Origin of the sequence: Companilactobacillus musae, assembly GCF_003967595.1 — a bacterium.
Taxonomy (GTDB): domain Bacteria; phylum Bacillota; class Bacilli; order Lactobacillales; family Lactobacillaceae; genus Companilactobacillus; species Companilactobacillus musae.
Genome location: NZ_BIFW01000002.1, coordinates 288,358 through 403,700 on the forward strand (window position 1 = coordinate 288,358; position 115,343 = coordinate 403,700).

Consider the following 115,343-nt stretch of genomic DNA (forward strand, 5'->3'; position numbering starts at 1 on the left):
CAGCAATGACTTTAACAAGACCTTCTTTTGGAGTCAAAGGATCTATCCTGCCATCAATTGTCAACGTTGTACAATTTATTGGTTGGGCAGCCATCAATACTTTTATTGCTGCAACCTCGATCAGTTTTATTCTCAAAGACATCTTAGGATGGGATAATTCTTCATTCCATAATCAATTCAGTATCATCATAGGAATTGTAGTTATGTCTATTTTACATCTAATTAGTATCTCTTTAGGGGAAAAATCTGTTAAATGGATCGAACGAATCGGGATAATTCTTGTTATCATCTTAGTAACTTGGGAATCCGTTGTTGTTTTAAAAACTGTCCCATTCCACGAAATCGTCAAGTGGCAACCTGCTACTAAATTCCAATTACCTAGTGGTAAAATTGTCGATATCTTAGCCGCCTTCAACTTAGCTTGGGTCACTGCTGCGGCTGACTTCAGTCGTTTTACTAAAGACAAACATGCTGCCACTACTGCTTCTTTCTTCGGTGCTAATATTGGTTTATTCTGGTTCGCTTTTATTGGTCTGATTGCCACAATCGCCACAGCTATCACCATCAATAAATTCGATCCCAACAATGCTGATCCTAGTACCATTGCCGCCAAATTAGGGCTTGGTATTTTAGCAATGCTTGTCATTGTAATTACTAGTACCACTGCCAATGCCGTCAATTTAATGGCAGCTGGTTCGGCCTTAACCAATATCTTCCATCGTTTAAAACTCACTCCCGCTCTGTGGATAGTAACCTTGATCGCTACTGTTATGACTTTTATTCCAGTTTACATTGCCAGTTTCTTGACTACTTTTGAAACATTTCTCGATGGTATTGGAATGTTCTTGGGACCAGAAATTGCTATTTTTCTAATTGATTACTTCTTTATCAAAAAGAAAAACTATCAGGTTTCTGAATTTTCTAAACCTCAAGGTGCTTACTGGTATACCAAAGGTATTAATTTTCTAGCTGTTACTACCTGGATTATTGGCGTTCTAAGTTACTTAGGATTAAACAAATTTAGCTTTATCGTCAATACTGTTGGGGCAACTTTCCCGGCTATGATAATTTCCGCCATTTGTTACTATGCTGCAGCCAAAATTAAAATCAAAAAATAATAAAAATAGACTAATACACAAATGATTTCTCATTTAGTATTAGTCTATTATTTTTGTATTGATTATTGATTTATTTGCTGTAAAAATTTTGTAAATTATTTAGTTGCACGTCGATGCCATAGAAAAATAGCAACCAGCAAAATCACACTGATCAAACATGAAAGGCCAAAAGTAATATGCATTCCATCAATAAACAATTGTGGATTTTGTGGTGTATACGATTTAACTCGACTGCCATTAAGTAATGACATTGATCCAAATAATAAGGTCGTAGACATTGCTGATCCAACAACCATTCCTACTGTTCTGGCTAGACTATAAACACTACCAGCCGAACCATAATCTTTTTCAGATACATTGCTCATTACCAAAACATTGTTTGGAGAATGAAACAATCCATTGCCTAATCCTGCCAAAGCTGCTCCAATTGCAAAAATCAAAATCGTATTATTAAGTCCACTAATAACATAGAAGATTTGTCCAAAACTAATAATTCCCAGACCAATTAAAGTTATCTTAAAAGGATCATGATGATCTGACAAGCTTCCTGAAATTGGTGCTACAAATAACTGTACTACAGGAAAAATCAATAAGAAAAAGCCACTGAATAAAGGACTGAATTGTCGAGCATTTTGTAAATAGAATGGTGCAATAACATCAAAAAAGAAATCGACAATAAAGACCATAAAACAAGCTAACAATTGCATCGTAAACCATCTATTCTTAAACAATGAAACAGGTATTATTGGTGCAGACTGCTTCCCTTCATAACGATATAAAGCAATTAAAAGAATCAATCCCAGAATCGTCATTGTTAGAATACGCCAATCATTCCAACCCCATTGCTGACTCAACAAAATTCCTATGAACATACTGCTAAATCCAATCAGCAGTAAAATAGAACCAGTTAAATCAAATCCATGACTAGGATATTTTTTATCCAATTTATTAGGTAAATATTTCAATAAAATAATCGTTGCTATGAAACCAATCGGTACATTCAACCAAAAAATTATGTGCCATGGAAAAAAGTTTAGCAAAATCCCACCGATACTAGGACCGATAATACCGCCAAGTGAAACAAATGATCCCATCCAACCTAGAGCTTGTCCGCGTCGATTGTCAGGAAATACTTCAACAATTATTCCGTTAGAAGTTGCCATTGTCATAGCCGCCCCTATCGCCTGTAAACTACGTGAAATAATTAAAGTTAACCAGCTAACTGACAAAGCACACAAAGCAGAACTAATGACGAAAATAATTGTTCCCCACTTAAAGAATTTAATCTTACCGTATTTATCCCCAAGTTTTCCAAAAATCATCAAAGTACTGCTCATTACGATCAAATACATCGTTACGACCCAATTGATCAAACTCATATTAGTACTCAATGCCTTACTCAAGATTGGTAGTGCCACAGTTACGATGCTACTATCTAAAGTAGACATAAAAATAACGATCCCAATACCAATTAGGATCATTGTTAAATTTCTATCTTTTATCTGTTTCATAATTACCCTCAATACTATATATTAATATATATAGTTTAATATACATTTTCTAAAAGTAAAGGTGAATAAAATGGCTCGTTCAAATACACTGCAATATATGATTTTAGGATTACTGACTAGACAACCAATGACCGGGTACGACATAAAGCAAACTTTTGATCTGGAAAAAGCTGAATTTTGGAGTGCTCCTTTTAGTCAAATTTACCCCGAATTAAATCGACTACTAAAAGGCAACCTAATTCATCTGATTGAAACTGATACGACCTCACGAAAAAAGACCTATCGCATTTCTACTCAAGGTCTGACACATTTTAACGAATGGCTAAATGAACCATTGTCTACAAGTACTAATCAATTAAATAATGATGATTTCGTCTTAAGATTACATTTTCTAGGCAAAGAAAATTCAGATACTTTGTTGTCACTTTTTCAATTAAGACGTCAAACTATCAAGTTGGAAATAGCACAATTAGAACTAGAATTAACTGAAGTAGTAAATCATCCCGAACAATATGGCCATGAATTTATTATTAGAAAAGAGCTTACTAATAAAAAAGACGATCTTAAACTTCTGAATTCTTCTCTGAAAGAAATAAAGACCTCTTATCCTGAAGATTATCCGCAAAAGTAATTTTAATAATAATCTGGGTTAATTCATCTGGTGTTTCTTTCATACCATTTTTTACCCAGCGTTTTAAAATTCCTTGCATCCCTAGCATAATAAAGGTGTCTTGATATTCGTTGAAAACCGAGGGGCGTTCCAATGAATGATTCATCGAATTATGCATCTTATCCAATAGTTTTGTCTTACCCTCGACAAAAACTAAATTACTGATTTGGGGATTTTCATAAAAACCAGTTAACAAGTTTCTAATCGCCTTAACCGGAGATATTCCTTGAGGCAAGTCGACACTATTCAAAAATTCACTTTCGATTTTATCAACACACATATAAATATCATCATAATAGCGATAAAAAGTCGTACGATTGACTTTCGCCTTTTGACAGACCTCGGTGACCGTAATGGCATCGATTTTTTTTTGCTGCAAAAGCGATAAGACCGTCTTTTGGATATTCTTTTTAGTTTGTTGTGCACGCTTATTATTCTTTGTTCCGACCATATTCTTCACTCCCAAAAGTGCAACACTTTGTCTCAATTTGATGATTGAATTTTACAAATAATTTTTTTATTATATGAAACACGGTGTTGAAATAATGACATTTTAACAAAAAACTTGTTATACTACACTAAAATCTTAAAGTCAGAGGGAAATAATTAATGCTGGAATTAAAACATATTAAAAAGTATTACCATGTTGGTGATTCTGTCACTAAGGCCTTAGACGATGTTTCGGTTGCCTTTCGTAAGCAAGAATTCGTCGCTATCCTAGGACCTAGTGGATCAGGTAAAACTACTATGTTGAATGGCATTGGTGGGTTAGATATCTACGATTCCGGAGATCTAATCATCAATGGTAAATCTACTAAAGACTTCACTGAATCCGATTGGGACGCCTATCGAAATAATTCCGTCGGCTTCATTTTCCAAAGTTATAATATCATTGGTCATTTAAGCATTCTTGATAATGTCGAAATGGGAATGACTTTAAGTGGCGTGGGCAATGAAGAAAAGAAACAAAAGGCACGTGAAGCCTTAGAAAGAGTTGGTTTAGGTCCACACATCAACAAAAAGCCTAACCAGTTATCAGGTGGTCAACTACAAAGAGTTGCTATCGCTCGTGCTATTGCAAATGACCCTGAAATTCTGCTCTGTGATGAACCAACTGGAGCTCTTGATACTGAAACCAGTGAAGAGATCATGCAGTTGATCAAAGAGTTATCAGCTGAACGCTTAGTTATTATGGTTACTCATAACCCAACTTTAGCCAAAGAGTACGCTGACAGAATTATCAATTTTGCTGATGGTAAAATCATTGACGATTCTAATCCATTTGTTGAAGATATTTCTCAAGACAATTTTGAACTCAAGAAAACTAAAATGACTTTCTGGACAGCCTTGAAGTTGTCATTTACTAACTTAAAAACTAAAAAAGCTCGAACGGCATTAACTGCTTTTGCTTCAAGTATTGGTATCATCAGTATTGCCATTGTTTTGGCCCTATCTTCTGGTTTCCAAAAACAAATCGACAAAACCCAAGGTAATACCCTTGCACAATTTCCAATTACTATTTCACAAACTGCTTCTAAGCAAACAGCCCCAACTGATAAAGTAAAGAATTCTAATTCTAAAAAAGTTACCGCTAAACTTAGTCAACAGGAAAAATCAACACACACTAATAAGTTGAACAAGAGCTACTTAAATTACATTAAAAAGCTTGATCCTGAATTGAGCAAAGATGTTACTTATAACTACTCCACTGGAATGAATTTATTAACTAAAGATGGTGACAAAGTTAAAACTGCTCAATTTTCCAACACGAACAGTTCAAGCTCTATGAGCGGAATGTCTGCTGCTATGGCATCATCAACCGGTATTGGTGGCTCTGTTTATCCTTCGTCTGACAATAATGGCTTAACTTTCCTCAAGAAGCATTATAAAGTTATTGCTGGTTCAATGCCTCAGAATGAAAACGATGTTATTTTAATCGTTGACCGCGACAATTCTACTAATATTAACGCTCTAAAGAATCTTGGCATGAACGTTAAAGATAATCAAAAACTTAATTTCAATGATTTAGTTGGTAAAGAATTCAAAATTGTTTCTAACAACGACTACTACAAAAAAGTTAGCGATAATCTCTACACGCCAAATTCTAATCTCTCCGATATTTACAATAATAACAATAATAAAACTGTAAAAATTGCTGGAATTTTGAAGGTTAAATCTAAATCTTCAGAAAACATTCTTTCATCTGGTATCGCTTATAGTGACAAGTTGACCCAAGATATTATTCAAACCAATAAAAATTCTGATATCGTTAAAGCTCAAAAAGCCAGTGATGCCAATGTTCTCACTGGTGCTAACGTTGACGACGCTACTAAATCTACTTTAGTAAGCTACTTAGGCGGCTCAACAACGCCTTCAAGTATCATGATCTATCCAAATACTTTTAAGAATAAAGACAAAGTTCTCAATTACTTAGATAAGTACAATCATGGCAAGAAGGAATCTAACAAGGTTATCTATACTGATTTGGCCGGTCAAGTTTCTAATTTAACTGGTGGTCTGATGGACGCTATCACCTATGTCTTAATTGCCTTTGCTGGTATTTCGCTGGTAACAAGTATGATTATGATTGCTATCATTACTTATACTTCAGTTCTTGAAAGAACTAAGGAAATTGGTATTCTAAAAGCTCTAGGTGCTAGAAAGAAAGATATTACACGCGTCTTTGATGCTGAAACAACTATCTTAGGTGTTTCTTCTGGATTATTAGGTGTAATTATTGCTTGGTTAACTACCTTCCCTATTAATCTTATTTTGCAAAATATGACTGATTTGAAGAATGTTGCTCAACTAAACCCTGTTCACGCTTTAGTATTAATAATTATTAGTACTGTATTAACCGTTCTTGGTGGACACATTCCTGCTAAGATGGCTGCTAAAAAAGATGCCGCAACTGCACTTCGTTCTGAATAATCCCACTAAAAAATCCCGAAAATCATAATGATTTTCGGGATTTTTATTTTCATTTATATTTTAACTACGGCAACTCCAATTAAGCCGGGACCAGTATGAACTCCTAATGCTGGACCAACCTGTTCAATAAATTCCTGACTACCAGAAATTCCATTATCATGCAGGATATCTAACATATTTTTTCCACCGGCTTCATCAGCACCATGTCCAATTCCAATCAGATACTTTTGATCGTCACCAATAAACTTTTGGGCATATTCAAGCATCATTTTTTGACCCTTTTTCATCCCTCTAGCTTTAGCAGCAATCGTATAAGTACCATCAGGTCGACAAGTGATGATGGGGGCTAATTTTAACATTCCACCAACCGCTGAAGCCACGGCGCTAATTCTTCCACCAGCTCTTAAATAAGTTAAAGTTGGAATACAGAAATAAACGATCGCATTTTGACACATTTTTTCAACTTGAGTAGCGACTTCTTCAAAATTCTTACCTGCGTCAACTAAATTTTTTGCACCAACGGCAATTAAACCTGAGGCAATTGCGACTACTTTCGTATCAAAATACTTAGAAACAAAACGATCATCATCTTCTAAAAAGACTTTCAAAAAATTGAACGTTCCGCTCAAGCCGGATGAAACTGAGATTGAAATAATATGTGTATATCCATCTTCAGCAATTCTATCCAAAGTATTCTGAATTGATTCACCTGATGGTAATGAGGTCTTAGGAATTTCAACTGGCAAATTTTCATAAACTTCTGCAGCAGTAATATCAACACGATCTAAATAAGTTTTATCATGGTAAGCAATTTGCATTGGTAATTCATAAATTCCAGTTTTTTCAAGATATTCCTTTGGCAAATCGCAACAAGAATCTACCAATACAGCAATCTTTTCCATTTTAATTAGCTCTTTTCATCTGAATTATTTTCAATCATTAAGATTTTTTTCGTAATTAATTTCGTGGCAAATGCCATCGTTACCATTTCAACCATCAAATAAGCAGAAGATTGATTTTTTTCAGATAAAACTTGATTCTCTTCACGATGATTTAACATTCGCAAAGCAACTTCTTGTTTATCACAAAAGAAATCATAGGCTTGATCAATACCACCATTTAAGCGTGTCATGACTTGTAGGCCTTCTTCTATATCGTTAATAGAAACGACTTGTTTTAAGAAAGTTATAGCAATCAAATAGGCTAAATGCTCACGAGTATACCGTTTCTTTTCTGGATGAGGCAACAATCCGTTTTTGACATAATTATTAACCATCGAAGTCGTCACCACGGGACCATCATCCAACCAGATTGGACCAATATACTTATCAACTAGTGTTAATAATTGATCACGATATAAATCCAGTTCAGGAAGATCATCAAACCTTGGTAATCGAAAGTTTTCTATTTTGTCTAACCATTCTTGTAGTTCATCCATCAAAAAGCGCCCCTTTTGTAATTACTTTTATAATTTATCATAGTTATCTTAACTATTCAATCTAGTTTTTAAAACTAGGTTGAATAATATATTATTTAAAAAACAAAAAAAGCCTTGAATACTACTACTCAAGACTTTCCTTCAAATCATGTTCTCTCCAGCCTAAAACAATAACCATTGCCAGGCCGGCAGCTGTTAATAAAATGATATAACCAATATTACGACTGAAATCGCCACTGCCCAAGTACAAGTCTCCTAGTAGAGTAGCTAAAACTGCTACCCAGATACCAACTCTCTGAATCCTTGTAAAAGCTGTGCCAGTTTGACTGCGTCTTTCTCTCTTCGTAATGTATGGTAATACAAAACCTAAACCAATTAAAACAATAATGGCTACAAAATTAATAACCAATTCATACCACCACATTGATGATCCAAAAGGAACATCTTGTGGACCTACCGCGGCAACCGTTGCTACACCAGTAAGAATCAGACACCACCAACCGACTACTAACGATAGAGTTTTATTTTTAATATAAACATATCCAGAACTGTACTTATCGTCATTCATTCTAACCTTAATAAAAGACCAAAAAATCCAACAAGTTACACCCGGAGAAATAATTCCATTAAGATTCAATAACCAATTAAAGATATCTTTCATATTTGGTAATAAAATACCTAAGAACATAATGAAAGCACTCAATCCAACTGTTAAAAGATAGCCATTGATTGGTAACCCAGCTGAATTAGTTTTTCTCAAGAACTTCGGCATATATTTGTTACCAGTATCAGAAATCAACATTCTCGTCATCGCATTTAATAAGACGGCTAACAGTGCAGCTAGATAGAAGATTTCAGTAAAAGCAAACAAATACATCAAAGTATTCCCCATATGAAATCTTTGACCTAAAGCTTGAAAAGCATAGTAAGATCCATTGATTTTTAGATCATCTGGTAAATGGTAAGCATTAAAAAATACTCCCAAAGAAAATGAACCAAAGATAGTCAAGAATCCTGTCATAATCGACAACATAATCATAGCCTTAGGAAAATCTCGATTTGGATTACGCATCTTCGTTACAAATGGAGCAATTCTTTCAGCACCATTAATAGCAAAAATCAAAAATCCTAAAGTCGTTAAATAATGTAGATTAAATGTTGGCACAATTGTGTGAACTGTTAAAGGCTTAGTGGCAATATGACCACCCATTCCTAAAGCTGTCACTGTCATAATGACAAATAAAACTGTCATTCCAAACATGGCAATTCCACCAATTGTACTCAGTACTTCCAACGAATGCTCAAAGCGTGATTGAATAATTATGAAAAAGATAAAAATCAATAGAGTAAACAACGCAAAACGACTGTTCGACATCTGCGTTTGTAATTTTGCATTGCCATTAACGACCCATCCCAAAGCCACAGCAATGGTATTGGCTGTATCTACCACATAGGGTATTGAAGCAGCCCAGTAAGTCCAAGCAGCAAAGTAACCTAAAAATTCTCCACTGGTTTCCCTGACCCACGATGTTAAACCTCCACCGTCGTCATCAAACGTAGAACCTAATTGTCCTACCATCAGTGAATACGGAATAACATACATGAGAATCATGATGATCCAAGACGTTATAACGCCCATTCCTTGATTTTGGAAATTGTAGGTCAGATCATCGAACCCAACAACTGTCACAAAATCCATAAGAGCCAACACTGGCCAGCTAATGTACTTCTTCTTTGTATCTAATTCTGTCATGGCGTTTTCCTCAAGTGAAAATAAATCATTCTTTCTAATTTATTCACCTAACGGTTAATTCAAATATACAATATTTTTAGAAAAATAGTAGAAAAATGATTTAAAAATATAAAAAAATTTAAGCGCTTACTTACCCGACATGACCGCAATCTCAACTGATTGACCTTTTGGTATACATTATGGAAAGTTAAGCAACTCGAAATATTTTACCATAAAAAAACTAGCTATGATATAGAAATATTTTTAAGGTATGAATCTAATAAAAAACAGTCATTATTCAAATTTAATTGACATAAATTTTCTACCCTTTCCTATCAACTTCTAGAGTTGAAAGTAATAGCTTATCCGCCAAATTTGCTAACTTATTGGTATCGAAATTTTCCTGTCGCAATGATATGTGTAATACCCCCACCATACCCCAACAACAATAATTAAGAATATATTCTGCATCCTCTGGATGAATAAAAGGAATAACTCGTTTACCATTATTAACCGTTAGTTCAATCAACTTTGCCATCAGTTTTGAATCGGGATTACGGCATAATATGCCCAACATCTTTTGATTCTCATTAATATATTGCATTACCACTTTAAAAAAAGCCACTCCTATTACTTCCTTGTCATCAGGTATCTCAAACTCAGATAATATTTGCGAGAAGTGTTCCATGATATAATCTTCAGTCCTGTGTAGTAAATCATAGATATCCGTATAGTGAAGATAAAAAGTTCGGCGATTAATATCTGCTCGATCCGTAATTTCTTTAATAGTTATTGTTGTAATAGGCTTTTTTGACATTAAATCTATAAAGTTTTCCCGTATTAACCTCTGAGTTCTTCTTGTTCGACGATCATTTTCGTTCATAATTAGCCTCATTTCACAGCACAGTTTCATATGATGTGTGTATTAAAACACAAAATGAAACTGACTGTTTATTGTTCTAAGATGATTTTCTCCTTAATATTAACAGCATCAAGGAGGTATCAACATGTATTTAACTTTAAAAGAATTAAGACATGACAAATTAAAATTCACAGCACTGGGACTAATTATTTTTTTAATTGTTTTCTTAGTGTTATTCATCACCGGTTTAGCCAATGGATTGGCCAACGACAGCGGTTCAGCAATCAAGGAATCTTCAGCTCAAACTTTTGTTTTAGAAAAGAACTCGCAAGCTCGACTAAACCGATCAACCTTAAATAACCAAGATTGGAAAAAGTTTTCTAACAAATATCATCACAACGCTGCTAAATTAAGCGTCAATCAGATGACAATTCAAAAGGCTTCACAAAAGAATAAAAAAACTGATATCACTTACTATACAATCAACGCAGATAGTTTTTTAAATCCTAAAATCACCGATGGACAGAAACTTACCAACAAAAATAACAATCAAGTAATTGTCAGTTCCAAGTTAAAAGCTGAAGGCTATAAATTAGGAGATAAGTTCAAAGACTCTACTAGTAATCAGGCCTTTACTATCAGTGGCTTCACCAAGAATCAGGCTTACTCACATACTCCAGTAATCTTTTTGAATCAAAAACAAACTCACAGAATTTTACCGCAAGTAAATAGTTTCAATACTATCGCTTTGAAAGCAAAAAACATCAAAAATTCCAACTATCAAGTGGCAAATAAAAAGTCTGTTATCAACGCTATTCCCGGATATTCAGCTGAACAGGGTTCTCTATATTTAATGATTGGTTTTCTTTATATTATCTCCCTCTTTGTCTTAGCAGTATTCTTTTACATTATTAATCTACAAAAGCTCAGTGATTTTGGAACTTTGAAAGCTTTAGGAACAAGTACAGCTTATCTTGTTAAGCACGTTTTATCAGAAATGAGTTTACTTTCAATTAGTTCTATCGTAATTTCTTCAGTAATTACTTACCTAATTAAGTTAAAAATGCCTGCTACAATGCCATTTGATCTCAGTCCAACGATTATTTTAGGAACAGGTATTTTATTCTTAGCAATCACATTGATCAGTGCAATTTTATCACTTATTAAAGTTATTAAAGTCGATCCTATTACAGCCATTGGAGGTAACAACTAATGAATAACGTCTTAGAACTAAAAAATATTATTAAAAATTATCCTGATGGTCAACAAGTTAATGAAGTCTTAAAGGATATCTCGTTTCATGTTCAATCTGGAGAATTTGCGGCAATTGTTGGACCCAGTGGTGCTGGTAAAAGTACTTTATTAACAATAATGGGAGCACTTTTAAGTCCCAGCTCTGGCCAAGTTTTGTTAAATAACGAAGACATCAGTCATCTATCGAAAAAACAACAAACTTCCATTCGACTTAATAATATCGGGTTCATTTTTCAAAATTCCGATTTAATACCATATCTAAAAATCTCTGAACAATTACAATTCATCCAAAAGATTTCTTCTAAACCAGCTATCGATGCTAAAGAAATTCTTGTTAAGTTAGGCTTAGAACAACGCTTAAGCAGTTATCCTCGAGTTCTTTCTGGCGGTGAAAAACAACGTGTTGCCATCGCCCGCGCCTTGGTCAACCAACCAGAATTGATTCTTGCCGATGAACCAACCGCTAGCTTAGATTCCAAAAGAGGTCGTGAAGTTGTTCAAATTATTCAACAAACCGTCCACGAGGAAAACAAAGCTGCTGTAATGGTAACTCATGATGAAAGAGTTTTGGATCTTGTAGATTCCGTTTGGCAAATCGAAGATGGTAAATTAAAAAAAGTGAGATAATAATCTCACTTTTTTTATTGTTATTTTTTATCCTTTCGTTTCCGTATCTGTGTATTTAAACGTTTCATATCAGCAAGCTGTGACACATATAGTCCAACCCAAACTGCAATATATATTAATAAGAACCCTAGCAAACCAGCTAGTAAATGCATCGACCACCAACCATTATATATAGTCATTATCATTACTAATCCCGCTGTAATAATGAAATGTATTAAAACTTCTAATAGCATATTCCATTCAATCTCAAATATCATTGATATCCAGCCGATACCAATACTCATGATCCAAATACTAATAATATTCCGAGAGGTAACTATCGATGATCCTACTACCGTTAAAACTGCTAAATATGTCAACGATCCAATTAATAGTCCTATCACAGCATACTTAAAAAGTTTTCTTATCATTTTTCACATCCCCAGACTTTTCTTTAATTCAATTAGATACTTTCGACTAACGGTTAATTTTAAATTTTTATCTAAAAAGGCCATCATGTTACCTGAAAAGGATGCTTCCAGTGAATTCAAATGATTCAAGTTAATAATCGTATTTTTAGAAATCTGAATAAAGTCATTATTAGACAATCGTTGTAGCATACTTTTCAATTTGCCACGCAATCGATAATCTTCTTCAAACGTATAAACAGTTAACTCATTTTCATAAACTTCAATAGCAATAATTTTATCAGCTGGAATCATCATTACTTTTTCATTCACCGTCAAAGGAATTACATCAAGGTGACTATCTATATTTTCAAGTAGAGTAACTATTTTTTGCACATCAGGTGATAAACTCTTAGATTCAATTGATATTTCTATTTTATCTTCAGGCAGTTCTTTGTTTTGATGATAATTAATCCCTATTTTCATAATCTATCCTCTAAATTTTACTTACAACCATGTTTTTATTACTTCTGTATAAAATAATACCTAATACAGAAAGAATTATTAATGATAATAATAAAATCTTCATATCATTAGTAGAATTACCACTAATAATTAAGCCCATCTTTTGTTTGAAATTTGCTACCATTTTTTGAGGAACGCCGTTAAATACTTTTGTTAATTGATCATTCACCATTACTTTTCTAAATAATGCTGCATTATACGGGACGGGTGTTATTTTCATTAAATCTTTGGCAAAGTTTGGTAAGTTTCCAATCGGTATATATACTCCTGCAAAAAAACCTGAGGCTGTACCAAGAATGGTATTAATATGTCCTACAGTATTAACGTTCTTAACGAATGATAATAAAACCATATTAAAAATAGACCATATTAAACTACTAAAAACCATAATTAAAAATACTGGTAAAATAATCGTTCCATCTAATTCTAATCCATCGGCTAACATAAAATAACTTTGCATTACGATATACATAGCAATCTGCATTATCAATCCTATCAACCAGGCACTAAATAAATAAGCCAAATGTATTTTAGTATAGGATTGGTCAGTCAGAATCAAATCTGCTAAACGACTATTTTCTCTATCCTCTACCATCATACTTAATGCACTACCAGTTGTAATAATAGCAGTAACCGCTAAAGTACCACCCATCAACCACAGGTCAAGTAATTTCACAGTTCCATTAAATGAATTCCACGTTTGTATCATCATTTTTCTCAGAAAAATCAAATACAGAACAAATGAGATTAAAGCTCCCAACAAAGAAAAGAACACTCTCGTTTTACTACTAAAAAATAATCTTAAATTACGTAAAAGCAATCCATTCATATTTATTCCACCTTTTCCCCTGTTATATTCACAAAAATATCATCCATATTGCCTTGACGATATTCAAAACCAGAAATATTATTTTTTATTTTATTTAGCAATACAATTGCATTTATTTCATCGATAGGAATAATTATTTGATTTTCCTGTATCTTGTAAGAAATGTCTACTAAAAATTTTAATACTCCTTGAACATCATCAGTAGTCACATTCAAAATGTTTTGTGCAAAATCTTTTTTCAGATTATCAACAGTGTTGGCTGAAATAATTTTTCCGTGATTAATTACATAAACAAAATCAGCATACTCAGCCTCTTCAAGATAATGGGTTGTCAAAACAATTGTCAACTTAGTATCTTTTCTCAAATCATTTAAAATTTTCCATATTAAATTACGCGTTTGAATATCCAATCCTGTAGTAGGTTCATCTAAAAATAAAATCTGAGGTTGATGTATTAAAGCACGTGCAATATCTACACGCCTCTTTTGTCCACCCGACAGATATTTATATTTTTGATTACATATTTTTTCAAGATGAAATTTGTCTATCCAATAATTTAAACTATTCGACTTTTTCTTATACATTCTTTGTCGACTTAACAAATTTTGTTTGACTGTTAATTCTTGATCCAAAACACTATTTTGAAAAACCACTCCTATCTTTTGATGATATTCCGTATCATTAGGTTTTAATCCCTGCAAATCAACTATTCCTGTCGTCGATTTTATTATTCCTGTCAACATATTTATTGTGGTAGATTTTCCTGCTCCATTGGGACCTAAAAAAGCTATCAATTGCCCTTGATAAATTTTCAAATTTATATCGTCAACAATTACTTTTTGATTTATTTTTTTAGTAAGATGCTCAACTTTCAATAACATATAATTTATCTCCTTAATTTATAGACCAAATTATATGAGAATTCTCTAAATAAATATCATGCTTTTGGATAAGTGGTAGATATTCACTATTAAAATGTAAAAATCAAACAGTAAAAAAGGGCACAATTCAATTATTGAATTATGTCCTTTTTACTGTTTGATCACCATCTATAATTCTTCAGGTATGCCTCATACTGTTCACTACTGAATGATAGTAACTAAGTTATACTTTATATCAATTTATTAATTTTATAGTTTATCAATATCTTCAACACCCAATGTAACGTTTTCCTTAGCATTTTCAGCTGCATCCAAACCTGCTAAAGCTACCATATCTACTGGTAAACTTCTATGTGCTTCAGTACTATCGACTTTATCATCGGCAGATACCATCGTAGCCGGTCTTAAAATAACGGTTCTGAATTTACGTTTATTTAAATTCTCTTCCGCATCACGTTTTGTTTGAATATATCTCTTGTTAGCTCCAGGAATATCGTCTGCTGAAATATAAACAAATACGGGAACATTATTTTCTTCAGCTGCATCGGCAATATTCAATGCACTTTGGTAGTTAACTTTTTCAAAAGTTAGGTTTTCGTTAGGTTGTTCCCGATATTCACCAACTGTATCAATGACTATATCTGCATCCTTTAAGTACTGTGTCCAAAAGCCCTTTGACAAAGCATTCCCTATTTTCCAATCAACTTTCTTGATCCAAGGATCATTGCCCAAAGGTTCGCCAGTTCTAGAAACACTAGTTACCTCTGCTCCATCCTCAAGAAATTGTTGAGCAAATTCTCCTCCAACAAATCCGTTAGCACCAAAAATTACTACTTTTTTTACCATTTCTAACTCTTCCCTTCCAGTTAAAGTCAGGTTGTTTTGAAACCGTTACCTTTATAATAGCTCAATGAGTTCAAAAAAAATAAGATTATGCGTAATTTGCATAATCTTATTAATTATTTTTAATCTTCAGAAGGTAATTCGTGGCTTTCACGTTTAGCTTCTAATGAATCACGAACTGCTTCTTCAGTAGCCTTACGACGTTTAGCAAGTTCACTGTTTTCAATTTTATCTTTAACAACCTCTAATTCATCAACTTCTTGATGAGCCTCAGGGTTATTACGTCTAAAGATAGCCATAACACCGTATGCAATTTTCTCGCCCATAAGTGTAACTAATGAACCTAACAAGATAACTACAATACCAACAATAGTATTAGCAGTCATAGCTTCGCCAAGGATCAATAACGATAAAACTGGAGCCAAGGCTGGCTTAACTAGGAATATAAGTGATGCTTGTAAGATGCCGACTTTTTCCATTGATAAGAAATAAAGTCCAAAAGCAACACCAGTTACCAAGACAGAAATATACAAGATCAATGGTAATGTTTGTAGAGAAATACCTTTGAAGAAAGGAATATTAGCAAATTCAGAGTAATTGCTTGGAATAGCTCTTGCAACGGCTGGTAGATGACTGATTCCCATGAGGATACCCAATTCACCTGATCCAAATAAAAAGGCCAGACAAGTCATTGAAAGACCATTTAAGCCAATCTTGCCACCATTAACACGTGACATAACTCCATAAATACCAAAGATAATAGATGATAATAAACCTAACATAATACCCATTGCACCAGATAAGTGGAATGGATTAATAATAATCAGTAATCCAACTAATGTCAGAACTAATGCTAAAACATTAGTTCTGGATAATTTTTCTTTTAGGAATACAAATCCAATAATCAATCCGAAAATTGGATTAGCACTCAACATAATTGCAATGACTGATGCTTTTGTCATTCCAATTGAGAGTTGATACAAAGTCATACTTAATACAACAATGACGAATCCTGTTAAAGCGATACGACCCCAACCCGATTTAGAAATTTTTACATGGTTCTTTTTTAGGTAAAGAATAGTAAATGGTAATAATGCCAGTCCACCAATTAAGAATCTAACGAAATTCAACTCGATTGGATTAAACTGTCCACCAGCAATCTTCAACGCAATTTCCATTGAGCTGAATAGAAATGTTGGTATCAAAATGTATAGAAAACCCTTTAAATTCAAAACTTAATTTCATCCCCATTTTTGTAAGTCAATAAGCTTAGTGTACTCCTCATTTTGGGGTCTCAAAAAATGAAAATGTTTTCAAGTCCAAAAAAGTTCTCAGCACACTATCAAAATAATGCTGAGAACTAATTAATTGTTTCATATATTATTTATTATTATATAATTCCGGAATGTTATCCAAGAACTCTTCACGAGCTTCATCACTAGTCTTATTAACCTGACCAAAATGAATCCAATTAACATTTTTAGCTTCAATTCCCAAATCTACCAAAGTACGATTAATAAAGACATTTTCGATTGGATCACCACAATCCTTCTCTAAATATTCCTTCGTAACAGTTGAGGTAGTTATAACAGTGACTTTTTTAATATAAGTCAATAATCCCTTCCAGCCGTTATCTTCATTATAAGCAAAACCATTTAACATCGTCTTATCTAAAAAGCCCTTCAACATGGCTGGCAAGTTTTGCCACCAAATTGGAAAAATGAACACTAATTCATCGGAAGCAGCAATTTTACGCTGATAACGTTTGACTAATTCATCATCGGTTTCCCCTTGGCTATATTTTGCCAAATCTTTTTCGGAAAGGATTGGATTGAAGTTGTCCGAATAAGGATCGATTATTTCAAACTCTTCATCATTCTTCGAAAAAGAATTCGACAATCTATTTAAAATCTCATGGTTAAAACTTCCTACATAAGGATGAGTATAAATAATTGTTTTCATAATATAAAATCTCCTCGTTACTTCTTCATATTCAGATTATATTATGTTTTTGAGGATTTCCAGACCCAAAAATCAGTGATATTTATATCCAATTTTGAACCAAGCTATAAAGCCCCAAGGGTTGCTACATAAGTCATAGGCTTGATTTTTCTTGAGAAAAAAATATACATAAATTATATTATTTCAATAATTTATGTATATAGTATTTTTAATTATCGTTAAATTTACCTGAAATAGACATGGTTGGTTGGATATTGATAAAGGCATTTGGATCAACACTCATAATGATTTTTTTAGCAAAGAACAATTGATACTTAGTCAAAACCATAGTAATTGAACCAATTTCTTCACCTGAATAAGCTCCCTTCAAGTGATAATCCAAAGTCAAACCACGATTCAATGACTTCAACAATTCCTGTGAGATTTCATCTATTTTATGCGTATAAACAGTAACGGTGATCTTTTGTTGCTGAATATACATTTTATCAATCACTACATTAGTAATATAAATTGAGATGATTGTATATAACGCTAATTCCCAACCAAAAGCAAAACCTGCAATCGTAATAATGATGGCATTGATAGCAAAACTAACTTGGCCAACCGAATGTCCTGTACTTCTTTGAACGATCAAAGCAATAATATCTGTTCCTCCTGTAGAGAAACCATAACGAAAACATAAGCCAATTCCCGCTCCTGATAAAATCCCTCCAAAGACGGCTGATAAAAGGGGATCTTTGGTAATTGGATATAACGGAATAATCAGGATAAATAACGAAGCCGAGACAACCGAAATAATCGAAAGAATTGTAAACTTCTTTCCTAATTTGAACCAAGCTAACAATATCAGTGGTAAATTCAGTAAAGCGTACCAGAGATAGACTGGTGTATTTACATGAGAAAATTCTGACAATAAGTTAACGATCAACTGTGAGGCACCAGTTACTCCACTAGTATAAAGTTTTGCCGGCTGTAGTAATAATTGAATCCCTAAAGCCGAGGTTATTCCATAGAATAAAGCTGCTAAAATACTTTTGTAATAGTTCTTTATGAAATTCATGAAATCCCCTCCCATATTATATTTGATTAGACATCACAAGAATTATAGCAAACAAGCCCCTCTAAAAAATAGACCAAACATATCATTATTAACAACTTATTTCGTATAATATAATCAATTTAGTGATTGGAGGAATTATTATGCAAAAAATTGGTTTCATTGGTACAGGCGTTATGGGTAGCGGTATTATTAATAATCTTCTAAAGGCAAACTATAATGTTGATATTTATACAAGAACCGAATCAAAGGCAGAACCCTTAATTGCCAAGGGGGCTAAATGGTTTTCAGATCCAAAGGACATTGCTAAAAGTGCCGATATCATTTTTACAATGGTAGGTTTCCCTCAAGACGTTGAAGATGTCTACTTCAAAGATAATGGAATTTTTTCCGGTTTAACTAAAGGAAAAATCATCGTTGATATGACAACAAGTACTCCTACTTTGGCCAAAAAAATTGGTGAAAAAGCTGAAGAAATTGGTGTCCAATCAATTGATGCACCAGTCTCTGGTGGTGATGTTGGTGCTAGAGATGGTAAATTGACCATTATGGTTGGTGGCTCGAAAGATGCCTACCAAACCTTGCAACCTATTTTTGAAATTATTGGTAAAAACAACCACTACTTTGGTTCATATGGTGCTGGTCAACATGCCAAAATGGCTAACCAAATTATGATTGCGGGAACTATGACTGGTTTAACAGAGATGTTTGTTTATGCTAAAGCAGCTGGTCTTGATCTACAATCAGTTCTTGAAACCGTTGAAGGTGGTGGCGGTGATAACTGGAGTCTTGAGAATTATGGACCTCGTATTCTAAAAGGTGATTTTAAACCTGGATTTTATTCCAAACATTTCTTAAAAGATCTCCGAATTGCTTTAGATGAAAGTGAAAAAATGAATCTTGATCTTCCGGCTACTAAGCAAGCCAAAAAGCTTTATGAAACTTTAGTTGATGACAAAAATCTAGGTAACGATGGAACACAAGCTCTTGTTAAATTATGGTGGTAATTACACTTTAAGAATACCCGTGTAGCAACTACACGGGTATTTTTTATTGCTCAAAGATTGATTGATGTTTCTTCATACACTTTCACTCTTTATTGATTTTTAAATTCATCAATTTTTGCATTAACTGTAAATGATGCATCAATGACAATTTTTTTACTATTCCCAAACCGGGAAACTTATCCTGTTGATTATATTTCAAAAGTTCTCTTAAGGCTGGTGTTGAATTCAAACCATGAACATTCTTATCACACCAAATCTGCATTTTTTTCAAAGCCTCAAAGAATTTTTGTTTTTGCCCACTCATATGCTCATTACTATCCGAAACAAAATGATGAATTCTAAGACTACCATCTTCAGAAACATAAATTAAATGTAAGGCAATTGCTCGTGAAGGCATCCCTTTATCAAAATAAACATGTCCCACCATTGAGTAATCGCTAAAACCATCATATCCATCAATTTGGCGATACCACAAAGCTGGTTCAAAAAATTCATCTTCCAAATCAGAATAATCCTCAACATGTTTTACAAAAGTTAACGGATCAATAAGCAAGGTTGCCTTATTCTTTACCAATTCATGCATTCTAGCAACATCAGGTATTAACACCTTATCCACAGAATTCAAAACTTGGCTCTTTTGATAGGCTTTCAACAGTTCAAAATTAGAAACAATCAATAAAGATTCTTGCTTTGTCGTTGTTTTTACAAAATCACTACTAAAATCTGCCGCCAGAATTGCGCTTGGATAATAAAAGTCTAAGTTATCAACATTGGGCAGTGGATAAAGTTTCGTATCATTCAGACCATATACACTGACTTGAGGATTAGAAATAACACTGAATGGTTGTTTTTTATCAATAAAAGTTTTCACAGTCTGCTGCAACTCTTTAGAATCACGAACTGGCTCAATTATAGGCACTATTTTTTTGCCCAATTGGTCCTTTTCACAGAGTTCCTTTAATGCCAATAAATCATACATTCGTCCTCTAAAATAAGGAAAATAAATCATAATCTATCTCCTAAATCAGGTTGATCCAATTGATCCAATTTCAACTTCAATTCTTGATATTCAGTATTTCTAGCATCTAATTCGTCTTGCAAGGCTTCAATAGCGTCATCTCTTAAATCATCTAAAAAGCGATCGTATAAATTATGCTCAGGTTTATACACATCATATCCAGCTTTAGATCGTTTTTTTAATTCCTTAAATAACCTATCATCAGAATATAATTGTAGCCCCTTTTCAACCTTCTTAGCTTTATCAACTTCTCTAAATAAAGACGCTATAAAGTGACTGGTCAATTTCTTCTCATCAACTTGTAATTCTTGGTACTGGGCTTTTTTAGCAACAGTTAAAAATCCTGGTGCTCGTAAAGTCTGGGGAGAGTTTTCTACTGCTTTTTTGTCGAAAGCTCGATAGATCAAAACTCCGATATGGCTAGGAATCTCTTCTGCAACTTCGTTATACAATTTTTGTGGCAAAACAAAATAATTGTAATTGCCGATAAAAGACAATTTGGCTTTAGAATGAAAATCACTCTTGGTTACTTTTAATTCATAACAGCGCCATTCGATTCGTTCATCAGGTAGTTGTTGATAACTCAAAGTATCAACAATTCCTTTTTTATCAGGCATTGATACTTCTTCAACTACATATGAACCTTGTTCATAGCAATATTGATATAATGTACTTTCTAAATTTTTGGTTAATTTAGTCTTCATTACGTCTTCCTTTCCAGAAGTTATTAACAGTCCCTGTTAATTGTTGCAATGATTGTATTTTTCGATAATACTGCCAATGCTGTGGAAATAGTTGTGTATAACGATTGCTACCAAACCTCTGATCTAATAACAAAATAATTCCCTCATCATGACTACCACGAATCAATCTACCGGCCGCTTGTAAAACATTATTCATTCCTGGCATCTGATAAGCATATTCAAACCCATGTCCATTTTTATTATCGTAATAATCTCGAATCAAATTATTCTCAGTACTTAAGCCTGGTAAGCCAACACTGACTATCGCTACGCCAATCAACCGATTTCCACGAAGGTCTATTCCCTCCGAAAAGATGCCGCCAAGCACACAAAAGCCAACTAAGGTTTCTTCAGGCTCATCTTCAAACTGGTTCAGAAAATCTAGGCGAGCTGCATTGTCCATCTCCCCTTGTTGAGAGATTACATCTACCTCTGGATAAGTCTTTTCAAAAACTTCTCGAATTTGCTTTAAGTAGCTGTATGAAGGAAAAAAGAATAAATAGTTACCTGTTTTAGCATCAATTAATGTCTTTAAACTTTGGATTATATTATCTTGACTGAATGGTCGTTGACGATAGGTAGTTTGAATATATTGAGTAATCAAAATTGCCTGATTTTTAGCTGGAAATGGCGATGGTAACTGGTAAGCCAAACTATTATCTTTACCACCGAGTACGCTTTGGTAATAATCCATTGGCGATAAAGTGGCCGAAAATAACACCGCTCCTAGACCCAAATTAAGTGATTGATCGATAAAATGGCTCGGATCAAGACATATCTCTTTAACCTCCATATTCTTATCATCTAAAAAAATTCTAGTTTTGAAACTATCATCATATAACGCACCAATTTTTACGAAGGTTAAACAATCAAAGAAGAAATCCTTCGCTGAATCCAAGAAATTTGACGGTTTCTGTTCCTGCAACCACTCACCCATGAAATCATTAAACTTTCCCATTGTATTGATCAATTTATCCGGAGCATCTGTCGAGATTTTTTCTTCAAGATCATCTTCTTTTAGGACCTTTTTCATCTGATTAAAAACTCGCCGTACTTTTTTGAGTTGTTTTTGAAAATCTTCACTTGATTTGTTCTTGATTGTTTTGGCCGTTTTTAACAATCCAGCAATTTTTTGATCACTAACTTCAGCGGAATACATCGCACGAGAACGGCTAACTAAATTATGAACTTCGTCAATTAAGAAAAAATTATCAGTATCTTTTTCAATAAAAAAGCGTTGTAAATAAACTAATGGATCAAAAAGATAATTGTAATCGCAAATTATAACGTCACAGAGTAAAGAAGCATCTAGCGAGAATTCAAATGGATCAACCGTATGTTTGCGAGCATATTCTTCAATAGTAGATCTAGTTATTGCATCTTCGTTGGTTAATAAATCGGCTAAAGCTGGCTTTAAACGGTCATAATACCCTATCATATATGGGTTTTCTTCCGGTGGCATGTCTTGTTCTTCTGGAAACCGTATCTTATCTTTAGCTGTTAAAGTAATGCTTTTTAACCTCAATCCTTGTTTCGCCATCAATTCAATTGTTTCTTCAGCTACATGACGTGTACTCTGTTTGGCAGTTAAATAAAACAATCTTTGAACTTTTTCTTCACCCATTGCTTTTATAGCTGGAAATAAGGTTGAAATAGTCTTACCAGTTCCAGTTGGGGCTTCGACAAATAATCGTTTCTGATAGACGATTGTCTTATAGACAGCAGCTGCCAACTCATGCTGCCCTGTCCGAAATTTTGGAAAAGGAAAATCTAGTTTTTTTATGGAATCATTTCGTGTCTTACGTAAATTAGCCCTTAAAACTAACCAATACTCATATTCATCAATCAACTGCTGAAAAAAATCAGTCAGTTCATTTCGACCTAACACTTTCTCTTCAGTAGTTACTTCTTCATTACTAACTTGAAAATAAGTTAACTGTAACGTTACATGTTTTAATTCTGGATGTTCCTTTAAAATAATATACCCATAAACCTTTACCTGACCCCAGTACAATTCCAAAGTATTATCACTAAGTTCATCAAATGGTTGATCAGAAGTTTTTATTTCTTCAATAATTATTTTATCGGAAATTGAAGTTATTCCATCAGCACGACCTGAAATAACATATTCCGTATCATTCATAGTTACATTCGTCTTTAGATATACTTCACTTTCATAATCCTTATCTTTAGAACGAGACTTTTGCAGACGACGATGGATTCGAGCACCATTTTGGGCAGTATTTTGACTATTTTTAACTTCATTCAAATCACCACTTCGTAATACAAATTCTACTAATTGGCGAATTCCAATTTTGGTCGTCATGAACTACCTCCTAAAATTACTATTTAACATTGTAAAACATACGTTCGAGTTTGTCCTTAAAATTCACTACTTGCCCAATTTTTTTTGGATATTTATATTAAAATCACTGACGATAAACAAAATAATATATATAATATGTCTCATTGATTAAATTTTAGGGGATTTATATTAATGACAACTGAAACAAAAGTGATTTTACAAAAATCATTGTGCAACGTTCTTCATCATAAGAATATCGATAAGATAACCGTCAAAGATATCGTTAATGATTGTCATCTAACTAGACAAACTTTTTATAATCACTTTTCAGATATTTATGATCTAGTTGAATATTCCGCAAGTTCAACAGCCAAAAGAGTTTTAGATGGTAGGGCAACCTACGATAATTGGCAAGCTGGATTTTATGACATTATGATTTTAATAAAGCAAAATCATCGTTTAGCAAAAAACGTCTATCAATCTATCTATCGCGACGTGATGCGAAAATATATTTATAAAGTTATTTATGGTTACATCATCGTTATAGTCGAAAAACAATCACAAGATATTCGTGTCGATCAAAGTCATAAGGATTTCATCGCTCATTTTTACAGTCTAGCCTTCGTTGCCATAATCTTTGACTGGATCAATAATGACATGAAAGATGATCCTAAAGAAATAGTTGACCAAATCAGTGTTTTAATAACGGGTGATTTTCAAAAAGCATTACAAAATTATGCGAAATGATTTATCAAGGTACTGTATTCTTTCTCGAATTTAGTTATAACGAATATCAACTAAATTGGTTAAAGGATTCCGTCGTCCGCAAAAAATCTGTGGGCCACTGAGGGCTCACAGATTTTTTACTCCCGACTATATTTCCTGATTCTAAACAACCACGATTACTCCGATGAAAATATTGAACTTTTAATAAAAAGAGCAGCATCTATTAAGAGATTCAGGCATATTTTACATACCTCGAATACCCTTCAATAGATTCTGTTCTTCTTTTTTATCTATAATTTAAAATTAAAAGATTAACAAGACAAAACACTAGCCCGGAACAACAAAGTCGATGGGCTCAGTAGTGAAATTTTTCTTAGTTGGCGTTTTGCGCCAGCTTAGAAAAAGGTCGAGATTTGAAACAATTGTGAACTTCAATTGGTTCAAATTCGTACCCACTACGTTCCAGCCCAATCGACTTTGTTGTGGAGGGCGGCAAATTTAACAACATTCATACAAATTAAATATCTAAATTATTTTTGACGACCAACTAAAATCGTTGAGCCAACAGTTATTTGATTAACCTGACTCCAATCAATTAAGTTATTATCTACGTTAAACAATAACGGTGTCATATTGATAAAAGCTTCTCTTTCTTTGGGAGAAACATCATAAGTCTTCGTAGCATCAATTTGATCAACTAGGTCATAATGCTCCTCAAAATAGTCTAAAACTCTTTGATTAGAGTACTTCTCTTGCTTTAATTGATCCTTAGCTTGTTTTCGTAATTCTTGGACATGATACTCATTGGGAATAACCTTTAAAACGTAACCATTTTTGAGAATTCGATTGAACTCATTGTAATTAGCTGGAGAAAATATATCGATAATACCATCGATTGAGTCTGCCTGTATTGGAAGGTGCGCTAAATCACCAATAAACCACTTTACCGGAGTGTTAGGACCTTTTGCAGCTAACTGAATAGAATCCTTGGAAATATCAAATGCTAAAACCTCTCTGTCAGGTAACTGAACAATCTTTTTGGAATAATAGCCTTCACCACAACCAACATCTAGAACATTATTTATTTTTAGATCACTTATTAATTGCAATAACTTTTGAGCAATGTGATCATACATCCCTTGTTCCAAAATCAAATGACGATTCTCAAATGAGGCTAAATCATAATTTTTTTGTTGTTTATTATTTAAAACAAAATCAACATACCCCTTTTTGGATATATCAAAGTTATGCCCTTGTGGACAAATCAAACTATTATCACTTAAAGATAATTTTTCTCCACAGATCGGGCACTGAAAAAAATCATCACTATTACTAAATTTTTGAATTTTACTATTCATAAAACACCTTATTCTTCCTGGGATACTAATTGTGGCATTGCATTGCTTAAAAAACTATTGGCAAATGCATCGTCATATATCCATGCATTAATTTGATCCTTTCTTAATATCAGTGGCATTCGATCATGGATTTTGATCATTGATTCATTAGGCTCGGTTGTAAATAAAATACTCTGTGGTTTCTCATCAAAGTAATTATAACAACCAGCAATAAATAAAGTTTGAGGATCATTACTGAAATTGAATTTATACTTTTGTTTTGCTTTGCTCCATTCAAAAAATCCAGTCGTTGGATAAACACAGCGCCTATTTTTAAAAGAATCCGCAAACATTTTTTTCTGACGAACTGTTTCTGAACGAGCATTAATAATTGCTTGTCCGGTCTTAAATCCAGGAAATCCCCATTTCATTGCCACGACCTGAACTTGACGTTGTCCTGCAATTATCAAGGCCGTTTCATCGGTGGGAAAAACTTCACCAGTTTTAGGTTTAAAACCAGCATCTACTGCCAACTGGTAAATTCTTTTAATTTCAGGATTCTTATCAGGTTCAAACATATAACGTCCGCACATAATTTTTCTCCTCAGATATATTCTCACTATTAATTATGCCCCAAAAGAGAATTAGAACCTAATCAATATTTTCAAATAAAAAAAGTTACTCACCAATTAGTAATCAGTGGATAACTTTATAAATAATTTTTAAATATCTTTAGGCCATTGATTTCCAAAATCACGTTGAGGAAGACAAAGTAAAACTATCAAAGCAATCTCACCAACGAACGGAATTAAGCTAATTAAAAGCCACCAACCATGCATCTTTCGATCATGTAGACGGCGAATCATGGCTGTAAAAATTGCTATCCAGTAATACCCCATCGTAATTGCTAAGGCTACTCCCAAAATAGTGCTCCAATAATAATCTTCAACTGGCATTTTGGTAATTGCCCAAGCCAATAGCGCCATAATAACGTAAGCTACGACCGTCATACCTAAATATCCCCACCAAAAATCCTTACGGCTCATTCTTTTAGCACCAATAAATAAATCTTGAAAATATAATCTAGTTGATGAAATAATTCCTGGTCGAAAACTCTCGTTCCATACTTGTTCTTTCATTTGCATTTAAATTTCTCCTAAATATGAATACCGACTACAAAACCTAAAATACCAAAAACGTAAGTCAAAATAAAGTACCAAAAACAACGCCATACTCGATGTTGAAACCACAACTGACTTAATTCCATGTTGAAAGTTCCATAAGTAGTAAATCCTCCACAGAATCCGGTACCTAATAGTAATAATATCGCACCGTTATGAATTTGTGCAGTGAAGATACCCAAAAGTAAGGCTCCCAAAATATTAATAAGTAACGTAACGATTGGAAAATCAATTTTGATTTTTGACTGTTGTAGCGTCAATTCATTTCTTAAAAAAGCTCCAACAGTAGCACCAAATCCTACTAAAAGAAAGTTAGTCATTATTATGGCCTCGCTTTCTCTTAGCATAATCATTGAAGGCCTGCCCTGCTGCCCAATAGTTTCCTAAAATTGCCAAGGCAAAGCCGCCAACTAAGGTAACAGTTAAATATATAAATAACAACCACCAATGACCAGAAGCATATAAATGATAAGTATCAGCCGTAAAAGTTGAAAACGTGGTATATGAGCCCAAGACCCCAGTACTCAAGGTTAAAACAACTCTTGGTGATAAATTATATCGATCTTGTAAATAATGAATTAAAAATGGTAGAACCAATGCCCCACTTAAATTGGCAATTAAAGTTCCCAAAGGAAAACCATTACTTGTTTTAAAAATAAGGCTTTCTAAATAACGCAAGTCGCTTCCAATAAAGGCACCGATGAATAAAAATAGGAAAATTTCTCCTCTTTTTCGCATCTCCTATTAATTCCCTTCTCATAAAAGTCACAATAATATTTAAATTAAAAAATCCACCAATTCTCAAGCGAATTGATGGACTGAATAGTTTAAATAAAATATTTAAGCTATATTTTTAATTTATAAAAAATTATGTCCGAACTCTTATTGATTATTTTTTACTTTCAACGGCGTGGCCACCGAATTCATTACGCAAAGCCGCAACGACTTTACCTGTGAAAGTATCATCTTCAAGTGAACGGTAACGCATCATTAATGATGCTGCAATAACAGGAGTTGGAACTTGTAATCTTAATGCTTCATCCAAAGTCCATTTACCTTCTCCAGATGAATGCATAACCCCTTTTATTTCGTCTAACTTAGGATCTTTTGAAAAGGCAGATTGAGTTAATTCCATTAGCCAACCACGAATAACTGAACCATGTTCCCAAACTTTGGCAACAGCTTCGTTATCATAATCAAATTGACTATGTTCTAACACATCAAAACCTTCGGCGATTGCTTGCATCATACCGTATTCAATACCGTTGTGAACCATCTTTAAGTAGTGACCACTACCAGCTCTTCCAGTATACAAGTAACCATCAGTTTGAGCAATTCCTTTGAAAATTGGTTCAATATATTCAAAAGTTTTTTCATCATCTCCACCAATCATGAAGTTTCCATCACGATTAGCGCCGCTCATACCGCCTGATGTACCAACATCGAAGAATTTGATATTCTTATCAGTTAGGATCTTATTGTGTTGCAATGAATCTTCGTAAAATGAATTTCCACCATCAATAACAATGTCATTTTCATCAAGAATTTCACTCAAGGTATTGATTGTATTATTTGTAGGTTCCCCTGCTGGTAACATTACCCAAACAATACGTGGTGCGCTTAAAGTTTCAACAGCTTCCTTCAAACTCTTCTTTACGTGTGCACCAAGAGTTGAGGCATCGTTTCTAGCACCATCGCTTAAATCAAAAGCAACCACTTCATTACCATTACGAATCAAATTCTCGGTTAAATTGATTCCCATCTTACCGAGCCCAATCATTGCTAATTTCAAAATTAATCCTCCTAAGTTGTGTTCTCACAAGTTCTAATTATACATAAAAAAGCCGCACCAAAACCAACATTTTGGTACGACCCGATTGCTCAAGAGGTTGATATCATAAGCTTAATTGGCTGACTAGCCCATAAACCTATTCCACCAATGACCTTTCTTGTCATCATTTACTTTTTCATTCACACGTTCCTTGATATTTTCATCTTTTTCAGAACCAGTGTTTTCAATCTTTTCTTTAGCCTGTTGCTTCAAAGTATCTAATTCAACTTGTAGTTGTTCTTTTGATTTTTGAGCATCAGTTAACTCATCTTGTAGCTCTTTTATAGTCAAAGCATTCTTTTTGTTTTCAGATTCCAATTTAGCAATGGTAGTTTGCATCTTAGAAATCTCATCATCTTGTTTCACTTCAGCTTGTTTATTCTCTTCAGCGACTGGATATATTTGTGCAGCCGAAGTTTCCAAAGTCATCTTTGGTCCATGACTAAGTTTTACCATTTCTTTGAAATCTTCGATATTTTTTTGAGTGTATAGTCGATTATTTTGACTATTACGTTCAAAATATTTGCTGTTGTCAGTCGTACGTTCAACGATCAAAGAATATTTACGTAGCGTTGCAACGCTTATACCCAAGTCTTTTGCGGCTTGTGCAGGAGTTAATAAATTGTTAGTTTTTACTTTACTCAAAAGGATTCCCCCAAGGTTGTTCATTCTCTTCATTATAAAAATAATGATTGTTAAGTTCAACTACAAATCGAATCTTAAGCAAATTAAAATCGTCCTAGCTATATTTTAACTGCTAAATTGGCTATACTAAAGATGTAAAAATAAAATAATTACTCTTAGCCGACGCAGTCGGTTTTTCTTTGGTGTATAATTCGTCTTACAAGAATAGAAGGGGAAATCATATATTGTCTAGTTCTACAATTACAACAAACTTTATTATCATACTGATAACCTTTATCTTTGCCTTCTTCTTCGTGGCTGCCGAATTTGCCCTCGTGCAAACCAGACCCAGCCAATTAGAGGATGCAATACAAAAGGGTACCGGTAACAAAAAGAAATTACAGCGCGCTTTATTAATGGTCAATAACCTAAATGAATATTTATCAACAACACAAGTTGGTACAAGTATTGCTGGTATTATTCTAGGTTGGATCGGTGAAAGTACTATTGAATATCTTCTAGTGGAAGTTTTCGGCGTTGTTCATATCTCTGCTGGTGGCAGTAGTGGTTTACATGCATTAAGCTCAATTATCGGTGTTCTTCTACTAACTTATCTGGAAGTTGTTATAACAGAGATTGTTCCTAAGAACATCTCAATCGATAAACCAATGCCAATGCTAATGATGGTTGTTACGCCATTACGTTTCTTCCATTTAGCAGTTTATCCATTCGTTTGGTTATTAAATGTTTCGGCTTCAGGTATTGTTCGTTTGATGGGTATGAAGCCAGCTGATTCTGAAAATGAGGTCTTCTCACAATCAGAAATTCTTAGACTTTCTAAGTCATCAATCAAAGGTGGCGATATGGAGCCTGATGATGTTATTTTTATGCAACGTGCTTTTGAATTAAATGACAAAGTTGCTAAGGATATCATGGTCGATCGTACTAGCCTTTACGTTGTTGATATTACTGACAAGGTAAAGGATGTCATTAAAGATTATTTACAACAAGGTTTTTCAAGATTTCCAGTTGTTGCTGATAACGATAAAGATAAGGTTCTCGGATATGTTTATGCTTACGATATTGTTCGTCAAAATCAAGTTGATGGCGATGTTGGCATTAGTCGTATTTTAAGATCAGTTAATACCGTTCCTGAAACAATGCCTATCCAAGATATCTTGTCAAAGATGATCAAAAAGCAAACACCTATTGTCGTAGTTGTCGATGAATACGGTGGTACTAGTGGTATCGTTACTGATAAAGATATTTACGAAGAATTATTCGGTACCGTTAAAGATGAAATTGATGATGTTTCTGATGAATATATCGTTAAAAATCAAGATGGTACATATAACGTTTCAGGTAAAACTACGCTTTACGATTTCGAGCGTTACTTCAGAACTGATGTTAAGGAATTCCAAAAATCAGATATCATTACTGTTGGTGGCTATCTAATTGAAAAGTATCCAAACTTACAAAAGGGTTCTACCTTAGAGTTAGATAACTTTAAATTTGAAGTTGCCGAATTCGATCACGGATTCGTGAACTGGTTCAAAGTTACCCTTGATACTACAGCTATTACTAAGCAAGATAACTTAGCATCTCTAACAGATGTTGATGATTTAAAAGAATAAATATAGAAGGGCTCTAATGACCATAAAAAGTCATTAGAACCCTTCTTTGATAAAATAAAAAAACTGAACTCTAAATTAAGAGTTCAGTTTTTTTGACTGCTTATTAGCTCTTAAACCTTCGATTTTATCAAAATCTACTAGATTTAATTTATTTATAAATAGTGTTGCTACGATTATCAAGAACGTCAAAAATGAAATGCGACGAGTTATTTTCTGTGTTGGTGTTTCAAAGTAATCTACAACTACTTTACCTTTGCCACTAACTGTAACTTGGGCTAAGTTATTATGCTTTTTATCCATTTTTAATTCAGAAACTTTACCGCTAGATTGTGTCGATTGAAATCCATAATAACCGATAATTGGCACATCAATTTTTGTTTTATGAGCGTTCTTAAAATCAAAGCTTAGTCGCGTTCCATACTGCTTAAAGCCACTTAATTTAGCTTTACCACTGATTACTTTAGGTTTATGAGAAGCCCTCTCTAATGCGCTTAAACTGGTCCCTTGAGGTAAATATTCTTGTCCTTTGCCAATACTGTATGGATAAAGTTGATTATATTCTTCATGAGTAATCAATTGTAACGGTGAATTATTAACCAACTGATATTCGGACGAAAGAGCAAACAAAACTACAAAGAACATTAAGCCAGCCTTAGCCAATTTAGATGAAAAAATATTCAACGGATCAGAAGCTATAAAGACCGCCAATAGAATTGTTACAATCATATCCAATCGCCAAGGATACTGCATCATTTTCAATGGTGTTTGATCAAAAAATTCCCAAGGAAATAATTTTGTACTGCAAAGCAACAAAATAATTCCAATAATAGAAAAATGTTTCACCGCAGAATTTTTAATTTTAGTAGCCGATACTAAAATAACTATGGCTGCCAAAATCACGATCAAACCAACATTAGGCTGGCCAATCATATTATTTAAACTCCAATTAGTTACGTCAGCAAAGTTGGAAGCCCCATTAGGCAACGTACCCTTCGTCTGTGTCAGGATAAATTTTGTATGCCATACCTGCTCTAATGCTGGCAAAAAATATGCGGCTGTTAAAAGCGCTGAAACTATTGTTGCCCAAAGTAACGATAACAATCTCTTGGGATTTATTTTCAGCTCTTGATACTGACATCCTGCCACGATGATAATCAAAATTGCTACTAACATTGGCGTGATCGCATGGGAATAGACAATTCCCGTCATTCCAAACGCTAAATACAGCCACTGTTTACGATTACCGTAAAATATTTCATAAATACCAAGTAAAACAACCGGTAGAAAAACGAAGGCTGCCACTTCACCAATATCATGACGAAAAACTAAATCATATAAGCGGTAAGTTGACAAAGTATAAACAAAACTGAATACCAAACTATTCAAATATTTATGACTAACTTTATAGAAGCATAGAAATGACACTCCTAAAGTCAAAAAATTCATGAATAAATAATATCCAATTAAAGTTTGAGCACTAGTCAATCCCATCAATCTAAGAAACGCTGCTGGATAAAGCATAAAATCAGAATAAAAAATATTAACAATATAACCAAAGCCATTCATAAATGACATATTCAGAATAGGAAAGAACTGATGTCGTTGCAGTGAATGATACAATCCTTCGATTCTCATCATATGAAAACGATCATCGCTTGTTCCCAAATATGACCAAATCTTACCTTGATAAATTTGTGTTTGATAAATTGTTAAAAAGCTAACTACTAAAAATAAGACGATAGTGAAAACAATTATCGCAATTTTTTTAGATTCTTTTTTCCTCAAAAAAGCTAATTGCATAAAATCCAATACCTTCCTTTGATACATGCACGTTACATTATACTAACTACTTATTAATTAAGGATACTCTATTTTTCATTCTTTTTTTGAAAATTATGCAAAGAATCAAAACTAGTAAACTTATTCCAGAAAGTATTTTACTGCCCTTTTGAATAAAAGTTTTGTAATAATTTATTTCAACGCACCCACTACCGTTGATTGTTATCTTTCCTAATCCATTACTTTTTTGATCCATCGTTAATCGTGAAACTTGTCCTGTAGATTCTTTAGACGAATATCCATAATATGCAATGATGGGAATTGTTATTGTAGCATTTTTAGCATTCTGAAAATCAAATGCTAACTTAGATCCTTGTTGAGAAAAATTTTTAATTTTTGCAGTTCCACTTTTGACTACAGGAACATGAGCAGCCTTATGTAAGTCACTTAAATTAGCATCTTGAGGAAGATATTCTTCGCCGCCACCAATACTGTAGACGTCCAATTCATTAAAAGATTTATAGCTATCATATTCATAGGGATGATTGCGAATCAAAGTGTCTTCACTATTGACGATCAAACCCAAAGTTAACATTACAATAATAATTTTCTTCCAGTCTGAATTAAACCAATTTAATGGGTCGCTGGCTAAACAAATAGCAAAAAGAATTGTGATCAACATATCCAATCGCCAAGGAAATTGAATCATATTTAAAGGTGTTTTAACAAAAAATTTCCAAGGAAAAAGATCTGTCGTCATAAATAATAGGATTTCTCCTATGATAGAAAAGTCACGAATAACTGGTGTCTTAATTTTCCAAATTATAAATGGAATAATTATCGCTACTATCAGCATTATTAAACCGATATTTTGATTATACAAATCATTAGTAACACTCCAACTAAACAATTGCTTAATAGTCATACCGCTTTGAGAAACGTCGATCAAAGGCGAATTAGTTAACTTAAATTGCGTATGTTTTAATTGCTCAAACATTGGTAGAAAATAAGCCAAACTTAAGGCTAACGAAACTATTCCCGCATAAAATAATTTTAAAATACGTTGTGGTTCCTTAATCAAAATTTTGATTCTGAATAAAATGATCCAAAAAATAAAAATAGCAATTAATATCGGTGACAAAGCGTGCGAATAAATCACCATGACCATTCCAAGTGTTAAATAAAGCCATTTATTTTCATCACCATAAAATATCTCGTAGATTCCTAAAATAACAATTGGTAAAAACGTCAAAGTTAGAGTTTCTCCAATATCAAAACGTCGCACCATATCAAAAATACGATATACCGATAGTGTATAAATAAAACTGAATAATAAACTCTTATCGTAATTACGACTGACCTGATAATAAGTTCCAAAAGAAATTAGAAAAGTCACAAAATTCAAGACAATATAAAAAACAATAAACGATTGAATCGTCGTTAATCCTATTAATCTTAAAAAGGCCACGGGATAAAGCCAAAGATTGGCATAAAAAATATTAGATATATACCCAAAACCACCTAAAAAGGACATATTAACGACTGGAAAAAATTGACCATATTTAAGAGCTTCATATAGCCCTTCCATCCTCATCACGTGAAATCGACCATCATTATTCATTCCCAAAAATGACCAGATATGACCATTCAAATCAGTTAAATAAATGGAAATCAGACTGACTATTAAGAATAATAGTAATGTTAGCAACAACTTATGATCTTCAAATATCCTTTTCATAATTGCCTTCTTGATAGAAAAAGGGAGTTCGAAGACAAACGTCTCCAAACTCCCTCAATTATTTATATTTTAATTTCAGCTAATTCTTAATATTATCAATAATATTAATATTTCCGTCAATTATCTCTTTTGTATTTGAGAAAATCAACAAATCAGTCTTAGGATTTACCTTTAAAGTCATCCCATCATCAAAAAAACTACGAGCACTATCTTTGAAATAAATCTTCCCCACAGCACTATCTAATTGAATTGGATAATCTTTCAATTCATCATCGTCAACAGCAATGATTCGAAACTTCGTCAATAAAGCACAAGTTCCTTCATCTGAGTATTTACCAAAACCATCATCTAGGTCCAAAAGCAATTTTTTGCCAGCATCAACGTACTTTTGCAATTTAGCCTGCGCTTCTTTTGTAACATTAATCTTCATATATACACCTCAATACTTATACTTCGTTGTACTACCCCAATCGACTAAACTTACGATAAAGACCATAAAAATAATCGAGATATAGCTCAACAAAATACCATTGAGAACATTATAGAGAACATCCCTAATGTTGTAATCTATATTGCTTACAATCAAGTCCTGTAAAGGATAATAAGTAGCTCCCAGCAATAATGCCAACAAAATTGATGTACAAATACCTACTGTTCCTAAATGGTGAAAGAACAACATATTTGAATGTACTTTGATTCTTAATCTAACAGCTAACAGTACAAAAATAACTGCTGCTACAACCATTATTATCTTGATCAATTTTTTGATAGTTTGAACTTGTTCTATCACTTGTTCTATCGGTCCTAAATCATTATCCACAATTTGATTCATAATATCTTGATTACTGTTAATAACTTGATCGATCTCACTGTTGATATTTAACCCGTATTGATTAGCTTCTTTTTTTAACTTTAGACTGATAGTTGCTAAAATAGCACTACCAATCGTTAACTTAGAATCATCACCGTAAACTTCATCCACGGAAGTATTAATTATTTTTTTAACATCACTATTAGTCAGATTAACTGCTGAAAGATTGGAAGATGCTGAATAGCTGTTTACCAATCTTCCCAAACGTTGATTTGTATAATTCTTGATCAAAGTAACGTTAGTCTCACTACTGACAACTTTTTTCACGTAGTTGCTATTCAGAACCGTTGACAGAGTTATCCCTAGAAAGACAATTACCATTAAACAAATTGACAATAAGACTAAAGTAAAACCGTGTCTGTTGTACGACAATGATTCGTTCATAATTTTTAATTCTCCATAGCTAGTTTAGCAATTTCTTGTGGTTCATTAACGATCCATTCAGAATCGGCCGCTTTCAATTCAGCGTAATCCCCAAAGCCATAAGTAACACCTATGGCTTTCAAATTGTTCTTATGTGCCCCCACAATATCACTGCTACGATCCCCAACCATAACAAGATTCTTTGGATCTAGTTCAACTGATGTCTTGTCAATTCCATAAGAAATAACATCTTCCTTTAAAGAACGAACTGATTCGTCCTCAGCTGCACCAAATACGTGTCTAACATATTGTTTCATATTCAACTGATCAATAATTTGTTTTGCAAAGATTTCTGGTTTAGAAGTCGCGATAAAAATCTCTTTATCAGCTTTCTTCAAGGACTCCATCATATCATAAACACCATCGAAAACTGTATACTCTTCCCATCCTTCCTCTTGATAATACTCACGAAAAGCATCAATACTTTGATTGATCAACGGATCATCCGCCGCTACATGATCATATTTTTGCAAGGATGCACCTAAAGTAGGACCAATAAAATTATGCAAAGTTACATCGTCATGCGGAACGAAACCTAATGTATGCTTGTACATGTATTTCAAACTCTTCATAATTCCTGTTTCAGAATTAATAATGGTTCCATCCAAATCAAAAAATAAATTGTTCAAATTAAATTCATCCTTTTATGTTAAATTTAAGTTATGTAAAGAGTATATAGCATTCAATAGAAAATAACTAACAGTCGCAGGTAGAGTATGGTAAAAATTAAAAAACCTAAAAATTACACCAGCCTCGATGAAGGATTAACTCAACAAGCAGTTGATTCACAAATACAACGAGGGCTGACAAACGTTCAAATCAAGAAACTGTCGCGTCCAATTCCCAAAATTTTAGCCGATAATTTATTCACATTATTTAACTTTTTAAACTTGGTCATTGCCATTCTAATTTTTTGGACTGGTTCATATCGTAATTTGTTCTTCCTAGGCCCAGTAATTGCCAATATCATTATTGGAAGTTACCAAGAAATCCGTGCCAAACTAACTGTTGATAAAATCAGTTTAGTTAATGTTTCAACTTTCACAGTTACTCGAAACAGTCAGGATGAAAAAGTCGATATTGCTGACTTAGTTGAAGACGATATCGTTACTATCAAACGTGGCGATACTATCCCAGCTGATGGTATTGTTCGCTATTCCAATGGTTTACAAACCAACGAGTCTAGTATCACTGGTGAAGCCGATACTATTAGTAAAACCATTGACGATGAAGTTTTTTCCGGCAGCTTTGTTGTTGCTGGTCAAGCTAAGATTCAATTGACCCAAGTTGGTAAGGAAAGTTTTGTCTCCAAGATTTCATCCGCAGTTGGTAAGGAAAAGCGTTCTGTTAGTGTCTTGATGAAAATCATCAATAATATCATTAAAATTCTAACATATACTATCATACCAATTGGATTACTTCTGTTTTTCCGCTCGTTCTCCAAGAATGGCGATATTGCTAAATCTATTTTAGGAACTTCAGCCTCGGTCATCGGAATGATTCCTGAAGGTTTAGTACTTCTAACTTCAGTCGCTCTGGCAACCGGTGCCTATAATCTTTCTAAAAGACGTATCTTAGTTCGTTCACTCAGTGCCATCGAAACATTAGCACGAGTTGATATTCTTTGCTTAGACAAAACAGGTACGATCACAACTGGTAAATTAACTGTTAAAGACACTTTAACATATGGTGTCAGTCAAAAAACGGTTCAAGCAATTGCTCAAAAAATTGTTGATGCTACACAAGAAACTAATGCCACCGCTCAAGCAGTTAAGGCATTAAACATCGAAGCTTTCCCAAAAGATGTTAAAGAAGTGATTCCTTTCTCATCTGAAACTAAATATTCCGGATTCATAGATAACGACAATGTTCGTTATCTCATGGGTGCACCAGAATTTATCATCAAACATCCCAATTCAAAAATTACTCAAACTATTCAAGAAGCGGCCGAAAAGGGATTTCGTGTCATTGCTATTTTAAAGGAGAGTCCTGAACAAGAACTTCTAGGTCTATTAATGATTGCTGATGAAGTAAGAAAACAAGCCCCAGATACCTTTAATTATTTACGTAATCAAGGTATTGATCTCAAAATAATCTCTGGTGATAATCCTGTGACCGTTGCTAACGTTGCAGCTCAAGCTGGCATTGCTTCAGGTCATGATTATATCGACATGAGTACAGTTACTGAAGATACTGATTACCACAATCTAGTAAAAAATTATAAAATCTTTGGTCGCGTTCGTCCTAGTCAAAAATCTGATTTAATAAAAGCTATGCAAGAGAATGGTTTAACCGTTGGTATGACCGGTGATGGTGTCAACGATGTCTTGGCAATGCGTCAATCTGATTGTAGTATCGCTATTGCTGGTGAAAGTGACGCTGCTGAAGCGGCAGCCGATTTCGTACTATTAGATCGTAACTTCGACTCAATGATCTTTATGCTTAACGAAGGACGTCGAGTAATCAATAATGTCGAACGTGTGGCTTCATTATTCCTTATTAAAACGATTTATTCTGTCGTTTTATCAATTCTCTTCATCATCTTAGGAACCGGCTATCCATTCCAGCCATCACAATTAACGCCAATCAACGCTTTAACAGTTGGTATTCCTACCTTCCTACTAGCATTAGAGCCTAATTACACCCCACCAGCCGGACGTTTTATGCATAACGTTATGGAGATTGCTTTACCAGCTGCCATCTGTAATATTCTTTTCATTATTACTATCTCTATTCTAGGTAACCATCTCAATTTCAGTTATGAAACAACCTCAACCCTATCCGTTTTCACCATTGGATTAATTGGATTCTGTGCCTTAATTTCAATCAGTAATCCTCTCTTTATTAGGAAAAAAGTAATGATAGCCATTGCTTTTGCACTCTTTATTATTACTTTTATCTTCAGTGGTAATGCCTTTGGACTTCAAAATATTTTAAATTGGCACTATACATATCTTTACTTGGCCATTTTCTTTACTTCTTGGCCCCTGTTTATGTTTATGCGCGAAGTTCTCGGACGTCGGGTTTTCTCTCGTATCAATTGGAAATAATTAAAAATCAAAAAAGAAGAACAGTGTCTACTATAAGTGTCAGGTATTTTACTACCCTGAATACTTAATAGGCACTGTTCTTTTTTGATTATTGTCTAGGCTTAATTTTTTTCAATACAATTGTTCCTAAAATTATTGCCACCACTAAGGCTCCACCAATTATTGTTTGGTTAACCTTTAAAACACTTAGGGTATAAATGACTATAAAAACAATTACCCCCATGATCATGCCATACATACTTTTATCCATAAATCTTGTCCTCATTTATCCATTCTCATAATCAAGGCAATTGCATAAACGACTAAAGCTATCAAAACTATATAGACTAAACTCTGAACAATTCCATTCATATGCAAAGTTGTCATAATCGCGACAACCAATCCAGCCAACATTGCCACAATCAACATTCTAATCATTTTACGCATTTATTTTGCCTCCTTACTTTATCTTCAAGTGTACTCTTTTGTGAAATCGGATACAAAAAGTATAAAAAAAGTTCTAGGTAGAGGGTTAACCCTTTACTTAGAACTAATTTTTAAAATTATTTAAGAGTTGAATCAGATGCTTTGATCCATTCATCAGTGGCAACACGATACATCTTTTTACCTCTGATTGTTGCTGAACGATCAGTATACCAAGGAGTATTAACATCTAGAGCACGATCGATGATCAATTGACCTTTAGTATTGTAAACAGGAGTTACATTATCACCATTTGTAACGGCAACAGTTTGTAATGGTGTGTATTTATAAACGTCACTAGCTTTAACATATTCATTTGTAGCAACGCGATAGTATTCAGCGCCATTGATTGTCAAAGTCTTGTCGATGATCCAATCTGAACCTTCTGATAGAACAACATCTTTATTCAATTTACCTTTTTCATTGTAAATCTTAATATCGCCATTCTTTGGATATCCGGCAACGATATTATCAACAGTTTGGTCTGATTTTTGAACATAGATTGTAGCATTAGGAGTATCCTTGTCAATCTCATAGTTCACATCATCTGCATTGACAAAAGCATAACCATCTGGTGATTTAAGAACAATCTTAGAACCATCAGCACCCTTACCAGCTTGAGTACCAACTTCTTTGCCAGTATCTTGGTCAACATAAGAAATGTTGTATGGTGTATCAGCTGCAACGACATACTTAGTTACAGTTTGGTTATTCTTCAAAAGAATGAAGCCATTATCGAGAATTGATGCAAAAGCATAATTTTCTGGAGCAGTTAGGCTTACATATGTACCAAGATCACCTGTTCCATTCACTTCAGTTCCAACTGTCTTGCCAGTTGTCTTATCTTTAAAGGTTACAGTGTAGCTCAAACTATTTTCACTACTTGCCTTAGGTTTAACATAAATATCTTTTGATTTTTGGTCAGCATTAAGAGTTTGAATAGTATCAGATGAATCAACAAGTTCATAATCAGTTGGGACCTTTGGTAATACAGCTTTTGCACCATTATTACCACTCATCTTATCTGTACCAACACTTTCTCCATCCATTATGTTAACAAAGTTAACTTTAGTATCAGCATTCTTAGTTACATAGTATGTCTTTGTGTGGTTAGCTACTGTAGCATCAAATTCAACTGGGGATTGTGTGATTTTAGTACCGGTTGGTTTATTGTTCTCAATATCGATGGCACTAACTGGTACTGTGGCAGCTGGATTTTTAACAGCTGGAGCATAAGTACCGATAACTTTACCTGAATTTATATCTTTATAAGAAACAATTGGATATGCATTATCGGCATCCACTTTAGTTGTCATTGCATCGGAATTGAATGTTATATCTTCATTAGTTCCGGAATCAACAACTGCTTTTCCGGCTGAATCAATTGCCGTTGCAGTATATTTAACAGCGCCATCTGTACCACCATCAGTCTTCACAACGGAGTAGTTATTCCCTGCACTATCTGTTAAAAATGTTGGGATATCCAAGTCATCCGATGATGTAACAGTTTTTGTATTAAGTGAATCAAATTTAGGAGTATCGTAAATCTTCACAGTTCTTGTAGCAGGAATTCCCTCTTTATATGAGTCACTTGGTGTAATCCTAACTTGGCCGTCTTTAGCAGACATTTTTACGTTTGTTTCATTTGGGTTACCTTTAGGATCTGTACCATTAGTGGTATTAACGCTAACAGACGAAGGATCAGTGGCTATTGATATATCTTCGCCTTTTTTAAAGTTCATAACTTGATTATTATTGAATGATACAGTTGGTTTAGCAAACTTATAGTTAACATTAACCTTCTTAGTTGTTCCATCAAGCGTGTAACTAACTTCTGAAACAAAACCATTATCTGGTCTTGTTACAACTGTCATTGGAACTAGTTGTTGGTTTGAATCAACAATATTCAATTCACCTTGCAAGGCTTTAGCGTAGGCATCATCTGACTTCTCACCAAAAATTGGTGTTACGTCCATAGTTGCTCCATCTTTCAAATCTGAAAATGAAGTTTGAGAGTTAACCTTACTTGCAGTTGAACCTGAATTCAACAACTCATTAATTACTTGAATTACGTTATTAGCAATTGAACTCTTATCAACGTTAATAGTTGGAGTACTTGCGGCTTTTACAACTGTTGTATTTGCCCCTAAGATGGTGCTTGATAACAAAATACCAGTTAAAGCCATCATTTTAGCTTTTTTCATAATACATATCTCCCTGATAAGTTTATATATATATCTACACACCTTTAGCATATCAGGAATAAAGAAAAAAAGAAGATATTTTTATCTTCTTTTTTTAAAAAACTTAAATAAAACTTTATAATTTTTAAAATCAGGAAAAATCATACTAAATGTACTCTTATGTCAAAAGATTTTTGACGATTGGAATCTTATGTAATACATAAATTATCACTGTTGAAATTATCAATCCAATTATGAATACTCCAAGGTAATTAGCCGAATTGACAAATTTGACTACAACATTAATAGCAAGTCCATGAATCAAGTAAATTCCATAAGTTAATGGTGCAATAAACTCGATGACTTTTAAAAATCCATTACTATATCTTCCTTCATGTTCTTTTAAAATAAGGAATAGTAATGTGGAAATTATCGGTGTAGTCAATGGTGAAACAATATTAAGGAAAAACAGAGGACTGTGTGATGGAATAAATCTAACCACTACTTTGATCACAAATAGAACTAATAACAAGATTAAATATTGGGGTTGAGTAGCCTTTAATTTGACGTCCTTAGTCATTAAATATCCCAAAATAAAATATCCTAAATATGATGACAAAATGATCTGCGCCATACTGTAAAGATTAAAGATATTTCCAATTCTTTCAGGTGTAAATTGAACAACAGCTGGTAAAAAGACATTCATAACCATCCATAACCACAATAAATAGTTCAATAAACTTTTATCCATCTTGTCTACTAATAGTTTTAAAAATGGTGAAATCAAATATAATCCAAATAAAGAATAAATAAACCAATAAGAAATCAATACCGGTTGATGGAATATCAAGGCGACTGTCACCATAAATTGATGAAGATTAAAGACACCATCAACTTTACTACCTGGATAAGCACTAATTATCGACCACAAAACAAATGGTACGACGACTCGTACTAAACGGTGTTTAAATAAATAACTTACACTGTAAGTTTTCTTACTATTCAAGATAGTTGCACCACTGATCATAAAGAACATTGGTACAGCTACTTCAGTAATCCCAACGATAACGTTCGATCCTCCCCAAGATAACGAACCGTCCGGATTACCGATTCTAAATGAACACGAGTGCGCCAAGACCACTAAGATCATAGCAACAACACGTATTACATCAATATAAATTACGCGCTTAGACTTCATATGTTCCCCCTATAAAAATATAACAAAAATTATATTATCACTCCATCTTCCTTTATCAAAGAAATATTAAGGCATTACGTAAAAAAGATACCACTAACCAGTCGTTAGAAGTATCTTTTTTAACACATCTTATGAATATTTAATATCGTCTTCGATGTCGCATAAAAATTTCGTGGTTCTTCTCCATGCCACACAAATAAATTATCGACAAAACCACTACCGCAAATAATGCCAAAATAGCGTTAGGTTGATTTAGAAAATAAAGAACTATGGCTATCAAAACTAATACTATAATTGATAATCTCAGTGTCACTTTCGGTACTTTATCTTTCATATACAATTACCTCTTTGCCTTGAGATTTTACTACATTATGGAATGATTTGTTAAGTGATGCAATTACAATGCTCAAAATAATATATATCAATATTCAATATAAATATATTGTTTATCGATATATTGAGTAGTAAAATAACATCAATATACGAGGAGAATAACTTATGAAAATCAAAACAACTCTTTTAAAAATCGTCACACTGATTATAGACGCCTTCGTCGCTTTCTTTGCCTTCACATTAACTATGGACCTAATCTCTTCAATTCGTGATCATTCTATTTTCGGATTACAAATTTCAACGATAATTTCTTTATATTTGGCCGTCCTAGTAATTTTGGGTATTAGCTTCTGTTTCTTTAAAATTTTTAGACTAATTGACACTCATAAATTCTTTACCACAACAGCCCTCAAATTAGTTAAAACTATTCGTTACCTTTTTATCACTGGCACCGTGGTCTTAATGGGCATCCTTCCTTTTGTCTACTACACCGCGGACCAAGCAGACGCCCCCGGAATTATTATTATTGCTTTAGGTATTATTTTTATTCCATTAGTCATTGCTGCTTTTATTTCCGTTATGGAAAAAATCCTCATCAACTCTATCCAATTTAAACAAGAAAATGAATTAACAATTTAGAGGTAACTCATGATCAAAATAAACCTAGATCTTTTATTACTAAAAAGAAAAATGAGTGTTACTGAACTCTCCAAAAGAGTTGGTATCACTCAAGCTAATCTCTCTATTCTCAAAACCAGTAAAGCCAAGGCTATTAGATTTTCTACACTAGAAAAAATCTGCCAAGTCCTTGATTGTCAACCTGGTGATATTCTCGAATACGTTGCTGAATAAGTTAGACAGATTGTATATAGTTCCAAAATGCTAAGGAACTTAACTTCCACTCTATTTTTCATAAAATCATCAAACATTATTTACAAATTATAATTTTTCTTATGATAAGATGCATTTGAACAATGAGAAAGGAGTCGGAAAAATGGCAAAGAAAATCATCGCTGTTGCGCTAGATATCAAAAAGATCCCTTATGTTAACGAAACTGTAGTTATTTTCACTCCTGGGAAACAGAAAATTTGGTATACCGCTAATACCAAAGCTATCGAAATACCAAATTATATAAAAGTTAGTGACAATTTATTGAATTCATTTATAAAGAAATTTCTCAAAAAATCTCATAAACAAAATCTATTTACCTTTAATTATTTCACCAATAAAGTTGCCAACTATTTAAAAAATCATCCCTATGATGAAGTTATTTTTGAAAATGACGAACTTAAAAACAAGATCTTACCTAATTTTAAAAATCAAAATGAATATGTTATCAAAAATAAAAGAGCCCTATCCACCGAAGGATAGGCTCTTTTTTATTATTTAACTACCTCAGAAATCTTTTCATCACCAGAAACAAAATTATAATCACGTTTGATGGTTGAAGGAGTTTCAATAGTCTGGGCAATAACTTTAGCTACATCGCCTCTTGAAACTGAACCACCTTCACGATTTGTTTGGATTTTTATTTTTCCAGTAGCAGTAGCATCCGTCAAAGTACCAGGGTGAACAATTGTATAATCCAAATCTGTTCCACGAAGATACTTGTCAGCATAATGTTTAGCAATATAATATGGTCTAATTCCAGAAGCATCCCACTTACTGCGATCATCACTATATACGGCACTGACCATGATATAGCGTTTGATACCAAGTTCTTGGGATACAACCATTGTCTTAATAGCACCATCCAAATCAATTTCCATTGTCAAATCATATCCAGCGCCACCAGCACCAGCTGAAAAGACAATCGTATCAGCTCCAGATTGAGAAATTGATTCTTTAATTTCAGCTGCCGGAGCAGTTAAATCGATATATTGTGTAGGGATATTCTCAGCTTGATAGGCTTCGATCTGTTCCTGATTACGCAAACCAGCCACAAAATCAATCTTTCTTGTCTGCAATTCATCTACTAATAAACGGCCAACTTTTCCATGTGCTCCAATAATAAGTACTTTCATTACAAATACCTCCCTCAAGTACAATTACTGTAACAACAAATATTTATTTTTTCCATTATTATGTATTAAAAAAAGCCTAGCGCCACAACCACTAAAAATGGTCATTGCACTAGACTTCCTTAATATTCATAAGTTTGTTCTATTTAATTTCTGTATAACTATCACGAACTTGGAACAATGAATCAATTGATTCATTTGATTCAGTCATGCGGATAGCGTCACCTACTAAATCAGTAACAGATAAAATCTTCAATTTATCAAATTGGCAATCATCAGGAACAATAATTGAATCTGAAACCAATACTTGCATCAAATCTGAAGCCTCTAATCTCTTAGCAGCATCTTTTGAGAAGATTGGGTGTGTAGCAACGGCTGAAATTGTCTTTGCACCGGCTACCTTTACAGCTTGAGCACTATTGATCATTCTAGTACCTGTATCAATAAGATCATCAACAATAACACATTGTTTACCATCAACATCACCGATAATATCAGGAACAACGTTGTCATCTTCAGTTGATCTTTGGTCAACGATAGCAATTTGTGAACCAAAGACTTCAGCTAAAGCACGAGCACGTTTAGTTGAGTTGTGATCTGGAGCGACGAAAACAAATTCATCAGGGTTTTTGATTCTCTTTTCAAAGTAACTAGCAAAGATAGGCATAGCACGCAAATGATCAACTGGAATATCAAAGAATCCTTGAATTTGATCAGCATGCATATCAAGTGCAATTACACGATCAACTGAATTTAATTCCAACATATTTGCAAACAACTTAGCTGAGATAGGTTCTCTTGAACGAGACTTTCTATCTGAACGAGTATAAGCGAAGTATGGCAAGACACAAGTAATTGTGTTAGCACTAGCACGTCTCAAAGCGTCAACGGCAATCATCAATTCCATAAAGTTATCATTAACAGGATCTGAAACTGAATGAATAATATAAACGTCTTTTCCACGTATACTTTCATTAATTTGGATATTGATCTCACCATCACTAAAGTGTGATACTGAAGCATCTAACAATGGAATTCCCATATATTCAGAAATTCTCTTAGCTAATGGTTTGTTACCATTTAAAGAAAGTAAAGCAATTTTATCTAATGTACTATTAGACATATTTGTCCTCCAAAATTATATAAGCACTGGTTTATCAATAGGTTTTCCCTCATTAGCGATGACCAAGCCCATGTCATTATCTGTTAATGCACGATCTCGATTCCGCATTCCTGATTGTGAAACTATCGTAAACTTATACTTTAATTTTACACTCAAACGGAGGTATTTATCCAGTATATATGAATCTATTTTTCCATTTAAGTACAGATGATATTGTGGATATTTTTTCATAACGCTTTCAACCGTTTCGACATTATCATCATTCTTCAATTGAGCAATTGTCAAAGCAATCGCAACCCTCTCGGCAAAGTTTCCCAAAAACTTATTTTTCTCATCAGGTTTTAATTGGGGTTTGCCAAAAATATTTTGTTTAATGTAATCCTCAACGTTAGTCATACGCCACCTCCATATGTCATAGTATAGCCGAGAAGACCTTTTAATAAAAGCTAGACAAGTTGAGTTATTCTTTCCTTTATTTACTCACAAAACTGTATAATGATGGTAAAGAGAAAGGATGTGTTACTTATGGACGAAATGGTATTTTTTAATCCCGGCGATGCAATTGCCAACTCAAAAGACTATGGCGAGGCAGTCCGTGGAGCACAAATCTACAAAGCAAAAGATCCTTACGAATCATCCCTAGTAATTGCTGAAGATGTATCCGATAATAAGAGTTTTGCCGTTTACTTTGCTAAAGACGAAAAATCAAAAGTTAAAGACACTGATAAGAGCGTTATTCCTTATCACTTGAAGAAAAAAATTTAATATAACTAACAAAAGGGTATTCCTAAGATTTTACAATCTAGGAATACCTTTTTTACTTGATTACTTTTTTCATCCATTCATTGAGGAAATTCAATTGAACTCGTGTATGGAAACGATGTTCGCCTTCAGGCATTATCGTTAAACCTGCTCGATGTTCTTTGACAAACTTTTTAACCGTAACTAAAGGAATTCGATCATCCTTTTCACCATACAAAATCTCAGTTGGTACTTTCCAATCCAGAGGGTGTTCACGAACATACTGTAAATACTGCCAAGATAGAATTTCTTTACGGTCTGTTTCTATCTCACCTTTTGCTTGCAATTCATTCTCCGTAATTCCTGCTTGTTGCATTTTAGATAGGATATACTGTTCCATATCCAATAATGGGGAAATAAACAGAGCTTGTTGAAGCGACTGATCTTGTAGTGCCAACATTGAAAAATAAGCACCAATACTATTAGCAATTATTGCCACCGGATCATCTTTGACTTCATCGTAATAAGCACGAATTTTTTTGGCAACGACCCAAGGGAGATATTCATTATAGTCGACACCCATGATATCGTAATTTGGGCAATTTTCTTCAAATCGTTGTGCTTCAGTGACGTCTCCACCCATACCGTGGATGTATAAGATTTTGTTTGTCAAAGTTATATCTCCTTCAAAAAAAGAATTACTTAATTTGATCAATTAAACTATCAGCATATCTATTATAAAAATCTTTGAAGTTTAATCTATAAGAATAATGAGTTATTTGAATACTTTCTTCAACCATTTTACACAATCCTGGATATTGTTGAAATACTTCAGTTTCCACCATTCTTTCTAATAATTTTTTAGAAGTACCACCTAATGATATTATTCTTTCTGGCTTTACGGTCTTCCATTCTTCAGCAAAAATATTAGCTGACTTATAAAAAATGATTCTGTTCTGTCTAACACTTCTCAAAGCATCCTTCGTTGACTCAAATCTATGTTCATATTTCTTCCCAGTATGTTTCTTTTCATAATTCTTTGCTTCTCGTTCATCCAATTCCATGTATTTTTCAGCTCTAAGATTGTCATTCATATCATCGGAATCATTTGTAAAAGACCATTTGGTCAAACTATTGTCGGCAAAGAAATCATTCTTTACATTAGAAGAATTACTATCCGTTACCCTCTTTATAGCATCAGTTAAGTAGCATCCTCTAAACATAAGATCGTTAACTTCAAGATTTAATTTCAGTATGTGCGGGTCTCTCGACATATTCTCTTGGTCATGAAAGTTTTTCCATCCTTCTATACTGAATCCTTCTGGACGTGCTGCAACATTCATAGCAACAAACATAGCATTATTATTGAACTCATTGTCACCTTCACCACCCATAGATTTATCAGCAAAGAAATTCTCATCAAAATTAAAATCATAATGATACTTTTCAAACAAATTGTTAGGTAGAAAGTTACTATCTTCATCTTTCTCTAACTCATCTTTAAAATCAGATTCAATTTGCTTTTTATTTGGTAAGAATTGTTTATAGGTTAAAAATGAAGCAAAACTATCCATTTTTATTTCGTTAGCAAAAGTTGGCTTATTCTCATCCTTATGAAAGTTAGTATGTATATCTAGTAATTGATCGCGTATTTCTTTATTAGTTGTCATCACATTTTCCTCAATTCCAATTTTTTAAAATCAGAGAATATCTTCTTGCAAGCTGCATATTCATAACTCACATAGACGTTCCCCTACTACTACCTATAGATTACAATTATCCTGTGTCATAATATGACAATTGAGCTCATTTCGAAAAAAAAGTCATAATTATTAGCAATCAAACTAATAATTATGGCTTTTTAATTTTTATTCAGTAATATAATTCAACAATTTATCCAATGTTTCTTTATTCTTAACCGATACTTCAGTATTCAATATTTCTTCTGCCGTTTGGTTAAAAACTGAACCTTGTAAGTAAGGAAAATCATTAACGACCATTTCTCTAACATTATCCGCTGCTGGCTCTAAGTGAAACTGCAAACCAACGATTCGATGATTCATGATAAAACCTTGATTCTCAACTTTATCACTTGAGAATAACAATTGAGCTTTTTCAGGTATCTCAAACATTTCTTCATGCCAGTGCAGAACTAGAAGTTCTTCCGGAATATCCAAGATCTTTACATCGCGTCGATAAACTGGTGCCCAACCGACTTCTTTAGCAGGGGCTTTTGTGACTTGATAACCCATTGTCTTAACAATTTGTTGAGCTCCATAACAAACGCCGAAGATTGGCTTATCTTGATCCAATAACTGTTGAATCAAATCACGTTCTTGTTTTATCCAAGCTACGTCATCATTAGGACTCATTGGACCTCCAAGAATAACTAACATATCGGTTTCAGCTGCCGTTGGTAGATACCCAAATTGATAAGGATGATAAATAAACATCTCATGATTATGTTCCTGTGACCATGTTTGAATCATTCCTGGACCTTCGTTAGGAGTATGTTGTAAAACATTTATTCTCATAATGTTTCCTTTCCCATCAACGGCAATGTTTGGACTGGGTATCGCCTGCAACTCCCCAAGATGAAATTATTATAGCATTAGTTTAATCATGATGTGGGATATTATTTTGTAATTCATCCAACTCATTTTTGGCGACTGCGGGTATTGTAAAGGAATGTTTTTTGACAGTAATTTTTTGAATGTTTTCCACACGAAATAATCGACTTTCTTTCTTGTTGATCAAGTAAATTGCTGCATAAAAATGTTCATTATTAAAATAAACCGTATACGAAACCCCTTCGTATTCTTGAACAGTAGTTTTGTTTTTTTCATGATAAGTAAAACTAATAATTCTTTTGTCCAAACTGTGGTCGCATAAGACACCTACTTTTTCAGACAAATCACCATTTTTAACTGATAAATCATAGTCATGAAGTAACTTATTAAGTACCTTTTTTAAACTTGATTTTTTATCATCAGCCACAAACAAACTCAAACTATCCGCAACTTCTCTTATTTCTGATTTCGTTAGCTCTTTCATTCCCGCCATAGCAACCAAAATGGTGACTATTGCTCCAAAACTTATCTTGCCATGATTTTTAATTCCATGAACTTTTCGAATAGGATCATAATAAAATTCTAACTCTGGAAAACGTTCAGAGGCTATTCTTCGCATAATATTAAAATCAACTTGGATTGGCTTCAGTGAAATAATGTATTTTTCCATGGCATCTTTATAGTTAATCGTTCCCCCGTCCAACATCTGTAGAAACATATCTATAATCCGTTCACGACTACTATATTTTTTACTCATCAGTTTATACTTACTCCTTTTATTAAAGTGACATACCTTTATACACAACTTTCAATTTAAAAGATAACATCACGCTATGTCGTAATATGTCATCTAGGAGTAAAATCTAAAATTAATCAAATTTTTAGACAAAAAAATACTAGCAAGCAAAATATCCTTGCTAATATTAACTAATCTTCATACTTATTCAATGTTTCTTTCAATTTATCTTTTAACTTTGTGATCAAAGACTCTGGTTGAAGAACTTCTACCTGTGGACCTTGACTTAAAACCCAAAACAACGCTCCCTGAGAATAAAGATCTCCTTCAACTATTGCATAATCTTCGTCATTTGGATCATCATCTTTAGACAAATGGGAATTAGGCACGTTATTCAAGGCTACTGCTTTACTACTATGATAACGGAATTTGTAATGAATGAAGTTTCCCCCACCCAACATGTAAGTCTGATTTAACATCTTACCCTCGTCGGGTTTTTTATCAGCTGGAACTTTTGTTATCCGTTTAGGTTCAACTTTTTTAAAACGATCTAAACGGTAAACAAAAGTTTTGTCTTTTTCAATCATATACATCATCACGTAAAAATGGCGATTGGCAAAATACATATTTAGCGGCACACCCTCACGTGTTTTGGTATGGTCAGTTGTCGTAACACTACTAGTATAGACAAAGGCTAGATTTCTTCGTTCGACAATCCATTGTGCAAAGTCTTTGATCCATGGCAAGATTGGTTTATCGACTACAGGAATATAATTCTCACTAGTAGTAGATAATAATTTGGTTACCTTATCTTGCTCCTTAGTAGCAATCGAACCTAATAATTGTTCCTCAATCGTGTCTAATTCATCTTTATTAAGTGCCGTACTACCAATCAGAATCTTCAAAATTGCCAAAACCACTTCTGGTTCAAGTTTTCCTTTATTGCTAACACTATAACTCTTTTTTAGAGCATCGTAATTAATTGCATATTTAGATTTAAAAATTTCATTCTCACGAATAACTTTTAAATCACGTTTGAATGTTCGCTCAGATATTCCGTATCGTTCTTTAACTAAATTAATGTCAAAGCTTTTTCCTTGTAGCATATTCATTAAAATATCAAGTGTCCGCTCACTGATATTCATCTGTTCTTCCATTTTAAACTGACCTCAACTTGATGATATTTTAAATTTTTTCCTTCTTACTTATTTTTTACTAGATACTCTAACCATAAGTAATCTGATCCACCACGATTAGTTAAAGCACTACTATCATTCATTTGCCACATATCGGTTGTTATTTTTAATTGTTTCTCATCACAAAAATAATTTAATTTATCTAATCCACGACATACCCCGGCGGTACTATTCTCAACTTTAATTACCGCATATACCCCAGCTGACTTTTCAATCTTAGGCATCGCCTTACCACTATTATTTGTTGAAGATTCTTTAATAACTCTAAAAGAAGCATCAGGATAAGCTTTTGAATCAGCATCTGGTAAATCTGTCAAAAATCCCGATTGATTGCCATCCATTAAAGCCAACTTATCCAATTGTTGATAAAATTCGGCAAATAATTCAGCAATCTCTTCTTCAGTACAGGACACTGATTCCCTAGAACACCAAAATGTTACTTTAGGTCGCTTTGTTAAAACTGGTTCATATGGTTCAGCTATCAAACCTGAATTTTCTGAGATTTTCCGAGATACCACCGATTGAACTTTGGATAACTCACCGATTTTATCGTCGATTGCTTCCTGAACATTCAATAATTCATCCATGACTTTTTCACTCGGTTTATCTTGAAGTTCTTTAATTTTTTCTAAGGGAAGGCCTAAATTTTTCATCCCTAAAATAAATAACAAATCGTAAAGTTGTTCATAATCGTAATAACGATAACCTCTATCGGTCCTTTTTTTAGGTAGGAAAATTCCCTGCTCATCATAAAAAATCAAAGTACGCCTAGTCGTATTAGCTAATTTTGCCATTTCACTTATTTTTAACATTATTTACCTCAGATTTTACATGATTATTCAACTATTTTGATTATAGGCTAATTTTTAATAAAATAATATCCTCCAAAACATTGAAATGTCATATTGTGACAATCAATACTGTTAAAATTGATTTATCAAAACGTTGGAGGTACTGATATGAAAACATTTATGGTCAAAAATACGGCTGAATTGGCTCAGGCAATTAATAATTACACCGATAATGACACCATCGAATTATTTCCAGGCGAATACTTTCCTGAAACTCCGACCCCTTATATTTCGATTAAAAAAACTTTAACCATTATGGGAAAATCAAACGATCCTGACGACATTCGTCTAAATTGTGGTTTCGTTGTTAAAAAAACCTTACTTTTGAAAAACTTATCAGTGAACTTCGACGATGAGTCTAGCAATGCCATCACGCTTTTCGATGGCTCAAAGTTTTATGGTACTAACGTCGTGATCAATCATTCATTTCCCAATCGTTGGAATACGATCTACGCCAAAAATTCATTCATATCTTTGGAAAACTCTGAGGTATTTTCCACTAATAAGGGTAACGTCCCCAGTATCGAACTGGAGGATAGTCAGTTATTTGCGGATAACTCTTCTATTTACTTTCTGACTGAAAAAAATTCTAAATCTCTTCTCAAGGATTGTTTTATTTCTTACGCCATTTGTTTACTGGACCATTCTTCTCTATCATTTAATAACTTGACTATTGATGCGGCCAGTAATGAAAGCTACAGTTCTTTCTATGTTGGCGAATATTCAAAAACTACCGGTACTACTTTTTCATTTGTCAAAAATAATTCTGAAGTCGATATCTTTGGTAGCACCTTTTTAACTAACAATTTAACTACCGATTTTGACAACATTGCTTGGAATTTTGATGATGAATCCGATATTAATGTCGATGGTCGCAGGTTAAATTAAAAGGGTTGCTAAATATGCCGTCCTCCACAACAAGAAAATTGGGCTGGACTAGTGTATTACTTTGTTAATTTGCTATTTCTAAAATCAAATAATAAAAAGAACAGAACTTATTAAGTATTCAGGGCAAGCAATATACCTGAATTTCTTAATAAATTCTGTTCTTTTTTCGAAAATTCAAAATCTACACCTAATTTTAAAGCGCTCAGTCAGCATTGGATGTCCACGAATCTTTATTGAGAGTAAAAAAGGAAATTACAACAAAAGTACTGATCAAAAGTCCTAAATACATGTATGCCATTCTATACCCTAGAGAATCGTACATTTTACCAATGCTCGTCGACAGGCCTATAACTCCAATTTGCGAAATAAACTGGTACCCTATCAGGTAAAGAATTGATGACAACCTAGCTTCAAAGTTAAGATTAATATACTTAAATATTGCAATATACATTAATGGCATATCAAAGGATTGGATCAGTTTAATTATTGTGATCATGACTGGACCAGCCACAATACTAGTTAAAAGCACTCTTGTTGCTAAAGATACTCCTACTAGTAGCATTGAATTACGAGTACCAAATTTATTAACTATTTTAGGTGCCAAAAACATCATTCCAGCTTCTAAAAATGTTTGCAGTGAATTCATATAACCGTACATCTGGTTTCCAGTCGCAACGGTAACGAATTGACGAGCAAAGTAACGTGGAAATTGTTGATCATAAATCGTGTACATTGTACTAATACCAATGATAAAGATCACGAAGATCCAGAAATTTTTCAATCTAAAAAGTTCAAAAATATCTTTGACTTTAACACTTTCGGACGTTTCTAACTCAACATCGGTCACGTCAACTTTTGTCGTTAACAAAATAACTAAGACAATTATTGCCGTAGCTGAACCGATCCAAAAATTAAAATCAGAATTCAAATTGAAAATTCGACCAGCAAAAAACGCAGCTAATGCGGTTCCCAATGATCCCCACATCCTGACTTTTCCATATTCAAAATCATATTTACGACTAATTTTTTCAACATATGATTCAACTGCACCCATTGATGCCAAATAACTGCCACCGATGAATATCCCACCTACAATTGCACCCCATAAAAAGTGATTTTGTAACAGTGGTTTATAAATGTACATGAAAAAAGGTCCTGTCAGGACCAACATGACGCACAAAAAAATCAAGATATTCTTACGTGCGCCCAACTTATCCAAAAGGTATCCGTACAACGGTTGTAAACACATCGTGAAAACCGAATTAACGCTGAACAAAAAACCGATACTAGCACCGCTCAAATGGATTATTTGACTAAACCAAATGGTGATCAACGTGTAACTGATTGCCCAACTCAAAAAGAAGCCGAAAAAAATAGCACTGAACCTAACGTAGATACTCTTACGCATCAACAGTTCCCCCCTATACGTGTTATTTATATTGATCTAATGAAGCCTGTAATTCTTTTTTTACTGCTTCGATCAATGAATGTGGTTCTAAAACTTTAACAAAAGTTCCTTGGCTCAACACCCAAAACTTTAACCCCTGAAGAAATAAATATCCCTCTATAATAACGGATCCATCAGGCTCTCGACTAACTATTTTAGAATTAGGCAGTTTATCTAAAGCCGTCCATGGATACGCGCTATATTTTATTTTAAAGTAACTTTTACGCCCGCCATTCAAAAGATAAGTAAAATTACGAACCGAAGCACCATCCGCCCATTTTTCACGTGGAATACTTATTGTTGATTCCAAAGCCCTATAATTAAGAATTCGATCTAACCGATAAACTCGGGATCCCTTTGTCTCAGAAAAAATTACGGTATAAAAATAAAAATTAGAAAAGTATAAACTCAGTGGCACTCCCCGACGTAACCTTTGATTATCACTATCGGGTCTACTTCCTTGGTAAGTGAACTCAATTTCCGTTCGTGACTCGATAAAATCAGTAAAATCCCCTATATGTTCTAACAACTTTCCACTAGTTTTTACTGGTAAATAGTCTCGTTTTAACAACTTATCAATTTTAAATTGGTCTTTCGTGACCACTAATTTGCGCAAATGCTTAATAATTCCATCTAATTCTGACTTAGACAAAGCTCTGGATCCCATGACGATCTGAATAATTGCCAAAATCTCTTTAGTGTTGATTTTACCGTCAGTAGTTACGAAATGATTTTTCTGTTTTGAATCGAATTCCATTTGATAATTGGCATTGAAAATGGGGTTTTCTCGAATAATTTGTAAGTCACGATAGATAGTTCGTTTGTTAACATTATATAAACTAGCAATATTCTCTGAATTGATTTTATTACCTTGTAACAGTTCCATCGTGACATCGATTATTCGTATCAAACTTTTAGGTAACTTTTGTTCATTATCTTTAGTCATCATTAACCCCCTTTGACAAAAATATAATAATATCAATTATCTTTAAACTGTCTTTTTACTTATTTAAATTATATGCTAAAAGCCTGTTTAAAGGATTATTTTATTTTAAAAAAAATTTTTCGAATTCAAAAAAAGCACTTATTATGAACTCACGATACAAATTACGTACCTGAATTTCTTAATAAGTGCTTTTTGAAATATTTTAGTCAGTTGTAACAATAACTTGTCCCATAGGACGATCATGTTTCATGATATATTCTTGAGCTGCTTGAATATCATCAAGTTTAAAGACCTTAGAAATAGGAATTGTTAAGTGATTATCATTAATCAACTTGAACATTTCATTAATAATTTCATCGCTAATATCTACACCATCAAAGGCAGTAACATACTTACCACCAATATTTTCAAACGGATCAAAGTTCTTCCAGATCCATTCACCAGAAAGTAAACCAATAGTAGTGTAATATCCTCCGCGTTTAACATGTCCCAATGAATCACTGACGACCGGAGCTCCAACCATGTCTAGAAAACCATCATATGTTTTATCAGTTTGCAACTTGCCATCTTTATCAATCACAACATCAGTTGCACCCATATCTAATAACATTTGACGGCGTTCTTCACGTCTTGTTGTTGATGTGACCTTAATACCCATAGCGTTAGCTAAAACCATTGCAGCCATACCAACACCTGTTGTACCACCACGAACCAACAAAGTTTGTCCAGCATGCAACTTAGTTGTCTTCAAAGCACCAAAGGCTGTATAGAATGTTTCTGGATAATTGGCAAATTCTGCCCATGAACCATCAAAATCAACGGGATGGATAATTTCATCAGGTACTAAAGCATATTGCTGTTCACTACCATCAAAGGCACGACCAAAACCACCGTTAACTACTAGAATTCTTTGGCCCTTAGTTAATTTACTATTCTTTGAAGGTTGATAAACTTCACCAACAGCTTCAACACCAATAACTCTTGGAAATTTAACAGAAGGTGAACCACCTTCACGAGTTAAAACTTCATAACGATGAACGGCAAATGCCTTGATGTGGATAACAGTTTGATCATCGGTTGCTTCCGGAATTGGGCGATCAACTATTTTAAGAACCTCTGGACCACCGGCTTGACTAATTACGACTGCTTTCATATTTAAAAACTCCTTTGTTTTTGTATTAATTTATTTATCTCTCAACAATTAAATACTATAAACTGTCCCGTCACGTTACAGTCAATGGCTAGTTTCAAATTTTTTCAAAATATTTTTGAAAGCATAAAATATACATAAAATGTATTCTTAGGTGGGTACTTTTTAGGCAGTCATTCCAGTTGCAACTAATATTAACTGAGTATGTTTAAAAATGCCGTCATCCGTGAAATCTCTGTAGACGCTGGAACGTGGTGGGCACAGAGATTTCACGGACGACTAGATTCTAATTTCTAGTATTTTTAATTAAAACTTCATTATCCAGATTTAAGATATCTAAGCAATCAAGATAATAAAATAGTCCGGAGCAACAAAGAAAATGGGCTCAGTAGTGAAATTCTACTTAGTTTGCGTAGCAAGGTTAGTAGAAGGCCGAGCTTGAAGACTGTTGGCAAAGCCAAGAGGCTCCAAGTCGTGCCCACTACGTTCCAGTCCAATTTTCTTTGTTGCGGAGGACGGAATCCTTACACTTTAACTGAATATCTCTGTGATTCTAAGTATGGCATAAAAAAAGCCAAGCACTCTGCTTGACCCTACCCACTATTAATATATATATTAAATCTGGTTTTTCTCATTTCGAGTGCTTTCTCGAATTGTCTTATAAACTTTCATTCTGGCTACACCTACATCGCGAACATTTTCCATTGCAAACTTCTGCGTGATACTACCTTTGCGGGAAATATAATGATATAGTGGCACATTATCAAGATAAAACTTTCTAGCGGCAGTCGCATATTCTACGTTAAAAACTTGATCTTCCATTAAATCAAGATCAGTCGGAAACGAAAGGTTATTTTCTTCAATAATGGAACGTACATATGCCTTATTCCATGTATAACCCATAACGGTGCCAGTCATTTTGATAATTTGTTTAACTGCCTCATCGCGACCAACAATAGATGTCTGACGTTTGGCAATTTTATTCTTTACTTTGCCATTTTCACTCTCATTAAAAAATCCGCATGTGACCATATCGACATCTTGATCATCAAATATAGTAATAAAATGTTCAACATAATCAGGTTCAACCCAATCATCACCATCAATAAAAGTAATCAATTCACCATCGGCTTTTTCTAAACCTGTATTTCTCGATGAAGAGACACCCATATTTTGTTCGTGGCAAATAACAGAGATCCAATCATAGTTCTTTTCATAAGAACGGATTATCTTCTGGGTTTGATCTGTAGAGCAATCGTCCACAATAATTAAATTGAAATCTTGATTAGTTTGAGCAATCACTGAATCAATCGTGCTAGAAATATAATCAGCTACGTTATAAGCTGTCATAATAATTGAAAGTTTATTTTTCACCATAAATCACCTTAATTATTATTTTACTTCTAATGACCTAAAATACGCAACGACCCGGGGAGGACAAAAAATGAAACGCATATTAAATCTCGAAGGTGCAATAAATTTACGTGAACTTGGTGGATATCCCACTAAGGATGGAACAACAATTAAATATAATAAACTCTTACGTTCAGGGGATATAAGTAACTTAACAGGCAATTCTTTAAGCTACCTTAAAAATTATGGTTTACGTTATGTCGTTGATTTCCGTTCTAACAGCGAACAACAGACTTGGGCCGATACTACTTCTGATTTTTATAAAATTTATTCAGATCCCGTTTATCCGCTCAAAGGCAATGGCGACAAACTAGCCGGTATTATTAATCAAAATGGTTATTCCTATTTAGGAATGATTTACCAAAGTGTGGTTCTTGATACTCATGGACAACAAGCTTATAAAATCTTTTTTGATTTATTATTGAACAATGACCAAGATCAACAATCGTTACTATTCCACTGTGCCGCTGGTAAAGATCGAACTGGTATTGGGGCTCTATTGATTCTCAAAGCTTTAGGTGTAGATGATGAAATCATCACCAAAGACTATTTGTTAACTAATCTGATGTATGAAAATACCGATACCATTGAGAAAACCTTAAACGACAAAGATGGTAACCAAGATATTAATCGCATGAATATGACTCAAGGTGATTTAGATAGTATCACTTCGGTATTTAAAGCAATCGATCATTACTATGGAAGCTTTGAAAATTACTTAAACGTTGCTTTAGGAATTGATAAGAACAAATTGAATAAACTCAAGGCCATTTATACTGAATAATCACCAGTTTAATATCTCTTTATATCAAACTAGGTTGGCATTATCAGTTTTACTTTAGTTATACTTGTTTTGCGGGAAGGACGAACCTCACCTCTTACAAAAATCCAGCCAGTGCCTTCCCGCACTTACTAATTTGCAACATTTCCAAACCTAAAAGTTTTGACTAATACAAAACCAACAGTCGTTTTCCTCACCCATATCCCAATGAGTGAGGTTTTTTGTACTCAAAAAGCTTACCTTTCGGTAAGCTTTTTATTTTTTATCATATAAGTAAACAGCTGCTCCATATGGAGGCAATTCTATTTGAGTAGAATTATTATTTTCAACAGTTTCATAATTGCTAATAATCAACTGACTATCTTTTTCCCTTAATGAACTAGGAACTTGAACAATCTGTTTATCTGCAGTAAAATTCCCAGCAACAAACAATACTTGTTTATCGCTCTCGCGTAAGTAAGAATAAGTACTTTCATTATCCTTATCTAACAAAACATATTTACCATTCGTAATGATTGGTAGTGTATGTCTCAAACTAATTAATTTTTGATAATAGTAGAAGACAGAGTTTTTATCTCTCAAGGTATCCTGAACATTTATTTCTTTGTAGTTAGGATTTAACTTTATCCATGGAGTTCCTTTGGTAAAACCAGCATTCTCAGCTTGAGACCAAGGCATTGGCGTTCTAGCATTATCACGTGACTTTAAATAGATTGATTTCATCGTATAATCAGAACCTAATTTTTTATTTTCCATAAAGTCATGATAAATATTCTTGGTTTCAATATCTTGATAATCTTCAATCGAAGTAAATCTAGTGTTGGTCATACCCAATTCTTCACCTTGATAAACAAAAGGTGTTCCTTGTTGCATGTGTAAAACAGTACCTAACATTTTGGCAGATTGTGTACGCCATTCACTATCATCAGCACCGAATCTAGTTACTGGACGAGCCTGATCGTGATTACTCCAATACAAACTGTTCCAACCGTTATGTTGAGCCATACCATTTTGCCATCTGGTAAAGACTTCTTTCAATTCAGACAACTTAAAACGTTTAGTTGAGAATTTACCATTTTCGTCATAATCCAAATGCATATGATCGAAATGAAAAACCATATTTAACTCATGACGCTTTGCATCAGTGTACTTTACAGCATCATCAATACCTGTATGTGGAGTTTCACCAACAGTCACGATATCATATTTACTCAAAACCTCACGATTCATCTCTTGCAAGTAATCATGAATCTTGGGACCATTAGCGGCTCCTTTATAGTAACTACCATATGCTTTATTTTGAATTACTGGACCATCTGGATAGGCTGGATCTTTAGACAAAAGACTTATTACATCCATTCTAAAACCATCGACACCTTTTTCTAACCAGAAGCGCATAATATTATACACTTCCTGTCTTACTCGAGGATTTTCCCAATTTAAATCTGGTTGTTGTTTGGCAAATAAATGTAAATAATATTGTCCTAATTTGTCAACATACTCCCATGTTGGACCACCGAAGGATGAGCCCCAATTATTAGGTAACTTCTTACCATCGCCGTCTTTCCAAATATAGTAATCATGATGTGGATCATCTTTACTACTCTTTGCGGCTTTAAACCAAGGGTGTTCACTCGAAGTGTGGTTGACCACCAAATCCAAAATCAAACGCATTTTTCTTTTATGAGTTTCCTTTAACAACGTTTGAAAATCAGACATAGTTCCAAATTTTGAATATATTTCACGATAATTACTTATATCATATCCATTATCCACTTGTGGCGACTTATATATCGGATTTAACCAAATAATATCGACACCTAATTCTTTTAAATAGTCTAATTTTTCCGTAATCCCTGGAATATCACCAATACCATCATCATTGCTATCATTGAAACTTTTTGGATAAACTTGATAGACAACACTCTTACGCCACCACTCTGAATCATTCATCGTCGTCATCTACTTCCACCTTCATTTCATTAACATACACGATGGCATCCTTAGCTTCTTTAACTAATTCTTCCATTCTATCTGATGTTATCTCATGATCTTGTGGTTCCAGTGCAATTGCCAATGCTAATGGCAAGTTCATACCACTAATAATATGAGTATGTGGACGATTTCGGTAATTAAAGAATTGTTGATTAACACTTCCTGCTAGCATATCAGTCAAAATAATAACTTCTGTATCATCAGAAATACCACTCATTAATTCTTTAACTTGCTTATCAACTGGCTGATTATCCATATAAGCTGACAAGTCAGTTACATCAGCGGCATTATTTGAAATAAAATTCAAAGTATCGGCTAATCCCGTAGCTAATTTATGATGTGATGCTAAAATAATTTTTCTTGCCATTTTAAATTCTCCTATGCTTTAAAGATTCCAAAGAATGTACCGATTAATGAAATCGCAATAACTAATAAAATAATTCTAGTTGGTGTCCATTTTTTATTTCCTAATAAATGATAAATAAGAAGCGTCAATAAAGCGGGCAATAATGCTGGCATGATTTTATCAAATACACCCGTTTGTAAATTCAACTTAACTTTTCCAAATTGGAATACAACTGGCATTGAAATTTTTACAACAGTTGCAACCAACGCACCAACAACACTCAAACCAACAATAGATGCTGATTCTGTAAAGATATTTAATCTTTCACCTAAAGAAGTAATTAACTTAGTTCCCGAAGTGAAACCTACATCGAACATTTTTAGTTTTACGAACCAAAAGATTATATTGGCAATAAACCAAACGATAGCTCCTAATGGATTTCCTTGTAAGGCCATATATCCAGAAATTGAACCCATAATGGTTGGCCATAGGACCCAAACTAAAGTATCACCAACTCCGGCTAATGGTCCCATCAAACTGGTCTTTAGTGATTGGACAGCATCTTTAGCACCAATTCCATCACGCTCTTCCATAGCTAGAGAAGCACCCAAAATCAATGACGACATAACAGTTGTTGAATTGTAATAATTGAAATGATTTTCCAATGCCATTTGATATTCGTCATCGTTGGGATAAATTTTTCTCAAAGCTGGTGCCAATGCCCAAGCAACTGCTGGTCCCATTTGTGATTCGTAATTAAAAATATTACATGCCATAAAATTATAACGAACCGCAGCATGTCGACGATCTTTTTTAGTTAATTTAGTCTTTTTTTCATCACTCATCGTAATCGTCTCCTTCATCATCACTTGGTACATTTGTTGTTATGGCAGCTTCTTTAACTTTCTTTGATTCACTAATGAAGTACCAATATGCAGCAGCAAAACCAATTAAAGCTACACCTAAAACTCCGACCTTTAAGTAGGCCGCTAAAACAAATCCAACAATTATATAACTAAGAAATTTTTTAACTGGCATGTATCTTAACAACATTCCAACACCAACAACTGGTAACATTCCTCCGGCAACGGTCAAGCCATCTGTTACCCAGCTAGGTACAACATGAAGAATGAATTTAACTACATCTGGTCCAAAGAAAACAATCAATATCGCAGGTAATCCAGTTTGTAAGCTGAACAATGCTGGACCCCACCAAGCTTCGTGTTGCATCTTTTTAAAATCATGATTCTTAACATCTGTTTGCATTCTATGTGCAAGAAAATTAACAATAATTCTAGCAACAACTTCTAATTGAATTGCCAATAGTCCCACTGGCAAACCAACCGCAATGGCTGACTTAATACCAGTTCCTGTTCTAACAGCTACGAAAATACCAACAATTGTAGCTAATCCATAATTAGGAGCAGATGCACCACCTAGAGCAGCAACTCCTAACATCATCAATTGAAAGGTACCAGCAATAGTTAAGGCTGTTGTCATATCTCCCATAATTATTCCCGTTATCGTACCAACAATCACTGGGAACCATGACATAATTACTAAACCATTTTGATCAATAGTCATATATGCCGCTAAAATAACAATAAGTATATCTTGAATAAGATTAATTCCTGACATGATTTACAGTCTCCTTTAAGCATTGAATGTTTCTTCATTGTCTGTTGGAACATATTGAATAACTAATGGAATATCTTTAGATTGAATTGTCTGTAGATCTTGGCGTTCCTTATCGTTTAAGGCAACAAATTTAGATACCGGTTTACGACCATCTTCATTAAAGATAATTCCCAAATCCACTTTAGGAATATCCACTCCACCTTCAATTAGCTTAATTAACGTTTCGGGTTCTTTAACTAAAACAAAAACTCTTTGTGCATCATATTTTCCAGCATTGAAATTAGTAATAGCCTTCTGTGTATCAATAATTGACATTCCTGTGCCGGCTGGCTTAGACATTCTCATACTTACTTTAATGGCTTCATTAGTACTTAACTCGTCATCTACTACCATGAAACGTTTTACCTTTAAGGCTTGTGCCCATTGATTAACAATCAATCCGTGAATTAAACGTTGGTCAATTCTTGCTAAAACTACTGTCATAATAAAATTCCTCCATTTTGGTATCGATACCAAATTTTCTTTTTTAAAAAGAGCTTCTATACAGATGCTCTTTCGATAATCTTTAATTTAAGTATTTCTTCTTTTGAAATAGTTTCTCCAGCCATAAGTTTTAACATAGCTTTGGCGGCCTCTTGCCCCATCTCATTGACTGGTTGCTTAATCGTAGTCAGTGGTACTCGCAAACTAGCAGAAACCGGTTGATCATCAACTCCCAAAACTCCTAATTCTTCTGGAACTTTAACTTTTTCCACTTCCGCTTCTTGCAATATACCCATTGCTACCTCATCACTACCTGCAATAATGACATCTGGTTTATCTTGCAATGACATTATCTGTTTTAAAATCGTTTTACCATCTTCTGCCGTATGAGCACTAGTGAATAACCAATCATGACTAAATCCTGAGCCATGCTCGTTTAAAGAATCTTGGAAGCCAGCAAAACGATCAGCATCAAAATTCTCACCTCTTTTCACAAAAGTTATCGACTTTCGACCAGTCGCATAAGCAATTTTTTTATATCCTTTTTCAAATAAGAAATTCGTTGCCCTGTAAAAGCCATCGTACTGATTGGCTCTAATAGTTGGCACTTTGATATCATCTTTCAAATATTCATTAACTAAAACAATTTTTCCATACTTAGTATAATTACCAATTACAGACCATGGATTTTCAATAGAACAAAGAATCACTCCATCTACTTGCTGGTTTTTTAATAAGTTCAGTGCTGTTAATTCTTCTTCCGGTCGACTAAAAGTCTGAACAATTAAAGTACTATAACCGGCTTCATCCAATCGCTGTTCAATCGCATCAACCAAATAAGAGAAGAACGGATTAACTATTCTAGGAATGGTAACTGCCATTGTATTGGTTTTCGACCCTCTTAGTTGTCGAGCCGCTGGTAAAGGAACATATCCTAATTGATCCATAGCAGATTCAACTAAACTTCTCTTTTTAACTGAAACATGTGGACTATTATTAATAACTCGTGAAACTGTTGAAACTGAAAGTCCAGCTAGTTTAGCTACATCTGATATCGTCGCCAAATCTATTCCTCCTTTTTGATTATGAAATCGTTTCCACAAATACATAATACAAAGTCATTAAGTATTTGTCAATAGTTTTTGGTATCGTTTTCATAAACTGTAATATTATCTTTTTAAGCAAAGTCTAAGAATCTTTTGTATAATTGAGTTTCGGATATATACAACATGTGACATTTCTGTGAACTTTCACTGAATGTCTTCCTATGATAGGGGTTGTCTTGTATACTTATTTTGTCAACATAATGGAGGAATGCGAAAAATGTTTTGTCCAAATTGTGGCCATAAAGTCGATCCAGATCAAAAATTTTGTGATAACTGCGGCTATGCCCTAAAAAAGAAAACTAACAAAGATACAATAGAAAAAAAAGATGATGACGCTATACGCTCACTATCTGAAATTGAAAATGAACTGAATCAAGAGGACACTTCAAAAACTGAAGAAAAGCCAGTTCTAAAACAAGCTCCTGCTCAACAACGCGAGTATGGCTCTTTTGACCATCCTCAAGAAAAGACCAAACAAACAGTTCAACGTCCTGATCCAGAACCTGAAATGAAAACTTTTGAGAGCTCATCGAACCGTTCATCTTTTAGCAAATCAAGTGCTGATGAACCTTTAGATGATAAGACACAAATCTACAGTAAAAATGATTTCAATCCAATCTCTCAAAAGCCATATAAAAAAGCTCAGGATACTAATACTCAAGAACACAACTTCAAAGATTCAATCAAGGACCCTATCAAAGATCCTTTTGCACCAACTGAGAGTGAACGCCGAGCTGCTGAAGCAAAGAAAAAGGCCGAAGCTGTCGACCCTAACGATGGTTTCATTCACAATATGATTAAGTTTGCGAAAAATAATGCTTATGTTAGTATTTTCGCCGTCATTATTGTTGCCATTCTCTTAGTTGTTAAAAGAAACTATGGTTTCATTGCTTTAGCAATTCTCATCATTCTTTGGTTCTTGCTATCTCAATTACGCCACGGTAATGAAGTAGGTGCTAACAAAGCTCTAAAGAAGGAAACTTCTTTGAAAAAGAGTTCTGATAATAATAATGCTCCTGAACAAACTGAAACTTATGCTTCTAAGCCTAAAAAACAAAAACCTGAAAAATATCAAACAGCAGCTGATCGTTTGAGACCAAATAAAAAGACGACAACTCAAAAAATCATTATTGTTTCGTCAATTGTTGGTTTTATCGCTTCTGTTAGTGGACCATTTCTAGATGGACTATCTCTTTCAAGTACAATTGCTAATGCCGCCAATTACACTGCTAATTTAGCGGCCGCTCAGCCTACTTGGATTACAAATGGTTTCTCAGCTATTCGTTTGATTTGTTTCTTATCTCCAGTTATTGCCTTGATTGCTGGTTGTTTCAGATCACGTGGTAGTATCAGATTGGTTAGAATCTTTACTCTACTTCCTACCGTTCTCTACGCCGCTTTATATGGCGTTTTATATGCCGGATTGGTAAATTCATCATCAATTACCGGACAAGTTGCTGTGACAACTAGTGGATCATTTGGAACTAGCTTCTATGTTCTATTAATAACTTCAATTATTTCACTTGTTATGGCATACGCTCTCCGTCCCAAAGTTAGAATTTAGAAAGTTAAACTCAATCCCCATGTAGTTAACCATCTTTGATGGTTACCATATGGGGATTTTTTTATTGTCTTAATGTTCATCAATAAAAACAGTTATACTTCAAATTTTTTCTTAAAACTTCTTTCATAATTGTATTTATATAATTGTGCATTTTATAAAAAAATAAATCGTAAAATTTGCTTTCTTACTTCAAGTATGTCCTATATACTTACTAATGGTATAGACAACTAGGAAGCGTAAAATTATGAATAACTATCTTATTTCTAAAAAGACAGCAATTTTTATCTTACCCATATTTATCTTTTCAATTTTATGCATTGCAGGTAATCAAACTGAGATTATTTTGGCGGACGCAGGTACTGAAACGAATCCTGGTAATATTTACTTCAAGAAACCTTCGCTTCATCCTGTCCGTTTCGGAGTTTGGGTTACTGGAGGCTTCAATGTTAATTTAAATTCCGATTACTACGTCAAAGTTGGTGATCCATTGAAATTAGAAACCCATTCGGTTAGATCCCAAGTAAGTACCTTTGAACATCCTTTTGAACCCCTTGAACACTCATGGTTTGAAAAGAAGCCTAATAAGAATTGGTCACTGATCAAAGGAGCAACTAACCCATCCTTAAATATCGACACTAGCAAGGTCGGAACAAGCTACTATCAGATTCACGATTTATACAGCGGTATTTTTAGCGATGATAGTTTTTTCTCTAATTCTGCCGCCGTCCATGTAATTCCTAATGACATTCCAGCTAAATCAATCAAAATAAATGTCGACAATGATTATATTTATAATTCCGATAATAATTTCGACAAGATGACGGCTTATGCCCATGCCGAATTAACACCCTCAGATGCCACTGAAAAAGTTATTTGGTCTATCAGTAACACAAATTTAGCGACTATTGATCAAGATGGAAAAATCACTTCCGTATCCGGAAAAGAAGGTAGTTTTTTTATCAAGGCAACTATTACTAACAAAGATGGTTCCGTATTCAGCGACACCAAATTAATGAATGTTGGTGGTGGACTCTACGATCAAAAAGCCCGAGCTGGCGAAAATGCCACTTTTACCATTCAAGGATTTGATGACGCAATTAGAGACAATACCGATCATTTAACCGTTGAATGGCACAAAAAAGATCCACAGGGTCACGATACTAAATTGATGACCCCAGTAGATCCATTTATTTACATAACCGGTCCCGTTTCTGAAAAAGATAACGGCGATGAATATTATGCAATTATAAAATTACGAGATAAAACTCTCAAAACTAGTGTTGGAAAATTATCCGTATTACCAACACTAGATCCAAATGTAGTATTAAATGGTAAACTTCAAAATATATCTTTTAATGATGGACAAGATTCTAGTACTGCTTTATTCAATGTCGTTAACGGGGATACTATCAACTATGTAATGAACTTGAACAACAATGGACAGCGAGATTTATTTAATAATAAATTATCTTTTTACCTAAGCTTAAAAACTGAGGTAATGAAAATCATTATTGACGGCAAACAATTGGACGAACACGAGTATAAAATTAATTCTAATATCGACAATAACAACCAATTGATTGAAATACCTGTCGGTAATTTAAAAATTGGCAAACAAAAAAATGTCCAAATAGAAACTTTGACTCATGGAATAAATAATCAATTAGATTTTCACTCTACCCCTTCTTTTACGGGTACAGATTCTGACGGTCATCTTTATCAAAGTATCGGCAATCCACTAGAATTGCATTACGTCTCCAACAAGATCACCCCTCATTTCAAAGATATTCAATTTGAGTCTATTTATTCTTTTGAAAAAGATGTTCTTAAATTCCGGACTAATGATACCAATTCGCCCAATGAAATCGTCCATATTGATGATCAACGACGTAAAAAGAATCCTATTCGAATATTTTTAAAACAGCCAGGATCACTCTCAAATTCCAAGAATGGCAGTCTTCTTGTGGCTACTTTACAGTTCTACAAGTTAGATAAATTGCTCCCCCAAAATATCAATAATAAAATTCTGATCGAATATTCCCAAAAGAATCAAACTCTAAAATCTATTCATTGGAATAAAGATGAGGGTTTACTGCTTCATGTTGATGATACTAATTTTATCGCCGGTCAATATAATGCAAATCTCAGTTGGATCATCGAAGATGCCCCATAGACCAATTATACATAGAGTATGATACGTAAGCCTTTTGTTGGATAACCAATCAAAGTGTTTATACTTATAAATAAGAAGAATAGAAATGAAGTAAAGGGTTGTTCCTATTCTTCGAAGTCTCACGAAAGTGAGCTTGCATCTACCAAAATGTCACCGATTTAAAAAGATCGTAATTGCGGTAGTTGTAATGAATGGGATTAGTTCTAAAAATTTGGGTTGAATCGAGATGAGGCAAAATCAAAGTTAAATTAAGATTTTGCAATATCAATCAATGTTAATTCTTAAACATCGTATTTGGAGTAAGCTTCTGCTCCCTTTAAAAATCAGTAAGCTATTAGATTTCATAATGAATCCTCCGAAAACACAAATTAGTCTAGACAAAAAGACCCCGGGATAGTTCAGCTAGTTCTGAACCCCGAGGCCATTTTTGTTGTTATTTTTCTAAAAAGCTCATTCTATCAGCAATATTAGTGATAATTCCATCAACGCCCCACTTCAATAATTCTTGAGCTCGATTGATATCATCAACTGTCCAAACATTGATTTCATAACCATAATCTTTCATTTGCTTTACTTTATTTTCAGTCAGACCTGAACTATCAGGATGAACGATTTTAGCATGACAAGCTTGCATAACAAGATTCCAGTCATCCCCTAATGTTGCGCGACTGAACAATACGGCATATTTCAAATCAGGTTTTAACTTATACATTTTTTCTAACATAATCGGATTAAAACTAGAAATAATCAATTCAACATGATCATCTAGTCTATCCAAAGCCTTAGCAAATTCTGCAACTAAACGATCTGCCAAATAGTTAGCATTGTCCCCAACAACACCTTTAAGTTCAATATTGGCATTAATTTTGTGGATATTAAGAAAGTCAATCAACTGATCCAATGTTGGTACTTTTTCACCACGGAATTTCTCTGCAAACCAATAGCCGGCGTCAGCATTTTCCACATCAGAGCTATTAATTGTTTCGATCGAACCAGATTGATTAGTCGTACGGTCTAATTTATCATCATGAATCACAAAAACCTTTTCGTCTTTAGTGATACTTAGATCAGTTTCAATCCATTTAACATCATGATTAACAACGACATTAAAAGCTGCCATTGTATTTTCCGGTGCCAATGTTGGTATTCCTCTATGAGCAATAATTTTTTTATCCATCGTAATCCTCCAATAGTAAGAGTATACATCATTCTACAAGTAACAAAAAAACCGAGAATACAAAATGTAATCTCGATTTTATCACGTTTTCAACGTTTTATTATCGGTTCATGTTATTAATTAAGCTTGGTAGCGTGAAACACCATCAAGATATGTTTCTGACAATGTCATATCGTCATCCAAAACGATAAAGTCAGCATCACGACCGTCAGCAATAATACCACACTTGTCTGCAACTTTTGAACTCTTAGCAGCTGTGTAACTTGCCATTTCAACAGCTTCTTCATCAGTAGCAATGTTCCAGTCAACAACATTCTTGATAGCTTCGTTAAGCATAAGAATTGAACCAGCAAGGTTATGTGTTTCATCCTTTAATCTAGCTGTTCCATCAGCAACTACAACAGGCAATTCACCAAGTACGTAGTCACCGTCTGGCATCAATCCAGCACGCATACAATCAGTAATTAAGGCAACATGTTCTGCACCCTTCTTTTCAACAACGATTCTTGCTGCAAATGGGTTAACATGATGACCATCACAGATCAACTCATCATCAACCAAGTGCATTGAAAGAGCAGCACCAACCATACCTGGTAGACGGTGATTTAGGCCACTCATACCATTGTATGTGTGTGTAAATCCAGTAGCACCAGCTTCAACACAGGCCTTAGCTTGTTCGAAGGTAGCATCACTGTGTCCAAGGTATACGGCAACATCATCTGAAGCAACAGCCTTAGTAAATTCAACTGAACCTTTTCTTTCAGGAGCAATAGAAATTTTCTTGATCATACCATGAGCAGCTTCTTGCCAGTCTTCAAACTCTTCAGCATCTGGATCTCTAAAGTACTTAGGATTTTGAGCACCTTTGTGTTTTTCTGTATAGAAAGGTCCTTCAAAATGAATACCTTGAATCTTAGCACCAGTAGCCTTCTTGTAATTATCACCAATTGTTTGGCAAATATGCTTTAGTTGGTCATGTGAAGCAGTCAAAGTTGTTGGCAACCATGATGTAACACCAGCCTTTAATAGACCTTCTGACATTTCATTTAATTTATCGAAATCATCATCCATAACATCATGACCCACAAGACCATGAATATGTGTATCAACAAGACCTGGAGCAATGAATTTGTCTGAATAATCAACAATCTTACCAGCTGGTTTTTCTTCGTCAGCATGATAGAATTTACCGAACTTACCATCATCAGTAACTTCTAGGTAGCCACCGTTTTCAGTAGTATTTTTCAAAAAGAATTTTTTAGCTTGAATGTAATATGACATTGTCTAGTCTCCTTACTAATTTTAACGGTTTCATTATACCATTCTTTATCGGTCTATACCACGTAGACAATTAAATTAATTCAATTACATTCCAATACCGGGAAATAGTTTATACCCCACGTCTTTGTAAGAAGCCAACTTGTGCCAAAGTTTTCTCTCAATATCATTCAACTCAATTCCTTCGGAAGTTCTTAACATAGACGACTTGGTTAAAAAGTATGAAAAACCACCGATAAAGTCGACTGCTTCACTTTTTTGTAGTTCTACCATAGTTTTTTTTACATAATGGGTTGTTTCTGTATTAGGGTGATACTTGTCAAGCGCTGTACTTAATTCTTTCATTGCCTCGATAACGTCTGCTTTTTGTGCCATTCTTAATTCACCATCTCTATATTATTTTTTATATAGTTTAAGTATAGCTTTAAAACCACGGCTGTAATCGGTTACATCTCGAACAGCGTGGTATTTGATCCTGAACCAGATACACGAAAAAAAGCAAAAGACCAGTAACTCTAAATTAAGTAGAGTTACTGGTCTTTTCTAATTTTCTTTCAAAACCCTTTATATATTATGCAGTGGCTCTGAAACGAGCTACTCAAGGGCAACTTCTTCCGGTTAGCTGGCGCCCTTTGTTCCGCTCTCTTTTCTCTATGCTTGGTAACGTGAAACACCATCAAGATATGTTTCTGACAATGTCATATCATCATCAAGAACGATAAAGTCAGCATCACGACCACTGGCGATGATACCACATTTATCAAGAACCTTTGAACTCTTAGCAGCTGTATAACTTGCCATTTCAACGGCTTGTTCATCAGTAGCAATGTTCCAGTCAACAACGTTCTTAATAGCTTCATTTAGCATCAAGATTGAACCAGCCAAACTGTGTGGAGCTGCCTTTAATTTAGCAGTTCCATTAGCAACTACGACTGGTAATTCACCAAGTACATAGTCACCATCTGGCATCAATCCAGCACGCATACAGTCAGTAATCAAAGCAACATGTTCTGGAGTTTTCTTTTCGATAACGATTCTAGCAGCATATGGATTAACGTGGTGACCATCACAAATCAACTCGTCATCAACCAAGTGCATCGAAAGAGCAGCGCCGACCATACCAGGCAATCTGTGGTTCAAGCCACTCATACCGTTATATGTATGTGTAAATCCAGTAGCACCAGCTTCAACACAGGCCTTAGCTTGTTCAAAAGTAGCGTCACTGTGTCCAAGATATACCGCAACTTTATCAGATGCCACAGCTTTAGTAAATTCAACTGAACCCTTTCTTTCAGGAGCAATAGAAATCTTTCTAATCATGCCATGAGCAGCATCTTGCCAGTCTTTAAATTCTTCAACATCAGGATCTCTGAAGTACTTAGGATTTTGAGCACCCTTGTGTTTTTCAGTATAGAAAGGTCCTTCAAAGTGAATACCTTGAACCTTAGCACCAGTAATCTTCTTGTAGTTATCACCAATCGTGTGACAAATACTCAATAATTGATCATGAGAAGCTGTCAAAGTTGTTGGTAACCATGAAGTTACACCCGCTTTAAGCAATCCTTCTGACATTTCATTCAATTTATCAAAGTCATCATCCATAACATCGTGACCAACAAGACCATGGATATGTGTATCTACAAGACCTGGAGCGATAAACTTATCAGAATAATCAACAATCTTACCAGCTGGTTTTTCTTCATCAGCATGATAGAATTTTCCAAATTTACCATCATCAGTAACTTCTAGATAGCCACCATTTTCAGTAGTATTTTTTAAAAAGAATTTTTTAGCATGAATATAATATGACATTATTGCTCTCCTTTGATTTTAAAATAGATGTCTTTATCTACCATCGTCCATAACTATATTACTACTCCATCACTTACCAATATTAATTTAGTATTGAAGCAAAGAAACATTAGCCTGGAGTAAAAGCGTTGATGGGCTCAGTGGTGAAATTTTCCTTAGTCAGCGATTTATGCTGGCTTAGGAAAAGGTCAGTATTTGAGATAATTGCGTACTTCAATTAGCTCAAATCTGTGTCCACCACGTTCCAGCCCAATCAACGCTTTTACGGAAGGCGGCAAGCATAAAATACTTCCAAATAAAAAGCTGAAACAAATTAATGTTTCAACCTTTTAATTTCATGATTTATTCGTAATCGTGAATTGTTACACCTTTAACAACTCGGTTAACTGTACCGCTTGCTGATGGTGTATCAGGTGTGTTGTTAACTTTAATTGAATTCATCAAAGCAAATGTTTGTGCAAATACTACGTCTGGCAATGCTTGGTAGATTTCTGGAAGATCTTTGTCTCCAGCTTTAATGAAGAAATTGTGGCCTGAGAAATCATTGTCATCTGATGTACCAACACCAACGACATCTTTACAAATTTCATCATCTTTAATTTCTTCCAAAATATCTACATCATATTGACGTGTGTACTTATCATTGCTCATGAAGTCAAAGACAATTGTCTTGCCGTTAACATATGACTTAGGACCATGACGGAAGCCCATTGACGAATCAAAGATTGTTGTCAAAGCTCCAGCTGTTAATTCTAGAACTTTCAATTGAGCTTCACGAGTTAAGCCTGATAGTGAACCACTGCCTAAATATGTAATACGATCGTAGTCTAAGTCAGCATATGCTTGAATTTCATCTTCACGACTGATGACCTCGCGACCCATTTTAATCATAGTATCAACCCAAGCAGCTTTTTTATCTTCAGCATTTGTATCAAAAATCAAAGCCGCTGTTAAGGTCATGCAAGAGAAGCTTCCGGTCATGGCGAATCCCTTATCGTTTGAAAGTGCTGGTTGAAGAAGTAATAAATTAGCATCTTCATTTTCAGCCTTTTTAGCTAGATGACCTTCAGGAGCACAAGTGATTGTGATTTGATATAAATTCTTAACGATTTTTTCTGCCAAATCTACAGTAGCAACACTTTCAGGACTGTTACCACTTCTAGCGAATGATACTAAAATTGTTGGATCTTCACTTCTTAGATTATCTAATGGAGCAGAAACAATATCAGTTGTAGGAATACTTTCAAAAACAAAGTGTGATGTATCGCCAACTCGATTTAAATATGGTCTAAGCGTATCTCCTACATATGCTGAAGTACCAGCACCAGTAAAGATAACTCTGATCTTTTGGTTTGGATATGTCGAAGTTACTTTATCAAGAAAGTTATCAATCTCTGATTTTTTATTAGTGTAGTTTTGAAATGCCTCTTGCCATAGATCTGGTTGTTGTTGAATTTCACGGGTTGTAATTTTAGCACCCATTTTTTCTAGTTCTTGGTCTGTTTTAGTAAACATGATATTGAATCCCTTCTCTATTTATTTTTAATCTAAGAATTGAACGTGAATAACTGCTAATTCCTTAACAGTGAAGTCAACGTGATAGATTCCTTTTGAATCAAGTGTTGCGTCTAAGACTTCGTTTTGTAATTGATTGTTCGAATCACGATACGTGATTGAAACTTTCTTAACATTTCGGTCTTTTAAGAAGAAATTAATTCCGTCAATGTCATCAATCGACCAATTGCTGATAATCATTTTAGATTGATTTTCGTCAATGACCATCTTGCAATTGTACATGTTGACTAAATGTGGAACGCTTAACTGTTCTTCAAAGAAATGCTTTAAATCTCCTTCACGAATATCAGTATATTGAGCTTGCCAACCGTATTTTGGAGAATCCGTCATAGGTAAAATGTAAAATTTATCATCACTGACAGTTACAGGTCCCAATTGATTCTCAAAACGATCATAAGCTGAAGAATGTACATGAACTGGAGTTTTATAATCGACTTTTACATAATTGCCGGTATGAGTTAACATAGTTAATCTTGGATTGTTGATACCAGAAATCGTTTCTCCATCAAACTGTTCAAATGATTGTTTTCCAGAGCGATTCTTGATTACTTCAACATTCGTTGCATTTATTAAATTCAATAGATGACGATTATTCAAAATAACCAAGGCATCCCCGTCCAAAAGGACAAAATTACGGGTTAATACTTTTGTAATCTGTTCATCTGACAAAGTATTTAGGAAGTTTCCGGTAATGGCTACACACTTATTTTTGATTTCCTGATCAATATAATTAAGTGGTTGCGTTGCAATTCCCATTGTAGAAAGCAATTCTAACCATTGTGTTTGAGAAGCCATTAAACCTTCTAAAGTTCCCTCTTCATCAATCTTTGTCTTAGCAACATCTTGGTTCATTGGGACGACTACACCGCCGCGGTGTTCGATATCAATCCCATTTTCAAATAAGAAATCTAAATATTCCTTATCATGATTCAATAGCTCATCATAATGATAAGTCGGATTGATTCCATCGCCCATCATACTGAACATGTTCAATAAAACACCATTAGCATGAACTAAGCTTGTTGTATCCAATTGGAATTGGGTAAATTTAGTGGATTTCGCATATGGTGAGTACAAGAAGCTTTCCATTTCTGGATAGATCTTATGATTAGGACCAATTTCAGTTCTTGTAGCCACTGTATATTTCTCAAAATCTCTAGCATATTGTTGAGGACTAACTTCGTTATATGCTGGTAAATGCGGACGTGAAACTGCTGGAGTATTCTCCCCACTAAGTTCATCGAGCAATCTTTGCCAATCACGTCCTTCTAGAGCGTGAACTTCTGGCCAAGAACTCATTAAACCTAAAGTAGTAGTTGGAGAAATTTCATGAACCTTCTGTTCAATCATATGTGCTACATGTAAAATCTCTGCCCGTGCAACTTGTAAATATGCGTTACGATACTTGTTTTCACCACCAGTAAACATTCTCTCAACGAATTCCTGACGTGATAGATTCATACTTAAAATATCGTTATAGCGTTTCATGTGATCTTCACAGAAACACCCCAATTTGAAGGGTGCATTCTTATAATGACGGAAGTCATCTTCTAGCCATAATTCATTAGGATGAATGCTTGCCCAAATAGCATAAATATCACTGATATAATCAGCCCATCCAGCATACCCAGGACAAGCCATTGAAATACTTTTAGTACCTTGGTAGTTAACCATTGGTTTGATATCAAGTTCTGGATTGATATGAATACCACGATCAGAATGATTCATGGTTGTCCATGGATTCAAGCTGATTGTAATGCCAAGTTCTTTTAATGGTTGACTGACCTCATCAACACTGGCGATTAATTCTTTAGCTTTTGTGGGAGTTATATGAGCATCTGATAATTCTTCTTGATTGATGAAAAAGGCAACATCAGAAATATGAGCTTTTTTGACAAAATCAATCAATCTCTGTTTCTTATCAGCATCATATATAGTTTTATCAATTGCTAATCTTAATGTATAACGGTAAGGATTACTCATCCTCTTCATCATCCTCATCAGAATCTTGACTTAAAAAGGCGTTAACATCAACAATGCCATCTTTAGCTTCCTTCATTAAGTCTTCAACTTTGATATCAGAACCAATAAACTTTTGATTAGCGTAATTAATAACCATTGGTAAATTCAAACCAGAAATAACATGCATTTCAGGATAAGTTTGTGTCAAATTGACAGCTACATTTCCTGGTGTTCCACCAAGTAAATCAACGATCAAATAAACAGGTTCTTTTCCATAATACTTTTTAATTTCTGTTTCGGCTTTAGCTTTTAAATCTTCCGGACCATCTGATTTTTGTAAACCTAGGGCTACTGTTTCAGGTAGTTCTCCAATAATTAATTCTGCTGATTTTAATGTTTCGATTGCCATATTTCCATGACTCATCAAGATTAATGCCATAATTTAAATCCTCCTAGATTTTGCCAAGTACACCAATTGCTGATAGAGCAATAGCAAAAATAATAACGATAAAGATAACTTTTGTTGATGTCATACCCTTCTTACCGAGTAACCAGTAAACAAGACCTACGACACAGGCTGGAACAAGTTTTGGAAGAATCATATCAATGTTGCTTTGAACACTTAGAGAAACTTTACCTAAATGAGCAACAAGTGGAACTTGAATATTGATCATACTTGCAATCAAAGCACCAACAATGAAGACACCAAGCAATGTAGCAGCATCTGTTAAAGCATTTAATTGACCTTGCATTTCAGAAACAAGTTTTGTACCTGTCTTATAAGCAAAGTGTAGTTGTTTCCAACGGAAAACCATGATAGCAATGTTTACTGCTAACCATAGGAATAATCCAAGTGGGTTACCCTGAGCGGCCATTGTTGCAGCAATAGCACCCATGATAGTTGGAACCAAAGCGGCGAAAAGTGAATCACCAATAGCGGCGAATGGTCCCATAAGACCTGTCTTAATACCAGCAACAGTATCTAGTGAATCAGCACCTTTCTTACCTTCAATGGCAAGATCGATACCTGTGATAATTGTGTTAAAGAAATTACTTGTGTTGAAGAATTGGTTATGAGTCTTCATAGCTTCTTTTAGCTCTGGAGTACCATCACCATAAATTTTTCTTAGTTGAGGCAAGATTGTGTACAAATAACCTGAACCTTGCATTCTTTCATAATTCCAACCCATTTGGAAACCGAACAAACTACGTTTGTTGATTTGGTTGTAATCTTTTTTAGTTAATTGATAACCTGGTTGTGCTTCGTTATTCTTCTTCATCACCGTCTACCTCCCCATTAGCGTCTTCAATTTCATCGTCCTCTTCATCTTCATCGTCAGAACTGTTTGCAGCGTTAGTAGCTGGAGCAGCAGTTATTTTAGCCATTGACTTCTTGTATTCAAGAATGGCAAAGGCACCACCGATTAGAGCAATAGCTAACATTGGAAGAGCGTTAAATGTTGTTGTAAATGCTTTACTTGCAGCACCTAAACCTGTACCAAGTGCTTGGATATTTGTAAATACTGTTGAAAGCAATGCTGTAATTGTGAAACCAAGAATCAAGTAAGCGATGTGTTTCTTAACTGGTAAGTAGTGAAGCAAGATAGCGAAACCTACAGCTGGAAGTGTAGCACCGGCTGTTTGTAGACCAGTGTTTAGCCATGCTAAATCACCATTTAGATATGTAACCATTGTCTTAACAACACCTTGACCTAGAGCCAAAGCTAAGAATACTGGAATACCACGTGACAAGCACCATGGCAAAGCACCCATGATTGTATGTCTTTCAATACCTTTGTAGTTGAAGTTTTCAATATCCTTATCAACTTTGTGTTGGAAATATGTGTTAGCAAATCTAGCTAGAATATCAAATGAAGTTAGAAGCGCAGCAACAGGAACACCGATAGCAGCAATAGCTGTAGCAGCTTTCATTCCTGTTCCGATTGAAAATGCTGTAGCTAAAACAGTACCTGAGTTGGCATCGATTTTTGAAGCACCACCGAAAGTACCAACACCTAGAACTGTTAATTGAAGAGCAGCACCAATAACTAGACCTGTCTTCATATCACCCATGATCAAACCAGAAATCATTCCGGCCCAAACGGGTTGACTCAATGATGAATTCATTTGTAATTCATCATAGATGTTATACATGGAATATGCCGTTAAAAGCAATATTTGAACAATTGTAAAACTCATAGCTCTATCCCCCACATTTAATTTTTATTTTTTGTAGTCTTTCAAGATACCTGCAAAGTCTTTGATTGGGTCACTTGGAACCATTTGAGCTGTAACATTGATACCTGCATCGAGGAGCTTGTGGAATGCATCGTAATCATCGTCAGTTACATTAATTGATTGTGTTAAGTGTTGTGAATCATCTTTTTGAGACATGTTACCAACATTGATTGTGTCGAATTTAACACCATTTTCAGCCATTTCTACCAATGTAGCAGGCTTCTTAACAACTAGAAATACTCTTTGTGACTCATACTTGCCGGCTAAGATATTTGCTGAAGATTTCTTTGTACCTAAAATACTTAGATTTACCCCAGCTGGTTTAGCTAATTTAAGGGCTGTTTTTTGAATATCGCTCTTTATAATTTCGTTATCAACTACCATAATTCTTGATGCTTGTAATTTAGTTGTCCATAAGTTAGCCACTTGTCCGTGAATTAATCTTTCGTCAATTCTTACTGCAATAATACCCATATCTTTATACCTCCAAATATTAACTACTCTTCCTTAGGATTTATTACTAATATCGTGTCGAATGTGATATGCAAATTGATCACTTCTTGCAACACTCAAAGTAAATTCAATTATTTGATTATGTGGATCATAAGTCTGTCGTCTGAGATTCAAACAAGGCGCGCCTTCTTTGATCTTGAGATATTTACTATCGTTGGCACTTGTAATGCCAGCTAAGAAATACTCATCAGCGTAATAAACTTGCTCGTTGAACTCTTCTGAGAAAACCGAATATAATGAGCGGTTATTCAACATCGATTCAGTCATTAAACTAAAATGGTCAGCCGGTAAGTAAGTTCTTTCCAACATGACAGGAATCCCATCCGCATATCGAAGTCGCTTTATCTTAATAATTTGACTACCCACTTCAGTTTCCAAGTTCTTAGCGAAGTAAGCATTAGCCTCCTTTCGTTCAAAACTAAGAATTTTGGTTTGTGGTTTTTTCCCCAGTGAAATCATCTGCTTGTTGAAACTGTAACTACTATTCAAATCACTATTCAGATCAACTCTATTAACAAAAGTTCCCTTACCATGAACACGACGAATCATCCCTGTAACTTCCAGTTCCATTAGGGCAGCCCTAACAGTTGTTCTAGATAATTCATATCTTTCTGCTATTTCCCTTTCGGAAGGTAATTTAGCATTGGCTGGTAAAGTTTGAATGTAATTAGTCAGCAAGTTGATTAACTGTTCTTGAAGAGTAATTTTCATACGAATCGAATCCTTTCTGGTATCAACCACAAGACCATTGTATCCGGTTACAGGAGAATAAACAACAACCGGGATAGACCGCTTACATGGTGGTTTATCCGGCAAAATCAGTTCTATCAAGGCTTGTGAAGATATGAAACTAAAGTGGTACTTTTTTTAATACCACTAAAAGAAGATACCAGTTAGAAATTGGTCAGACCAATTTTTCATATGTATATTCTTTTTTTCATAATGTGTTAGTTATTGCCAATTAACTTTGATATTAAAGTAAGCAATAAAAAAGAACGTAGCGTTATGTCTACGTTCTATTGATAAAATTCTTCTATTATATTACTTAATTCCTTCTGGCAATTTACTTTTAATATAATCAGCTGAATATTGTAATTTATCTAACTCTTCTTGAGGTAAGTCTAATTGGATTTGCTTAACAATTCCATCACGTCCAATAATAGCTGGGTATGATAAGTAAACACCATACTCTTCACGGTAATTAGATACTGGCAATTCAATATATGAATCATTTAGAATTGCCATTGTTAATTTAACAGCTGCAGTTGAAATTCCATAATTAGTGTATTTCTTACCACTGAAGACTGTAAAACCACCCATACGGATATCCTCGTTCAACTTATCTAGATCCAAACCATCCTTCTCTGCTAGTTCAGCAATTGAATGATCCAAAACTTTTACTGTTGACCAAGCTGTAAATTGAGAATTTCCATGTTCGCCCAAATTGTATCCTTGGACTGAACGAGGGTCCACATTCAAGGCTGCTCCAACGGCACGTTTCATTCTGGCTGAATCCAACAATGTTCCAGTTCCCATTACATGTTTCTTAGGCAATCCTGTTACCTCTTGATAAATTGAAACCATTACATCATTAGGATTACTGATTACCACAATTTTGCCATCAAACTTGGTTTGTTTAATCTTTTCGGCAACATCTGTAACTGCATTACTTGTAAAATCTAATTCAGCAAATCGATCCGGCTTTACACGATCTTGCAGCTTAATATTACCAACGGCTGAAATAATAACATCTGTATCATCTAATTGAGAGTAATCATTAACAAAAATATTTGTATGGAATGGCAAATTAGCCATAGCATCTTCAAAGTCCAAAGCATCGGACCTAACTTTCTTTTCATTAATATCGATCAATACCAAATCGTCAACAAAACCACTTGATACGATATAATGCGCACAAGCTGCTCCTACATTACCTGTTCCAATAATTGCTACTTTTCTTGTCATTACAAATTACCTCTCAATTCAAAATTAATTTAATTGCCATTATACTCTAATTTTATTAAAAAATAATTAACAATATCAAATAAATGATTTTTAAGTACAAAAATAGCCCATTTCTAATTAAAAATGAGCTATTTTCCTAATTTTTAAGATTCTTTTTAATATAATCAGCTGAATAGTGTAATTTATCCAATTCTTCTTGTGGCAAATCTAGTTGTAACTGTTTCAAAATACCATCACGCCCGACAATAGCCGGATAAGATAGATAAACGCCATATTCTTCACGATAATTAGAAACCGGTAATTCGATTCTAGCATCGTTCAAGATTGCCAAAGACAATCTTACAGCTGCAGTTGAAATTCCATAGTTGGTATAACCTTTACCATCAAAGACCGTAAATCCGCCCATACGAACATCTTCGTTGATTTGATCCAAATTTAGTCCTGACTTTTTAGCTAACTCTTCTACCGGTTGATCCATTACTTTAACAGTTGACCAAGCCGTAAATTGTGAATTCCCATGTTCACCCAAGTTATAGCCCGAAACAGATCTAGGATCAACGCCAAATGCTTTTCCGACAGCACGTTTCATTCTGGCTGAATCAAGCAATGTTCCTGTTCCAATCACACGCTCTTTAGGAAAATCAAGGATTTGCTGATACATCGAAGTCATTACGTCGTTAGGATTACTAATAACTACCATAATTCCATGAAACTTTGTTTCCTTAATTTTATTTGCCACATCAGTCACTGAATCACCTGTTGGTTTCAACTCACCAAAACGATTAGGATGATCTCCACCGATTAAACTAATATGACCAACAGCCGAAATAATAATGTCAGCATCATCCAATTGAGAGTAATCATTTACATAAATATTAGTGTGGAAAGGTAAATTAGCCATGGCATCTTCAAAATCTAGAGCATCTGACTTAACTTTCTTTTCATTCTTATCAATTAAAACTAAATCATCGACAAAGCCACTAGAAACAATATAATGCGCACAAGCAGCTCCTACATTTCCCATTCCAATGATTCCGATCTTTCTTGTCATAAAATATATTCCTCACAGTCAAATATTTTAATTAAGTTCCATATACCATGATACTCAAAGTGAGCTACACAAGCCAGTTTCTTCCAATTAATTATGCATTCAAAATTACACAATTTTCTAGTTTATTTCGTTCTCTTATATAAAAAAGTTGACCCCTATCATGGGATCAACTTTTTTATTTTCTATCTTCGTAATACTTAACTTTACTCTTAATAATTTTTTCGCATAAATCAGGATATGAGATACCTGCTGCTTCAGCTTCTCTTGGCATTAATGACAATGGTGTCATACCGGGCAAAGTATTTGCTTCCATAACATACAAATCATCGCCACGCATCAAGAAATCAACACGTCCATAATTACTCATTCCTAAAGCTTCAAACGTCTTCTTAGTCAAAGCTTGCATATTGCTATGAATTTCATCATCCAAATTGTTTGGTGGTGTGATGAAATGAGTAACATTATTAGCTTGGAATTTATGCTGGAAATCATACCAACCTGTATCCACTGTTACTTCAACTGCGGGAAGTACTAGACCGTCAACAATAGCTACTGAGAACTCACGACCCTTGATATATTCTTCAATTAAAACTTCATCATCAAATCTCAAAGCATCGGCTACCGATTCTCTCAATTCAGTAGCACTTTCAACGATATGTGTACCAACACTTGAACCACCATTAGATGGTTTTACGACCATTGGATAATTGAACGGAATATCTTCTGACAAGATCTTAGCAGTCTTAGTAGTTGTATATTTAGCTGTAGGAATATTATTTTGAACAAAAATTTCTTTAGAATATTTCTTATCCATAGCTAAACCTGATGCAAGTGTGCCACTACCTGTATATCTAATATCAAAGACATCAAAAACAGCTTGCATCTTACCATTTTCACCATCTTCACCGTGAAGTCCCATGTAGACAATATCGGCGTGTTGACATATCTTCAAAACATTTCTACCAAGAAGACCTTTTGTTCCATCTTTACGAAGTGCATTGATTTTTTCATCAGTCAAAACTTCATCATCAATGACTAATTTACTTTCACTTTCTGGTTCTGTTGTAAAAAGATCATCGATCTTATCTTCATCGACATCCTTACCTAAAAATGAATCAACGTATGCGACTTCATAGCCCTTGCTACGTAGTGCGTTGGTGATTTTAACTCCGGAAGATAAAGAAACATTTCTTTCTGTACTTCTTCCACCTGAAAGAACGACAATTTTCATTGTGTTTTCACCTAATCCTTTTTTATTTATTACTTAAGCGTAATCCTAGAACCTACAGAATAGCACAATACTTATGAAAAAACCATTTGAGATTTTAAGTTTTTAAAAAATTTAGCCAACTTCTCGAATTTTTCACACATTTTTGGTTTAATTAGCATTAAGGAGGATATAGCCTTGAAAAAATTAAATATTATTTTATTAGGTTTATTATCTGTAATCACGCTGGGAATCTTCTCAGCACAAAACGTCAAAGCTGATGATCTAAGCGACCAACCAGTTATGACTTTAGGAACTTCGTTAACATCAGATCAACGCCAAGGTACAATCAGTGCCTTATCTTCACAAATCAATGACAGTAACTATAAAACAATTACTGTTACTGGTGATACCTTGGTTAAATATTTGAATCCAAGTGGTAGTTCATTCACTAGCAATTCAGGTGTCTGGTCATCCGCTTTGATTCAAAAAACTTCATCAGGTTCAGGTATCAACGTTAAGATCGTTGACTATAATGGTAAAAACAATATAACTACCATTACTGCTGACCAATACAGAAACGCTGCTGTTACTGCTGGTATCAGTGATGCCAACATCTATGTAACATCAGCTACTCCAATTGACGGTTCTGGTGCCTTAGCTGGTATCTATGCAGCCTATGCCAATAGTGGTGACAACTTGAACCAAAGCCAAGTCAACGCTGCTCAAAAAGAAATGAACGTTTTAAGTGGTATCACTGATGCTAATAAGGGAACAGATGGTTATTCTGATAAGCAATTAAACAATGCCGTTGCCGGTATGAAATCAGATATTGCTCAAAAAGGTGACAACATTACCGTTAACCAAATCACAACTATCGTTAACAACAACTTGCAAAAGAATAATCTTCAAAATATCGTTAACAATAACCAAAAACAACAAATCATTAACTTAATGGTTCAAATTAGAGATTCGGGTGCTTTAAAGAATTCTAACTTTAAAGAACAAGCCTCAAAATTAAGTAGCGATATCATGAGTAAAGCTAAAAATGTTTTCAACAACTTAAATACTCAAGAAAATCGTAATTTCTTACAAAGAATTTGGGACAGTATCGTTTCATTCTTTAGCGGTTTGTTTAACTAAAAAAATATCGCCCAATTCTCGAATAACAAAAATAACCGCATGACTATTATGGTCATGCGGTTATTTTTGTTATTTTTTTATAATTACCTAGATTGCTTGAAAGCTTAGATTTTATTCAATCCTAGTGTGGAAATACTAAATTCTGAATTCATCTAACAGTATCTTGCCTTTGATCAAAAACAGGGAATATGATAATAAAACTGACAAATAAATATATCAATGAAGGTAAAATCATATTATTTATTGTTGCATTGGAATTTTGAGAGATACCATAGACGATAATAACTAGATAATCGAGAATAAAATGACAAAGCATCGGATATAGAAGATTTTTGGTCCGTAAAAAAGCACCCGAAAACATAAATCCAATTGCTGTTGTCATCATAACTTGTCCCACAGTCATATCAAAACTTTGTGAATACAGATTAATGAAATGCTCAGTGCCAAATAAAATGCTAGATATCGAAACCGGTAATAGTATTCGGGCATATTTATTTTTAAGGTCTTGAAAAATATGGAGTAAGGAACTCAATACAATTCCACGCATAAGATATTCTTCAGTTAAGCAGGCTACTAATCCAATCGTGAAGGCGTATAAGAATCTATCAATATGTGTTAGGCCAATTAGCAACAACACAACAATAATCATGATCATGTTATTACTTTTATGCCTATCCAATTTAATTGAAAACTGAATGTGTTGTTTTGTTAGTTTCTTGTTTAAAGTAAAAAGTAAAATCAGAAACAATATTTTGTCCATAATGATAGCGTACAAACCATATGAGATATTTAATATTTTTAAAACATTAATGAACCCAACTTCAAAGGTTTTCTCAATGAATAAAACTAAAAGAAGATTTTTGATTAAAGATTTTTTTGCCATATACAATTATCTCATTTCTTCAAATTTATCTAACGCAATCACTGTATTGGACACTTTTAATGCCTTAATTATTTTTTACGGCAAAAGAGTATCATATTATATTTTTTGAAGATACGAAAATCCCTAAAAAGTCGGTTCTTGTTCAAAGTTGGTTACAATTAATACTAACTAGTTTGTGTGAAGGATGCCGTCGTCCGTGAAATTACCTAATTAGTAAATCAATACACTAGTCCGGAGCAACAAAGAAAATGGGCTCAGTAGCGAAATTTTTCTTAGTGACGAAGTCACTTAGAAAAAGGCCGAGCTTGAAGACACTTGGCAACGCCAAGTGGCTCCAAGTCGTGCCCGCTACGTTCCAGCTCAATTTTCTTTGTTGTGGAGGACGGCATCCTTCAAAAAACTACATCTTATCCATAGTTTCATTCAAAAGTTCATCAACTCGATTATTTCCCACATTAGTAGCGTGACCTTTAGTCCACTCAAAAGTTTTTTTAGGAACGGTTGGCAATAATTTATCCAATTGCTTCCATAGTTCAACATTGACCGGAACGCTGCCATCAGCCTTTTTATAGCCACGTTTCTTCCAACCTGTCAACCAATTTTTAGTAATTGCATTCAGAACATATTGAGAATCTAAGACAAATATCGTATTTTGTTGATTGATTTTTAGTTCATTTAATCGAATAATACTTTGAATTAGGGCCATTATCTCCATGCGGTTATTAGTCGCCCCAAATTCTCCATCAGTTCCTTCATATGTCTGACCATTATTACTAATATGGTAGGCCCAAGCAGCCTTATCAGATGTTTTAACATGACCGCCCTTAAAATTACCGTGATTTCTAGAGCCACCATCAGTATAAACAACGACATCAAAATCATTAATATTGGATACTTTTGGTTTAGAAGTTGTTTTGTTAGCGGGTTTACTATAAGAATCTTTACCATCTAAAAACGCTTCTGCTTGGGCTCTATCAGTGAAACTTTTATAGCGAGCGCCGGCAAATCCATCTACTTGTGCCTTGCATTCTGGCCAAGTTAAATAGATACCTGGCTTCTTGCCACGTCTTACTGCGTAATATTTTTGCAATTGTCATACCTCATTTAGTTAAAATTTATCAATAATAATTATATAATAATATGTTGTTGGGGTGAATTTATGAAAAATGGGCAATGGCCGATTCTATATATCCATGGTTTCCGTGGTGGCGATTATACAACGCAAAAAATGATTGAATCAGCGCTAGAATGTAACGGTAAAAATAAAGACCAATTTTTAAAAGCTAATATTAATTGGCGAGGGAAAGTTACATATGAAGGAACTTGGACTGCGGACGAACATCCCATTGTTCAAGTTGTTTTCCAGAACAAATGGGTTGGCAGTAACCAAATGGAATATTGGTTAGTGAAACTTCTATTTGATTTACGCTTAAAACATGAATTTACTACATATGACGCTATTGGTCACTCTTTAGGTGCTGTAGCCTTAGTTTTAGTCAATCTAAGGGAAAAAATGCGTCCTTATATGCCACGACTAAAAAAATTAGTACTCATTGCAGGTCCTTTCAATGGGATTATTGGTCTCGGTGATCTTCCCAACATCAACCTGCTTAAACCCAACGGACGCCCTGCTTTTATGAGTCCAACTTATTTTAGAATTTTTATTAATAGAAACAACATTTCGGATGATCTACGTGTTTTAAATATTTTTGGTAACGTTGGTGATCACTCAAATAGTGATAAGTATATCTCCGTTACGTCAGCAAAATCTATTTCCTACGTTCTTAGACCAAAAGTTAAAGAATATACTGAATATTTAATCAGAGGCTCCAATGCTGAACATTCTATGCTACATGATGATTCTGAGATTTTAGATACAGTCAACGGATTCATTTACTACAATCCGTTATCGTAACGTTATATAATGGTCTTGCGCCATTCAGTTTTTAAGAGAGATTTGGAGGGGATTTCTATCAAAGCTTGGGAGCTATTCAGATTAGATATAAAAAGAACTTTGCAATCAAAACCCGCAACCTTATTGATGCTAGCTATGATAATTTTGCCATGTTTATATTGCTGGTTTAACGTATGGGCCCTATGGGATCCTTATTCAAATACCAGTGATCTAAAAGTTGCCGTTTATTCAGATGATCAACCTGTTAAACTTGAGGGTCAAAAAATCGAGATCGGTGATCAATTGATCGACAACTTAAAAAAGAATCATAAATTGGGATGGACATTCGTTGATTCCAAAAAGCAACTTGACCAAGGTGTTAAAGATGGTTCTTATTATGCTGGTATTTACGTTCCAAAAAACTTTTCAAAGGATATCGTTAGTTTCTTATCTGGTAAGATTAAGAAACCAACTTTAGTTTTCTCAGTTAACCAGAAAATAAATGCGATTGCCCCGAAATTGACCGAAACCGGGGCGACAACGTTGCAAGGAACGATTTCCGATGAATTTATTGGTACAATCAGTAAAACTATCACTAAGGCTTTAAACAAGTCCGGAGCAGACATTCAGCATAACCTACCAATGCTAAGAAGATTATCTTCACTATTGGTAACGACTGACGATAACTTGCCCGAACTACAAGATATTATGGACAAAGTTCAAAAAGCCAACACGATCGTTCCTAACTTGAATCAAAAGTTACAACAAGCTAATGATATGTATGGTTACCTTCCATTATTAAATCAAGATGCCCAAAAATTAGTTAACTTAAATAATTTCTTACCACTAGCCGATGCTGGGGGGACTGCTGCCAAGGATCTTCAAGGAAAAATCCCCGAGATTCAAAGTGCCGGTTCTCAGATCAATGAAATTGACAATGATTTTGGTAAAATTTCTGATCTAATGGGTACTAGTATCACCCAAGTAGAAAATGGTATTCAAGTTGTTGACAAAGTTCAAAATGTTATGCCTGATATTCAAAAGCTGGGTGAAGATGCTGAAAACGCAACTAATACAGCCAATAATGAATTGATTCCAAAAATCCAACAAGCTTTACCAGTCATCAAAACAACTGTTGATACTGGTTTATCGATGGTTTATAACATTGCCAAACAAATCAGTACCTCACTTGGTAATGCTAATACCTTAATTGATAAAATTAAGAACGATCCTAAGAACCAAGAACTAAAGGAACAACTAAAGACCGTCCTTCAAAATGTTGCTGACGACGCGACACAATTAGCTAAAGTCAGTCAACAAATTGCTTCATCATTGACTGATCTACAAAACTTCTACAATGATTTAGCTGACCAACTTGGTCATGACAAGACAACGATTTTTGATACACCTATTCAACATTTAAATGACTTAGCCTCATTGAATCAAGCTCTAGCTGACAAGGCTAATGATATTGTAAATAATTATGACGACCTCGATACTAGTCAACTTCAAAGTAAGATTGCTGATCTACAATCACAATCCGATAAAATTGCTGACGGAGTTTCTGCTATCAAGGATCTAAATATTATGGATAGCGTTTCAAATAGTGTTAACGATATTAGTACTTTCCTAAAAGATGCCAGTGCAACTCTTAGCCAAGTCAACAACAATATCATCCCTGCTATCCCAGGACTATTAAATAACACTAAAGGTGTGCTAGAAACTGCCCTAACTTATCTTCAAAAATACCAAAAGCAATTACCTGCTGTTGGTAACGAAATTCACGATGCCAACCAATTGTTAAACGGAAATATGGGTAATATCACAACTGGTATCAACTTAGTCAATGATTTCTACAACAATGACTATCCTACTTTGAAGAAGAAACTATCTACAGCTACTTTCTTTGTTCAATATCAACTGCCACAGATCGAAAATGAATTGACTACAACTTTGAACTTGGTTAATTCTAAGACACCTGAACTTGAACAAGCACTTTCAACGGCCAATGACTTTGCTGAAAACGATTGGCCTCAATTGAAGAAAGACATTCACCATTCAGCCACATTACTCAAAAAGGGTAAAAAAGATGTCGACTTAGGCGCCATTATTAAGTTAATGAAATCAGATGCCAATAAGGAATCTGACTTCTTCTCTAACCCAGTTAAATTGAAGCAAGAGAACCTTTATGATGTCCCTAACTATGGTTCTGCCAGTGCTCCATTCTACTTAGCCTTATGTATTTGGGTTGGTGCTTTGTTGCTATCCAGTGTCTTCACAGTTCACTTCAAGTTGAACGACCGTCAGAAATACCGTTACAGTTTCAAACAAAGATTCAACGGTCGTTATTTAACTTTTGGTTTCCTAAATCAATTACAAGCAATTTCAGCTGCACTTGGTAATTTATTTATTCTGCATGCTTATACAAAGGAAAAGGTTTGGTTAATTGTCTTTTGTATGCTGGTAAGTTTCGTCTTTATTTCTATCCTATACTCACTGGTCCAAATGTTTGGTACTGTTGGTAAAGGATTAGGGATTATCATTTTAGTTCTATCAATTTCTGGTGCTGGTGGTAACTTCCCTGTTGTTCTATCTGACGGTTTCTTCCGTTTCATCAATCCATACCTACCGTTTACTTATGCAGTAAATCTGATTCGTGAGGCTGTTGGTGGAATATATTGGCCTAACGCCACAAAAGATATTATTATATTGGTAGCCTTTGGTGTAGTCTTCTATCTACTAGGTCTTTTGACAACTGAAAAGCTCAAACCATTTATGCATAAACTACACAAGAGTGCCAAGAAGAGTATGATCATCGAATAATTTTATTCATAAAGAGGGAGAGAGAACTTTAATGACAGACATAAAAATGAAATCTTATCGACCTTTTATCACTGAAAAATTCTTTTGGGACTTTCCTACACACTTTAATTTAAAAGAAGTCAGTGAATTCCTAGATGAAGACATTGATCCAACAACTCAATATATTTCTAACACCGCTAAAACTATCATGCGAAACGACGGGATCTATTGGTTAATTCAAAGAAAGCATACTTCTCAAATAGTTGCTCTGATAAGTCTTAGTGATCTTGATTTAACAAAACATCAAGCTGCTTTGATGATAACTTTCAAGAATCTTTCCGCTGATGAAAAGTTAGAGATTTCAAATAGATTACTTGTTTTTCTTAAAGATCAGATCTCACTACAAACTATTGAAATTAATCAATTAGACCACATAGTTCAAGAAAACTTCACAAATAATGGATATAATATTTCTCATAATAATCTACTAAAGAGGAGTTAACATTTATGTATGGATATGGTTACGGTTTTGGTCCCAGCTATCTCTTGATAATTATTGGTTTAGTTATCAGTCTGTGGGCATCATGGTACGTAAATCATAATTTTAAAAAATATGATCAGTTTACTAGTCACCACGGTAAAAGTGGCGCTGATGCCGCTAGATTTATTTTGGATAAAGCTGGACTTCAAGATATTCAAATCAACAAAGTCAGTGGTAATTTAACTGATAATTACAATCCTGGTAATAAGACATTGAATCTTTCAGAATCAACTTATGATTCTACTTCAGTTGCTGCAATTGGAGTTGCTGCCCACGAATGCGGACATGCTATTCAAGATCAAAAAGGATATGTACCCATGCGTATTAGAGCTAGTTTGGTCCCTGCTGTAAATCTAGGATCAAATGCTTCAATTCCTTTGATACTTGTCGGTGTACTTCTAGGAATGAACCATACTTTGATCACCATCGGAATTTGGCTATTTGCCTTAGTTGTTTTATTCCAAGTTGTTACTTTGCCAGTTGAATTTAATGCTTCTGGACGTGCCATCAAGATACTTAGCTCTGGTGATATCCTTGATAACGATGAAGTCCCAATGGTAAAACAAGTCCTATTCTCAGCTGCTTTAACTTATGTAGCTGCGGCAATATCAACTGCTTTACAACTATTACGTTTAATTATTATTTTTGGTAACGATCGTAATTAGAGAAATTAAAAATAAAACAGTTCCAATTAAGTAATTCAGGCAGTTACATACCTTGAATTCTTAATCGGAACTGTTTTTTTATACTGCAATTTTAACTAACGGATCACGTTGTTTAGAAGTAAAACCTTTGTAGACGATGGTATCCTATCAAAAAAAGACTTAGAAGTTGCTTGTATAATTAGATTTTATTAGAATTTTGAAGTAAACTTTCTAATAAGAATAATAGAGGGGAATTTATTTTATGATTGATGTTTGGATCATCTGGCTAATTCTCATTATTTTAGTAGTCAATACAATCTCAGCACTTATCACTGTTTTCCATAGGCCACGTAATATTGTCACCACCTGGGCTTGGATTTTGGTTTTGGTTCTCTTGCCGATTGTTGGTTTTCTAATCTACGCCTTTTTAGGACGTGGAATTGCTCAAGAGAAGATTTTCAATATCAGTAAGCAAGAGCATTACAGTTTAAGTCAGCTGAAGAGAATGGCCATCGCTGCTCAAAAGCGTCCTCAAAACGCCTCACGATACGATGAAACACGATATGCTGACCATATCATTCGTTTTTTCAATGAGACCGAGGAGGCTCCTTTAACACGTCACAACGAAATTGAATTATTCTTTGATGGACAAGAAAAATTCAAAAAGATGTTTGAAGATATTCGTCAGGCTAAAGAAACAGTTCATGTCGAATACTATGCTTTCATCAAAAGTGATATTGGGGACAAATTTCTAAAACTATTAACTCAAAAGGCTAAAGAAGGTCTGGAGGTTCGTTTACTATACGATCCATGGGGATCAGGTGGTACTAAACCTCGTTATTTCAAAGAGTTTCAAGCTGCTGGTGGTGAAGTTCTTCCTTTCATCACTTCTAAAAACGTTATCGCTAAAACACGTTTAAACTATCACTTGCACCGTAAAATCGTTGTAATCGACGGTACTACTGGTTGGATCGGTGGCTTTAACGTCGGAGATCAGTACGTTAACGTAACAGATAAATTTGGTTATTGGCGCGATACCCATTCTAGAATTTTTGGCGCTGCAACCTTGCTATTGCAAGAAAGATTCTTCCGTGACTGGAATGCTTCTTTGGATCGAAATGCAGAACCTCTAGCCTTTTTGGAAAAATACTTCCCATCAGATAAGTTCAATTCAGACGCTAATTTGCCAATTCAAATTGTTTCTGATGGACCTGATAGTCGTGATGAAATCCTAAAAGACGGTTTCATTGATATGATTGTCAGTGCTAAGAAGAGTGTTTGGATTCAATCACCTTATCTTGTTCCAGATGACGCGATGTTTACAGCTTTAACTATTGCTGCTCGCTCTGGAGTAGATGTTCGAATCATGATCCCATGTATGCCGGATCATCCTTTCATTTATCGGGCTACACAATATTATGCTAACCTCTTAACAACTTACGGAATTAAGATTTATAGCTACCAAAAAGGATTTTTACACGCCAAAACTTCTGTCTTTGACGGTAAAATTTCTTCTGTCGGTTCAATGAATCATGACTTTAGAAGTTACTCATTAAACTTTGAAGCTAACGCCTTCATTTATGACGCTAAAGTTTCTCACCAAATTGCTCGTTCTTTTGAAAACGATATGAAGGACTCACTTCTACTAACTCCGGAAATGATTAAAGAACAAGGAATGTGGCTTCACTTCAAACAACGTTTCTCACGTCTATTGTCGCCAATCTTATAATCCATTTCAAAATCGAATTATATAAAAAATAAAACTCATCTTGAAGATAATCTTTTTTATCATCGAGGTGAGTTTTATTATTACTGGCTTAGCTATAAGTATTACGATATACTTTATTTTTATTCATTTAGGGAGGAATTTATTATTATGGACGAAAATGGAACACAAGTACCTAACGAAGTTAAAGGCTGGAATTGGGGTGCCTTTATGTACAATATTTTTTGGGGAATCGGTAATAAAACTTACTTACCATTGCTTTGCTTAATCCCACTATTCAACATCGTTTGGATCTTTGTGGTTGGCTTCAAAGGGAATTCTTGGGCTTGGCAAAAGGGTAATTATAAAGACGTTGAAACTTTTAAAGCTGTTCAAGCAACATGGAATCGCGCTGGTTTAGTACAATTTATTATTTCAATCGCCGGTGTCATACTTTATGTATTATTCTTTGCTTCAATTATTTCAGCATTAGTATCTAACTATTAGAAAAAAACAGGCTCTATTGAAAAGCATTCGAGGTATGTAAAATATACCTGAATCTCTCAATAGAGCCTGTTCCTTTTTATTCATATATTCGTTTAACAACTCTTTGACGATATAAATCGTTCCCCTGTCCCCAGAAAAGAAAGCTTAATGAAACATAAAGAATTGCTAAGGTGATGTCTAATACATCGAATTTCATATAATCAGCCAACATTAAACTAATTATAAATACGATGGAAATTATTGGTTCAATTGCTCCCAACCATACATATGAATTATTTGCTAAAACATATTTCTCTAAGATTAAGGAGGCAATTGACCCTATAACAAAAATAATACCCAACATAATTACACCCCCATAATTAATCAGCGTATATTATGTTATCACAAATAATTTTCTGAAATAAAACAAAAGCTCCATGAAAACGTCTCCAAGAAAAAATTCACGACTTTTGATCATTTCTATTAGATAATTGCAGTCAGGGGGGATCATTTTGTACAAACAGATTACAATTTATGATTTATTAAAAATATTATCAAAACAACTGGGTGAACAGAATTGGTGGCCAGCTGAAAGTACTGAAGAAATGTTAACTGGTATGATATTAATTCAAAATACCAATTGGAAAAATGTCGATCGTTCTTTAACTAATCTCAAACAAATTACTAATTTTGATATTGATAAAATACTTAATCTCTCTAAAGAGGAATTAGAAGCTTTGATCCAACCGAGTGGCTTCTTCCACAACAAAGCTATCTACCTTCGATCAATATTAACAGCCTACCGAGATAATTTTTCCGAATGGTCAAAGTTACCAACAAACTTATTACGAAAAAAGTTATTGGCTCTTAAAGGAATTGGAAATGAAACCGCCGATGTTTTATTACTTTACTACTTCCATCGCCCAACCTTTGTTTCTGACAATTATGCGATGCGCTTATTCAACAATTTACATACTTTCACTAAGAAACCAACTTATATGCAATTAAAAAATGCTGTTGAACATGACTTCAAATTCACTTCCAAACAAGCCGAAGAACTGCATGCCCTGATCGACGAATTTGGCAAATTAAACAGTGATTTTTTCAAAGATTATCAGCTACGTTTGCCCAATCTTAGTTATATTACAAAATAAAAAAGTTATCTTATTTAATCTAATTAGACCAAATAAGATAACCTTTTTTATAGATTTATTTATAAAATGTTTCATTAACAGCTTGTGTAATCGCAATTTGAACATGCGCATATGACAAACCACCCTGAATATATAGTGAATATGGGGGTCTGATAGGACCATCTGATGACAGTTCAATCGTTGATCCCTCGACGAAACTACCTGACGCCATAACAACATCATCCTCATAACCATCTTGATGACTAGGAATTGGATCAACAAATGAATTCATTGGTGAATAATGTTGAATAGCGGCACAGAATTTAACCATAGGTTCAGGATCACCAAAGGAAACTGTTTGAACAATATCGGTTCTTGGTGCATCCCATTTTGGTGAAACGTTCATTCCCATTTCTTCACAAAGAGCTGAGGTAAAGACCATTCCCTTTAAAGCTTCACCTGTCGTGTGTGCTGCCATGAAAAATCCTTGATAAAAGTCACGTAAGTAACCCCAAGTAGCTCCTTCACCTTTACCAGCACCAGGAACTGTCAAACGTGAACCAGCACCATCAACTAAATCTTCTCGTCCAACAATATAGGCACCACTCTTAACAATTCCAGCACCAGCGTTCTTATACAAAGATCCTGCCATAATATCAGCGCCATAGAAAGTAGGCTCCTCTTTTTCTGAAAATTCGCCGTAACAATTATCAATAAAAACATTAACGTCAGGACGAATTGATTTAACGAATTTGATCATTTTAGCAATCTTATCAACTGTAAAACTGTCACGAACTGCGTAACCTCTTGAGCGTTGAATAGCAACTACTTTGATGTTATCGTCAGCCTTCAATGTTTTTTCCGCGTTCTCATAATCAACTGAACCATCATCTAATAATTCCGTTGTAGAAAAGTTAATACCATACTCCTTCATATTGCCACGCTTATTACCTGCTAAGCCAATAACTTCTTGAATTGTATCGTATGGTGTTCCAGTTAAATAATAAAGCGTATTTCCAGGGCGCAACATACTGAATAGGGCTGTCGAAATTGCATGTGTACCTGAAGCAAATTGAGGACGAACTAAAGCATCATCCACTTTAAAGTAGTCGGCATAAATGGCTTCGATCTTATCGCGACCGATATCATCATAACCATAGCCGGTTGATGGTACTAGGTCTTCTTCACCTACTCGATGTTTTCTAAACAAGTTCAAGACACGTTGTTGGTTATAAAGCACTTGTTGATCAATTTCTTCTAAACGTGGTTGAATTAGTTTTTCTACTTTAGCAACTTTTGTTTTTAAATCTTCTGGTAAATCATCTGTCCATGATAATGACATAAATAAACTCCTTTTTTTGCCTTTAGGCTGCCGTCCTCCACAACAAAGAAAATTGGGCTGGAACGTAGTGGGCACGAATTTGAACCAATTGAAGTTCACAATTGTTTCAAATCTCGGCCTTCTACTAACCTCACTACGTGAGCTAAGTAGAATTTCACTACTGAGCCCATTTTCTTTGTTGTTCCAGACTAGTGTATTCGTAATATTTTATTTTACTTTTAATTTGAATTATTAAATTTGTTTCTATTTAAATTAACTCATTAAATCCAATAACAATCTAGGTTTAAAAAATTATTTCTTTAATACTTCTGCTTGAACGGAGATAGTACCGTCTGTATTCTTATTCCAATAAACACCTTGAATTTCTGGTACGAAGCCTGGAAATCTCTCGATTGCGCCGACTAGAACTTCAAAGTACTTCTGGTCGATATCGCCCCATTTTTCTCCGGGAGCGACGATGAATACTCCGGGTGGGTATGGCAAGGCCCCTTCTACTGCTACTCGTCCCTTAATATCTTTCAAATCAACTAGTTCACTCTGATTCTTCATGAATAATTGGTCTGCGGATTCGGGTGTCATGGTGTAATTTTGCATATCTGGTTTAGCAAATAATTCTTTTTGTAAGGTGAAGGTCTTGTTCTGGCGATAATACTCGTGCATTTCTTGGCACAATTGTTTCAATGTATAACCTTGATAACGGTCTGGATAAAGTTTGGCTAACTTAGGCAAAACTTTGGTTAATGGTGCATCTTCAAAATAGAATTGTTCAAATTCTAAGAAAGCATCTAACAAAGTATCTAATTCTTCCTTAGTATCGCCTGGTGTTAATAGGAACAAAAGTGAATTCAAATCATCTTTTGCACGAATAATTCTTTTTTCCATTAAAAATTCTGCCACGACCGGCCCAGGAATTCCATTTGCTTGGTATTTAGCATTTCTTACATCAATTCCAGGCGTTATAACGGTTATTTTTAGTGGATCAATCATTGCTTGTCCTTGAGCTATTTCATTAAATCCATGCCAATTATCTTGCGGATTCAACTCCCAGTACTTACTATTGGTAGCTAATTCATCCGTACTGATTTCGGCATAATTATCGGGAACTAATGGTCTAAACAATTTTGACTTCTTTAATAACTGCTTACGCCATTCAATTCCCATTCTCAAAGTATCATCCCACCAATTCCTGTTACCTTGACCGGCAGTTAGATAAGCATTAACTGTTAATGAGGCATAGATAGGATAAGAATAACTTGAGGTAACGAATTTCAAATAGGCATTATTAAAATGCTTATGATCAACGTAACGGGCTTGTCCTTTTATGTGAGCATCTTTTTTTAGAATCTGTGAGGTTTGAGCTAGTCCAGCTTGTTGTTTATGTAACGATTGTGTCACTAAAATACCAGGATCTTCTGGTCCATACTCTAACGACAATGGTGATAAATGTTTCATGATTGGTACGAATTGCTCAAATCCACCCCAAGCACAATCGAATAATATATAATCACAAAGTTTACCAATCTTATTAATGATCCATTGAGCGTCATAAAAGACCCCATCATACGTTTCTAATTGTAGGATAGCTAATCTAAATGGACGCTTAGCTTTCGCCTTCTCAGGGTCAATTTTGACTATTTCAGCTCGAATATTAGTTTCATCTAGTGCTTCAGGATTCATTTCACCAATTAATCCTAAAGGATTTCTGTCAGTCGGAATGTAAACTGGTTTTGCCCCACTCATTACTAAAGCACTATTATAAAGTGACTTATGATTATTACGGTCAAAGAGAACTAAGTCATCTTTTGATAACAAGGCACTGGCACAGATTGAATTGGAACTAGTAGTTCCATTTGTACAGAAGTAAACTTTATCAGCATTGTATGTTTCAGCAGCTTTTTGCTCAGCGGTCAAAGGTGTACCACCATGGGTCATGGTATCGCCTAATTCATCAACTGTATCGCTAGTATCCGCAAACATCAGATTCTTTCCAAAGAAACGGTTAAAGACTACTCCAGCTGGATGTTTTTCGTAGTACTGACCGTTGTGGTGTCCTGGAGTGGTAAAACTAATTGGTCGATCTTCTGCAAAATTAACCAAATCAGTCAAAAAACCTGGAACCATTTTTTCTTGATATTTATTGGCAGAATCAATTGCTTCAGAAGTCACATCGGCAGTAGAATTTGTTTTGATAATAGGGATGCCAAGACCTGATGTTTCTTGTAGATTTTCAGCTATTTTGATGGCTGTTGCATCATGTTCGTTTAAGACGATGGCTGCTAATTCGGCAAGATCACTCTTAGCTGTAAACGGAACTGTTTCCCAGTTAGATGATCCACTCATTTTCACATCATCGCCAATGGCAATTTTCAGAAAATTCATATTTTCCCCCTATTTTTTAACTTTTTTCATAAAAACTATTGCAAATGATATATAAATCCCTAAAATTGTTTGAGGATATTTTTTATATTTTCGCAATATTAATTATGAAAAAATATTACAGCATTGATTATATATACGTATCGAGGGTATAAACAAGTGAAAATGAATAGTTCTCTGCTTACACTGAAGCCTCCTAAGTTCTAAAGCCTTTTATAACAAGACTTTTAGACAATTCGGGGGAAAATAAAATTGGAAACATTAGAACCAAATAAAAAGCATTATCTAAGTTGGCCGGTCATTGCCTTGATCGACTTCGTTACTATCATCAGTTTTGAAAATATCTTCTATCCTTTTCAAAACCAAGGATTATCCGTGGTTATCTCATGGATCTTCTTACTTTTTGCCTACGTCATTCCTTATGCTTTAATTTCTAGTCAAATGAGTTTAACTTTTGACAATCAAGCCGGGGGGCTTGCTTCTTGGGTTCGTCACAGTAGTAACGACACCCTAGGTTATTGGACTTCATGGATGTATTGGGTTCAAAGTGTGCCTTACATCGTGGACGTTTCTAACTCTGTTATCGTTTCATTCAGTTGGATGTTTTTAGGTAACAATACTTTGGACAAAAGAATGTCGACTTTCTGGTTCGGTATTCTAACTTTTATCATCATCTTACTTTTCATCTTATTAGAAAATGTTATCAAGAATTCATTAGAAATCCTTTCACTTATCGGTGGGGGTGCCATGTTCATCATGTCGTTCCTCTTTGTTCTTCTAGCAGGTTACGCTGTTTTGCATGGTCATCATATCGCTACACAACCATTCAACTGGGGAGCTTTCAAACCATCGTTTAGCTTGAAATACTTCTCAACTACCGGACTTTTAATCTTCGCTATGTCTGGTGCTGAATTAGCTGCACCTTACGTCGTTCAAATGCGTGATCCTAAGCATGAATTTCCTAAAGCTATGTGGCTTCTTGCTATCATGACCGGTTTCTTGACCATCTTTGGTACATTAGCCTTGGCAATGTTCTTCAATGCCAATCATATTCCACATGACTTCAAGATGAACGGACCTTACTACGCTTTCCAACTATTAGGTACTAGTTTAGGCGTAGGTAAATTATTGATGTACATCTTCGCTGTCGTTCAAGCAATCTTTATGATGGCACAATTAGCTGTTCTGCTTGATGCTTCAAGTCGTGTTTTTGCCGGTGATGTTGCCGACAAATTCATGCCTAAGTGGTTAACTAAGAAAAACAAGAATGGTCGTCCTATTCACAGTTACACAATGACTACTGGTTTGAGTTTATTCTTACTTCTTTTGACAGGTACTTTGCCAAATATCAATACAATTTATAACTGGTTACTAAACATTAACGGAATTATTTCACCATATAAGACTTGTTGGGTATTCTTCGCCTTCGTGGCAATGAGAATGCACCAAGACAAGTTCCACTCTGATTACACCTTTATCAAAAATAAAACTGGTGCTCTGATCGTCGGTGGTTGGTGTCTAGCCTTTACCTTTATCTGTGCTACTTTAGGATTCATTCCTCAAGAAGCTAAGTTCGGTACCGGAGCTTTCAATCATCAATTACTACTAAACTTCATTACTGTTATCGTATTATTCGGACTAGGCTTCGTTATGCCATGGTTACGAAAACGCGAGCAACGTCGTGAAGGTATGGAATTAGATTAAAAATTTAAAATTGAAATGGACCACTAACATTGTGTTGTTAGTGGTCCATTTTTTACTTTATCCAATTAGGGCATAAACAAAGGAATAACGAGTAATATTTTCAACCATTGTTTAAAAAAACTAGGATATTTAACATACTTTTGCTTTGGAATTAATAGATAGAATTTCTTATTGTCATTTTAACCAAAGCTGTTGCGATTTGCTTCTGGCTACTTGAGACAAATTAAAAATTCCTCTGTCCTTATCAATAATAAACTTAAAATTTTAATGGTTAAGAATGTATTTGGAATCTACAGAAATTCAAGGTATCCTACTCCAATTCAAGCTATCTTTTCAAGAAAGCAAGCACGTTCTTCTTATCTGGTTTCATTCTTCCTGCTATAAACGCAATTATGACTGCAACAAAAGCAAACAAAAATTCCCATACTGACCATTTAAAAATTAGTGTTAAGGCTAACATAATAAAGGCCGAAATCAACAAGACTCCATCTCTGGGACCCAATTTCAAATACGGATACATCATCATCAGACGTCACTTCCTTCACTATTTGATATACATTGAATAAGCTCAACCAAGACTCCCAATATCATCACCTACTTTATACCAGAAAGCCTTTCTCACATGCTCTCCATATGATTTCTTCCTAGTACACCATAAGTATAATCAGTATTTTGTTAACCGTTTTCAATAATATATTAACGTTGGATTTATCACATTAACGAAAGATATATGCCCATCATTTACTTAAATAACTTACTAACAGCTGAAGATTTTCTAATAGAAACATCACACTGAACATCATTATCTAGATATAAAGTTCTTTTATGTATATCGTATGAATTTATTCTATCAACATTAACTAATGAACTCTTATCCACTCGCAATAAATTACTATACTTATTTTCAAGTGAATTCAGATTACCTGGAAATGACATTTCCCGATTATCCGACTCTAAATGAACGCGCCCAGGAGATTCTTTTTCTGTGTATAATAAAATTAATTCTTTCATAGGAACAGAGAAATATTTTGACCCAATCTTATATCCAAACGTCATTTCTTTTTCATAAATAGAATCCTGATAATATTGTTCGGTTAATTCAATATCCTTAATGATTTTTTCTTTTATTTCTTTGGAATCATTATCTTTCAATACATAATCTAAAGGAGATATTTTTCTTTCTAGTGTTAAAAATGCTAATTCCTCATGAGTCGTCACAAAAACAATTCTAGCATCAGGCATATTATGTCTAACAAACTCGGCCACCTTCAACCCCGCTTTAACATCACCATCCATCTCCATATCTAAAAAGAACAAACCAAATTGCTCCTTAGAAAAAGAGTCATAGAATGACTTTGTATTACTAGCCTCGACTACTTTTATTGAATAATCATTGATCATTATCGTATTATCTACAATTTCCTTATAGTACTTTCTTTGATTATCATTGTCTTCTAACAAATAAACTGAAAACATTTTTACCTACCTTTGAGAACTATCAATGTAATTCTTAATCTATCTCCAATAACCTCAGTATCTAGATACAAATTACCATCTTTATCAATCAGTTCAGATACATTAGCCAAGCCTGTTCCATGTCCAGAGCCTTTGGTTGAATATCCTTTTTTAAAGATACTTTTTACATCTACAGTGTGGTTTAATGGATTTTCAATTGATATTTCCATGACATCATCATTTTTAATAAAAGCTAAATCAACATCTCTATTCGAACCATTACTAGTCTCTTCAATTGCATTATCAAGTAATATTCCAACTATCCTCACAATATTCAATACATCATTATCAAATTCAACATAATTATCTGTAACTTCAATATTCAATTTAATTCCATTAGATTTTGCCTTAAAGAACTTTTGAATAATAAGTCCTCGAAGTGGTTCATTGGATATTTTCTTATATTCTGACACAATTTTCCCATCTAAATCAGATGTGAATTCTTTTTGTTGAGTTAATTCCTGATATAGTTCCTCATAATCCTTATTAGTTTTTTCAGATGATTTCACGCTCATTGACAAAACAATATTTTTAAAGTCATGTTTGAATCGTCTTAGATCATCATATTGTTCTTGAATATTTTTCAGATATTCGTTTAATTGTCTATTTTGTTCTAATTCATTAGCCATCTTTTCACGAGCAGAATATGCCTTAATCATATTGAACATTTGGTAAATAGCAAAACCCAAAAAAGAAATATATGAAACGGCTATTACGCCACTAATAAGTGCCGTAATTCCTTCAATATCTCCAACAAATAATATGATTATAAAAGTTACAAAAATAAAAGAAACCAGAAAAAATAATTGATCATTCAATGACAAGTAATCAATTTCTTTTTTAATTTCTCTTATTTTTACATTTTTATTTTTTAAAAGTTTGATACTCAAGAATACCAACAATAAATTCAACAAGCATGAAACTATGGCATATTCATCATTAACTCCCAAAATATCTGCTTTTAATGGAATAAAATATACCATTTTTCCGAAAAGATTACAGACTAATAACAATGCAATTTCTATAACAAATGCAATCAATAAAGACGTCAACCTACCTTTGTAGGGGTTAACCCTATGTTGATGAATCATTTCTTTGGTTACAAAAAATATTATAAAAATTAAAAAAATAAAATCTTCAAATAAAATCCCTAATCCACCTAATAATAAGGAACATAATATATCTTTATATATTTTTATTAACGAAATTCTCTCTGTATCCAAATATCGGAATATTATTAATATAAAAAAAATTATCATTGAATCCACAAAAAATTCAATAGGTATGGATACACTAATCATTTTTAATGTTTAATCCATTTTATGACGTTTCTAATTATGCCCTTTGAAGTCATCGCGCCCATTAACATTCTAGCTTTTCCACCTGATATTGTTGATAGTTCTTTTTCTGAAATATTCTTTTTCATAATATTATCTCCCCTAATAATCTATAATAAAAAATCACTATATTGACTATACTTCAAATTAATATATTCACTCATCAAATACCACTTTGGATATTATACTATTTCAAACAAATTTATCTATATAAAAAATATAAACGTTGATTTTTACATATAAACGTATTATTTTTCGATTTACAGATTTTCTAGAATCTCTCCAGAATAAATAACAAATGATTTTTCCGTTCTAAAAGCAGCATAATTAAGTGTCCAAACTTAAGGGCTCAGATCAATGGTAGTTCATTTTTCATCACCACTATTTTTAATTCAACGGACCAAATGTAAAATGAGTTGCTCCAAGTCCATATCCTAAATTCACATCTCGCATCGTCTTTTGATCCAAATTATTCAGCTTATCTTTTACAAATTGATATAACACTCGATTATTTTTGGGCAACGTCATTGGAACGATGAAGTTATCATGATAGAGCTTATAAATTTTTAAACAAACATCTAGCTCACTTGCTCCACTTTTTAACTCTTGAGCACACTCTAATAATCCTTTTTTGTACTCTTTAGGCTGATTGGACAAGTCCTCTTGATATGCCTCATCAATCAATTCAAATAAACCTTTATTCGTCAAAATAACATCCCCTTTCAAGTATATTCTAGTGGGAAGGTAACTTTAATTTGTAAAAATATCCCCAATGGTGGGATTTATGATCATATTCATGCAATTAAGGCATAAACAGGGGAATAATGAGTAATATTTTTAACCATTGTTTAAGAAAGTTGGGATGTTTAATATATTCTTGGTTTGGAGTTAATAGATAATATACTTCTACTAGTACTGTTAAAAATAACGATGTAATGATCCATACGCCAATCCATGCAGCGATAATTAGTAATTCAGTCATCACGGTTAATCTCCTATTAATTAATTGTTGTTGTGCAGTATATAAATATTTTTACTGACTCTCACTAATACATCTATTCTTTCATCTTCACATTATTAACAACAAATGCAAATTTTTCTTATTAAGATTAATTTAGATTCGAGGGAGCTTTGACAACGAAAGAGGTAAATAATAAAATATTTATGGGAAACTTAAGCAAGGGAAACTGACAAATATCTCAAAAGTTTCAGTGATGGTGAATGTTTAGTATGCATCTGTTTATAGAATCAGAATAGATGTTAGGCATAATACTCATCTTATACAAAATAGCTTAGGAAAATAACATGTAATGGGATCTAGTATGAAAAAACTTATGACAATAAAAATAAACAAAAAGTTTTACAAAAAATTAGGATTCTGGGTTGGACTATCTTTATGTTACGAAGCAATCAATATATTTAAAGATAGTTTTTTCTCATTTAATGGATTAATAAATATTATCGGTTTAATACTTGGCTTGGCAGCTATTTATTTGGCCTTAACAGAAAAAAAAGAGAATTAAATTAACTTATATTCCATATGGTTATTAATAACAAAAAAGAGTTTGAGAATAAAAATTCTCAAACTTTTTTTTTACTAATTATATTTGTCCAACTTCAACTGAAGCATCATTAGACAATTTCTTTTGTAAGTACTTTTCCATTTCTTTATAGGAGATATTAAAATTCATCTCAACTTGTTGTGGTCGTTTTGTGTTGAAGATAACTGCTACTTTAGGTTTACGTCCTGGAATTTCAATGGGAATCAAGGTTACGTGAACTACTTGAGCATAATCGAGAACACCTGAATAAAAACCGTTTAAAACGATTTTCTTTTCGCCAACGCCACCAACGCCATTCATAATATTTAACAACATGAATAGAGCCACCATGATGATGTATGACAATTGACCAGTTGGTGAAACTAACAACCAAGCGCCAATAAACGCCGCAAAGATCAATGATGAAATTTTATAAATCGATCTTATTTCAATTTGTGATTGCCAATAGACATTAAAAACAGCACCAATAAAGAAGATAACATCAACTATTAGTAATATTACGCTCATATAACTCTATCCCTTTTCTACTATTTAATTTACTACCTACATTGTATCGTACTTGCATATCAATTACATGCTGACAAGCTTTACAGGCGGTATATCTTCTACTTAAAAATTTTTGTGAATAATATTAATCTAACATAAATAAATTAATCTTTCAGGATTGAAGATGCTTACAACGTCAATAATTGAAGATTTTTTGTTAGGTTACCTTAATTTTATTGTTTATTTACTTTAAAGTTGCTCTCTAACATGATATTATATCTTGAGATTAAAAAAGGGGGATATAAGCTTGAGTGAAAAAAATAAAAAACACGAGAGCCTAATTCATTATGCTAACGGCCCTTCCTTGGAAGAAATTAATGACACCGTTGAAGTTCCTACTGACGCAGGTTTCTTTAAAACCCTATTAGCATACAGTGGCCCGGGAGCTTTAGTTGCCGTGGGTTACATGGATCCAGGTAACTGGGTAACATCAATTGCTGGTGGTGCTCAATTCAAATACAAATTACTATCTGTTATCTTGATTTCTAGTTTGATTGCGATGCTTTTGCAATACATGGCGGCTAAACTAGGGATTGTGACCGGAAGGGATTTGGCACAATTAACAAGAGATCGTACTTCCAAAGTTGGAGGTTTTATTCTCTGGATAATTACCGAACTTGCTATTATGGCAACTGATATTGCGGAGATCATTGGTTCCGCGATTGCCTTGAAATTGCTTTTCAATATTCCAGTCCTCTGGGGTGTTATCATTACAGCCTTTGATGTTCTGTTATTACTAGTCTTAATGAAACTAGGTTTCAGAAAGATCGAAGCCATTGTAGCGACACTTATTATGGTTATTCTATTTGTTTTCTTATACGAAGTTATCCTAGCTAAGCCCGATATGGGTCAAATGATGGTTGGGTTCGTACCAGAACCTCAAATTCTTCAAAACCAAAGTATGCTTTACTTATCACTTGGTATTGTTGGTGCAACAGTTATGCCTCATAATCTTTACTTGCATTCATCAATTTCTCAAGCTAGAAAATACGACCGTGAAGACCCTAAGAGTGTTCACCAAGCCGTTCGTTTCTCAACTTGGGATTCAAATATCCAATTAACATTAGCTTTTGTTGTTAATACTTTACTATTACTTCTAGGTGCTGCTTTATTCTATGGCACAAACAGTGATTTAGGACGTTTCGTAGATCTATTTAATGCTTTGCAAGATCCTAAAGTTGCCGGAGCTGTTGCCAGTCCTGTCTTGAGTATTCTGTTCGCTATTGCTTTGTTAGCTTCAGGTCAAAACTCAACTATTACTGGTACACTATCTGGTCAGATCGTTATGGAAGGTTTCGTCCACATGAAGATGAAACTTTGGGCAAGACGTGTAATTACTCGTTTGATGTCCATCATTCCAGTTATTACCTTTGCTATTATTTACAACGGTAATGAAGCTAAAATCGAATCACTTTTGACATTCTCACAAGTATTCTTGAGTGTTGCGTTACCATTCTCAATTTTCCCATTGATCAAGTTTACAAGTAATAAAAAACTCATGGGTGAATTCGCTAATAACAAATTCGTTGAATATATCGGCTACTTTGTTGCGGTTGTCTTAACAATTCTAAACATCTGGTTGATCTATACTACATTTGTTCCTACGGCTTAAAATACACTTAACTCTGACATGAAAATGTTGGAGTTTTTTTGTTATTATTTATAACGAAAGCATAACGAAAAAATGAGTTGCCATTTGCTTTACCTCTCAATCGCAACCATTAAGTACTGTTGGGAAAAACGTCTTACCCGTAGAATTGGAATCAATCAGGAGGATATCAAAATGAAAATTGGAGATCAATTACAAAAGCAAAGAAAAATTCACGATATGTCTCAAGATAGTTTGGCTAAAAAGTTACATATTTCTCGTCAATCTATTTCAAAATGGGAAAATGGTGCATCTTTGCCTAGTTTCAGTAATATTATGGCAATTAGTAGGATTTTTAATATTTCTCTTGATGAATTAATTAAGGGGGATGATGATTTAATGAACAAATTAGAAAATAGCAAAGGCATAAACAACTTAATTTACTCTATAATTGGCAGTTTTGCTGTAGGAATTTCACTTTGGTTCCTACTAAAATATACGGGACTCTATAATAATTTAACAATCAAAATGTTACTAACTTTGGGAATCGTTATATCATTTATAATGTTAATGTCAAATATCAACTGGAAAAATATTCGTCAAGTAATTACACATAAAGCAATTTTCTGGTTGATAATTTTTTTCATATTAAGTTTAATTCCCAAAGTTAATAACTTTCTCATTGGTTTCAATATTGGCTATCATTCATTTCACTAAATTCATTGACAGTATCTTTTGATTTTATATAAACCGATTGTAAAGTAATAACTTAATCTGGTATTATTTACCCTAAGAAATTAAATAGAAAGCAAGGAATATTGATTGAATGCACTAGTAAATATGTACGGTCCATTCTTTGATCTTCATAACTGGGCAACGGTTATTGAATCGGGGGAAGATTGGTTAATTATTTTATCTTTGGTAGTCATGGAATGTATGTTGTCGGTTGATAACGCTGTTGTTTTAGCTGCTCAAACACAATCACTACCCAACAAGGTTGAACAAGAGAAGTCATTATTCTATGGACTTTTCGGTGCTTACATTTTTAGATTCTTGGTCATCGGTATCGGAGTTTACCTAATAAACTTCTGGTGGATCAAGGTCTTTGGTGCTGGCTACTTGTTCTATCTTTTCTTAAAGCATTTCTTCTTTAATAGAAATAAGAATGTTCAAGTTCCCACTGAGCCTAAAAAAGAAAATGCTCTTGAAAAGCATTTACATATTTCTAGATTCTGGCAAGTTGTTATCTCGATTGAATTAATGGATATCGTCTTCTCAATTGATTCTGTCTTAGCTTCCCTAGCTGTCTCCAGCAATCCTGTTATTGTTCTGATCGGTGGAATGATTGGCATTTTAGCTATGAGAGGTATTGCCGAGCTTATCATGGGACTAATGAAGAAGATTCCGGAATTAAACGGAATGGCTTACTTCTTGATTCTTTTCATTTCAATTAAGTTGTTCTTATCGATTCCAGCTATCGACATCGAAATTCCTAATATGGTCTTTGTCGGCGTCTTGATTGCTGCTATCGTTATTACCTTGATAATTCATCAAATCAACAATAACCGAGCTCCTAAAAGTAAAAAGAAAAACTAAAAAAATAACATCTATCAAGTAACCTTATAAACCACTTGGTAGATGTTATTTTTTATATTTTTATTGTTTATTTTGTAATTTAGAATGTTTCAAACCATAAACAAAGTAGACTACGATACCAATTGAGATCCAAATTCCAACACTGATTTTAGAAATCGTTGGTAACATAAGCAAGAAGTAAATACTTGCTAGTCCAGCTAAGATTGGTAAAACCGGATACCAAGGCATTTTAAAGCCATCATTAGGAATATCTTTTCTTTTACGTAAAGGAATAATTCCAAATGATATAAATACGAAGGCTAATAATGTACCTGCATTGATCAATGATGTTAATTCAGTTAATGGTACTAATCCAGCAAAAACAGCTTGAACAACGGTTGCTACCCAAATAGCATTCTTTGGTACTGAGAACTTTGTATCAACTTCACCCATTTTTTCTGGCAACAGTCCATCACGACCTAGCGCATAAACCAAACGCGAACCACCGAAGAACATTGTCAATAACGATGTAAAGATACCAACCAGTGCTCCAATAGTAATCAGCTTATTCCAAGTATCTAGATGTACTACTTTCAATGCATAAGCTGCAGGATCATCAACATTTAAGTCTTTATAATTAACAATACCTGTTAAAACAAATGAAAAACCAACATATAGAATAACTGCAACCACAACAGTTCCCAAAACTCCACGAACGACATCACGCTTAGGATTAATAGTTTCTGCTGAATTGGCAGCCAAAGCATCAAACCCTACAAAGGCAAAGAATACAGTTGCCGTAGCGGTTGAAATCCCACCCATTCCAAATGGTTCTGTATGGAATTGTTTAGGATAAAATGGCACATAATTACTTGTTTTAATATAAAAAGCCCCGACAACGATAAATAAAATAATAATTGCAACTTTAATCAAAACTGCAACATTTTCAACTTTTTTAGATAAACTAGCACCTTGTAAAATAATCGCTGCAATTAACAAAACGATTAAGGTAGCGGACAAATTTATTCCCCCACCTTCCAAAGGACCTGCTGCTAAAAACTTAGGCATATGAACTCCAAAAGCACCTAAGATATTGTTATTAAAGTACGAGGCAAAACCGACCGCTTCAGCAGACACAGTCAAAAAGTACTCCAAAATCAAGGCCCAACCTAAAATCCAGCCAATAATTTCACCATAAATTACTGCACCAAATGAATATGCTGAACCAGCAACTGGCATGGCAGATGAAAATTCCGCATATGCCATACCAACGAAGCCTGACACAATCGCCGCTATCAAAAAGGCAATCGTAACTGCAGGTCCGGCGTGCAAAGCCGCTTCATGTCCAGGTAAAATAAAAATACCAGTTCCAATAACCGCTCCAATACCTAAGGACAATAAATCCCTAGCTCCTAAACTTTTGGTTAATCTGGAGTCAGCTTTTAGAAAGGTTCCAACTGACTCCTTTTTAAAGACATTTTTCATAAATATCTCTCCTTAAAAATGCGTAAAGATGAATTACATTAAGTTTAAATCTTACTACAATATTTTTCATAAAAAAAGCAATCTTCTTTTATTAATCAAGAAGATTGCTAAATAATTTTATTATGATTATCCTCAGTACGATATTTTGTAGGTGCAATACCAGTATACTTTTTAAAGGTTTGACTGAAATAACTCAATCTCGTAAATCCAAGTTCATCAGATATTTCCTTAACACTTTTATCTGATTCCCTTAAAAGAATCATCGCCTTCTGAATCTTACGAGCGTTTAAATAAACTGAAAAACTCAAACCTGTTTCCCGTTTAAATAATTTACTGAAATAATAATCAGAGAGATAAACTTTACTAGATACTTGATCAAGGGTTAAACGCTTATCCAAATTGCCATCAATGTATTCGATTGCTGAAATAATCGAACTATTGGCAGTTGACATCACCTTTATTTGTTGCAAAGCTTTGCCCTCACTGTCCTCTAGTTCGTCAATTGCATCATTAACGTCCAAAGCATATTTAATTATAAAATTATCTATACCTCGAATTTGAATGATAATTTTTGAAACATTCTCAATCAAAAGTTTAAGATAGGCCACTTGCTTTTGCAATTTTTGCATAATCACTAAATGTTCAGAACTTGGCCCACCATCAACATCCAAAGCCACACAAATTTTACCAACCCTCTGATTGATAGCCGCAATTCTCAAAGGTGCATCCGCATATTCAAGATTATACTTATATTTATTGACGCTCAATTTGGACAAGTCAGCTTTTTTATTCATCTTTGCCAAAGCACTACTTTCTGACAAAATACCAAATATACCCTCTTGCAAATGATCATCGTTTCCCAAAACAAAAACTGCAATTTCATTTGTTTCTGCGTAGGACTGCAACAGGTGAATAAGCATTTTATCATTACTAGACAACAAAGACTGTAAATCAAACTCTTCCATAATTACTAGCCAACCAATCTACAATATTTAAATCTTTGAATTTAGATATTCCATTAGGACTACTGCATCGTTGTGTTCTTGATCTTTGGCACTATACAAGATAAGAACATCTTGTTTTTCCAAAGCTTTTCGAATCTTTTCTAAAAATTCATTCGTATATGGATTATCTTCAATTTCAGATAGATACTTGCTTTTGAACTCAGTGTATTTTTCAGGATCATGTCCGAACCATTTTCTCAATTCCGGACTGGGAGCAATTTGCTTTGCCCAAAGATCCAAAGCAGCTCTGACTTTTGACATACCCCTAGGCCAAAGTCGGTCTACTAAAACACGATATCCTTCTGGCAAATCTTTATCATAAATACGTCTCAAAATCAGTTTAGACATTGAACTAACCTCTTTTTTCAATTTAATTGTATCACATCAATTAGTCTATTTTTTACTTCTTTTTTGCCAAAATTAGCACTCTGAAATATAGAGTGCTAATTTCTTGAATTTTACCAAAAATGGGTCTTATAATGTACTTGTAATAAAGGGAAAGGAAGTAACAAAGTATGGCAAACGAAATTATGGATCGTAATAATTTAATGAGAAATTGGTTCAACGGTGATTCTTGGATGAACAATTTACCATCCATATTTGACAACAATTTCCCAGAAGATTCAACACTAAAAACAGATATTAAGGAAACTGATAAAAATTACGAAGTTCATGTGGATATGCCAGCATTTGACAAGAAAGACATCGACATTAATTATGATAATGATGTTTTAACCATTAGTGGTCATCGTGATAGTTTCAACGATCACAATGATGAAAAAGGTGACATGATTATGAGTGAGCGTTCAAGCGGTCGCTTTATGAGACAATATCACTTACCAGCAGTTGATACAGAAAACATCAAAGCTACATATGATAAAGGTGTTCTTCAAATTGATCTTCCTAAATTGGAAAAGAAGACCGACACTGGACATCATGTTGATATCAACTAATTAAACAAGACTTTCAGATATCCATTATCCCTTGTGGGGTAGTGGATTTTTTTATATCAACTAAGCTAGCTGAAGGATATCGTCGTCCGTGAAATTTTTCTTAGTGACAAAGTCACTTAGAAAAAGGCCGATATTTGAAACAATTATGCACTTCAATTGGTTCAAATTCGTGCCCACTACGTTCCAGCCCAATTTTTTTTGTTGCAGAGGACGACACCCTTCAATCCCCCAAATTTTTTAATATTCATAAAATCTTCACATTTTACAAATATATAATTCATAAAGATTAAGTAATATATTACTTGTAGATGAGAGACGTAATAAATCCCTTTTCTCACCCCCTATAACATATATATTTAATCCCCTAAATAAAAACACCTTTCCCCGAGGTGTTTTTTTATGTTTTTAAGCATCTGTCGGTAGTAGTTCTTATAAAAATAAGCTATACTAAGAGATGCAGAGTGGAAGATTTCTACTCTCATGGGATGTAGCAATTCAATTGCTACAAAAGGACAAAAGAATTTATAAAATTTAAAAAGACTTATCGACTTTGGGCTATCCAATCTTCTTAGAAATTAAAATTTAATTACCATAACTTAACATGATAAGCCTGTAATAAATATGAACTGTAGATTAGAGATAACTACTCTTTTCTCATCCCCCCTAAAACAATATTCAATCCCCTTAAAAAGGACATCCTTCCCCAAGGATGTCCTTTTTTGTTATTAATCTTTAATTAAAGTGCCTCGTAATATAAATTCTGAAGGAATACTCTTTTTAACAATTTCTTTCTCAAATATCGTCCAAAAAGCATACTCACCTATTTCTGTTAACTTATGATCAATTGTAGAGAAGTTCATCAAACGACTATAATCCAAATTTTCTTGTCCAATCACTGGTATATCAAGTTTCATCACCATTAATTGACGAATAATACCCGCTGCTACTTGATCACTATTAGCAAAAATAACTTGTAAATCTGAATCACGTTCAACCAAATATTTAGCCGCTTTCATACCATCGCTAAAATCTTGAGCTCCCATATAAAGATGCTGTGTCGTTACTTCATGACCAAATATTTTTTTATATGAAGTCTTGGTTTTCTTAGTAGATTGACTATATTTTTCACTTCGACTGAGTGTAACGCCGATATGCTTAAACTTTAATCTGCGTAATAAATCAAAGACTTTGTTATAGGATTCTTCACGGTCTGTATACGCACAAGAAATTGGATAATCAAATGTATCTTCACAACAAGTAATATTTCCATACTGACGATATTCAAGGATTTTTTCAAAAGAAATAGCTCGTGATGTAAAAATCAATCCATCAAAAGCTCGATGTTTTAGCATTTCTAAATACTTTATTTCACTTTCTTCATTATAATCTGATGGCAAAAGGGTCACTTGATAATCCTCTTTGAATGCCGCTTTAGTTATAGCGGAAATCAATTTTTGAAAATAAGGTATATTAATGTATGGCAATACCACCCCAACAGTGTAGGTTTTGCCAGTACTCAAGGCTCTAGCAACATCATTAGGATGATAATCTAATTCTTCCATAGCATCGAGAATATCTTTTTTAGTATCTTTAGCAACATAACTTTGATTATTGATCACTCGAGACACGGTCGATACTGAATGTCCCGAAAGCTTTGCAACATCTCTAATATTTGACATAAATATCACTCCTGATTTAATTGTTAGCTTGCTACATTTAGATATATTAAAAAAATTATTGAAAAAAATCAAAATTCACAATTTCTTCACATTTTCAAAATAATTGGTTCACACTTATTAAGTATAGTATTACTTGTAGATGAGAGATAAGAAATCTCATCTCATCCCCCCTATAACATATATATTTAATCCCCTAAAAATTAAAAGAACACCTTCCCCGGGTGTTCTTTTTTATTGTCCTATTTTCTAGCTGCATGAATAGCAGCGGCCTTTAACATCAAATCTGTTACTTCAATGTCCTTAAAACCGACGTTTTGCATCATTTGAGCTAATCGTTTAATACTGACAAATTTATTAACCGAATCATCCAAATATTGATACTCTGATTGACTTTTAGCAAATACCTTTCCCATTAAGGGCATTAAATGGTTGAAGTAAACTTTCCAACCTAATTTAACGATTGGGGTTTCAACTTTAAAAGCTTCTAGACATATTAATTGTCCATCAGGCTTTAGTACTCGATATATTTCTTGCAAAACTTGATTGGCATCTGGCACATTTCGTAAACCAAAACCAATCGTCACAACATCAAAACTATTATCAGCGTAGCGCAAATTCATAGCATTACCTGATTCCAAGACAATATTAATAGCTTCAGATCTACCCACTTTTTGTTGAGCAACCTTTAACATTTCCTGACTGAAGTCCATCCCTACAATTTGAGAATGAGGATATCTTTGAGCCAACATAATTGTCCAATCTGCCGTTCCACAACAAAGATCCAATATTTTTCTAGGAGCAACATCAATCTTCTCGGTAGCCTTTTGACGCCACTTTTGATGAGTTCCTAAACTCATAATTGAATTCAATTTATCATAACTTCCAGCAATCTTGTTGAATGTCTTTTGAACATCTTTTTCTGGTACTTTATTAGTCAGTCCCATAGCTTACCTCTAATTGATGTCGTTTTTACGACCATAATAGTATAGATATTTAACTCCACTATCAGAAATAACAAATTTAGAAACACCTGCGTTATCTGGTTGAATAATGCCAGAAATATCCTTGGCACCAGTTACAACTTTCAAAAATGAACGACTAACGAAGCCATGGCAGACTACCATGATCTTCTTGTTACCCTTTTTAGCCATATCGTCCATAAATTCTTCGACACGCTTGTATACGTCTACGTATTCTTCACCGTCTTTAGCATACTTAGTATAATTAGGTAGTAAATAATGGTTCTCATCAAAAGCGTCTGGATATTGTTGACGAAGTTCACTTTCTTTAACACCATCCCATGAACCATAATCGGCTTCACAGAGGCGTTTATCTTGTTTAATTTCATGAGTACCTTGATTTAATATCTCAGCAGTTTGCATAGCGCGTTTCATCGGACTTGAATAAATTTCATCAAATTTATTGATATCAATATGCTTCTCTAATTCTTCAACTTGCTTAATTCCATTAGCGTTAAGCGGCTTATCAGTAGACATACCATTGATACGTCCCTCATAGTTAGTATCCGTTTCGCCATGTCTTACAATATATAATTCGACCATAAGATTCTCCTCTTTGTTAGCGCTTTAAAATACATCTTTTAGTATTTCATTATTGACTTTGCTTTGCAACTCAATTATAGTGAAAGCAATCAAATATAGTCCTTTAAATATTGGTCCCGTGAGGCTAATAAGGAAACACGTTCAGTCTTCTATTTCGCATACACGGGATAGAGGACTATTTTTTTGCAAAAGAACAATTAGGGGAGATGTTTTCTTTGGATCCAAATAGTAAAGAGTATCGCAATCCAGATGCAGTTTTGGACGTTTACGAAAAGCCACCTTTAAGTAGTTGGGCTTTCCTTTCCTTACAGCACTTATTCTCAATGTTTGGTGCCACCGTTTTAGTACCGTTACTAGTAGGACTTGATCCTAGTATCGCGTTATTCAGTTCTGGTGTTGGTACCATTATTCATATTCTTATTACTCACCGTAAAATTCCAGCTTACATGAGTTCTAGTTTCTCATTCATTGTGCCAATGGTTGCGTTAATGAAAACCGTTGGTTATGCCGGGGTTGCTCAAGGTACCATTGCCGTCGGTTTAGTTTACTTAATTGTTTCAGTAATTGTTGGTTTCGCTGGTTCCGCTTGGATCGACAAGGCTTTACCACCAATTGTTGTCGGACCTATCGTAATTGTTATTGGTATGTCTGTTGCTGGAAGTGCAGCTAATAATGCTATGATGAATGGCTCACATTATGATCTTAAATACTTCGGTGTTGCTATGTTTACCTTATTCTTAACCGTAATTCTTAATATGTATTTAAGAGGTTTCTGGAGTAATATTGCTATCTTACTTGGTATCATCGGTGGTTATATTCTTTCCGTTGCTCTTGGTATCGTTGATTTTTCTAAAGTAATTTCCACACC

Annotated in this window: 116 protein-coding genes (2 of these 116 only partly in view); 32 read left to right on the forward strand and 84 right to left on the reverse strand. The window is 34.1% G+C overall.

Annotated features, from left to right (window positions below; genetic code table 11):
• A protein-coding gene (locus LAB100_RS05070; RefSeq protein WP_119325626.1) for a cytosine permease crosses the window boundary here: on the forward strand, positions 1-1,118 show its 3' portion. The gene continues 232 nt to the left of window position 1, outside the view; the window shows 1,118 of its 1,350 coding nt (coding positions 233-1,350); its start codon lies beyond the left edge, outside the window; it ends in the stop codon at positions 1,116-1,118.
• 95 nt (positions 1,119-1,213) lie between these two features.
• Here the strand turns inward: LAB100_RS05070 and LAB100_RS05075 are convergent, their stop codons facing one another.
• Entirely contained in the window at positions 1,214-2,629 is a 1,416-nt protein-coding gene (locus tag LAB100_RS05075; protein WP_119325625.1) for an MFS transporter, read from the reverse strand.
• Between the two features lie 70 nt (positions 2,630-2,699).
• Between LAB100_RS05075 and LAB100_RS05080 the strand changes: the two genes are divergently transcribed.
• The gene (locus LAB100_RS05080; protein WP_119325624.1) at positions 2,700-3,260 is read left to right on the forward strand and encodes a PadR family transcriptional regulator; all 561 of its coding nucleotides are present in this window, start codon (positions 2,700-2,702) and stop codon (positions 3,258-3,260) included.
• Here the strand turns inward: LAB100_RS05080 and LAB100_RS05085 are convergent.
• Positions 3,193-3,750: a TetR/AcrR family transcriptional regulator gene (locus LAB100_RS05085; RefSeq protein WP_119325623.1), complete on the reverse strand. Its 558-nt coding sequence runs from the start codon at positions 3,748-3,750 to the stop codon at positions 3,193-3,195. The genes LAB100_RS05080 and LAB100_RS05085 overlap by 68 nt on opposite strands.
• A 158-nt stretch (positions 3,751-3,908) precedes the next feature.
• Between LAB100_RS05085 and LAB100_RS05090 the strand changes: the two genes are divergently transcribed.
• A complete protein-coding gene (locus LAB100_RS05090; RefSeq protein WP_119325622.1) occupies positions 3,909-6,230 on the forward strand; it encodes an ABC transporter ATP-binding protein/permease in 2,322 nt (773 codons plus the stop codon).
• Positions 6,231-6,283: 53 nt separating this feature from the next.
• On the opposite strand, the gene LAB100_RS05095 is transcribed toward LAB100_RS05090, so the two are convergent.
• The 4 genes from LAB100_RS05095 to LAB100_RS05110 all read right to left on the reverse strand — a co-directional run bounded on the left by LAB100_RS05095 (position 6,284) and on the right by LAB100_RS05110 (position 10,283).
• Complete coding sequence (locus tag LAB100_RS05095; RefSeq protein WP_119325621.1) at positions 6,284-7,132, reverse strand: DegV family protein; 849 nt, start codon at positions 7,130-7,132, stop codon at positions 6,284-6,286.
• A 5-nt stretch (positions 7,133-7,137) separates the two neighbouring features.
• Positions 7,138-7,668: a DUF1836 domain-containing protein gene (locus tag LAB100_RS05100; protein WP_119325620.1), complete on the reverse strand. Its 531-nt coding sequence runs from the start codon at positions 7,666-7,668 to the stop codon at positions 7,138-7,140.
• Positions 7,669-7,792: 124 nt separating this feature from the next.
• Positions 7,793-9,421 carry an APC family permease gene (locus LAB100_RS05105; RefSeq protein ID WP_162894153.1) on the reverse strand — a complete coding sequence of 543 codons (1,629 nt, stop codon included), beginning with the start codon at positions 9,419-9,421 and terminating at the stop codon, positions 7,793-7,795.
• Between the two features lie 301 nt (positions 9,422-9,722).
• On the reverse strand, positions 9,723-10,283 hold the full coding sequence (locus LAB100_RS05110; protein WP_119325619.1) for a TetR/AcrR family transcriptional regulator: 561 nt from the start codon (positions 10,281-10,283) through the stop codon (positions 9,723-9,725).
• Positions 10,284-10,407: 124 nt separating this feature from the next.
• Between LAB100_RS05110 and LAB100_RS05115 the strand changes: the two genes are divergently transcribed.
• Together LAB100_RS05115 and LAB100_RS05120 are read left to right on the forward strand one after the other, a co-directional pair.
• Positions 10,408-11,475, forward strand: coding sequence for an ABC transporter permease (locus tag LAB100_RS05115; protein WP_119325618.1), 1,068 nt, complete (start codon positions 10,408-10,410; stop codon positions 11,473-11,475).
• A complete protein-coding gene (locus tag LAB100_RS05120; protein ID WP_119325617.1) occupies positions 11,475-12,143 on the forward strand; it encodes an ABC transporter ATP-binding protein in 669 nt (222 codons plus the stop codon). Before LAB100_RS05115 ends, LAB100_RS05120 begins: the two co-directional genes overlap by 1 nt.
• 20 nt (positions 12,144-12,163) lie before the next feature.
• Here the strand turns inward: LAB100_RS05120 and LAB100_RS05125 are convergent, their stop codons facing one another.
• From LAB100_RS05125 to LAB100_RS05160, 8 genes are all read right to left on the reverse strand, one after another.
• Positions 12,164-12,553, reverse strand: a complete 390-nt coding sequence (locus LAB100_RS05125; RefSeq protein ID WP_119325616.1) for a DUF3021 domain-containing protein — start codon at positions 12,551-12,553, stop codon at positions 12,164-12,166.
• 3 nt (positions 12,554-12,556) lie between these two features.
• A complete protein-coding gene (locus tag LAB100_RS05130) occupies positions 12,557-13,015 on the reverse strand; it encodes a LytTR family DNA-binding domain-containing protein (protein WP_119325615.1) in 459 nt (152 codons plus the stop codon).
• Between the two features lie 10 nt (positions 13,016-13,025).
• Positions 13,026-13,883, reverse strand: a complete 858-nt coding sequence (locus LAB100_RS05135; RefSeq protein WP_119325614.1) for an ABC transporter permease — start codon at positions 13,881-13,883, stop codon at positions 13,026-13,028.
• Positions 13,884-13,885: 2 nt separating this feature from the next.
• A complete protein-coding gene (locus tag LAB100_RS05140) occupies positions 13,886-14,764 on the reverse strand; it encodes an ABC transporter ATP-binding protein (protein ID WP_119325613.1) in 879 nt (292 codons plus the stop codon).
• Between the two features lie 249 nt (positions 14,765-15,013).
• A complete protein-coding gene (locus LAB100_RS05145; protein WP_119325612.1) occupies positions 15,014-15,610 on the reverse strand; it encodes an NAD-dependent epimerase/dehydratase family protein in 597 nt (198 codons plus the stop codon).
• A gap of 119 nt (positions 15,611-15,729) precedes the next feature.
• The gene (locus LAB100_RS05150; RefSeq protein WP_119325611.1) at positions 15,730-16,839 is read right to left on the reverse strand and encodes a DMT family transporter; all 1,110 of its coding nucleotides are present in this window, start codon (positions 16,837-16,839) and stop codon (positions 15,730-15,732) included.
• A gap of 148 nt (positions 16,840-16,987) precedes the next feature.
• Positions 16,988-17,569 (reverse strand): NAD(P)H-dependent oxidoreductase, encoded by a 582-nt coding sequence (locus tag LAB100_RS05155; RefSeq protein ID WP_119325610.1) that lies wholly within the window; start codon positions 17,567-17,569, stop codon positions 16,988-16,990.
• A gap of 208 nt (positions 17,570-17,777) precedes the next feature.
• Positions 17,778-18,629: a YitT family protein gene (locus tag LAB100_RS05160; RefSeq protein WP_119325609.1), complete on the reverse strand. Its 852-nt coding sequence runs from the start codon at positions 18,627-18,629 to the stop codon at positions 17,778-17,780.
• Positions 18,630-18,769: 140 nt separating this feature from the next.
• Here LAB100_RS05160 and LAB100_RS05165 point away from each other — a divergent pair, with 140 nt between their 5' ends.
• Positions 18,770-19,633 carry an NAD(P)-dependent oxidoreductase gene (locus LAB100_RS05165; RefSeq protein WP_119325608.1) on the forward strand — a complete coding sequence of 288 codons (864 nt, stop codon included), beginning with the start codon at positions 18,770-18,772 and terminating at the stop codon, positions 19,631-19,633.
• An 82-nt stretch (positions 19,634-19,715) separates the two neighbouring features.
• Here the strand turns inward: LAB100_RS05165 and LAB100_RS05170 are convergent, their stop codons facing one another.
• From LAB100_RS05170 to LAB100_RS05180, 3 genes are read right to left on the reverse strand one after another with little or no spacing between them, the layout of a single operon-like run.
• The gene (locus LAB100_RS05170; protein WP_119325607.1) at positions 19,716-20,642 is read right to left on the reverse strand and encodes a sce7725 family protein; all 927 of its coding nucleotides are present in this window, start codon (positions 20,640-20,642) and stop codon (positions 19,716-19,718) included.
• A complete protein-coding gene (locus tag LAB100_RS05175; protein WP_119325606.1) occupies positions 20,639-21,355 on the reverse strand; it encodes a hypothetical protein in 717 nt (238 codons plus the stop codon). The genes LAB100_RS05170 and LAB100_RS05175 overlap by 4 nt, the downstream gene beginning before the upstream one ends.
• A complete protein-coding gene (locus LAB100_RS05180) occupies positions 21,345-23,720 on the reverse strand; it encodes an ATP-dependent DNA helicase (RefSeq protein ID WP_119325605.1) in 2,376 nt (791 codons plus the stop codon). Before LAB100_RS05180 ends, LAB100_RS05175 begins: the two co-directional genes overlap by 11 nt.
• Before the next feature lie 171 nt (positions 23,721-23,891).
• Between LAB100_RS05180 and LAB100_RS05185 the strand changes: the two genes are divergently transcribed.
• Positions 23,892-24,446: a TetR-like C-terminal domain-containing protein gene (locus LAB100_RS05185; RefSeq protein ID WP_119325604.1), complete on the forward strand. Its 555-nt coding sequence runs from the start codon at positions 23,892-23,894 to the stop codon at positions 24,444-24,446.
• A 509-nt stretch (positions 24,447-24,955) separates the two neighbouring features.
• Here the strand turns inward: LAB100_RS05185 and LAB100_RS05190 are convergent.
• The 7 genes from LAB100_RS05190 to LAB100_RS05220 form a co-directional block, all read right to left on the reverse strand.
• Complete coding sequence (locus LAB100_RS05190; RefSeq protein WP_119325603.1) at positions 24,956-25,783, reverse strand: putative RNA methyltransferase; 828 nt, start codon at positions 25,781-25,783, stop codon at positions 24,956-24,958.
• Between the two features lie 8 nt (positions 25,784-25,791).
• A complete protein-coding gene (locus LAB100_RS05195; protein ID WP_119325602.1) occupies positions 25,792-26,355 on the reverse strand; it encodes an SOS response-associated peptidase family protein in 564 nt (187 codons plus the stop codon).
• Between the two features lie 129 nt (positions 26,356-26,484).
• Complete coding sequence (locus LAB100_RS05200; RefSeq protein ID WP_119325601.1) at positions 26,485-26,907, reverse strand: DUF805 domain-containing protein; 423 nt, start codon at positions 26,905-26,907, stop codon at positions 26,485-26,487.
• 11 nt (positions 26,908-26,918) lie between these two features.
• Positions 26,919-27,263 carry a fluoride efflux transporter FluC gene (locus LAB100_RS05205; protein WP_119325600.1) on the reverse strand — a complete coding sequence of 115 codons (345 nt, stop codon included), beginning with the start codon at positions 27,261-27,263 and terminating at the stop codon, positions 26,919-26,921.
• Positions 27,256-27,681 (reverse strand): fluoride efflux transporter FluC, encoded by a 426-nt coding sequence (locus LAB100_RS05210; RefSeq protein WP_119325599.1) that lies wholly within the window; start codon positions 27,679-27,681, stop codon positions 27,256-27,258. The genes LAB100_RS05205 and LAB100_RS05210 overlap by 8 nt, the downstream gene beginning before the upstream one ends.
• Before the next feature lie 151 nt (positions 27,682-27,832).
• Positions 27,833-28,735, reverse strand: a complete 903-nt coding sequence (gene gnd / locus LAB100_RS05215) for a phosphogluconate dehydrogenase (NAD(+)-dependent, decarboxylating) (protein ID WP_119325598.1) — start codon at positions 28,733-28,735, stop codon at positions 27,833-27,835.
• Between the two features lie 123 nt (positions 28,736-28,858).
• On the reverse strand, positions 28,859-29,419 hold the full coding sequence (locus LAB100_RS05220; protein ID WP_119325597.1) for a hypothetical protein: 561 nt from the start codon (positions 29,417-29,419) through the stop codon (positions 28,859-28,861).
• A gap of 224 nt (positions 29,420-29,643) precedes the next feature.
• Between LAB100_RS05220 and LAB100_RS05225 the strand changes: the two genes are divergently transcribed.
• On the forward strand, positions 29,644-31,032 hold the full coding sequence (locus tag LAB100_RS05225; protein WP_119325596.1) for a hemolysin family protein: 1,389 nt from the start codon (positions 29,644-29,646) through the stop codon (positions 31,030-31,032).
• Between the two features lie 75 nt (positions 31,033-31,107).
• Here the strand turns inward: LAB100_RS05225 and LAB100_RS05230 are convergent, their stop codons facing one another.
• The 5 genes from LAB100_RS05230 to LAB100_RS05250 form a co-directional block, all read right to left on the reverse strand.
• Positions 31,108-32,832, reverse strand: coding sequence for a 6-pyruvoyl-tetrahydropterin synthase-related protein (locus LAB100_RS05230; protein WP_119325595.1), 1,725 nt, complete (start codon positions 32,830-32,832; stop codon positions 31,108-31,110).
• A 46-nt stretch (positions 32,833-32,878) separates the two neighbouring features.
• Positions 32,879-34,549: a putative glycosyltransferase family protein gene (locus tag LAB100_RS05235; RefSeq protein ID WP_119325594.1), complete on the reverse strand. Its 1,671-nt coding sequence runs from the start codon at positions 34,547-34,549 to the stop codon at positions 32,879-32,881.
• 79 nt (positions 34,550-34,628) lie between these two features.
• Entirely contained in the window at positions 34,629-34,979 is a 351-nt protein-coding gene (locus LAB100_RS05240) for an iron-sulfur cluster biosynthesis family protein (RefSeq protein ID WP_119325593.1), read from the reverse strand.
• 9 nt (positions 34,980-34,988) lie between these two features.
• On the reverse strand, positions 34,989-35,804 hold the full coding sequence (locus LAB100_RS05245) for a hypothetical protein (RefSeq protein ID WP_119325592.1): 816 nt from the start codon (positions 35,802-35,804) through the stop codon (positions 34,989-34,991).
• 5 nt (positions 35,805-35,809) lie between these two features.
• Positions 35,810-36,472: an HAD hydrolase-like protein gene (locus LAB100_RS05250; protein ID WP_119325591.1), complete on the reverse strand. Its 663-nt coding sequence runs from the start codon at positions 36,470-36,472 to the stop codon at positions 35,810-35,812.
• An 87-nt stretch (positions 36,473-36,559) separates the two neighbouring features.
• Here LAB100_RS05250 and LAB100_RS05255 point away from each other — a divergent pair, with 87 nt between their 5' ends.
• Positions 36,560-38,893, forward strand: coding sequence for an HAD-IC family P-type ATPase (locus LAB100_RS05255; RefSeq protein ID WP_119325590.1), 2,334 nt, complete (start codon positions 36,560-36,562; stop codon positions 38,891-38,893).
• An 88-nt stretch (positions 38,894-38,981) separates the two neighbouring features.
• On the opposite strand, the gene LAB100_RS11545 is transcribed toward LAB100_RS05255, so the two are convergent.
• The 4 genes from LAB100_RS11545 to LAB100_RS05265 form a co-directional block, all read right to left on the reverse strand.
• Positions 38,982-39,143: a hypothetical protein gene (locus LAB100_RS11545; protein ID WP_162894152.1), complete on the reverse strand. Its 162-nt coding sequence runs from the start codon at positions 39,141-39,143 to the stop codon at positions 38,982-38,984.
• Between the two features lie 11 nt (positions 39,144-39,154).
• Positions 39,155-39,319, reverse strand: coding sequence for a hypothetical protein (locus tag LAB100_RS11550; protein WP_162894151.1), 165 nt, complete (start codon positions 39,317-39,319; stop codon positions 39,155-39,157).
• A 116-nt stretch (positions 39,320-39,435) separates the two neighbouring features.
• Positions 39,436-41,559, reverse strand: a complete 2,124-nt coding sequence (locus LAB100_RS05260; protein WP_162894150.1) for an SLAP domain-containing protein — start codon at positions 41,557-41,559, stop codon at positions 39,436-39,438.
• A gap of 157 nt (positions 41,560-41,716) precedes the next feature.
• The gene (locus tag LAB100_RS05265; protein ID WP_119325588.1) at positions 41,717-42,736 is read right to left on the reverse strand and encodes an acyltransferase; all 1,020 of its coding nucleotides are present in this window, start codon (positions 42,734-42,736) and stop codon (positions 41,717-41,719) included.
• A 498-nt stretch (positions 42,737-43,234) separates the two neighbouring features.
• Here LAB100_RS05265 and LAB100_RS05270 point away from each other — a divergent pair, with 498 nt between their 5' ends.
• The 3 genes from LAB100_RS05270 to LAB100_RS05280 all read left to right on the forward strand — a co-directional run bounded on the left by LAB100_RS05270 (position 43,235) and on the right by LAB100_RS05280 (position 44,441).
• The gene (locus tag LAB100_RS05270) at positions 43,235-43,708 is read left to right on the forward strand and encodes a DUF2975 domain-containing protein (RefSeq protein ID WP_119325586.1); all 474 of its coding nucleotides are present in this window, start codon (positions 43,235-43,237) and stop codon (positions 43,706-43,708) included.
• 9 nt (positions 43,709-43,717) lie between these two features.
• A complete protein-coding gene (locus LAB100_RS05275) occupies positions 43,718-43,921 on the forward strand; it encodes a helix-turn-helix domain-containing protein (protein WP_119325585.1) in 204 nt (67 codons plus the stop codon).
• Between the two features lie 142 nt (positions 43,922-44,063).
• On the forward strand, positions 44,064-44,441 hold the full coding sequence (locus LAB100_RS05280; RefSeq protein WP_119325584.1) for a hypothetical protein: 378 nt from the start codon (positions 44,064-44,066) through the stop codon (positions 44,439-44,441).
• 11 nt (positions 44,442-44,452) lie between these two features.
• Here LAB100_RS05280 and LAB100_RS05285 read toward each other — a convergent pair whose 3' ends face one another.
• From LAB100_RS05285 to LAB100_RS05295, 3 genes are all read right to left on the reverse strand, one after another.
• Positions 44,453-45,094 carry an SDR family oxidoreductase gene (locus LAB100_RS05285; RefSeq protein ID WP_119325583.1) on the reverse strand — a complete coding sequence of 214 codons (642 nt, stop codon included), beginning with the start codon at positions 45,092-45,094 and terminating at the stop codon, positions 44,453-44,455.
• A 139-nt stretch (positions 45,095-45,233) separates the two neighbouring features.
• The gene (locus LAB100_RS05290) at positions 45,234-46,214 is read right to left on the reverse strand and encodes a ribose-phosphate diphosphokinase (protein WP_119325582.1); all 981 of its coding nucleotides are present in this window, start codon (positions 46,212-46,214) and stop codon (positions 45,234-45,236) included.
• A 15-nt stretch (positions 46,215-46,229) separates the two neighbouring features.
• Positions 46,230-46,610: a YueI family protein gene (locus tag LAB100_RS05295; RefSeq protein ID WP_119325581.1), complete on the reverse strand. Its 381-nt coding sequence runs from the start codon at positions 46,608-46,610 to the stop codon at positions 46,230-46,232.
• Between the two features lie 129 nt (positions 46,611-46,739).
• Here LAB100_RS05295 and LAB100_RS05300 point away from each other — a divergent pair, with 129 nt between their 5' ends.
• Positions 46,740-46,979, forward strand: coding sequence for a hypothetical protein (locus tag LAB100_RS05300; protein WP_119325580.1), 240 nt, complete (start codon positions 46,740-46,742; stop codon positions 46,977-46,979).
• Between the two features lie 52 nt (positions 46,980-47,031).
• Here the strand turns inward: LAB100_RS05300 and LAB100_RS05305 are convergent, their stop codons facing one another.
• From LAB100_RS05305 to LAB100_RS05330, 6 genes are all read right to left on the reverse strand, one after another.
• The gene (locus LAB100_RS05305) at positions 47,032-47,628 is read right to left on the reverse strand and encodes a prolyl oligopeptidase family serine peptidase (protein ID WP_119325579.1); all 597 of its coding nucleotides are present in this window, start codon (positions 47,626-47,628) and stop codon (positions 47,032-47,034) included.
• Positions 47,629-47,653: 25 nt separating this feature from the next.
• Positions 47,654-48,625, reverse strand: coding sequence for a hypothetical protein (locus tag LAB100_RS05310; RefSeq protein WP_119325578.1), 972 nt, complete (start codon positions 48,623-48,625; stop codon positions 47,654-47,656).
• 198 nt (positions 48,626-48,823) lie between these two features.
• A complete protein-coding gene (locus tag LAB100_RS05315; protein WP_119325577.1) occupies positions 48,824-49,489 on the reverse strand; it encodes a type 1 glutamine amidotransferase in 666 nt (221 codons plus the stop codon).
• Positions 49,490-49,571: 82 nt separating this feature from the next.
• Positions 49,572-50,282 carry a WYL domain-containing protein gene (locus tag LAB100_RS05320; RefSeq protein WP_119325576.1) on the reverse strand — a complete coding sequence of 237 codons (711 nt, stop codon included), beginning with the start codon at positions 50,280-50,282 and terminating at the stop codon, positions 49,572-49,574.
• 170 nt (positions 50,283-50,452) lie between these two features.
• Complete coding sequence (locus LAB100_RS05325) at positions 50,453-51,418, reverse strand: helix-turn-helix transcriptional regulator (RefSeq protein ID WP_119325575.1); 966 nt, start codon at positions 51,416-51,418, stop codon at positions 50,453-50,455.
• Between the two features lie 44 nt (positions 51,419-51,462).
• Entirely contained in the window at positions 51,463-52,269 is an 807-nt protein-coding gene (locus LAB100_RS05330) for a MerR family transcriptional regulator (protein ID WP_119325574.1), read from the reverse strand.
• A 147-nt stretch (positions 52,270-52,416) separates the two neighbouring features.
• Here LAB100_RS05330 and LAB100_RS05335 point away from each other — a divergent pair, with 147 nt between their 5' ends.
• Positions 52,417-53,196, forward strand: coding sequence for a hypothetical protein (locus LAB100_RS05335; RefSeq protein ID WP_119325573.1), 780 nt, complete (start codon positions 52,417-52,419; stop codon positions 53,194-53,196).
• A gap of 202 nt (positions 53,197-53,398) precedes the next feature.
• Here LAB100_RS05335 and LAB100_RS05340 read toward each other — a convergent pair whose 3' ends face one another.
• The 4 genes from LAB100_RS05340 to LAB100_RS05355 all read right to left on the reverse strand — a co-directional run bounded on the left by LAB100_RS05340 (position 53,399) and on the right by LAB100_RS05355 (position 58,116).
• Positions 53,399-54,604: an oligosaccharide MFS transporter gene (locus LAB100_RS05340; protein ID WP_211321936.1), complete on the reverse strand. Its 1,206-nt coding sequence runs from the start codon at positions 54,602-54,604 to the stop codon at positions 53,399-53,401.
• A 22-nt stretch (positions 54,605-54,626) separates the two neighbouring features.
• Positions 54,627-55,589, reverse strand: coding sequence for a helix-turn-helix transcriptional regulator (locus LAB100_RS05345; protein ID WP_162894149.1), 963 nt, complete (start codon positions 55,587-55,589; stop codon positions 54,627-54,629).
• A 202-nt stretch (positions 55,590-55,791) separates the two neighbouring features.
• Entirely contained in the window at positions 55,792-56,742 is a 951-nt protein-coding gene (locus LAB100_RS05350) for a zinc-binding dehydrogenase (protein WP_119325570.1), read from the reverse strand.
• A 612-nt stretch (positions 56,743-57,354) separates the two neighbouring features.
• A complete protein-coding gene (locus LAB100_RS05355) occupies positions 57,355-58,116 on the reverse strand; it encodes a glycosyltransferase family 2 protein (protein ID WP_246001258.1) in 762 nt (253 codons plus the stop codon).
• 67 nt (positions 58,117-58,183) lie between these two features.
• On the opposite strand from LAB100_RS05355, the gene LAB100_RS05360 reads away from it, so the two are divergent.
• Complete coding sequence (locus LAB100_RS05360) at positions 58,184-58,936, forward strand: tyrosine-protein phosphatase (protein ID WP_119325569.1); 753 nt, start codon at positions 58,184-58,186, stop codon at positions 58,934-58,936.
• Positions 58,937-59,188: 252 nt separating this feature from the next.
• Here LAB100_RS05360 and LAB100_RS05365 read toward each other — a convergent pair whose 3' ends face one another.
• The 6 genes from LAB100_RS05365 to LAB100_RS05390 are packed head-to-tail and all read right to left on the reverse strand — an operon-like array spanning position 59,189 to position 64,459.
• Entirely contained in the window at positions 59,189-60,886 is a 1,698-nt protein-coding gene (locus tag LAB100_RS05365) for a glycoside hydrolase family 13 protein (RefSeq protein WP_162894169.1), read from the reverse strand.
• Positions 60,879-61,295 (reverse strand): PTS sugar transporter subunit IIA, encoded by a 417-nt coding sequence (locus LAB100_RS05370; RefSeq protein ID WP_119325567.1) that lies wholly within the window; start codon positions 61,293-61,295, stop codon positions 60,879-60,881. The genes LAB100_RS05365 and LAB100_RS05370 overlap by 8 nt, the downstream gene beginning before the upstream one ends.
• A gap of 11 nt (positions 61,296-61,306) precedes the next feature.
• The gene (locus LAB100_RS05375) at positions 61,307-62,119 is read right to left on the reverse strand and encodes a PTS system mannose/fructose/sorbose family transporter subunit IID (protein ID WP_211321935.1); all 813 of its coding nucleotides are present in this window, start codon (positions 62,117-62,119) and stop codon (positions 61,307-61,309) included.
• Positions 62,112-62,912 carry a PTS mannose/fructose/sorbose/N-acetylgalactosamine transporter subunit IIC gene (locus LAB100_RS05380; RefSeq protein ID WP_119325566.1) on the reverse strand — a complete coding sequence of 267 codons (801 nt, stop codon included), beginning with the start codon at positions 62,910-62,912 and terminating at the stop codon, positions 62,112-62,114. Before LAB100_RS05380 ends, LAB100_RS05375 begins: the two co-directional genes overlap by 8 nt.
• A gap of 15 nt (positions 62,913-62,927) precedes the next feature.
• A complete protein-coding gene (locus LAB100_RS05385) occupies positions 62,928-63,395 on the reverse strand; it encodes a PTS sugar transporter subunit IIB (RefSeq protein WP_119325565.1) in 468 nt (155 codons plus the stop codon).
• Between the two features lie 56 nt (positions 63,396-63,451).
• Entirely contained in the window at positions 63,452-64,459 is a 1,008-nt protein-coding gene (locus LAB100_RS05390) for a LacI family DNA-binding transcriptional regulator (protein ID WP_119325564.1), read from the reverse strand.
• Between the two features lie 259 nt (positions 64,460-64,718).
• Between LAB100_RS05390 and LAB100_RS05395 the strand changes: the two genes are divergently transcribed.
• Together LAB100_RS05395 and LAB100_RS05400 are read left to right on the forward strand one after the other, a co-directional pair.
• Positions 64,719-66,065 (forward strand): zinc ribbon domain-containing protein, encoded by a 1,347-nt coding sequence (locus tag LAB100_RS05395; RefSeq protein WP_162894148.1) that lies wholly within the window; start codon positions 64,719-64,721, stop codon positions 66,063-66,065.
• Between the two features lie 244 nt (positions 66,066-66,309).
• A complete protein-coding gene (locus tag LAB100_RS05400; protein ID WP_119325562.1) occupies positions 66,310-68,238 on the forward strand; it encodes an Ig-like domain-containing protein in 1,929 nt (642 codons plus the stop codon).
• A 433-nt stretch (positions 68,239-68,671) separates the two neighbouring features.
• Here LAB100_RS05400 and LAB100_RS05405 read toward each other — a convergent pair whose 3' ends face one another.
• The 14 genes from LAB100_RS05405 to LAB100_RS05470 all read right to left on the reverse strand — a co-directional run bounded on the left by LAB100_RS05405 (position 68,672) and on the right by LAB100_RS05470 (position 83,040).
• Positions 68,672-69,415 carry a glycerophosphodiester phosphodiesterase family protein gene (locus tag LAB100_RS05405; RefSeq protein ID WP_119325561.1) on the reverse strand — a complete coding sequence of 248 codons (744 nt, stop codon included), beginning with the start codon at positions 69,413-69,415 and terminating at the stop codon, positions 68,672-68,674.
• Positions 69,416-69,535: 120 nt separating this feature from the next.
• Complete coding sequence (gene nagA, locus LAB100_RS05410) at positions 69,536-70,696, reverse strand: N-acetylglucosamine-6-phosphate deacetylase (protein WP_119325560.1); 1,161 nt, start codon at positions 70,694-70,696, stop codon at positions 69,536-69,538.
• A gap of 84 nt (positions 70,697-70,780) precedes the next feature.
• Positions 70,781-71,068 (reverse strand): hypothetical protein, encoded by a 288-nt coding sequence (locus LAB100_RS05415; protein WP_119325559.1) that lies wholly within the window; start codon positions 71,066-71,068, stop codon positions 70,781-70,783.
• 276 nt (positions 71,069-71,344) lie between these two features.
• Positions 71,345-72,505 (reverse strand): N-acetylglucosamine-6-phosphate deacetylase, encoded by a 1,161-nt coding sequence (gene nagA, locus LAB100_RS05420; RefSeq protein WP_119325558.1) that lies wholly within the window; start codon positions 72,503-72,505, stop codon positions 71,345-71,347.
• 342 nt (positions 72,506-72,847) lie between these two features.
• Positions 72,848-74,020 (reverse strand): SIS domain-containing protein, encoded by a 1,173-nt coding sequence (locus LAB100_RS05425; RefSeq protein WP_119325557.1) that lies wholly within the window; start codon positions 74,018-74,020, stop codon positions 72,848-72,850.
• A gap of 27 nt (positions 74,021-74,047) precedes the next feature.
• Positions 74,048-76,063, reverse strand: coding sequence for a hypothetical protein (locus LAB100_RS05430; RefSeq protein WP_119325556.1), 2,016 nt, complete (start codon positions 76,061-76,063; stop codon positions 74,048-74,050).
• Positions 76,056-76,481 carry a PTS sugar transporter subunit IIA gene (locus LAB100_RS05435; protein ID WP_119325555.1) on the reverse strand — a complete coding sequence of 142 codons (426 nt, stop codon included), beginning with the start codon at positions 76,479-76,481 and terminating at the stop codon, positions 76,056-76,058. The genes LAB100_RS05430 and LAB100_RS05435 overlap by 8 nt, the downstream gene beginning before the upstream one ends.
• A 13-nt stretch (positions 76,482-76,494) precedes the next feature.
• A complete protein-coding gene (locus LAB100_RS05440; protein ID WP_119325554.1) occupies positions 76,495-77,322 on the reverse strand; it encodes a PTS system mannose/fructose/sorbose family transporter subunit IID in 828 nt (275 codons plus the stop codon).
• Positions 77,309-78,241: a PTS mannose/fructose/sorbose/N-acetylgalactosamine transporter subunit IIC gene (locus tag LAB100_RS05445; RefSeq protein ID WP_119325553.1), complete on the reverse strand. Its 933-nt coding sequence runs from the start codon at positions 78,239-78,241 to the stop codon at positions 77,309-77,311. The genes LAB100_RS05440 and LAB100_RS05445 overlap by 14 nt, the downstream gene beginning before the upstream one ends.
• A gap of 24 nt (positions 78,242-78,265) precedes the next feature.
• A complete protein-coding gene (locus LAB100_RS05450) occupies positions 78,266-78,754 on the reverse strand; it encodes a PTS sugar transporter subunit IIB (RefSeq protein ID WP_119325552.1) in 489 nt (162 codons plus the stop codon).
• A 33-nt stretch (positions 78,755-78,787) separates the two neighbouring features.
• The gene (locus LAB100_RS05455) at positions 78,788-79,504 is read right to left on the reverse strand and encodes a GntR family transcriptional regulator (protein ID WP_119325551.1); all 717 of its coding nucleotides are present in this window, start codon (positions 79,502-79,504) and stop codon (positions 78,788-78,790) included.
• A 330-nt stretch (positions 79,505-79,834) separates the two neighbouring features.
• Positions 79,835-80,758, reverse strand: coding sequence for an L-lactate dehydrogenase (locus LAB100_RS05460; protein WP_119325550.1), 924 nt, complete (start codon positions 80,756-80,758; stop codon positions 79,835-79,837).
• Positions 80,759-80,894: 136 nt separating this feature from the next.
• Entirely contained in the window at positions 80,895-81,809 is a 915-nt protein-coding gene (locus LAB100_RS05465; protein ID WP_119325549.1) for an L-lactate dehydrogenase, read from the reverse strand.
• A 175-nt stretch (positions 81,810-81,984) separates the two neighbouring features.
• Positions 81,985-83,040, reverse strand: coding sequence for a D-alanine--D-alanine ligase (locus LAB100_RS05470; protein ID WP_119325548.1), 1,056 nt, complete (start codon positions 83,038-83,040; stop codon positions 81,985-81,987).
• A 189-nt stretch (positions 83,041-83,229) separates the two neighbouring features.
• Here LAB100_RS05470 and LAB100_RS05475 point away from each other — a divergent pair, with 189 nt between their 5' ends.
• Positions 83,230-84,159 (forward strand): DUF1002 domain-containing protein, encoded by a 930-nt coding sequence (locus LAB100_RS05475; protein WP_371851212.1) that lies wholly within the window; start codon positions 83,230-83,232, stop codon positions 84,157-84,159.
• Positions 84,160-84,307: 148 nt separating this feature from the next.
• Here the strand turns inward: LAB100_RS05475 and LAB100_RS05480 are convergent, their stop codons facing one another.
• Positions 84,308-85,042, reverse strand: a complete 735-nt coding sequence (locus LAB100_RS05480; RefSeq protein ID WP_119325546.1) for a CPBP family intramembrane glutamic endopeptidase — start codon at positions 85,040-85,042, stop codon at positions 84,308-84,310.
• A gap of 400 nt (positions 85,043-85,442) precedes the next feature.
• Positions 85,443-86,132 (reverse strand): ribonuclease H family protein, encoded by a 690-nt coding sequence (locus LAB100_RS05485; RefSeq protein ID WP_119325545.1) that lies wholly within the window; start codon positions 86,130-86,132, stop codon positions 85,443-85,445.
• 69 nt (positions 86,133-86,201) lie between these two features.
• Here LAB100_RS05485 and LAB100_RS05490 point away from each other — a divergent pair, with 69 nt between their 5' ends.
• From LAB100_RS05490 to LAB100_RS05515, 6 genes are all read left to right on the forward strand, one after another.
• Positions 86,202-86,957 (forward strand): alpha/beta hydrolase, encoded by a 756-nt coding sequence (locus tag LAB100_RS05490; RefSeq protein WP_119325544.1) that lies wholly within the window; start codon positions 86,202-86,204, stop codon positions 86,955-86,957.
• 42 nt (positions 86,958-86,999) lie between these two features.
• A complete protein-coding gene (locus LAB100_RS05495; protein WP_246001260.1) occupies positions 87,000-89,759 on the forward strand; it encodes a YhgE/Pip domain-containing protein in 2,760 nt (919 codons plus the stop codon).
• A gap of 31 nt (positions 89,760-89,790) precedes the next feature.
• The gene (locus tag LAB100_RS05500) at positions 89,791-90,240 is read left to right on the forward strand and encodes a hypothetical protein (protein WP_119325542.1); all 450 of its coding nucleotides are present in this window, start codon (positions 89,791-89,793) and stop codon (positions 90,238-90,240) included.
• Between the two features lie 5 nt (positions 90,241-90,245).
• Positions 90,246-90,944 (forward strand): zinc metallopeptidase, encoded by a 699-nt coding sequence (locus tag LAB100_RS05505; RefSeq protein ID WP_119325541.1) that lies wholly within the window; start codon positions 90,246-90,248, stop codon positions 90,942-90,944.
• A gap of 241 nt (positions 90,945-91,185) precedes the next feature.
• Positions 91,186-92,652 (forward strand): cardiolipin synthase, encoded by a 1,467-nt coding sequence (gene cls / locus LAB100_RS05510; protein ID WP_119325540.1) that lies wholly within the window; start codon positions 91,186-91,188, stop codon positions 92,650-92,652.
• Positions 92,653-92,799: 147 nt separating this feature from the next.
• Complete coding sequence (locus tag LAB100_RS05515; RefSeq protein ID WP_119325539.1) at positions 92,800-93,135, forward strand: ribonuclease G; 336 nt, start codon at positions 92,800-92,802, stop codon at positions 93,133-93,135.
• A 76-nt stretch (positions 93,136-93,211) separates the two neighbouring features.
• Here the strand turns inward: LAB100_RS05515 and LAB100_RS05520 are convergent, their stop codons facing one another.
• The gene (locus LAB100_RS05520) at positions 93,212-93,478 is read right to left on the reverse strand and encodes a hypothetical protein (RefSeq protein WP_162894147.1); all 267 of its coding nucleotides are present in this window, start codon (positions 93,476-93,478) and stop codon (positions 93,212-93,214) included.
• Between the two features lie 148 nt (positions 93,479-93,626).
• On the opposite strand from LAB100_RS05520, the gene LAB100_RS05525 reads away from it, so the two are divergent.
• Positions 93,627-94,268: an endonuclease III domain-containing protein gene (locus LAB100_RS05525; protein WP_119325538.1), complete on the forward strand. Its 642-nt coding sequence runs from the start codon at positions 93,627-93,629 to the stop codon at positions 94,266-94,268.
• Between the two features lie 55 nt (positions 94,269-94,323).
• On the opposite strand, the gene LAB100_RS05530 is transcribed toward LAB100_RS05525, so the two are convergent.
• Positions 94,324-95,589 carry a methionine gamma-lyase family protein gene (locus LAB100_RS05530; protein ID WP_119325537.1) on the reverse strand — a complete coding sequence of 422 codons (1,266 nt, stop codon included), beginning with the start codon at positions 95,587-95,589 and terminating at the stop codon, positions 94,324-94,326.
• Positions 95,590-95,880: 291 nt separating this feature from the next.
• Positions 95,881-97,968, reverse strand: coding sequence for a putative ornithine decarboxylase (locus tag LAB100_RS05535; protein WP_119325536.1), 2,088 nt, complete (start codon positions 97,966-97,968; stop codon positions 95,881-95,883).
• A gap of 249 nt (positions 97,969-98,217) precedes the next feature.
• On the opposite strand from LAB100_RS05535, the gene LAB100_RS05540 reads away from it, so the two are divergent.
• Entirely contained in the window at positions 98,218-99,669 is a 1,452-nt protein-coding gene (locus LAB100_RS05540; protein ID WP_174233493.1) for an APC family permease, read from the forward strand.
• Positions 99,670-99,994: 325 nt separating this feature from the next.
• On the opposite strand, the gene LAB100_RS05545 is transcribed toward LAB100_RS05540, so the two are convergent.
• From LAB100_RS05545 to LAB100_RS05570, 6 genes are all read right to left on the reverse strand, one after another.
• Complete coding sequence (locus LAB100_RS05545; protein ID WP_119325534.1) at positions 99,995-100,195, reverse strand: hypothetical protein; 201 nt, start codon at positions 100,193-100,195, stop codon at positions 99,995-99,997.
• 215 nt (positions 100,196-100,410) lie between these two features.
• Positions 100,411-101,145, reverse strand: coding sequence for a response regulator transcription factor (locus LAB100_RS05550; protein WP_119325533.1), 735 nt, complete (start codon positions 101,143-101,145; stop codon positions 100,411-100,413).
• 2 nt (positions 101,146-101,147) lie between these two features.
• On the reverse strand, positions 101,148-102,224 hold the full coding sequence (locus LAB100_RS05555; protein WP_162894146.1) for a sensor histidine kinase: 1,077 nt from the start codon (positions 102,222-102,224) through the stop codon (positions 101,148-101,150).
• A gap of 263 nt (positions 102,225-102,487) precedes the next feature.
• Positions 102,488-102,610: a bacteriocin gene (locus LAB100_RS05560; protein WP_119325531.1), complete on the reverse strand. Its 123-nt coding sequence runs from the start codon at positions 102,608-102,610 to the stop codon at positions 102,488-102,490.
• A 298-nt stretch (positions 102,611-102,908) separates the two neighbouring features.
• Positions 102,909-103,229, reverse strand: coding sequence for a bacteriocin immunity family protein (locus tag LAB100_RS05565; protein WP_119325530.1), 321 nt, complete (start codon positions 103,227-103,229; stop codon positions 102,909-102,911).
• Between the two features lie 94 nt (positions 103,230-103,323).
• Complete coding sequence (locus tag LAB100_RS05570) at positions 103,324-103,503, reverse strand: hypothetical protein (RefSeq protein WP_119325529.1); 180 nt, start codon at positions 103,501-103,503, stop codon at positions 103,324-103,326.
• A 340-nt stretch (positions 103,504-103,843) separates the two neighbouring features.
• Here LAB100_RS05570 and LAB100_RS05575 point away from each other — a divergent pair, with 340 nt between their 5' ends.
• A complete protein-coding gene (locus LAB100_RS05575; RefSeq protein ID WP_126322026.1) occupies positions 103,844-104,044 on the forward strand; it encodes a hypothetical protein in 201 nt (66 codons plus the stop codon).
• A gap of 78 nt (positions 104,045-104,122) precedes the next feature.
• Here LAB100_RS05575 and LAB100_RS05580 read toward each other — a convergent pair whose 3' ends face one another.
• The gene (locus LAB100_RS05580; RefSeq protein WP_119325527.1) at positions 104,123-104,590 is read right to left on the reverse strand and encodes a hypothetical protein; all 468 of its coding nucleotides are present in this window, start codon (positions 104,588-104,590) and stop codon (positions 104,123-104,125) included.
• 286 nt (positions 104,591-104,876) lie between these two features.
• Here LAB100_RS05580 and LAB100_RS05585 point away from each other — a divergent pair, with 286 nt between their 5' ends.
• The 3 genes from LAB100_RS05585 (at position 104,877) to LAB100_RS05595 (ending at position 107,813) form a co-directional block, all read left to right on the forward strand.
• Complete coding sequence (locus LAB100_RS05585) at positions 104,877-106,241, forward strand: Nramp family divalent metal transporter (protein ID WP_119325526.1); 1,365 nt, start codon at positions 104,877-104,879, stop codon at positions 106,239-106,241.
• Positions 106,242-106,412: 171 nt separating this feature from the next.
• Positions 106,413-106,934, forward strand: a complete 522-nt coding sequence (locus tag LAB100_RS05590; protein WP_162894145.1) for a helix-turn-helix domain-containing protein — start codon at positions 106,413-106,415, stop codon at positions 106,932-106,934.
• A gap of 123 nt (positions 106,935-107,057) precedes the next feature.
• Entirely contained in the window at positions 107,058-107,813 is a 756-nt protein-coding gene (locus tag LAB100_RS05595) for a TerC family protein (RefSeq protein ID WP_371851213.1), read from the forward strand.
• 60 nt (positions 107,814-107,873) lie between these two features.
• Here the strand turns inward: LAB100_RS05595 and LAB100_RS05600 are convergent, their stop codons facing one another.
• From LAB100_RS05600 to LAB100_RS05610, 3 genes are all read right to left on the reverse strand, one after another.
• Positions 107,874-109,277, reverse strand: a complete 1,404-nt coding sequence (locus LAB100_RS05600; RefSeq protein ID WP_119325523.1) for an APC family permease — start codon at positions 109,275-109,277, stop codon at positions 107,874-107,876.
• A gap of 107 nt (positions 109,278-109,384) precedes the next feature.
• On the reverse strand, positions 109,385-110,242 hold the full coding sequence (locus LAB100_RS05605) for a helix-turn-helix transcriptional regulator (protein WP_246001262.1): 858 nt from the start codon (positions 110,240-110,242) through the stop codon (positions 109,385-109,387).
• A 27-nt stretch (positions 110,243-110,269) separates the two neighbouring features.
• Positions 110,270-110,629 carry a DUF488 domain-containing protein gene (locus LAB100_RS05610; protein WP_119325522.1) on the reverse strand — a complete coding sequence of 120 codons (360 nt, stop codon included), beginning with the start codon at positions 110,627-110,629 and terminating at the stop codon, positions 110,270-110,272.
• 167 nt (positions 110,630-110,796) lie between these two features.
• On the opposite strand from LAB100_RS05610, the gene LAB100_RS05615 reads away from it, so the two are divergent.
• On the forward strand, positions 110,797-111,234 hold the full coding sequence (locus LAB100_RS05615; RefSeq protein WP_119325521.1) for an Hsp20/alpha crystallin family protein: 438 nt from the start codon (positions 110,797-110,799) through the stop codon (positions 111,232-111,234).
• Positions 111,235-111,959: 725 nt separating this feature from the next.
• On the opposite strand, the gene LAB100_RS05620 is transcribed toward LAB100_RS05615, so the two are convergent.
• The 3 genes from LAB100_RS05620 to LAB100_RS05630 form a co-directional block, all read right to left on the reverse strand.
• Positions 111,960-112,913, reverse strand: coding sequence for a LacI family DNA-binding transcriptional regulator (locus tag LAB100_RS05620; protein ID WP_119325520.1), 954 nt, complete (start codon positions 112,911-112,913; stop codon positions 111,960-111,962).
• Positions 112,914-113,152: 239 nt separating this feature from the next.
• Positions 113,153-113,857 (reverse strand): bifunctional demethylmenaquinone methyltransferase/2-methoxy-6-polyprenyl-1,4-benzoquinol methylase UbiE, encoded by a 705-nt coding sequence (gene ubiE / locus LAB100_RS05625; RefSeq protein ID WP_119325519.1) that lies wholly within the window; start codon positions 113,855-113,857, stop codon positions 113,153-113,155.
• A gap of 9 nt (positions 113,858-113,866) precedes the next feature.
• Complete coding sequence (locus LAB100_RS05630) at positions 113,867-114,475, reverse strand: histidine phosphatase family protein (protein ID WP_119325518.1); 609 nt, start codon at positions 114,473-114,475, stop codon at positions 113,867-113,869.
• Positions 114,476-114,690: 215 nt separating this feature from the next.
• Here LAB100_RS05630 and LAB100_RS05635 point away from each other — a divergent pair, with 215 nt between their 5' ends.
• Positions 114,691-115,343 carry the 5' portion of a uracil-xanthine permease family protein gene (locus LAB100_RS05635; RefSeq protein ID WP_119325517.1) on the forward strand. It continues 679 nt past the right edge of the window, so 653 of the gene's 1,332 nt are visible here — the first part of the coding sequence; the start codon lies at positions 114,691-114,693; the stop codon falls past the right edge of the window.

Bases quoted from the DNA above. Each gene is read 5' to 3' on its own strand.
- LAB100_RS05075 (WP_119325625.1), bottom strand. From the start codon at position 2,629: ATGAAACAGATAAAAGATAGAAATTTAACAATGATCCTAATTGGTATT.
- LAB100_RS05080 (WP_119325624.1), top strand. From the start codon at position 2,700: ATGGCTCGTTCAAATACACTGCAATATATGATTTTAGGATTACTGACT.
- LAB100_RS05085 (WP_119325623.1), bottom strand. From the start codon at position 3,750: ATGGTCGGAACAAAGAATAATAAGCGTGCACAACAAACTAAAAAGAAT.
- LAB100_RS05090 (WP_119325622.1), top strand. From the start codon at position 3,909: ATGCTGGAATTAAAACATATTAAAAAGTATTACCATGTTGGTGATTCT.
- LAB100_RS05095 (WP_119325621.1), bottom strand. From the start codon at position 7,132: ATGGAAAAGATTGCTGTATTGGTAGATTCTTGTTGCGATTTGCCAAAG.
- LAB100_RS05100 (WP_119325620.1), bottom strand. From the start codon at position 7,668: ATGGATGAACTACAAGAATGGTTAGACAAAATAGAAAACTTTCGATTA.
- LAB100_RS05105 (WP_162894153.1), bottom strand. From the start codon at position 9,421: ATGACAGAATTAGATACAAAGAAGAAGTACATTAGCTGGCCAGTGTTG.
- LAB100_RS05110 (WP_119325619.1), bottom strand. From the start codon at position 10,283: ATGAACGAAAATGATCGTCGAACAAGAAGAACTCAGAGGTTAATACGG.
- LAB100_RS05115 (WP_119325618.1), top strand. From the start codon at position 10,408: ATGTATTTAACTTTAAAAGAATTAAGACATGACAAATTAAAATTCACA.
- LAB100_RS05120 (WP_119325617.1), top strand. From the start codon at position 11,475: ATGAATAACGTCTTAGAACTAAAAAATATTATTAAAAATTATCCTGAT.
- LAB100_RS05125 (WP_119325616.1), bottom strand. From the start codon at position 12,553: ATGATAAGAAAACTTTTTAAGTATGCTGTGATAGGACTATTAATTGGA.
- LAB100_RS05130 (WP_119325615.1), bottom strand. From the start codon at position 13,015: ATGAAAATAGGGATTAATTATCATCAAAACAAAGAACTGCCTGAAGAT.
- LAB100_RS05135 (WP_119325614.1), bottom strand. From the start codon at position 13,883: ATGAATGGATTGCTTTTACGTAATTTAAGATTATTTTTTAGTAGTAAA.
- LAB100_RS05140 (WP_119325613.1), bottom strand. From the start codon at position 14,764: ATGTTATTGAAAGTTGAGCATCTTACTAAAAAAATAAATCAAAAAGTA.
- LAB100_RS05145 (WP_119325612.1), bottom strand. From the start codon at position 15,610: ATGGTAAAAAAAGTAGTAATTTTTGGTGCTAACGGATTTGTTGGAGGA.
- LAB100_RS05155 (WP_119325610.1), bottom strand. From the start codon at position 17,569: ATGAAAACAATTATTTATACTCATCCTTATGTAGGAAGTTTTAACCAT.
- LAB100_RS05160 (WP_119325609.1), bottom strand. From the start codon at position 18,629: ATGAATTTCATAAAGAACTATTACAAAAGTATTTTAGCAGCTTTATTC.
- LAB100_RS05165 (WP_119325608.1), top strand. From the start codon at position 18,770: ATGCAAAAAATTGGTTTCATTGGTACAGGCGTTATGGGTAGCGGTATT.
- LAB100_RS05170 (WP_119325607.1), bottom strand. From the start codon at position 20,642: ATGATTTATTTTCCTTATTTTAGAGGACGAATGTATGATTTATTGGCA.
- LAB100_RS05175 (WP_119325606.1), bottom strand. From the start codon at position 21,355: ATGAAGACTAAATTAACCAAAAATTTAGAAAGTACATTATATCAATAT.
- LAB100_RS05180 (WP_119325605.1), bottom strand. From the start codon at position 23,720: ATGACGACCAAAATTGGAATTCGCCAATTAGTAGAATTTGTATTACGA.
- LAB100_RS05185 (WP_119325604.1), top strand. From the start codon at position 23,892: ATGACAACTGAAACAAAAGTGATTTTACAAAAATCATTGTGCAACGTT.
- LAB100_RS05190 (WP_119325603.1), bottom strand. From the start codon at position 25,783: ATGAATAGTAAAATTCAAAAATTTAGTAATAGTGATGATTTTTTTCAG.
- LAB100_RS05195 (WP_119325602.1), bottom strand. From the start codon at position 26,355: ATGTGCGGACGTTATATGTTTGAACCTGATAAGAATCCTGAAATTAAA.
- LAB100_RS05200 (WP_119325601.1), bottom strand. From the start codon at position 26,907: ATGCAAATGAAAGAACAAGTATGGAACGAGAGTTTTCGACCAGGAATT.
- LAB100_RS05205 (WP_119325600.1), bottom strand. From the start codon at position 27,263: ATGACTAACTTTCTTTTAGTAGGATTTGGTGCTACTGTTGGAGCTTTT.
- LAB100_RS05210 (WP_119325599.1), bottom strand. From the start codon at position 27,681: ATGCGAAAAAGAGGAGAAATTTTCCTATTTTTATTCATCGGTGCCTTT.
- LAB100_RS05230 (WP_119325595.1), bottom strand. From the start codon at position 32,832: ATGCAATTAGCTTTTTTGAGGAAAAAAGAATCTAAAAAAATTGCGATA.
- LAB100_RS05235 (WP_119325594.1), bottom strand. From the start codon at position 34,549: ATGAAAAGGATATTTGAAGATCATAAGTTGTTGCTAACATTACTATTA.
- LAB100_RS05240 (WP_119325593.1), bottom strand. From the start codon at position 34,979: ATGAAGATTAATGTTACAAAAGAAGCGCAGGCTAAATTGCAAAAGTAC.
- LAB100_RS05245 (WP_119325592.1), bottom strand. From the start codon at position 35,804: ATGAACGAATCATTGTCGTACAACAGACACGGTTTTACTTTAGTCTTA.
- LAB100_RS05255 (WP_119325590.1), top strand. From the start codon at position 36,560: ATGGTAAAAATTAAAAAACCTAAAAATTACACCAGCCTCGATGAAGGA.
- LAB100_RS11545 (WP_162894152.1), bottom strand. From the start codon at position 39,143: ATGGATAAAAGTATGTATGGCATGATCATGGGGGTAATTGTTTTTATA.
- LAB100_RS11550 (WP_162894151.1), bottom strand. From the start codon at position 39,319: ATGCGTAAAATGATTAGAATGTTGATTGTGGCAATGTTGGCTGGATTG.
- LAB100_RS05260 (WP_162894150.1), bottom strand. From the start codon at position 41,559: ATGAAAAAAGCTAAAATGATGGCTTTAACTGGTATTTTGTTATCAAGC.
- LAB100_RS05265 (WP_119325588.1), bottom strand. From the start codon at position 42,736: ATGAAGTCTAAGCGCGTAATTTATATTGATGTAATACGTGTTGTTGCT.
- LAB100_RS05270 (WP_119325586.1), top strand. From the start codon at position 43,235: ATGAAAATCAAAACAACTCTTTTAAAAATCGTCACACTGATTATAGAC.
- LAB100_RS05275 (WP_119325585.1), top strand. From the start codon at position 43,718: ATGATCAAAATAAACCTAGATCTTTTATTACTAAAAAGAAAAATGAGT.
- LAB100_RS05280 (WP_119325584.1), top strand. From the start codon at position 44,064: ATGGCAAAGAAAATCATCGCTGTTGCGCTAGATATCAAAAAGATCCCT.
- LAB100_RS05285 (WP_119325583.1), bottom strand. From the start codon at position 45,094: ATGAAAGTACTTATTATTGGAGCACATGGAAAAGTTGGCCGTTTATTA.
- LAB100_RS05290 (WP_119325582.1), bottom strand. From the start codon at position 46,214: ATGTCTAATAGTACATTAGATAAAATTGCTTTACTTTCTTTAAATGGT.
- LAB100_RS05295 (WP_119325581.1), bottom strand. From the start codon at position 46,610: ATGACTAACGTTGAGGATTACATTAAACAAAATATTTTTGGCAAACCC.
- LAB100_RS05300 (WP_119325580.1), top strand. From the start codon at position 46,740: ATGGACGAAATGGTATTTTTTAATCCCGGCGATGCAATTGCCAACTCA.
- LAB100_RS05310 (WP_119325578.1), bottom strand. From the start codon at position 48,625: ATGACAACTAATAAAGAAATACGCGATCAATTACTAGATATACATACT.
- LAB100_RS05315 (WP_119325577.1), bottom strand. From the start codon at position 49,489: ATGAGAATAAATGTTTTACAACATACTCCTAACGAAGGTCCAGGAATG.
- LAB100_RS05320 (WP_119325576.1), bottom strand. From the start codon at position 50,282: ATGAGTAAAAAATATAGTAGTCGTGAACGGATTATAGATATGTTTCTA.
- LAB100_RS05325 (WP_119325575.1), bottom strand. From the start codon at position 51,418: ATGGAAGAACAGATGAATATCAGTGAGCGGACACTTGATATTTTAATG.
- LAB100_RS05330 (WP_119325574.1), bottom strand. From the start codon at position 52,269: ATGTTAAAAATAAGTGAAATGGCAAAATTAGCTAATACGACTAGGCGT.
- LAB100_RS05335 (WP_119325573.1), top strand. From the start codon at position 52,417: ATGAAAACATTTATGGTCAAAAATACGGCTGAATTGGCTCAGGCAATT.
- LAB100_RS05340 (WP_211321936.1), bottom strand. From the start codon at position 54,604: ATGCGTAAGAGTATCTACGTTAGGTTCAGTGCTATTTTTTTCGGCTTC.
- LAB100_RS05345 (WP_162894149.1), bottom strand. From the start codon at position 55,589: ATGACTAAAGATAATGAACAAAAGTTACCTAAAAGTTTGATACGAATA.
- LAB100_RS05350 (WP_119325570.1), bottom strand. From the start codon at position 56,742: ATGAAAGCAGTCGTAATTAGTCAAGCCGGTGGTCCAGAGGTTCTTAAA.
- LAB100_RS05355 (WP_246001258.1), bottom strand. From the start codon at position 58,116: ATGGTGAAAAATAAACTTTCAATTATTATGACAGCTTATAACGTAGCT.
- LAB100_RS05360 (WP_119325569.1), top strand. From the start codon at position 58,184: ATGAAACGCATATTAAATCTCGAAGGTGCAATAAATTTACGTGAACTT.
- LAB100_RS05365 (WP_162894169.1), bottom strand. From the start codon at position 60,886: ATGAATGATTCAGAGTGGTGGCGTAAGAGTGTTGTCTATCAAGTTTAT.
- LAB100_RS05370 (WP_119325567.1), bottom strand. From the start codon at position 61,295: ATGGCAAGAAAAATTATTTTAGCATCACATCATAAATTAGCTACGGGA.
- LAB100_RS05375 (WP_211321935.1), bottom strand. From the start codon at position 62,119: ATGAGTGATGAAAAAAAGACTAAATTAACTAAAAAAGATCGTCGACAT.
- LAB100_RS05380 (WP_119325566.1), bottom strand. From the start codon at position 62,912: ATGTCAGGAATTAATCTTATTCAAGATATACTTATTGTTATTTTAGCG.
- LAB100_RS05385 (WP_119325565.1), bottom strand. From the start codon at position 63,395: ATGACAGTAGTTTTAGCAAGAATTGACCAACGTTTAATTCACGGATTG.
- LAB100_RS05395 (WP_162894148.1), top strand. From the start codon at position 64,719: ATGTTTTGTCCAAATTGTGGCCATAAAGTCGATCCAGATCAAAAATTT.
- LAB100_RS05400 (WP_119325562.1), top strand. From the start codon at position 66,310: ATGAATAACTATCTTATTTCTAAAAAGACAGCAATTTTTATCTTACCC.
- LAB100_RS05405 (WP_119325561.1), bottom strand. From the start codon at position 69,415: ATGGATAAAAAAATTATTGCTCATAGAGGAATACCAACATTGGCACCG.
- nagA (WP_119325560.1), bottom strand. From the start codon at position 70,696: ATGTCATATTACATTCAAGCTAAAAAATTCTTTTTGAAAAATACTACT.
- LAB100_RS05415 (WP_119325559.1), bottom strand. From the start codon at position 71,068: ATGGCACAAAAAGCAGACGTTATCGAGGCAATGAAAGAATTAAGTACA.
- nagA (WP_119325558.1), bottom strand. From the start codon at position 72,505: ATGTCATATTATATTCATGCTAAAAAATTCTTTTTAAAAAATACTACT.
- LAB100_RS05425 (WP_119325557.1), bottom strand. From the start codon at position 74,020: ATGTTTACTAAAACAGACCAAGAACTAGAAAAAATGGGTGCTAAAATT.
- LAB100_RS05430 (WP_119325556.1), bottom strand. From the start codon at position 76,063: ATGAGTAATCCTTACCGTTATACATTAAGATTAGCAATTGATAAAACT.
- LAB100_RS05435 (WP_119325555.1), bottom strand. From the start codon at position 76,481: ATGGCATTAATCTTGATGAGTCATGGAAATATGGCAATCGAAACATTA.
- LAB100_RS05440 (WP_119325554.1), bottom strand. From the start codon at position 77,322: ATGAAGAAGAATAACGAAGCACAACCAGGTTATCAATTAACTAAAAAA.
- LAB100_RS05445 (WP_119325553.1), bottom strand. From the start codon at position 78,241: ATGAGTTTTACAATTGTTCAAATATTGCTTTTAACGGCATATTCCATG.
- LAB100_RS05450 (WP_119325552.1), bottom strand. From the start codon at position 78,754: ATGGGTATTATTGCAGTAAGAATTGACGAAAGATTAATTCACGGACAA.
- LAB100_RS05455 (WP_119325551.1), bottom strand. From the start codon at position 79,504: ATGAAAATTACTCTTCAAGAACAGTTAATCAACTTGCTGACTAATTAC.
- LAB100_RS05460 (WP_119325550.1), bottom strand. From the start codon at position 80,758: ATGACAAGAAAAGTAGCAATTATTGGAACAGGTAATGTAGGAGCAGCT.
- LAB100_RS05465 (WP_119325549.1), bottom strand. From the start codon at position 81,809: ATGACAAGAAAGATCGGAATCATTGGAATGGGAAATGTAGGAGCTGCT.
- LAB100_RS05470 (WP_119325548.1), bottom strand. From the start codon at position 83,040: ATGAAAATTGTCGTTCTTTCAGGTGGAAGAAGTACAGAAAGAAATGTT.
- LAB100_RS05480 (WP_119325546.1), bottom strand. From the start codon at position 85,042: ATGGCAAAAAAATCTTTAATCAAAAATCTTCTTTTAGTTTTATTCATT.
- LAB100_RS05490 (WP_119325544.1), top strand. From the start codon at position 86,202: ATGAAAAATGGGCAATGGCCGATTCTATATATCCATGGTTTCCGTGGT.
- LAB100_RS05500 (WP_119325542.1), top strand. From the start codon at position 89,791: ATGACAGACATAAAAATGAAATCTTATCGACCTTTTATCACTGAAAAA.
- LAB100_RS05505 (WP_119325541.1), top strand. From the start codon at position 90,246: ATGTATGGATATGGTTACGGTTTTGGTCCCAGCTATCTCTTGATAATT.
- cls (WP_119325540.1), top strand. From the start codon at position 91,186: ATGATTGATGTTTGGATCATCTGGCTAATTCTCATTATTTTAGTAGTC.
- LAB100_RS05515 (WP_119325539.1), top strand. From the start codon at position 92,800: ATGGACGAAAATGGAACACAAGTACCTAACGAAGTTAAAGGCTGGAAT.
- LAB100_RS05520 (WP_162894147.1), bottom strand. From the start codon at position 93,478: ATGTTGGGTATTATTTTTGTTATAGGGTCAATTGCCTCCTTAATCTTA.
- LAB100_RS05530 (WP_119325537.1), bottom strand. From the start codon at position 95,589: ATGTCATTATCATGGACAGATGATTTACCAGAAGATTTAAAAACAAAA.
- LAB100_RS05535 (WP_119325536.1), bottom strand. From the start codon at position 97,968: ATGAATTTTCTGAAAATTGCCATTGGCGATGATGTGAAAATGAGTGGA.
- LAB100_RS05545 (WP_119325534.1), bottom strand. From the start codon at position 100,195: ATGATGATGTATCCGTATTTGAAATTGGGTCCCAGAGATGGAGTCTTG.
- LAB100_RS05550 (WP_119325533.1), bottom strand. From the start codon at position 101,145: ATGTTTTCAGTTTATTTGTTAGAAGACAATGATAATCAAAGAAAGTAC.
- LAB100_RS05560 (WP_119325531.1), bottom strand. From the start codon at position 102,610: ATGAAAAAGAATATTTCAGAAAAAGAACTATCAACAATATCAGGTGGA.
- LAB100_RS05570 (WP_119325529.1), bottom strand. From the start codon at position 103,503: ATGACTGAATTACTAATTATCGCTGCATGGATTGGCGTATGGATCATT.
- LAB100_RS05575 (WP_126322026.1), top strand. From the start codon at position 103,844: ATGAAAAAACTTATGACAATAAAAATAAACAAAAAGTTTTACAAAAAA.
- LAB100_RS05580 (WP_119325527.1), bottom strand. From the start codon at position 104,590: ATGAGCGTAATATTACTAATAGTTGATGTTATCTTCTTTATTGGTGCT.
- LAB100_RS05590 (WP_162894145.1), top strand. From the start codon at position 106,413: ATGAAAATTGGAGATCAATTACAAAAGCAAAGAAAAATTCACGATATG.
- LAB100_RS05595 (WP_371851213.1), top strand. From the start codon at position 107,058: ATGTACGGTCCATTCTTTGATCTTCATAACTGGGCAACGGTTATTGAA.
- LAB100_RS05600 (WP_119325523.1), bottom strand. From the start codon at position 109,277: ATGAAAAATGTCTTTAAAAAGGAGTCAGTTGGAACCTTTCTAAAAGCT.
- LAB100_RS05605 (WP_246001262.1), bottom strand. From the start codon at position 110,242: ATGGAAGAGTTTGATTTACAGTCTTTGTTGTCTAGTAATGATAAAATG.
- LAB100_RS05610 (WP_119325522.1), bottom strand. From the start codon at position 110,629: ATGTCTAAACTGATTTTGAGACGTATTTATGATAAAGATTTGCCAGAA.
- LAB100_RS05615 (WP_119325521.1), top strand. From the start codon at position 110,797: ATGGCAAACGAAATTATGGATCGTAATAATTTAATGAGAAATTGGTTC.
- LAB100_RS05620 (WP_119325520.1), bottom strand. From the start codon at position 112,913: ATGTCAAATATTAGAGATGTTGCAAAGCTTTCGGGACATTCAGTATCG.
- ubiE (WP_119325519.1), bottom strand. From the start codon at position 113,857: ATGGGACTGACTAATAAAGTACCAGAAAAAGATGTTCAAAAGACATTC.
- LAB100_RS05630 (WP_119325518.1), bottom strand. From the start codon at position 114,475: ATGGTCGAATTATATATTGTAAGACATGGCGAAACGGATACTAACTAT.